The following is a 115343-nucleotide window of genomic DNA, read 5'->3' as shown; positions in this document are numbered from 1 at the left end:
AAGCTGTAGGCGTCCGTTCCCACAAGCAATATAAATTTAAGAACGGTGCTTTAGACTGTAAGTTGTATTTATTCGAGATTACCAAAGAGAATTACTATACACCGTTCGACCCGACCAAAGTTAACCCTAACTGGGAAAAGGGTTTGTCGGAAGGCGCTGAGATGTTAAAGAACCGCATGCGAAAGAACCTGCAGCGTTTAAAATCTTATTTAAAGCAGAACGATGTAACTTGCTACCGTCTATACGACGCCGACTTACCAGAATACTCCGCAGCTATCGATGTGTATGGTGATGATGTCCATATCCAAGAGTATATGCCACCGAAAGAAGTGCCAGAGAAAACCAGTCGTAAGCGTCTGCAAGAAATTGTGCGTGTGACGTCAGGTCTAATGGAGATTCCGGAAGCTGATATTCATTTGAAGCAGCGTTTAAGGCAGAAAGGAAAGCAACAATACACCAAGCAGCAGACTGCTGACGATGATTATAAAGTGGTTGAAGAGAATGGTTTTAAATTCCAAGTGAACTTGAAACAGTATCTCGATACCGGACTATTCTTAGATCACCGCAAGACTCGTAAAATGATATTCAACGAAGCGGAAGGTAAAAGGTTCCTTAACCTATTTGCTTACACGGGCTCTGTTAGTGTCTACGCGGCAATGGGTGGCGCTAAAACAACGACTGTAGACATGTCGAACACCTATATCAACTGGGCTAAGAAAAACTTTAGTCTAAACGGGATTTCTCCTTATGGTCACTCTTTCGTTCAATCAGATTGTATGCAGTGGTTAGAGGAAAATAAAGGTGGTAAACAGTACGATTTGATCTTCTTGGACCCGCCGACGTTTTCTAATTCTAAACGTATGGAAGACACTTTTGATGTTCAAAGAGACCAAAAAACGTTAATTAACTTAACCATGAGCCTTTTAAGACAGGGTGGGAAGCTCTATTTCTCGAATAACTTTAAGAGGTTTGTGTTGGAAGAATCGCTTAAAGAAAAGTTTGTTATCCATGAGATTACTGGTAAAACATTGCCACCAGACTTTAAGATGAGTAAAAACCATCATCGATGTTGGTTGATACAGCACAAGGTATAAAACAAAGCCCAGCTAAAACTGGGCTTTTGACGTTTATGTAAAACCTAAAATTGAATTACTTTTTTTTAGGAGTTACACGCTTCTTCGCTGGAGCTTTCTTTTTTGTAGCTACTTTTTTCTTAGCAGGCGCCTTTTTCTTAGCTGGGGCTTTCTTTTTGGCTGGTGCTTTTTTCTTAGCAGGAGCCTTCTTTTTAGCCAGAGCTTTTTTAGTCGCTACTTTTTTCTTAGCAGGAGCTTTTTTCTTGGCTGCTGCATTCGCTTTTTTCTTTTTCTCTGCAGCTTTCTTTTTAGCGGCAGCTTTTTTAGCAGCAGCTTTTTCACGTGCGATACGCTTCTTCTCTGCTTCTTTCGCTTTCTTCTCTTCTTTAGCGTTCCAATCTTTTTCGAATTTAGCAATGGCTTTTTCTAAAGCTGCTTGCTTTCTAGCTGCTGCTTTACCATCTGAAAGAGCCTGTTTAGCTTTTTCTTGTGCTTTGCTGGCTTGGTTAACCAAAGTTTTGGCTTTACGTGCTGCGTCTTTCGCTTTCTTTGCAGCAGCTTTGTTTGTTTTGTTCGCTTTGTCCTTTGCTTTTTTGGCAGCGGCCTTAGCTTTTTCGTTTGCTTTTTTAGCAGCTTCACGAGCTTTTTTTGCTGCAGTGTTTGCTTTGTTAGCAGCAGCTTCAAGTTGCTTCAGAGTTGGAGCCTTTGACGACTTCGATTTCGTAGCAGAAGACTTGCTTGGTTTTCTAGCCATGGTTGTTTCCCCTATTTGGTCGTGTGATGTTTTTGATTAAATTTCAATCAAATTATACGGAAAGAATTTTATAATGTTAAACACTTATTATGATAAAGTGAGCTTATTGATGTCTTTTTCTGTGTTTTTTCTATAAAAGTATGACAAATAAGCAAGAAATAATTTTATACACAACATTTGGTTGTCATTTGTGCGAACAAGTTGAAGCGATGATTTTTACTTTAAACCAACAAAAAAATTTAATGGAAACTCATCAAGTATTTGCTTTTGATATTATTGATGATGAAAAAAAATTAGAAGAATATCGAACATCAATTCCGGTGTTAGAAAATAAAACTACGAAACGAAAATTATATTGGCCCTTCACTTATGATGAATTGGATGAGTGGTTATATCACCTTTGAAAATTTTTTCTTATACTCTCTCTATAACCTAAAGTTTTTTGCTATTTCTTGTTTTGATTTTTATATTTCTGGTTTAATCGATATCGTTATTTTCTTCTAGGCTGAAAAAGTGCAGTCATGCGTTAATTCGAAAGCTTTTCTTTTCGCTTATGCCACCTCACTCCACTAGCCAGAGTCTTAGTGGCTATTTTGAGTACATCTATGCATCCTTACTATCAGCTCCATAATCCTTTGCTAGCTTTGAGCCTTGTTGCGGAGATCAGGCCTGAGTCACTGTAAGCTCTTGACAAAATACCGTTTTGAACGTATGTTTCAAACAAGTGTTTTAGTTGGTGTAGCCTTATAGATATGAGTTCACATGATACAACCCAGACCAAGATTCTAGATGCCGCAGAGTTTTTGTTCGCAGAGCGTGGCTTTGCAGAAACCAGTCTTAGAACCATTACAGGTCGAGCAAAAGTTAATCTTGCCAGTGTGAATTATCACTTTGGCTCAAAGAAATCATTAATTCAGGCGGTCTTTGATCGTTTCCTGCAAGACTTTACGCAGCAGCTAAGTGTCCGTCTTGAGCAGCTGGAGCAAGAGCCTGCAGATGAGCTTAAGGCTGAAACCTTATTAGCCGCTTTAATTGATCCGTTATTGTCACTAAATACGAAAAGGCCCAACGCTGTTTCAATATTCATGCGTTTATTAGGGCGAGCTTATGCGGAAACTCAAGGACATTTACGTCGTTACGTGACTGAACGTTATGGTCATGTTCTGGTTCGTTTCACTCTTTTATTCCAAAAGGGTTATCCCGAACTTACTAACGATCAAATCTTTTGGAGGCTCCACTACATGCTCGGTAGCTTGATTTTCACCCTTGCTGGTAGTGATGCGTTACGCCAAATTTCAGAAGCCGACTTTAATCGAAGTTTAGAAGTCAAAGATGTGATAGAAGAAATGGTACCGTTTTTAGCTGCAGGCATGAAAGCTTGAGTTTAGAAGCAACCGATTCCACCAAATAGTTTAAATTTTATAATACAGAGTACCGAGGAAAAAGAATGATAGGGTTACTAGAGTTTTTAATTATGCTAGCGGCGGTAGGCTTTTGTGCTTATCAACGCATGGCAATGAAAAACGCAATGGTTGTGAATGGCGTGGCGCTATTGGCGTTATTAATCGCATTTGATAATTCGTGGGGCTTTTATTTGTCCTTATTGACTTATTCCTTTGTGTCATTGTTCTATTACTTGCCTGACCTCCGTATCGATTGGATTTCACGCAAGCTCTATCACTTTATGCAGAATGTCTTGCCCCCTATGACTGAAACAGAAAAAACAGCATTAGAAGCTGGTGATGTTTGGTGGGAGGCTGAACTGTTCCGCGGCAAGCCAAACTGGCAAACACTTCTTGGTTATAAAAAGCCTGAGTTGACCGAAGAGGAGCAGGCTTTTGTTGATAACGAAACGGAAGAGCTTTGTTCGATGCTTGATGATTGGGACATAGTCCATAAGCGCAAAGATTTACCGCCAGAGGTATGGCAGTTCATTAAGGACAAAGGTTTCTTGGGGATGATTATCCCGAAAGAGTATGGTGGTAAAGGGTTCTCGGCTCTTGCGCACTCTACGGTGGTGACTAAAATCGCTACCCGAAGTGGTAGTGCTGCGGTCACTGTAATGGTGCCTAACTCATTAGGCCCAGGTGAGTTATTACTTCATTACGGTACTCAAGAACAAAAAGATTATTACTTGCCACGGTTAGCGACCGGTGAAGAGATTCCTTGTTTCGCGCTAACGTCGCCTGTAGCTGGCTCAGATGCTGGCGCTATCCCTGATAAAGGTATTGTTTGTAAAGGCGAATATAACGGTGAAGAAACACTTGGGATCCGTATCACTTGGAACAAGCGGTATATTACTCTAGCTCCAGTAGCGACCATTGTTGGTTTAGCTTTCAAACTGTATGACCCAGAAGGCTTGCTAGGTAACGAAGATAAAGAAGATTACGGTATTACTTGTGCCTTAATTCCAGCGGATCACCCTGGCGTTAATACTGGTCGTCGCCATTTACCAATGAACCAAGCGTTCATGAACGGCACAACTACTGGCGACGACGTGTTCATTCCAATGAGCATGTTAATTGGTGGGGAAGATTACGCAGGTCAAGGCTGGCGTATGCTGATGGAAAGTTTAGCGGCTGGTCGTTCTATTTCATTGCCGGCAATGGGGACGGCGGTTGCTAAACTGTCTTACCGCATGACGGGTGCTTATGCTCTAGTTCGTGAGCAGTTTAAATTACCAATTGGTCGCTTTGAAGGGGTTGAAGAAGCGATGGCGCAAATCGCAGGCTTAGCTTACCGTACGGAAGCGAGTCGCTTAATGACGGCTGGCGCTGTGGATTTAGGCGTTAAACCGTCGGTTGTTTCTGCCATCGCTAAATACGAGATGACGGAAATGGGGCGCGATATTATGAATCACGCGATGGATGTTCACGCAGGCCGTGGCATCATCATGGGTGAGCGTAACTATCTTGCCAATGGATTTATGAGTCAGCCTATCGGTATCACGGTGGAAGGTGCGAATATATTAACGCGTAACTTGATGATCTTTGGTCAAGGCGCTATTCGTTGTCACCCTTATGTGCTGCGTGAAATGTTAGCGGCACAGCTAGATGACGAAGAAGAGGGCGTAAAGCGTTTTGATAGCTTGTTGTTCCGTCACGTAGGCTATGGCGTTAGTAACTTCTTCCGCACTTTGGGCTTGGGTGTCACTGCAGCGCGAATCGCAGAAAGACCTGTGGCCGGTGAAACGGGGCGTTATTATCAACAGCTAACTCGAATGAGCTCTGCATTAGCGCTAACTTCTGATGTGGCCATGGGCATGCTAGGCGGTGATCTAAAACGTAAAGAGCGACTATCAGCGCGCTTGGCGGATGTCTTAAGCCACCTATACTTGTGTTCTACAGTGCTGAAGTATTACGAAGACCAAGAACGTCCGTTAGCTGATTTGCCGTATGTTCGCTGGAATATGGAGTACGGTTTACACAAAATCCAAGAAGCATTCTATGATTTCTATGAAAACTTCCCGAATAAAGCTGTCGGTAAGGTTTTGCGTTTTATTGCTTTCCCTTATGGCAAGAGCTATAACCGTCCATCGGATCGCCTAGAGCGTGAATTAGTTTTACCGATGATGAAGGATTGTGAAATCCGTGATCGGATTACTCAATATGCATATGTTGGCAATACTGATGATGATGTAACCGGTCGTGTAGAACTTGCCTTTAAGAAGGTTCTCGAGGCGGACAGCGTACGCTATAAACTGCGTAAAGCGATGAAATCTAAAGAGCTTGATAAAAACCTGACCAATATGGAGCGAATCGAACAAGCGCTAGAAAAGGGGATTATCACCGAGGATGAGAAGCAAATCTTAAGCGATGCGGAAACTGCCCGTATGGATGTTATCCAAGTTGATGACTACTCAAACGAACAGATTTCAGGTGTTGTTAAGGATTAATTTGTATAGAAATTAATCAGCAAGGCGCCACTTGGCGCCTTTTCTTTTTCGACTAATTATTAAATACTTGTCATACCTGTTACGCCTTATTATAAAGCCTCTTCAATATTTGGTATTCTGGACTATTAAGTTTATGATATAGCTAATGCCTTAGAAGGTTAATTGGCACATTTATTAGAATTTGAAGAGACCGAATATATGTCGAAAGATAAACTCGTTATTTTTGATACAACTTTGCGAGATGGTGAGCAAAGTCCTGGCGCGTCAATGGATAAAGAAGAAAAACTAGAAATCGCGCAACAATTAGAAAAAATGAAGGTAGATGTTATCGAAGCCGGCTTTGCAGTAGCTAGCCCAGGCGATTTTGATGCCGTTAAGCTAGTAGCGGATAACATTAAAGACAGTACCATTTGTTCATTATCTCGTGCAGTAGACAAAGATATTGAAGTGGCAGGTGAAGCGCTTAAAGGTGCTAATTCCGGTCGAATTCATACTTTTATCGCAACTTCTCCATTACACATGAAGCATAAGCTTCAAATGGAGCCGAGTGCCGTTATTGAACAAGCCGTGAAATCTGTGCGTTTGGCGCGCAATTTATGTGCAGATGTTGAGTTTTCATGTGAAGATGCCGGTCGCTCAGATTTAGACTTTATGTGCGAAATCGTAGAGAAGGTCATCGATGCAGGCGCTCGCACTATCAATATTCCGGACACGGTTGGTTATAACATGCCAGAGCAATACGCAAATACGATTCAGCAGTTAATCGAACGTATCCCGAACTCTGATAAAGCGATTTTCTCTGTACACTGTCATAACGACTTAGGCTTAGCTGTTGCAAACTCTTTGGCTGCGGTACAGAAAGGTGCGCGCCAGGTTGAGTGTACGATCAATGGCTTGGGTGAACGTGCCGGTAATGCAGCATTAGAGGAAATCATTATGGCAATTAAAACACGCCCAGATTTCTTTGATGTAGAGGTGGACATTGATACTCGTCATATCGTGCCGACTTCGCAGTTAGTCTCAAAAATCACAGGTTTTGCGGTACAACCGAACAAAGCGATTGTTGGTGATAATGCGTTCGCACATGAATCAGGCATTCACCAAGACGGCGTCTTAAAAAATCGTGAAACCTATGAGATCATGCGAGCTGAAGACGTTGGTTGGGCGAATAACCGTATGGTTCTAGGCAAGCATTCAGGCCGAAATGCTTTCAAAAGTCACCTCGCTGGATTAGGCATTCAGTTTGAGAACAGCGATGAGCTGAAAGAAGCGTTTGTAGCCTTCAAAAAGCTGGCTGATCAAAAGCACGACATTTTAGACGAAGATTTATTAAGCCTCATTAAGCGCTAATAACCGGTGTCTGAATCTATGTCACATTGGAATCGAGCCTATCTTGATGCATTAGAGGTACCTGTTTGGGTGCCTCTAAACGATCAGGCTGAAGAAAACGTAGAATCTCCACAGGTCGAGAAAGTTCAGACTCAGTCTAGAGACGACATAGTTAGTGCTGATACTGAACCATCTAAAGAAACAGTGGCACGCCCGGTTGAAGGCGACTATATCCGATACTTAAAAGGGGAGCCGAGCGCTGATTTTGTCTTTGTGATCCCTAAAGATGCCGTTCAAGACAGCTGCATTGCTTCATTGAGGCAATTAGAACTGGCTTGGAAAGCATGGTTAGATTTACCTTTTACAGCGGCACTAGCGCAACTTAGTGAGAACACTGAACATTCGCAAACGGTTGAAAGTTGCAGAGGCAAATTAATCATGTGTGGTGGTGGGCAGACACCTATAGAGCATCCAAGTATATCTGCACCAGCTTTAGATTCGTTGCAAGCCCATAAAAAAGATTGGTGGAGCTTGTTACAGCGATTACATTAATGGAGCTTCCGTCAAACATCCGTCCGCTTGAGGTGGTTGATCTCGAACAAGTGGTCGACATAGAGCAAAGAACTCATGAATATCCTTGGAAAAAGAGTATTCACTTAAGTTGTATTGAGCAGGAATACCCCAGTCTTGTTTTAGAGCAAAACTCCACCGTTATCGGTTATGTGGTTTTTAATTATTTATTTGATGAATGCCACCTTATGAACATCACCACAGCGCCGTCACATCAAGGCCAAGGCTTCGCCACTCAACTTATTAAATTAATGTATAAGCAGGCAAAACTTGCCGGCATGCAGAGTGTGTTACTTGAAGTGCGTGAGTCAAATCATCCAGCATTGTCTTTTTATATCAAAGAAGGGTTCGAAGAAATAGGTCGTCGACCAAACTATTACCCAAACAAGGAGGGTCGAGAAGCAGCCATTGTGATGCGACGAAGTTTATAATTCTCAAACTTCACCTCTATCGTTCTTAGCTGTTAAACTACGCAGTAATTTAGTCTTAACAGGTTCTAAGCATGCAGCAAAAGTTTAGTCAGTGGTTGGAAGCACAAGGGTACCAGTTCACCGATATCACGGCTTTGGTCATGGTCCTTGGCTTAATCCTCCTCATATCTGTAGCGATTCATTTTATCTTTCACCGAGTGGTGCTCCGCTTTTTAGATAAAATGGCGAAAAAGTCTCAAAAGCGCTGGCGTAAAGCGTTCTTTGAAAGAAAAATCTTTAGTCGCATAGCCATTGTAATTCAAGGTGTAATTATCTATATCCAAGCAGGACTTTGGCTCAAACCAGAATCAGGTGTTATGGAGTGGATCCAAACGATTTGTGTGCTTTGGGTGCTTCTATTTATTTTGCTTGCGGTATTTTCGCTACTTGATGCACTACTTGATATTTCTTCCGACGACTCACGCTTGAAAGGCTTGCCGCTTAGAGGTTTATTCCAAAGTGTAAAGTTAGTGGCTACGGTGGTGGTTATTATTCTTGCCGTGTCAGCGCTAGTTGGTAAGTCCCCCCTAATTATTTTAAGCGGTTTAGGTGCCATGACCGCTGTGGTTATGTTGGTCTTTAAAGATCCATTGCTCGGCTTAGTGGCGGGGATTCAACTGTCGGCGAATGATATGTTGGATGTTGGAGACTGGTTAGAGATGCCGTCCTATGGTGCTGATGGAGATGTTATTGAGATTGCTTTAACCACGGTTAAAGTGCGTAACTGGGATAAAACCATTACCACAATTCCAACTTATGCACTAATTTCTGACTCGTTCAAAAACTGGCGTGGCATGGAACAGTCCGGTGGCAGACGCATAAAACGCCAAGTGTTAATTGATGCCACAAGCGTTGAATTTTTATCGGATGATGATGTAGCGCGTCTTAAGAAAGCTCGTTTGTTGGAACCGTATTTAGAAGAGCGCCAAAAAGAAATAAGCCAATACAACGAAGAAAATCGATTTGACTTAAGTTCTCGAGCAAATGGTCGCCGATTAACAAATCTTGGCACTTTTAGGGCTTATTTGTTGAATTATCTTGAGAACCATAAAGATATTCGACAAGACATGACTTTGTTAGTCAGACAGGGGCAATCCTCTTCAAAAGGTATCCCAATAGAGGTTTATGCTTTTACGGCAACCACTCAATGGGTCGATTACGAAAATATACAGTCAGACATATTTGACCATATTTTCGCGGTTTTACCAGAGTTTGGATTGAGGCTTCATCAGTCGCCCACGGGCTATGACTTTTCGAAGTTAGCACCTGCACAAGAAAGTATGTTTAATGGTCGCGAAGGTCACGAAAAATAGCTTATAATGCCCGCTTTTGCGGGCTTACCGTCTGTAAAGCCAATTCAACGAATAATGTAACGAAGAGAGTAGCATGTCTAAATTGACGTCTGAAATTGAAAACCGTCGTACTTTTGCGATCATCTCGCATCCAGATGCGGGTAAAACGACCATCACTGAAAAGGTATTACTTTTTGGTAAGCAAATTCAGGAAGCGGGCGTTGTTAAAGGACGCAAAGGTAAGCACGCGACCTCTGATTGGATGGAGATGGAAAAGGAGCGTGGTATTTCGGTGACCACCTCAGTCATGCAATTTCCTTATGGCGGCAAGACTGTTAACTTGCTTGATACCCCTGGTCACGAAGATTTCTCGGAAGATACTTACCGCACATTAACCGCGGTCGACTCTGCGTTGATGGTGATTGATGGCGGTAAAGGTGTTGAGGCTCGTACCATTAAACTCATGGAAGTGTGCCGCTTGCGTGATACACCAATTTTGACCTTCATGAACAAAATGGACCGCGATATTCGTGATCCGATTGAACTGTTGGATGAAGTTGAAGATGTTCTAAAGATAAAATGCGCACCCATCTCATGGCCAATTGGCATGGGCAAAGAATTTAAAGGTGTGTATCACCTGCTTGAAGATAAAGTTTACTTGTATCAATCGGGACAGGGCCATAGGATTCAGGAAGAGCGAGTGATCGAAGGTATTGATAACCCTGAACTGGATGAGGCTATCGGTTCGCTAGCAGCAGACTTCCGCGATGAGCTTGAGTTAGTTAAAGGCGCAAGCCATGAGTTTGACTTGCAAGAGTTTTTGGATGGAAAGCTGTCACCAGTATTTTTTGGTACTGCTTTAGGTAACTTCGGTGTTGATCACATGTTGAGTGGTTTAGTTGAATGGGCGCCGTCGCCATTGCCGCGTGAAAGCGAGGATCGCGAAGTAAAAGCAACGGAAGATAAGTTCAGTGGCTTCGTATTTAAAATTCAGGCGAATATGGATCCGCTGCACCGCGACCGTATAGCCTTCGTCCGTATTTGTAGTGGCAAATATCAAAAAGGCATGAAAATGCGCCATGTTCGTTTAGGGCGCGATATGGCGATTAACAATGCTTTGACATTTTTAGCTGGGGACCGTGAGCATCTTGATGAAGCTTATGCCGGCGATATTATTGGACTTCACAATCACGGCACGATTCAGATTGGTGATACGTTTACCGAAGGAGAAGAGTTGAAATTCCGCGGTATTCCTAACTTTGCACCAGAGCTGTTCCGTCGCGTACGCCTGCGTGATCCACTGAAAAATAAAGCCTTATTAAAAGGTTTGGTTCAATTGTCTGAAGAGGGTGCCACTCAAGTCTTTAGGCCGCAAAATTCAAATGATTTGGTGTTAGGTGCCGTTGGTGTGTTGCAGTTTGATGTGGTCGCCGCCCGCTTGAAGAACGAGTATAAAGTTGAGTGTATTTATGATCAGGTCAGCATTGCGACAGCTCGTTGGGTGGTGTGTGATGATGATAAAAAGTTTGAAGAGTTCAAACGCAAGAATGCAGACAACCTTGCTTTGGATGGTGGTGATAACTGGAGTTATTTAGCGCCAACTATGGTAAATTTAAACTTGGCCATGGAGCGCTGGCCTGATATAAAGTTCTTAGAGACAAGGGAACACTAAAATTTAAAAAGGGCTGCAATGTTTAAAGCAAAAGTTAAAACACCGAATATTCGACTTTTTGATAGTCACTGTCATCTGGACTTCCCTGTTTTTGATACTGATCGCAACGCTATATTTGAGCAAATGAGAAAGGTGGGTATCGAAGGGGTTTTAATTCCAGGGGTAAAAAAGGAAAATTGGCGTTTTATACGTCAGCTTGGTGCTACTAAGTCTGGTGTTCATGTTGCTTTAGGATTGCACCCAATGTTTATTAAGGAACATAGGAAGGAGCATATTCATGATCTCGAACTTGCTTCTGAGTTAAAACCTTTAGCAGCCATTGGTGAAATCGGTTTGGACTTTTATGAAAAGCACCTTGATCGCAAAGTCCAAATTGCTTTATTTAAAGCACAGCTCGAAATCGCTAAATCTTGTAAATTACCCGTTATTTTGCACGTCAGAAAAGCGCATGAGGACGTGCTGCTTTATCTCAAAACTATGAGATTCCAAGAGGGTGGTATCGTTCACGCCTTTAACGGCAGTATGCAGCAAGCTGAACGCTATCGTGATTTAGGTTTTAAGTTGGGATTTGGTGGTGCTATGACTTACCCTAAAGCTGTTAAGCTAAGAGACCTCGCGGCCAACTTGCCTCTAACCGATATTGTTCTGGAAACGGATGCGCCAGATATGATTCCTGCTAATACAGACAAAAAACATAACAGCCCATTGTTGATATTCAACAACTTTAATACCCTTGTCGAGTTGCGTGAAGAAAGCGCTGAAGATATCGCACGTCAGACCACTCAAAACTCCCGTCAAATCTTGCGCGTAACCTAATGTACAAAGCCTGATTAATTCACGCTGTAGATAAATCTCAGTTGTTATTGATTGATTCTTAAGTTATAACATTGAAGCCTGTATTTTTTGCATAGCAATGTTTAACAGGTTTACATAATCAATTAAGAAAAAATAAATGGGGTAATCTATGGATAAAAGTAACTTTTTTCCGCCCGCTAAAAAACTATTAATTGCCAGTGCTGTATTCGCAGCGTTTGGTGTTAATGGTGCTGCAGTAGCGGCTGAAGAAGAGACAAGTGCAGAAGCTGAAAGCATTATTGTTACAGGCTCGCGCATTCGACAATCACAAGCTGAAGGAACTAACCCAGTTCAAGTATTAACGCGTGAAGATTTAGATCGCACAGGCTTGAAAACGGTAGGTGATATTTTACAGCGTTTACCAGCGGCAGGATCTGCGCTAAACACGCGCTTTAATAGCAGTGGTAACTTTGGTTTCCCACCAGACGGTGGTGGTATCGGTGCTGGAGCGGCTGAAGTTGCACTTCGACACTTAGACGCAAAAAGAACCTTAGTTCTTGTCGATGGCGTTCGTTGGGTTAACGGCTCATCAGCATCAGGTGTTTCAAACTCTGTCGATTTAAATACTATTCCGATCAGTATTGTTGAACGTATTGAGGTACTTGAAGATGGTGCTTCGTCTATTTACGGTTCAGATGCAATTGCTGGTGTTGTAAACGTTATTACGCGTAAGGACTTCGATGGTTTAGAGTTTAACGCTTATGGCGGTGCTTATGATGAAGGTGACGGTGAAACAGGTGAATTTGATATTGCCTTTGGTGCTATCGGCGACAAACACCGCGTATTTTTCAGCATCAGCCACTATGACCAGCAAAAGGTTGACTCTTTTGAGCGAGAGCTCTCAAGGTTTCCAACACCGGGAACAGGCTTAACTCGTGGTAGCTCTGGTACTCCTCAAGGTCGCTTCCTGTTCTTTGGACAAGACAACGACAATGATGGAAATCCTGATGTAGTAAACTTAACTATTAATGATGGCGTCACAGGTGTTCCAACTTATGACCCGAACAATCCTGGCGGTCCAAACGATGACTTCCATGTGTTCACTAATAATGATCGTTTTAATTTCGCTGCCTATAACTTATACGTAACACCAAGCCAAAGAACTTCAATATTTGGTCAGGCGGACTACCAAATTACGGATAATGTTAATTTTTACGCTAAGGCGCTCTATAACAACCGTAAGTCTGTTAACCAAGCAGCTCCAGAACCAATCTTTATTGGCCCAGACGCAGGTACAGGCGGTCTAGGCGATACAGTTATTGTTCATGAAAGCAACCCGTATAACCCATTCGGTATGACGCTGGATTCATCGAACTTCATTTTCGCTGGACGTCGTCCAATTGAAGGTGGTCCTCGAATCTTCCGTCAAAATGTTGATACCAGCTATATTGGTCTAGGTTTCAATGGTGACTTCACAGCGGGTGACAATGTTTTCTTCTGGGATGTGAATTACAGCCATGGTAAGAACTACGCGACTCAGATTAAGCGCGGTGGTTATAACATTCAGCGCATCAAAAATGCTCTAGGGCCGTTAGCCGACTGTCAAGCTATGGCAGGCTGTGTGCCGCTTAACTTGTTTGGTGGCCAGGGCGATGGTTCGGGTACTATTACCCAGGAAATGTTGGACTATATCCAATTCATCCAGAAAGATGCTAGTGAAAACGTCATCGATACTATTTCTGCCAATATTTCAGGCGATTTGTTTGAAATGCCTGCGGGTTATTTCTCGTTTGCAGCAGGTATTGAGTCACGTGAATATCGCGGCTTCTTTGAGCCGGATCCGATTGTAGTCGCGGGTGAAAGTAATGGTGTTCCATCTTCACCAACACGTGGTTCTTATGACGTTGATGAGTATTACGCGGAATTTAAAGTACCGTTATTGGCTGACGTTGCGGCAGCAGAAGAGTTAACGCTTTCATTAGCAGCTCGTAACTCTGATTACAGTACATTCGGTTCTGAAACAACGACAAAAGCTGGCCTTCTATGGCGTATAAACGAAGAGTTTATGCTTCGTGGCTCGGTTTCTGAAGGCTTCCGTGCACCAAGTATTGGTGAGCTGTACTCGTCAGGTTCTCGTTTTGATGCAACTTTAGGTGATCGCTGTAGCGATTACACGGGTACTCAATACGAAGCAAACTGTCAGGCGCTTGGTGTACCAGATACTTACACCCAGTTAAACAGCCAGATTTCTGTCACTACTGGCGGTAACGAAGATTTAGGCGCTGAAAAGTCAGACAGCCAAACTCTTGGTTTTGTTTATAGTCCACAGTGGGTTAATTCAGTTGACTGGATCAATACGTTAGATTTTAAAGGTACTTATTATAAGCATGAGATTGATGGCGCGGTTCAAGCTATCGATGCGCAAACTCAGCTTGATCTGTGTATCGAAACTCTAGATTCGTTGTATTGTGACGGTATTAGTCGTGCGTCTACCGGTGGTATCAATGGTTTCAACAACCGCTTAGTTAATATCGCGGGAATCGAAACGTCTGGTTACGACTTAGCAATCACCTACACTGCACCATCATCTGACTGGGGTATGTTCTCAGTAACTTGGTTTAATACTTTTGTTAGTGAGTATGTCGAAGAGTCGCTTGGTACCAAAGTTGACTTGGCGGGCATAGAGCGTAACGATTCTGGTATTCCTGAGTGGAAGTCGGTGCTAACTATGGGCCTAAACCAAGATGATTGGGGCTTAAGTTGGACGGTGCGTTACGTCGATAGCTTAACGGAAAGTTGTAGTGATTTCCTAGATGGCACACCAGATGGACTAGCTGAGCTTGGTTTATGTTCAGATCCTGACAACAGGTTAAACAAACTAGACTCACGTGTTTATAACGACCTGCAGTTTAGCTACTTCCCTGATGTCGATGATATGGAAATGGAGCTCAATGTTGGTGTGAATAACTTCTTAGATGAAGACCCACCAGCATGTTATAGCTGTTCATTGAACGGTTATGATCCATCAGTTTACGATCCGGAAGGTGTATTTGCTTACGCTTCAATTAAGGTGAAGTTTTAAGTAAATCGTAACGATGAATGAATGGGGCTTCGGCCCCATTTTTATTACAAAGTAGGGAATTCTTTTCAAGAGTTTACGAGTAAGTATTTGAAATTATAGAAATATGCTTTAATCTGATGGTAATAATCATAGGAAAAGTATTTTGATGACAAGCCCTTTATCAAACTTTCACATTCTTAAACTGCTACTCAAAGCAGACTGGATATCGGACGAACAGTTCGAAGCCGCAAAGATTCACTTAAGACAAGCTGATCCAAAGCTTCATCCGATTGAACAAGTGGCAGACTTATCGTTAACGCGACACGATCAGCGCCAAAAGATTATTGATGAAGAGGTTTTGACACGATTTTTAGCAGGCCTTTACAAACTCCCTTATTACCGCATCGATCCACTAAAAGTCCATGTTGATGATATTACAGAGGTCATGTCTTATGCCTATGCGCAGCGTCACAATATCCTCGCCGTAGAAGTGAACGATGATAGTGTTAAAGTAGCGGTGATGAATCCTAACGAACTGTCTTGGAAAGAAAGCCTTGGGCAGGTCGTTAGTCGGGAGATAATTCCAGTTTTCGCAAATCCAGCCTCAATTAAGCGCTATCAACGTGAGTTTTATCAACTTTCTGCATCAGTTGCGGGAGCAAAGAACACTAATCATAAAGGTGAAAGTAGTGTTACCAACCTTGAGCAATTAATTGAGCTAAAAGGTGGTGAGGAAGCTGATGCTAACGATAAGCATATCGTTCAAATTGTTGACTGGTTATTGCAGTATGCTTTTAAGGAGCGTGCAAGCGATATCCACATTGAGCCGCGCCGTGAAATTGGGAAAATACGTTTTAGAATAGATGGCGTATTACACAATGTTTACGAATTACCGATTGCTATTACTCAAGCGGTTATATCGCGTCTTAAGATCCTTGGGCGAATGGATCTAGCAGAGCGACGTAAGCCACTTGATGGGCGTGTCAAAACGCGAGCTCCGAATGGTCAAGAAATTGAGTTGCGTTTATCGACGCTGCCAACTGCCTTTGGTGAAAAGTTTGTAGGACGTATTTTTGATCCAACGGTTTTGAAAAGAGACTTTACTGAGCTTGGCTTAGAGCCTGAAACGGAGCGTGTTTGGCGCGATTTAATTGGGCAGTCTACAGGGATTGTTTTGCTGACAGGACCTACAGGTTCGGGTAAAACCACAACCTTATACACCTCATTGAAATTACTCGCCACGCCGGAAGTGAACATCTGTACCATCGAAGATCCAATTGAGATGGTAGATCCTAAATTGAATCAAATGCAGGTTCACCATGATATTGACCTCGATTTTGCCGCAGGCGTAAAAGCTTTATTACGACAAGATCCAGATATCATTATGATTGGTGAGATTCGTGACCAGGAAACGGCTCAAATGGCTGTACAGGCGGCTTTAACGGGACATTTGGTGATATCAACTCTACACACCAATGATGCGCCTTCGGCAATGACACGACTGATAGAAGTGGGTGTGGAGCCTTATCTGCTGAATGCAACGATGCTAGGCGTTATGGCGCAGCGGTTGGTTAGAACCTTATGTGCCTTTTGTAAGCGCAAAACAGAGGTTAACGCTGAGGCTTGGCAAACTTTGGTTGGCGATAATCTAAATGGAGAGCTGGATATGCCAGAATATATTTATGAACCAGTTGGCTGTGATGAATGTCGTCACACAGGCTATCAGGGGCGCCAAGGTATTTACGAATTAATGCGCGTTACTGATGAACTTAAGAATTTGGTCCACGATGATGCCTCGATAAAGTCAATGCGCAAACAGGCTCAGGCGCAGGGTATGAATTTGTTGCGAGTCAGTGGAGCCTATAAAGTAGCGCAAGGCATAACCACCATCGAGGAAGTACTACGAGTGTCACCTAGAGATAACAACTAAGCGACTTACTAAGGGTGAATCAATAAAAAAGGCCATGGTTTCACGGCCTTTTTGTCTATTGTTCGTCATCAATATCTACATCGCCCTGTTGCTCAATGGCTTCTTCAATTATTTCTTCAGCCGGCTCGATGTCTTCCTCCTCTAAGGATTCCTCGATCAACTCATTACTACCTGGTTTGGGGTCCTCCACTTTTTTTAGAACTTGGTAATAACGTCGAATATTGTTGACGTATTTTACTGGCTCGTCGCCTCTGGCATAACCGTAACGGGTCTTTGAGTACCACTTCTTTTGGCGGAGTAGCGGCAAGAACTTCTTCACAACTAACCATTTATCCGGATTTTCGCCAGCCTGCTCAGCGAGCCTACGAGCATCTTCTAAGTGTCCAAAGCCGACGTTGTAACCGGCTAGCGCAAACCAAGTTCTATCCGGATCACCAATACGCTCAGGAATTTTAGACTTCATTAACCTAAAGTATTCAGCTCCCCCCATAATGCTTTGCTCGGGGTCTAAGCGATTTTTAATGCCCAATTGTTTAGAGGTATCGCGAGTGAGCATCATTAGCCCTCGGACACCTGTTGGCGAGCGTGCATCAGCTTCCCAGTGTGATTCTTGATAGCCCATGGCTGCTAAGAAACGCCAATCTAAGTCGTCACCGGCCGCTTCGTAAAAGTAGGGCTTAAATTCTGGCAACTTGCTTTCGATAGCACGATGGAAAGCGCGGCTCCCCACATAGTCAAACTTCGATAAGTGGCCATAGTAGCGTTCAATAAGGTAGGAGAGGGTGCCATCGTCACGAATCTTACCGAAGAACTCTATTACTTTGATAAATAAGCTATTATCGCTATTTTTATTAAATACCCATGCGAGCTCTTCAGGCTCAGAAACGCTAAAAGCGACCGCCAGTTCAGGTTGAACTTGGCGCATTAAATCCAACTCATTGGAATCAACTATGGTGTATTTGATCTCTCCTGAAAGAATCATGTCTAAAAGATCCTGAGAGGTTAGATCGGAGCGTTCGGTCCAGCTTAATTCTGGGTAGTCTTTTTGAATTTCAAACAGATCTTCCGAGTGTGAGCTGTTTGCGATAACCGTTAGCTGCTCATCTACCTGGGAAAAGTCGCGAGGTCGAGGCGTGCCTTTTAAGTAAACAAGCTTACTGGTAATGCTTTGGTAAGGCGGGCCAAAGCGGAAACGTTCTTGTCGCTGGCTAGTGACCGTAAGGCCTGCAGCCACAAAGTCGACTGTGCCGTTCTCAACTTCGTTAAGGATCTTAGCAATATCATTATGGGTCACGATCTCTAATCGTACGCCTAAGTCTTCAGCAAAAAGCTTGACCAGCTCATACTCAAAACCCGAAAAGCCCTTTTCGCCAACCGACATGGTGGTTGGTGAGATACGACTATAGACTTTTATGTACCCCTGCTCTTTGATGCGTTCTAGCTGGGTCTTTTGCTGGTAGTCACAAGAGGTGAGACCACCGGTAAAGAGTAATACTAACGCCAGTATTCCAAGTTTTTTGTAGAAGCTTATTATCATGGATGGTAATAACTTGATGATTAACTACAGGCATTATGAAGGTAAATGCTAAAAAAGTGCAAATTTAAGCGTTTAAATCCGCTCAATGACTTATCAAAAAGTCCTAGATGGAGTAAAATTTGCGCACTAATGGTATTCATCCCCTCACACAGTTTAGACAAGCCGAGAAGTTTATGCTCATACTACGCGGAAATCCTGCCTATTCACAGTTCCAAAAACAACGTCTTTTAGAAGAAGCTAGCGCTATTGAACCTTGCATTGCTGAGGTCTATGGCGAATTTGTACACTATGTTCATGTTAGTGCCGAGCTTAGCGAAGACGAGCTTCAAGTCTTAGATCGTTTATTAGAATATGGCCCAGACCGTACTGCGAGCGAGCATACGGGGCTGCGCATGATTGTGGTGCCACGCCCTGGAACTATCTCGCCTTGGTCATCTAAAGCGACCAACATTGCCCATAACTGTGGTTTAGACAAGGTTATCCGAATTGAGCGAGGTGTCGCGGTTTACTTTAACAACCCTGATGGTGAGCCATTAAGCGTTGAAGTTGCTGAGCGCTGCAAACCACTTATTCATGATCGCATGACCCAGGTGGTGCTAACCGAGCATGAAGAAGCCGAGCAGTTATTTGTTCAGGAAAGCCCGAAGCCATACGCCACTGTTGATATTCTGAACGGCGGTCGTAGAGCCTTAGAAGTTGCCAACGTCGAAATTGGCTTGGCGCTAGCAGAAGATGAGATCGACTACTTAGTCGATAGTTTCAAGCAGCTTGGCCGAAATCCAGTGGATGTCGAGTTGATGATGTTTGCTCAGGCTAACTCTGAGCACTGTCGACATAAAATATTCAATGCTTCTTGGACCATTGACGGTGTCGAAAAAGACCTGTCATTGTTTAAGATGATTAAAAACACCTACGCTGTGAACTCTGAAGGCGTTTTGTCGGCGTATAAAGATAACGCAGCGGTTTTCGAAGGTTTTAGCGCACATCGCTTCTTCTCGAATGCTGAAACGAATGAATACGAGTATCACTTAGAGCCAGTTCATGTTCTGTGTAAAGTCGAAACGCACAACCACCCAACTTGTATCTCGCCTTATCCAGGCGCGTCTACCGGTTCTGGTGGTGAAATTCGTGATGAAGGCGCTACCGGTATTGGTGGTAAGCCAAAAGTCGGCTTAACTGGTTTTACGGTGTCTAACTTACGCGTTCCAGGTTATGAGCAACCTTGGGAAACAGATTTTGGTAAGCCTGATCGAATCGTAACTGCGTTAGACATAATGTTAGAAGGTCCGATTGGTGGCGCCAGCTTTAATAACGAATTTGGCCGTCCGGCGGTCAATGGTTATTTCCGTACCTTCGAAGAAAAATTCACCTTTGAGTATGGCGAAGAAGTTCGTGGTTACCATAAGCCAATCATGATTGCTGGTGGTATGGGTAATATTCGCGAGCAACACGTCGAGAAAAAAGAAATTAAGCCAGGCTACAAAGTTGTTGTCCTTGGTGGCCCAGCCATGTTGATTGGTTTAGGTGGCGGCGCTGCCTCATCAATGGCCACAGGTTCGAGCCAAGAAGACCTAGATTTTGCTTCGGTGCAACGTGATAACCCAGAAATGGAGCGTCGCTGTCAGGAAGTCATCGACCGCTGCTGGGCAATGGGCGAGCAAAACCCAATCGCCTTTATCCACGATGTGGGTGCTGGTGGTTTGTCAAACGCTATACCTGAGCTGGTTCACGATGGTGAGCGTGGCGGTAAGTTTGAATTACGCCGTATTCCAAATGCCGAGAAAGGTATGGCGCCAGTAGAAATCTGGTGTAACGAAGCGCAAGAGCGTTACGTATTAGCCGTTTCTCCTGCTGACGTTGAGAAGTTTGAAGCAATTTGTGAGCGGGAGCGTTGTCCGTTTGCTGTAGTTGGCGAGGCGACTGAAGAGTTACACCTTGAGCTAAACGACGAGCATTTCGGTAACAAGCCTGTGGACTTGCCGATGGACGTATTATTCGGTAAAGCGCCGAAAATGCACCGCGAAGCAAAAACTTTATCAAAGCCTTCGACTGAGTTACCGAAAGTTGATGATATCAACGAAGCGGTCGATCGTATCCTAGCCTTACCTGCGGTAGCGGATAAGTCGTTCCTAATCACCATAGGCGATAGAACGGTTGGTGGTATGGTCTCGCGTGATCAGATGGTCGGCCCGTGGCAGGTTCCTGTGGCAGACTGTGCTGTAACGACTTCGACGCATAACAGCTACACTGGCGAAGCGATGGCGATGGGTGAGCGTACGCCAGCAGCATTGCTCGATAGCGCTGCTTCAGCACGTATGGCAGTTGGCGAGGCTGTAACTAACATCGCAGCAGCAAAAATTGATGATATTAAAAAGATTCGTTTATCTGCAAACTGGATGGCGGCTGCGGGAGCTCCAGGCGAAGACGCGAATCTTTATGAAGCAGTCCAAGCCGTTGGTATGGAGCTTTGCCCAGAGCTTGGAATTACGATTCCAGTAGGTAAAGACTCGATGTCGATGAAAACGGTTTGGGAAGAAAACGGACAGAAGAAAAGCGTTACCTCGCCGTTATCACTAATCATTACAGCCTTTGCGCCAGTAACTGACGTGCGCAAAAGTTTAACGCCACAGTTAAGAACAGACATTGGCGAGACTGAATTACTATTAATCGATTTAGGTCGCGGTAAAAATCGTCTTGGCGCAACAGCCTTCACTCAGGTCTATAAGTTGTTAGGCACAGAGCCAGCTAACGTAGATTCGAGCGATGACCTGCGCAACTTCTTTAATGTGGTGCAGGACTTGAATCAAGCGGGTCTAGTAAGCGCATATCACGATCGCTCAGACGGTGGCTTATTAACAACTTTAGTTGAGATGGGCTTTGCCGGAAACTGTGGCGTTAGTGTCGACTTGTCGAACTTGAATGGAACTGCCGAAGAGGTTCTATTTAACGAAGAGCTAGGTGCGGTACTACAGGTTCCAGCTTCTAAGCGTGATGATGTTGAAAGATTATTGAAAGAGCATAATGTTGAAGCGTTCAGCCACTATATCGGCGTGCCAGCTGAAACCAAAACCTTTAGCGTGACGAAAGACGGTGAAGACGTCCTATCGCGTGAGATGAAAGACTTGCGAGCGATTTGGTCTGAGCTAACTTTCCATATGCAAAAACTTCGTGACAACCCACGTTGTGCAGAAGAAGAGTATCAAACCAAGCTTGATCTCGATAACCCAGGTTTAAACCCTGTGTTAACTTTTGATATCAACGAGAATATCGCAACACCAATGATTAATAGCTGTGTTCGCCCTCGTGTAGCTATTCTGCGTGAGCAAGGCGTGAACAGCCATCTTGAAATGGCGGCGGCTTTCACTAAAGCGGGCTTCGAGTGTATCGACGTCCACATGAGCGATATCCTAAGTGGTCGCGTAACGCTAAGAGACTTTATCGGTGCGGTCGCCTGTGGTGGCTTCTCGTACGGTGACGTATTAGGCGCTGGTGAAGGTTGGGCAAAATCGATTCTGTTCAACAGCCGTGCTCGTGACGAGTTCGAAGCCTTCTTCAAGCGCGAAGATACTTTCAGCTTAGGTATTTGTAACGGCTGTCAGATGATGTCGAACCTAAAAGAGCTGATCCCAGGTGCTGATCACTGGCCACACTTCGTGAAAAACGAATCGGCTCAATTTGAAGCACGTTTCGCCATGGTCGAAGTAGCAAAATCACCATCACTATTTATGCAAGGCATGGAAGGCTCGCGCCTACCAATCGCCGTATCGCATGGTGAAGGTCGCGCCCAGTTCGCATCAGCAGACGCCGCGCAACAAGTAAACGCCTCAGGCTTGATTACAGCGCGCTACGTTAACAACTACGGCGATATTGCAGATACTTACCCCGCTAACCCGAACGGCTCACCACACGGTATTACAGGCCTCACCACAACTGACGGTCGTGTAACCATCATGATGCCACACCCAGAGCGTGTCGCTCGCACGGTGCAGAATTCATGGAGACCGGATGAGTGGAGAGAAGATGGGGCTTGGCAGCGTATGTTCTACAATGCCCGCCGTTCGATTGGTTAGTTTTAATTGTCATCCCGCGGCTTGACCGCGGGATCCAGTATCTATAGTTAACGTTCTATTTCGCTTTTTCAGCGAGTTACTCTTTCTTAACGCCTAAGAAAAAGTAACCAAAAAGAAGTGCGCCCGGACATTGAGGTTATTCTTCGAATAACTTCCTTCGCAATACCCAAATCACTTAACGCATCATGAAATACAGTCCGTCCTTGGCCTGAATTTCATTATTCAAAACGTCCTGTTTTGAGTTGCTATGATTTGTCTATTACTTAGCTCAATGTAAGGGGGAAGCCTCGAAATCACTAACGTTCTTTCGAGGCTACACTTGCTTAACCTGTATTATTTAACTTTTTTATACCATTTATAAATGAACTAACATCGTTGCCATAAGGTAATTTTACTAAATGATCAGTCGTACTTGTTGGATCTGATATCCAGTCCACAAACTCCTGACAACCAGCTATGACATCAGTTATGTCACTCCTCCTAAAATTTAACTCAATAGTGTTTGCAATGAAAGTGGATAGATCTGCATGTGCTAGAACCTTATTTCTCCAGTTTTTTATACCAGACACTACATAAAAGTCATGGATTTCATCGTATAAAGCTTGTAGTAAGTTAGACTCAGTTATTTCAATAAACCTTTTAAATGAAAGATTTTCTTTGCCACATGATTTAGGAGGGTCCATTAAAGTGGAAAATTTTAAACAAATTCTCTCGATATAAGCTCTTTCTATTCTAGAAAAAATTAATACGTTAAACTTATTAAGCTCAGCTAAGTTTTCTTTGTTATCAAAAAGTTCCACGTAAATTGTAAGATCAGTACATAACTCGGCTAGAAAGCTTTTTAAAGCAACTACTTCTTCTTTATTTAATGAACTTACATCAAAGTCTATCTTATTCATAGGATCCAGCTTTCTTAAGCTGGGGTTTCTTTTTAAAAACTCTTGCAGAGTAGAAGTTCTCGCCTTTTTCAATTACCGCTCCTTGTGTAGATAGTAGATAGGTTGGGTGTGAATATTTAAATATTCTATTCTCAGATAAGTCCGTCTATAAGTGACCCTTAAAGAAATTATTGCTGGCTTGCTCCAATTACCCCTTAAAGCTAGTCGAGTAAGGAAAAGTTATAGCGTAAATTGGGCATGGATAGACCAATTTAATCAAAACGAATAGGTGACTGCAAGGAATCCCCGAAGGGGAATGTCGAGTTTGATGGCGCGTGAGTAACTTTGTTGAGCGAGGGGAGTGCGTAGCACCTAGCGTCTGGGGTGCCTTTTCTTTTGGTTCGTTTTCTTTGCCCCGAAGGGATTCCCTGTGGTCAGGCGCAAAGAAAATGAACAATCAAAATCATACCCGCGCCATTAAACTCGCGACTAAAGCAGTCAATAACACGGCTAAAATAACCTGTACGATGGCGATTAGTACACCTTTGATAAAGCTTGTGCCCAGCACGAGCATGTAGGCGATAGCGACGACGGGGACTGTGACTAGCCAGCCGTAGGTGTTGTCTAAGTTTGGAAAGAAGTGTTCGACGCCATATTGGAAGAGGGCGGAGACGATAAGGGCGAACAGGCAGTTGAAGAATCCTGTGTTTTTGGCGCCGATAAACTGCGCGGCGAACTTGAGTGGTAGAACAAGCAGTAGAACGACAATAATTAAACTGATTAATGCTTCCATGTAATTATCCTTTCTATGTAGTGTTAAAAGTTACCTATTAACTCGTACGTTTTTTAGAGGTAAGTAGGTTATAAACCACCATACCGATAAAGAAAAAGCCGAAAAAGACGCCGATATCCGTTAGAAATTTTCCTAGGTTAAATGGGTCTTTGAATAGGCTGTAGTTAAAGTCTATTAAATAAAACAATACCCTTGAGCCGACAAAAGCAATGATGAATGCTGTGAAGGTTAGGGCTATTGGTGGTTTGTATTTTTTACTCATGACATTGTAGGTTTATAGTTGAATGCATCTAATGTGATTTATATCAGAAACTCTTCCAGGCCTTTCGATACACAATCTTTTTACGTTCGGGTTATCGCTATCAGCTTTAATAATGAATGCCCCCGTTTGGTAGGGGTTAAGCGACTCCGTTGAGTGGCTCTCTAAATATAGCTGATCGATCGGAGCGTTAGGTGTTTGCTGTAAGCGCCAATTAAGTAAACTGATTTTTGCATCTAAATCTGATACGCGGTAGATATAGTCGTCATAAGCGGGCTTTGCGATTTGATGCAGAATCCAACCTGAGTAGTTACGGTATTTTTGTAGGAAGCTATCTTCTTTGGGAAGGTTTTCTTCCCAAGTTTCTGGTTTTATCTGCTCATGGGCTGGTAAGCGGCTAATGGCGCTGTAGGCTTTAGCGTATTCATATTGCTTATTGAGCATAATGTTTTTCTTAATCACGGCGCGGGCAACGATTCGATACCATTTGAAATCGTAATGATTCATGACGGCTGAACCTGACAAGAGCTCATAGCTCATGGCTTTTTCAAAATCCTTTTCTTCCTGCGTCAGGTTGGCGAAAGTCAGTGGAGTCCCAATTCGGTTGTGTGTGTAGAGTAAGTTATAGAACTCTAGACTTTGATTCATGATGGCGACATAAATCATTTTTTCTAAAATAGAGCCAGACTGGACGAGTTTTTGACGAGTCTGGTTCATTAGCGTTGAGAATTGTTGGTTAATAGTTTCGCCATTTTCTAAAGCTAGTAGGCTAATCAGCGTGATATTGTTGGCGTCAATGAGGTGTTGGTAGGAAGGAATACTTTTCCAGTTTGCCATCGGGTGCATCTGCTGATAATTCGGCATTTCTAGGAATTTGCTATAGCGTTTTTTAAGCAATTTATTATTGGTAACAAGCTCTTGCGCTTGTGATGGGTTGGCTAAAAGCGTTTCAAAACAATGCTTTATAAAGGCTCGGCAATAAGTACGGGGCTTATCGACAGGCAGCCCATTTTCTATACGGTAAACTTCGCCATAACTTGAGTTCTTTCTGGACTCTTCGACATTATCCACATCAAAGTCATCAACAGGTTGAGCTTTAACTTTTGCGTGGATCTCTTTGCCTAAACTTACTGGATCTTCTCCCTCAGGGGCCATCATGCCTAAAAAGTAGAAGTAGGCATCATTGTCGTTATGAATAGCTTGCTCAGTTTTTTCTTTCCAAGTTTTAGTTTCTGGCTTTAAGCTATCGTCGAATTGTAACAATACGACTAGTACAACTAAGACAGTAACGATAATGAGTGATGCTTTTTTCAGTAGTTTCACAAGATGCCTGCTGTTGGTATTAAAATGACACGAGAATTATGCCATTGCTACGCCTGCAATTCCAACGCCGATGAGTTGTAAAAGCCTAGAATTAAAGAGACTCTTCTTGAAATTATTATGCTCTGTGGCATAGTAAACGGATTATTACCTATCCCGCCTATTTGTATGTTCGAACCTAAAATGTATAGGTCTACTATATCCTTTATTGAATCTGAAGCACCGTTTTGTTTAGCCAATATTAATCGTGGAATTGAGAAGGAAAGTCTGCGTGTGACCCCTGATGGTTACTTGTCGAAAAGAGCTCATCCGAAAGAGTGGGGCTCGGCGCTAACCAATCAATATATCACCACGGATTATTCAGAGGCTTTACCGGAGCTGATAACGCCTGTTACCACAGGGCGTGAAGGCCCGCGTCAGTGGTTATTCGATATTCATAATTATATCTACCAGCACATGTACGATGAAGTTCTATGGGTTGGCAGTATGCCTTGTATTATGACCAAGGAAGAAGATGTTCCCTTGGCGAATTACGGTAGTTCGAATGTGGGTATGATGAAGCATATTTATCGTCGAGGTCTTGGCTATCGTTATGGACGTTATATGCAGACAATTGCTGGTGTTCATTACAACTTCTCACTGCCAGACGATTTTTGGCCAAAGCTACAAAGCCATTATGGTGATAATTCGGAACTTCAAACCTTTATTTCCGATCAATACCTGGCGCTAATTCGCAATTATTTGCGTTATTGTTGGTTGTTACCCTATTTATATGGTGCTTCGCCGGCGATTTGTAAATCTTTTACAAAAGGTGCGGGTGGGGAGTTTTTAACCGAAACTGAAGACGGTACCATGTATGGAGATTATGCAACGTCATTACGAATGAGTGATTTGGGCTACCAGAATAATGCGCAAGCAAAATTCTCAATTCGTCATAATGACTTGCATGAATATACCGCTGAATTAGAAAGGGCAATTCGGACTCCTGATCAGTTTTACAAGGAGTTGGGTGTGCGCGTTGATGGCGAGTATCGCCAGTTAAACGCAAACTTGCTTCAGATTGAGAACGAGTATTACGCCAAAATACGCCCTAAGCGTGTGATTAATAGTGGTGAACGTCCGACACAGGCGCTAAATCGTGCCGGTGTTCAGTATGTTGAGGTTCGCTCACTTGATCTGAATCCGTATGATCCTGTGGGCATCAGTCAGTCCCAGATTGACTTCTTGGATGTCTTTATGCTGTTCTGCTTGCTACAAGAGAGTAAAGACCAGTCGGATCGTGAGAACGCTGAGAATGATGAAAACTTCCGCAGAGTTGTCTATTTTGGGCGAAAACCAGAGCTTAACTTGCTCCGAAATAACCGCTCTTTGCCACTAAAAGAGGCAACTTTACAGATTTTTGAGGAAATGCGTCCGGTTGCAGTCTTGCTTGATAAATGTAACCATACGCGAGCTTATACCAAAGCACTATCGGAAGCCATTGAGATGGCGAACGATCCATCAAAGACCCTTTCTGGACGCTACTATAAGGATATCAAAAGTAGTGCTAAGGGGTATTTTGGCTATACGATGGAGCTTTCTGCGAAAGTTCAGCAGCAGTTTTTGTCACAGCCGGTTGAGCCGCGTGTTCAGCGCTTGTTTGAAGAAGAAGCTGAAAAATCGCTGGCAGAGCAGCAGGAGATTGAGCAGAACGAGACTCTTGGTTTTGAAGAGTATCTTGAGCAATATTTTGCTGAGTAGGTTGCTGGGCCAAACTAACTTAAATTTAAAGGGGTGTTATGGACTCTAGTAGTACAGAATTATTTAATATTTGGGGGATGTCAGTAGGCCCCATCGAAATTGCGTTCGGCATATACCTAATTTTTATGCTAGCAATCGGTGTTTGGGCCTATATGAGAACTAACGACTCTAGCGACTATATGCTAGGTGGTCGTGGCCTAGGTGGCGCAGTTACTGCTCTTAGTGCAGGCGCTTCCGATATGAGTGGCTGGATTCTAATGGGCCTTCCAGGCGCCATTTACTTCTCAGGGCTATCTGAGTCCTGGCTTGCGTTCTTCTTAGTCGTTGGTGCTTACCTTAACTGGAAGTTCATCGCTGGACGTCTCCGTTCTTACACTGAAATTGCCGATAACGCTTTAACCTTACCCGATTATTTCGCTGGTCGATTCCATGACGGCGGTAAGTGGTTACGAATTGCGGCGGTTGTTGTGATGATCGTTTTCTACGGTTATTACATCGGTTCAGGCTTAGTTGCCGGTAGTAAACTGTTCGAATCTAGTTTCGGCTATGATTACAATACAGCTCTTTTCGTTAGCACTATCGTTATCATCTCTTATACTTTCCTTGGTGGCTTCTTAGCTGTTAGTTGGACCGATTTCTTCCAGGGTTTAATCATTGCAATCTCACTAATCGTTGCGCCAATTGTATTGTTGGTCGAATACAATGGTTTAGCGGGTATTACAGAGGGTGTGAAGAACGCTGGCGAAGCCATGGGGAAAGAGAATCTTGCCAGTTTCACTGCAGGCTTGTTCGATGAAAATAACGCCTTCAAATGGATCACTTTCTTGTCGTTAATGGCATGGGGTTTAGGTTACTTCGGTCAGCCTCACATCCTAGCTCGCTTTATGGCGATTAAAAGCGTTAACACTGTGCCACAAGCGCGCCGTATCGGCATGACTTGGATGGCCGTATGTGTGTTAGGCGCTGTGTTTGTTGGTTTTGCAGGTATCGCCTACTTCGGTGGTGACTTTGCGGCTAGTGAATATAAGCTACTGACACAAGAGGAAGTGGCCGCTTTAAACACCTCTCAAGGGGCTGAAAAAGTATTCTTATTGTTAACACAGGCATTATTTAATCCTTGGTTAGCAGGTTTCTTACTAGCGGCAATTATGGCGGCAGTGATGAGTACCATTGACTCGCAATTGTTAGCAGTTTCAAGCTCGGTAACAGAGGATATTTATAAGCCACACCTGCGTCCGCAAGCATCTGAAAAAGAGTTGGTTTGGGTAAATCGCTTTGTGGTGATTTTAGTAGCTGCGATTGGTATCTTTGTAGCGCTTGGCGACAGCAAAAATGTTCTTAACCTAGTTGGACAGGCTTGGGCTGGCTTTGGTGCTGCCTTCGGTCCAGTTATCATTCTTTCGCTACTGTGGAAGCATATGACACGCCAAGGCGCGCTAGCGGGTATCATCGCTGGTGGTGCTTCGGTACTGATTTGGGACTACATTGGTAATAATACAGATATTGCGCTGTTTGGCTTGTATGAGTTATTGCCAGGCTTCATCATTGGCTTACTGGCTATTTATGTTGTCAGTAAAATGACCAAAGTATCTGAACAAACTGCAAATCAGTTTGACTGGTATAGTACTGAGTTTAAGAAGTATAAAAGCTAATATTTTATGTATTAGTCGCTAAAGTAAGTGGTGTCGTTTTAGTCATCGCTTGCTTTAGTCAGTTACAAAAACGCTCTTCTGGGGCGTTTTTTTATGCCTATAACTTGTTAATTCATTGATCTTGAGCAGGATTTGGCTTTATTGCTGTGATAAAGTCAATGTAAAGATTCTATTAACAAGGATTTAGTCATGTCTTATAGTCATATTGTTGTTGCTGTTGATCTACGCAAAGAAAGCACAAAAATCATTGAAAAAGCAGAAAGCTTACTTTCTAAAAATGGTGTTCTAGATTTATTGCATGTTGCTGAGCCGATCGATGCAGGTCTTTGGGCTGGTGCTCCTTTTGGGGCTGTCGTTGTAAACACGGAGGAGCTTGAGCAAGAAGCGATTAAAGCGAAGACTAAACGTTTACATAGACTTGCTGATATTTTTAACATCGCAACCAAGAACCATCATATTGAAATTGGTAAACCTTCTAGGATGATTAAGAAATTTGCCGACAAAAAGAACTGTGACCTTATTGTTATTGGCACCCACGGGCAGCACGGTTGGGAGTTATTGCTAGGTTCTACGGCAAATGGGGTATTACATGGTGCTCCGTGTGATGTGCTCTGTGTGCAAATGAAAGCTAAAGATTAACCGCTTGTTTACACCTGATTTCTCATAGGTGTGTATTTTCCTTTTACTAGGACTTTGTCCTTGTGCTCTCTTTGTTTACCCTGCCCGATTATACATTTATACGCGTATAACTTCCATTATACTTAAAATAACGGATATTTGATATTATACGTCTAAAGGTGTAATATTGATTGAGTTTTAGATGCCTAGAGCTTTAACCCGCAAAAAGGGGAGGTTGTAGATGAGTCAAAGGTCGAAGATAGAAAGCAAAAAATCACCACAAGTTGCTGTTATTACAGGCGATATCATTAATTCTCAGGCCATAGAGAGCAAGGTAGACTGGTACTCTGAACTACAGAGCCGATTGTCCCGGTTTGGCAATAGCCCAAAAGATTGGCAACTGTATCGAGGCGATAGTTTTCAGCTAGTCAGTTACCAACCTGAAAAAGCGCTGCAAATTGCTCTAACTTTAAAGGCAGCGTTAAAGCAATATAAAGAGTTGGATGTTCGTATGGCGATTGGTATTGGAAGCATAGAGCATCACCGTGATCAGGTGTTGCAGTCGAGCGGTGAAGCCTTTGTAAATTCGGGGAGAAAGTTCGATTCGCTCAAGAAACAGACACTTGCCTTGAAAACTCCCTGGAAAGAGTTTGATGAAACGATTAGTCTGTTAATCAACTTAGCACTATTAACCATCGATCATTGGGCTGAAACAAGTGCAGAGGTTGTTTTAGCACGGTTAGAACACCCCGAAACAACACAAAAAGACATCGCGGCGCTACTATCGATACCACAAAGTCGTGTTAGTGAGCGCTTATCGCGGGCTGGGTATGGGCCTATTATGGATGCTGAAAGGTATTATCGACAGACTATTTCTGAGAAGTTATTGGCCAGAGATTGTTGTCCAGAGACTAACAAAAAACAATTAATGAACAATTCATGACCTTACTATTATTAAAACTACTAATGGCTCACCTTATCGCTGATTTTTTAATTCAGCCGGTTTCATGGGTTAAAGACAAAGAGCAAAAAGCATATCTGTCAAAAAAGCTACTTTTACATACCTTGGTGCACGCAATGCTATATGCCATGGCTTTTTCTTTTGCACCTCAATTTTGGCTTGGTTGGATCATTCTCGTCATTTCGCACTACCTAATCGATGGAGGTAAAGCCATTGGTAATCGAGCTTTGGGGAAAAGCTTAGATGCCGAAAAGTCACTGTTCTTTAATCACCGAAGTCTATTTTTAGCGGATCAGTTCATTCATGTGGTGGTGATAGTGGCAGTTGTCGGTTATTACTACCCAGGCCTTTATGAGGTCTCTGTTAACCATGAGCAGTTCTGGCTCATGGCGATAGCGTTATTGTTACTGACGCGAGTTTCTTCTATCATCATTAAAGTGTTAATTTCACGTTGGACGCCGTTGAATGCCGATCAGCCTGGTGAAACGAACCATTCACTGGCCAATGCGGGGAGCTATATTGGCTTTTTAGAGCGATTATTTATTTTTGTCTTTATTGTGACTAATCACTGGGAAGGCGTTGGTTTCTTGTTGGCAGCAAAGTCTGTATTCAGATTTGGCGATCTCAAAGAAGCTCATGATCGCCGCTTAACCGAATATATCCTAATTGGTACCTTGCTCAGCTTTGGCTTAGCCATCGCTATTAGTCTGGGTTATGAGGTTGTCCGTGATTTTATTTAATCAGCATCCTCAATGAGATCATTGAAATCTGCTTTGTAATCGCTGAGAAAGTCTATGAAATTATCAATTTGCTCATCGGATAAAGAATTAAAAAGTTGGATCAGGTGAGCTTTAAAGACTTGTCTGTTTTGTTCTCGAATCTTCTTAAGCTTGGCTGAACTGAGTTGACGTGGTTTGTGCATTAAGCTGTAGAGGGCTTTTTGTCCAGACTCAGTGCGACGCTCTTGTAGCGCCAGCTGGAAAGCCTGACGCCAATCAGCTAAATACTCACTGCGTAGCTCGAAAGTTGGCTGAGTCTTCTGGACCATTTGCGTAATGATGTCTTCCTGCTCTGGAGTAAGATCATCAAACCACTCATCGTAATAGTCTATAGCCTCTTCAAGCTCTTCTTCAGCACGGTCTTCTTGGTCCTTTTTGCGAAATTCCTTGGCTTGCTCTTTTGCTGAATGATTAATGTTCTTCATCAATTCATCAACTTGCTCATCTGTTAACTGAGAGAGTTCAGACACAGCGTCATCTAAGACTTGATCTAAAATGGTCTGATAAAAATTAAATATACGATCACTATAACTATCGTAGGTTTGCTCCAGGTTCCGATTTCTAAGATCCTCAGAGAGATCGTCAATAAACTGATTGTAGCGGGGAAGTTGAGTGGTGCGATGCCAATAGGCGTGCTTATCAACCAGCTTTTCGATGCGCTCTTCTTGGACTGAAGTTAAGGTTACATAATCATCCGCATACCAAGTCGAAAGCCAGGCGATGCGGTTATACCAAAATTGTAAACCACAACCCTGTAGGGTAAATAGCGTGAGCGCGACAATGATAATCCTGCTTGATAACTTCAAATGAAAACTCCTCAGTACTGGTTCTATTAAACTAGGCTCTTAGTCACCAATATGCAAATCAATAATGTTTCTGGATATGAATAATACCGTAAATTACTGAATATTCTGTGAATGTTTGCGATTGACCTAGATTTACGATTGTTTGTGACGATTTGAAGTAATAAACTGAACTCTGTTTTAAAGGACTTATATCAAGTGCGCCAATTAATTGAAAATGCAGAGGATTTCATGAAAATAGTACAAACAAAACGATCAGGACTAAAAAAGGTCGTAGTGGCTTCATTAGCTTGGGGCTTATTGCTGACAGGGTGTTCCGAGTCTGATAACAAAAGCACAGCGACACCAAGCTATAAGGTAGAAACACTAACAGAAAGCGCATGGCTTTATAGTTCATTGCCAGAAAACACCATTGCTTATGCTCGAGTGCCTAATTTGTGGTCGGGCTTTTCTGCTAAGGACGATAGCTTTAAATATGCTTTAGGCAATGAGCACCATGTTGCCGCCATGAAGCAAATCCAAAAAGGGCTGTATGAGAATATTATCAGCCAACTAGAGCAACCAATTAAACCGCTCGCCGAATTTTATGCTAAGCACACTACTGGGCCTTTAGAGCTCGCTTTTGTTAGCCAAAGTGGGCAGCCCGTTATATACGCAGGCACTAGTCTGGATTATGTAGACGACACCAGCTTTAGCCAAGCTATTGAGGCATTAGTTCAAGGACTACCCAACGCCAACATCATGCCGCAGGACGATAAAACTAAGGGTATTGTAAGCTTTGGGCCGGGCGTTGCTGTTTATTATTCTTATGATACGGATAACCAGCGTTTAACGATCATTAGCGGCATGGGGGCTTCTGTGACCAGCCTCGAAAATGCCGCCGCTTCGATTAAAACTAACGATAAGCATGAAATGCTAAAGCTAGAAGCTGATATCGACGCGAGCCATCAAGGCTTATTTGCTTGGGCTAGCCCCAAAAACGCTATGCCGTTTTTACAAATGGGTATGTCACCTAAACAGCTTAAAGAGTTAAAAGAGTTTGGAATTGATCAAGCGAAAGGTTTAGCTTTGGGCTATGGCGTGAGCAGTGGTAAAACCCGCTTGAAGCTTTTGCTTGATATGCCAAAAGTTGGCATCAATCGCTTCTTTCCTGAAGTCAGCAATACTATTAACGTTAAATCTGTGGGCACACCAAAGTGGGCCGCATTCATGTCTTTACCAACCTCTGAGCAAGCTGAACATCTTGTAACGAGCTTGCAGCAAGTCGGCGCTGACAATATCGAATCATGGGACACGATTAATCAACAAGCGCAGAAAGAGCTGGGGGTTAGCGTTACAACCTTGTTAGACACCTTCGGGCCAGAGGTTGTGTTTTTTAAAGATCAGGTGGGAACCTTTGCGGCCGTGGCTTATAACCCAAATGATATCAAGGCATTGCTATCAAAGGCCCAAGAAAACTTTGACATCGAGCACCAGGTTTATAATAAAAATGATCAGGAAATTCACCACTTGTCGGTATCTTTTGTTGAGAAGTCTTTCGATGCTTCAAAAGGCGCTCCGATATTGGGAGCTGAGTTAGCGAAAAATTATCGTGAAAACTACTTCTGGACGATTGAAGGGGAAAACATTGTTTTTGCCTCAATTCCACAATTGCTTCTGGAAAGAAAAAAGCGCACAGCAGAAGTAGAGGTAGCCGAGTGGCTTTCGAGCAAACAAGGGTATGATGCTAATAGTGCATTACTTGGGTTGACGGCTTCTGTCGATGGCTTGTCACGCAATAGCTATCATTATTACATCGAGTTCTTGATGATTTTAGCGGATATCACCCAGGCTGATATTGATCTTATGGCGTTACCGACAGCTGACGAATTAGGCTTCCCAGAAAATGGGGCTGTAGGACTGAACTTACGTTCGGATAAAGATGTACTCGGTCTTGAGTTTACCTTTGAGAACGGAGGCACAGACTTACTTTACGGCATGGGCTCAACCAGCTCGATTGCGGTCATTGGTATATTAGCGGCGGTGGCAATTCCAGCCTATCAAGAATATGTACTTCGTGCTGAAATGTCTTCTGGAGTTTACGCGGCTGAAGGGATTAAATTACAAATCTCACAAGCGCTAGTTAATGGTGCTAAAGTTGAAGATTTGGATAATGGCTATGACACAATCCAACAAGCACATGAATATGAAAACTCGATAATAGAGAAAATCGTCGTTAATGACGGTGTGATTACTTTGTTCTTTAAGAACAAAGCTTAGGTTACGGCCCACAAACTATTGTTTATGTTCCAGTGTTTGAAGGCGACTATATTAGTTATTGGGACTGCTCTGGCGGTACTGTGGCGCAAAAATATCGCCCTAGTCTTTGTCGATAATTTCTACAGCGAAAAATTATCAGCCTATAAAAAAAGGTGAGCAAATGCTCACCTTTTTTATATCTTAAAATCGTATTAAGCAACGATATCAAGCAACTCGATGTCGAAAATCAATGCTTGGTATGGGCCGATTGCACCACCAGCACCACGCTCGCCATAGGCAAGGTTGTATGGAACATACAGTTTCCACTTAGAGCCCACAGTCATCTTCTGTAGTGCTTCAGTCCAGCCAGGGATTACACCACCAACTGGGAATTCGGCTGGTTCGCCACGCTTATAAGAGCTGTCGAATTCTTGGCCATTAACTAACGTACCCGCATAGTGTGTTTTAACGGTAGAGTCAGCCGTTGGAATGTCGCCTGAACCTTCTTTAATGACTTCATACTGTAAGCCACTGTCTAGCACAGTCACTTCTTCACGCTTAGCGTTCTCAGCTAGGAAAGCTTCGCCTTCAGCCGCAAACTCTTTCGCTTGTTTAGCATTTTCTTCTTCCACGATCTTTTGGATCTCTTGGAAAGCAGCGTTGAGTTCTTCGCCTGGGATTTGTGATTCTTTACCAGCGAAGGCATCTTGAATACCTGCAATCACTGCGTCGATGGCTACGCCAGGAAATGCGCCGCTTACTTGCTGGCCCATTTGAAGGCCGATACCGTATGAAGCTTTTGCTTCAGTTGTTGAAAAGTCAGTAGTTGACATAATGTCTCCAAAAAGGTGTCTAAGGTGTACAGATGGGGGCCTTTTGCGAAATTTAAACCTAAAGTTGCCCGATCTACAAAAAATTAATAAAAAAGCATCAAACATGGCTAGTATCAACAGTGTGTTTTGGCATAATACGCAGTCTAAATATAGCGGGCCTTGGCGTTTTATGTGGTTTAAAAACTGTTTTATATATTATCTCAGCTCAAAGTTTGAGCATTCTCAAGATTCACTCGAAGAAAGCCTTAATAATCAAAGCTTTAAAGAAATAGGCCGGCAAGAAACCGATGCTTTTGGTTGGGTTTCACCGTTAGGTCGCGGTTATGATAGCTTGGTTTACGGCGCCAATAGCGCTTATTTGCTAGCGATGCGTAAAGAGCAAAAAGTTATCCCTGCGAGCATGGTCAAAGAAGCGTTAGAAGACAGAGTTGCCCAAATCGAGGAAGCGGAAGGCCGCAAAGTCTATGGCAAGGAAAAAGCCAACCTTAAAGATGATATATTGAGCCTTCTAAAGCCTAAGGCTTTAACCAAGTCCAGTCATACCTATGGTTATATTGACACGCGTCACGAGCTATTGGTGGTGAACGCCGGTAGCGCGAGCGCCGCTGATGCCTTTGTCGAGCTGTTGATAGAGTCACTTGGAACGCTAGGTGCAGTTCGCTTAATGGGCGAAGAGAGCCCTGGCTCTATTATGAATCAGTGGGTACTAGGCGATTTATCTGAAAACTTACAGCTTACTGGCCAGTTTGATCTGCAAGATCCGAAAGATGATAGAGTGATTAAAATCAAGGGCGAGCAGGACTTAGAATTAGTGAAAGAACTACTAAATGATGGCTTTTGGGTACAAAAGATGGGTATTCGTCGCGCCGAAGAGTTCAGTGCAGTATTAAGTAGTGACCTATCACTGAAAAGCATTAAGTTCGATGATGAGCTACTTAAAGAGAATGACGAAATCGATTCTCAGGACAAGATCGCACGTATAGATGCTGATTTTGTGTTGATGACGCAAACTATGGCACAATTCATTAAAGAGTTGATGCAACACTTCAAAGTCAATACGGACAAAGAATGATAGAGCACGATAAAACCCTAACAACTGAACAAAAAGCCTTAACGGTAAATTTAGATAAGCGTCAGTACGGCACCTTTGTAGAAATTGGTGCAGGACAGGAGGTGGCTCGTCAGTTTTTCTCAGCAGGTGCTGCCGCTGGAACCGTAGCTAAAACCATGTCTGCTTATGATATGCAGGTTAGTGACGACATCTATGGTAAGGCAGGGCGCTATGTGAGCCGTGAGCGTTTGGAGCAAATGTTGGACTATGAGTACAACCTGCTACACAAGCGTTTGGATGCGGTACGTCCTGAAGAAACCTTGTATTTCAGTTATGCCGCGACGGTTACGGCGAAAAGCTATAGCCAGAAAAACGAGTGTCACGGTTGGGTTGGAATACGTTTGCAACTAGAGCCCGGCGCTCCATCAAGTGAAATTTTGATGCACGTACGGATGCTTGATGATACCAACCGCGAACAATCTGAAGCGCTTGGGATTTTAGGGGTTAACGTGGTTTATGGCGCGTTTAACTACCACCAAGAGCCCAAAATCTTTATCGAATCCTTGCTCGATAACCTGATTAATCCGTTTGGTCAAAAGCGTATCGAAATTGATTTGATTCACTTTTCTGGTCACCACTTTGCTGATGTTGAAAATCGACTAATGAATTTACACTTGGTACGTTCATGGTGTTGTCGTGCAGTAATGTTTGATCCGAAAGGCGACTCAGAAGTACCGATGAGCTTGCTTCGTAAGAAAGATGTTTTGGTCATTCGTGGCTCTTTTAAACCGCCAACGAAAGTCCATGTGGATATGACCGAAGCGGCCATGCAGCAATTCTTAGAAGAGGATGGCGTCGAAAAAGATAAGGTTTGTACGGTTGCCGAAATTACCATGGCGGAGCTTGATACGGATATTGAAACCGAGGATGAAAACTTTTTAGCGCGTGTCGACCTCTTGAATAAGCTGGGCTACAACGTACTCATTTCAGATTACTTGCGATTCTTTAGATTGCGCTCATGGATGCGTCGTTATACCCAAAATCGAATTGGCATAGTGCTTAGTATTCTAGACTTTGATCAGTTGTTTGATGCCCAATACTATAAAGGATTAGAAGGCGGTATTCTTGAAGCGATGGGCAAGCTCTTCTCTGGCAATACCAATGTTTATGTTTATCCAACACGTAGTGGTGATAAGTTGATAACGCTGGATAATGTCGAAGTAGAGGATAATGCGCAGTATCTCTTAAAGCACTTACGACATAACCGACTTCTGGTGCCAATTGAAAACTGGAATGATGAGAATCTTCATATATCTGCTCGCCATATCGCTACCAAAATTCCACTGGGTCAAGGTGACTGGGAACAGCAGATCCCCGAAGAAATTCGACAAATCATCAAGGATAGATGTATGTTCGGCTACTGCGAGCTACCGAAAAAGTAGGAGTCCCAGAAAACAAGATCCTGAGTCAAGCTCAGGATGACAAGACTGTGGGGTGAATAGACTCCTAGATAGAGCGAAAGCGCATTATGTGCCGTAAAGGTTTCGCAATACACTAAACTCGTTATAAGGTCATCCTGACGAAAGTCAGGATCTCGATAAAGGAAGTCGTATAGTTAGGATGAAATTGTATTATGTGCCGTAAAAGTTTCGCAATACACTAAACCCGTTATAAGGTCACCCTGACGAAAGTAAGGATCTCGATAAAGGAAGTCGTATAGTTAGGATGGAGCTGTATTATGTGCCGTAAAGGTTTCGCAATACACTAAACCTGTCATAAGTGTCATCCTGACGAAAGTCAGGATCTCGATAATGGAAGTCGTATAGTTAGGATGGAGCTGTATTATGTGCCGTAAAGGTTTCGCAATACACTAAACCTGTCATAAGTGTCATCCTGACGAAAGTCAGGATCTCGGTAAAGGATTACAAGGAGCACAAGTAATGAAGGAATATTATGTGTACATTCTAGCATCTAGAAAGGATGGAGTTCTGTACATAGGAGTGACAGGGGATTTACTTAAAAGAATATACCAACACCAGCAGGGAGCTATAGAAGGCTTTACAAAAAAGTATCAAGTAAAGAAGTTGGTTTATTTTGAATCTTGTAACAATATCAATGTTTGTCTGAATAGGGAGAAACAATTAAAAGCTTGGCGTCGTGACTGGAAAGTTGCGCTGATCGAGGCGAACAACCCAAACTGGAATGATTTATCTGACGGTTTATATAATTAATTATGACGAAATCACACTGTCCTTGCGGTAAAAAGATTAACAACACTCTTATGAAATACGATGAGTGTTGTCAGCCGTTACACCTTGGTCAAGAAGTCGCAAAGACTCCTGAGCAATTAATGCGCTCGCGTTACAGTGCTTACTACCACGGGTTGGGGCAGTTTATCTATGATACCCACCATAGCGATTACCGCGGCAATACCACACCGGAAGAGTTTTCCGACAGTGCTAAAGCCACTAACTGGTGCCACTTAGAAGTTATTAATAGTTCGCAGCAGGAAAGTTCAGGGACCGTTGAGTTTAAAGCCAGTTTTATCGATAAAGATAAGTTACACACCTTTCATGAAGTGTCGAACTTCGTCCTCGAAGGCGGCCTATGGTTATATACTGACGGTGACTTTAAACCTAAAACTACGACTAAAATAAACCGAAACGAATCCTGCCCGTGCGGTAGCGGCTTAAAAGCAAAGCGCTGCTGTATTTAATTTCTCCTTTTCTAAACCTTTTTCTTTTTTATGACATCTAATGTAAATTAGATGAATCAAATAAATGGGGAAAAGGAATGATTCAAGTCAATGCTTTAAACAAGCGCTTTGGAAGTATTCATGCAGTTAAGGACATTTCACTGGAAATACCGGCAGGCCAAATATTTGGTCTATTAGGACCCAATGGAGCTGGTAAGAGCACCAGCATATCGATAATGACTGGACTAATTGGTTGTGACTCAGGGAGTGTTACTCTAGACGGACTGAATCCGCAGTCAAAAAAAGCTCGATTAAAAATTGGCTTAATCCCCCAGAGTATCGCCTTGTATGAAGAACTTTCCGCTCTCGATAATCTCAGCTTTTTTGCTTCGCTTTACGACATACCTAAAAAAAAGATTTCAGAAAAAATGGAGTGGGCGTTAGATTTTGTTGGTCTTTCTGATCGAGCTAACGATCGTGTGTCGCAGTTTTCTGGTGGCATGAAACGTAGACTCAACCTAGCAGCATCGATACTGCATGACCCTGATTATATCTTTATGGATGAACCGACCGCTGGCGTTGACCCTCAGTCACGTAATAAACTGTTTGAGAATGTCTTAAAACTAAAAGAGTTGGGTAAAACTGTGATTTACACAACTCACTACATGGAAGAAGCGCAAAAGCTGTGCGACAAAGTTGGTATTATTGATCATGGCCAGTTATTAGCCCTTGGTACGGTCGATGAATTATTGAGCCGTTATGGTGGCGACACGAAGGTCAGCATTAGCTCTGAGCAGGGAGTAAAGCACTTTGAGTCAGGAGATGTTTCTAAGGACCTAATAGAGGCATTAAAAAACAGTAATAAAGTCTACGATATTTCGATGAACCGTCCAGATTTAGAAACTGTATTTTTGAATTTAACTGGCCGTCAATTAAGGGATTAAAAGGGAGTAGCGATATGAATAAAATTTTAGCGTTAATGAAAAAAGATTTTAAGCTGCTTTTCCGTGACAAGATGGCGGTCTTTTTTACCTTTGTATTCCCTTTGGTTTTTGCTTTTATCTTTGGCTCTATCTTCTCGGGTGATGGTGGTGGCTCAAAGGCACTAAAAGTGGCTGTGGTTGATCTTGACCAAACTGAGCAATCAAAAGCTTTTGTCGAGCAAATCAGCGAGGCAGATGAGTTTACCGTTACTCTTTCTACGGAAGAAAAAGCTAAAGACTTGGTACGACGCGGTAAGCGTGTTGCTTACTTTATCTTGCCTAAAGGGTTTGGTGAGGATTACAAAGGTGTCTTTGCCGGTAGTCCCCCAGAGGTTTTAGTCGGTATTGATCCTTCACGAAAAGCAGAAGCCGGCTACTTAGAAGGCTCCTTGATGAAGCTTGGCATTAATCGATTTGAGCAGGCCTTTTCCGATCCTACGGCAATGACTGAACAACTAGATGCTTCTATCGCACAGATTCAAGATAATGATGATATCCCCGAAGAATGGAAATCGCTACTCAATGATTACTTACCAAAGATGAAAGAACTGACGGCTCAAGAAATAGGAAGCGGCGAAGGCTTTGGCTTTGGTGGTGAAGAGGGCGCAGAAAACCCAATGATGCCACTTAAAGTTACGAAACAGGAAGAAGTCGTTAAACGTTCAGGGCCACAAAATGCTTTCGCTATCACTATTCCGCAAGGAGTTATTTGGGCCATTATGGGGTGCGTTATTGGTTTTGCCATTAGCATCGTACAAGAAAAGACCTTAGGCACCATGAGCCGACTTATCGTAGCACCTATCAGCAGAACCCAAATTGTTGCAGGTAAAGCGCTCGGTTGTTTTGTCGCACAAATTGCTGTAGTCACACTACTTTTTGTCGTAGCTTATTTTATCTTAGGAGTCCGCTTTAACTTGCCAAAACTTATGTTAGCAGCGGTTGCATCGGGAATTTGCTTTGTTGGTCTTATGATGTTCTTTGCGTCATTGGCTAAAACGGAGCGTTCAGTTGCTGGTATTACTAATGCCTTCTTATTGATGATGGGAATGGTGGGTGGTGCCATGATTCCGTTGTTCGTTATGCCGGGGTGGATGCAGGCGATCAGTAACTTCAGCCCTGTTAAGTGGGCAATTGTGGCTTTTGAAGGTGCTATCTGGCGTGACTTTAGCTACGGTGAAATGATGACTCCAGTGTTAATTTTGATTGCTATCGGCGTAGTCGCTTTTATTTTAGGGACGCGCATGGTAAAACTTGAACAAGCGTAATTTAAATAGAAAAATCATTAATGAGTACACTTGATTCATTACAAAACCAGATCGATGAACTGCAAGCAAAAGTAGCCTTTCAAGACGATACGATTGATCAACTAAATCGTATCGTTACTAAGCAAGACGAAGTGATACGACTGTTGCAGTCTAAGTTTTCAATTATAGGCGACAAGATTCAAGATATTGAGTCGAATCTGCCAAACAAACCTTTTAATCCGAATGATGAGGTACCGCCACATTATTAAGTAGTAGCCATATGGCGGTGACCTCACTGATATTACCTGTAAACAGGAGGTTATCTTGGCTAAAGGTCAGAAGAGCATCCAATACCGTATTGAAAAAGACAGCATGGGCGAGGTCAGAGTACCGAAAGATGCGCTCTACGCTGCACAGACTCAAAGGGCTGTGGATAATTTTAATATCAGCCCTTTAACCCTTCCCAAAGATTTCATTCGACAAATTGTATTAATTAAACAAAATGCAGCAGAGACCAATCATGAGCTTGGTTTGTTGTCCAAAAATAAAAAACAGGCGATAGTCAAAGCGACCAATCAGATTCTCGATAAAAAGCTTATCAACGCCGACAACTTTCCGATAGATGTTTTTCAAACCGGCTCCGGTACTAGCACTAACATGAACGTTAATGAAGTGGTGGCACATTTAGCGTCGAGTTCTCGAGTTAAGATTCACCCGAACGATGATGTAAATATGGGCCAAAGCAGTAACGATGTTATCCCCACGGCTATCTCGATGATGGCGACAGAACAAATCGTTAAGCAATTAACTCCTGCTTTAGAAAGTTTGATAAAAACCATTAAAACCAAAGGGCAATCGTTAAAGTCGGTGGTTAAAACGGGGCGCACACACTTAATGGATGCCATGCCTTTAAGTATGCAGCAGGAGCTTTCAGGCTGGGCTTACCAAGTCGAACTGTCTTTAAAAAATATAAAGAGTTTAGTGCCTCAAATTAGCGAGTTGGCTCAAGGCGGAACAGCCATTGGAACAGGTATTAATAGTTCGGCAAAGTTCAGAACTCTTTTTGCTAAAAACCTTAAATCTAAAACAGGCTTGCCGTATAAAAAGTCTGGCAATGCTTTTGCTAGCATAGCCGGTCAAGACTCTAGCGTTGCGGTTTCAGGCGCTCTCAACACCTTTGCTACGGTGTTAATGAAGATTAGTAATGACTTGCGCTGGATGAATAGTGGGCCAGTCAGCGGCCTTGGTGAAATTCGCTTAAAAGCCATTCAGCCAGGTAGCAGTATTATGCCGGGGAAAGTAAACCCTGTTATTCCCGAAGCAGTAGCCATGGCTGCCGCGCAAGTAATGGGGAATCACACGGCTATTACCGTAGGTGCCCAAGCTGGCAATTTCCAGCTTAATGTGATGTTGCCTATGATTGCTTATAACTTACATCAATCACTTGAGTTAGCGGCTAACTCGTCTCACCAGCTCGCTGAAACCATCAAAAACTTCGAAGTGAACCAAGAAGATCTTGAGCAACTTCTTAGTAAGAATGCAATTTTAGCGACGGCGCTTGCCCCTGAGGTGGGCTATGAAAAAGCATCTGAAATTGTTTATAAAGCTCGCCGCGAAGAGCGCAGTATATTAGATGTATCGATAGAGTTAACCAATTTATCGAAGTCGGAACTAGAGAAGATACTGGATCCTAAAAAGCTGATATAACTAAACTTATGCGATTTAAATTGGTCTAAAAATAATGTGGTGAGTATAATTTTATGCGTACCACATTCTTGCAACACAGCCTCGCAATAGAGGCTAAAGAAGAGGTGTTGGTATGCTAAAAAAGTTTGTGTTCTTTAGAGCCACTTTGGGCTCTCTCATAATTGGTTTAGTCATTTCCGCAGAAACCAGCGCTGTGGAAATTGGCCCTAAATTAATCTCTGAGGTTCCGCCGGATCAAGTCTATAGTGAAGTCGAGATACTGGCTATTAAAGACAGCGTAGTAAAAGAGTTTAAAAGTGGTGGCCAAAATAGCCTTACAAAAGAGTATGTGCTGTATCAAGAAATTAACTCGCTTGATCCCAAAAGCCTTACAACAGAGCAATTAAGCTTTTTAAAAAATAACTCTAAGCACCAAACTGAAGCATTTAAGCGTCATCCAGAGGGGCCCATCGCAGTTCCTGTCTTTGATATCGCTTCTTTAGCAAGGTATAAATTATTCCTGCATCAAGTAGAGTTAGAAAAAGAACAGCTTAACCCCATCTTTAATTCAAGCCTTTCTACTTTTGCGCAAAAGAGCTTAAAGTCGCCAGCAACTATTCGGGCTTCTAAGGCGCTGCTTGTTGAGTCGAATGATTTGTCTTTGCTTGATATTGAACTATTAATCAATAGCTACAAGGCAGCTAATCATGAAGGCGCACTTTCTTTGCTATTCACTTTAGTAGAGCAAAAGCAAAGTTTAGAAGCAGCTAAAGCAGTTCTTCAGTCAAGTTTTCAATCACCACTCAAGCACCAACTACTGAGTAACCTAGATAAGTATTTTAGTGCGGAGCAGCGTGAAACCTTACTTCGTGAGCACATTAGCGCAAAGTCAAAACTGTCGTCACAAGCCTTAGCAGAGTACGGCAAGTTACCTCAAAGCGTGATTAAAACAGAACTGCTTTATGACCAATTGTCAGATCCGACTTTAGGCGCGAGTAGCGCATTTGCCTTGGCGAATGTATTGAAGAAATCTTCCGATGTTTCGATCTTAAAAAGTCATTTGCAGCAGAAGAAAAAATCTAGACTCCATACGGCTAATACGCTCTTAGCACTAAAGTTTGCGGATACTCCTGCTTCCAAGAAGCTACTGCAAGAAGCGTTAGAGCGGGACTATGTGCAGTTTGATGATATGAAAGCGGAGGTTAAGACATGGTTAAAGTAATAGCAGCTTTAGTGGGCTCCGCTTTAATAATGGCGCCTAGTTCAGGTCAAACAGAAGTCCTAAACTATACTGAAAATACTAATTCCAGTAATCAACTTGCTATCGGTTATCCGGTTCCAGTCCCCGTAGATTCGCTAACTGCTGTAGATGGCTTCCGCAGTTATGACAGCTTGCATAGCCAACACCAATCGTTAGCAGTAACTCACGCTGAAATCCGCAGTAGCGTTGTTGGTCAAACTCATAACGGACGCGATATCTACGCTTACCGTTTTGGCGATAGTGATAACCTAACCAATACAGGCCTCACTGAGCCAGCGTTTTTAGTCAACGGTACGATTCATGCACGCGAATGGCAAAGCCCTGAAGTGGTGACTGAGCTTATGGAGCAGCTGGCCGAGAAAAAAGCCGACCAGAGCATGGTGCAGTACTTACTGGATAATACCAATATCGTTATTTTGCCAGTCATGAATATCGACGGCTTTTTACAGACGCAACGTTTCCCTACCCAAGTCACTCAGTCTCCTGGCACTAACGCGAGTTCGACGCCATCGCAAAAATTTGCAGAGCCACGCGACGGGCGTATGCGCCGAAAAAATATGCCGAATGTGGATGAAGTGTTATCGACCGAAACAGACCGTTTGCGTGGTGTTGACTTGAACCGTAACGGAGAGACTTTCTTTGGTGTTCAACCTGACAATAGCTCTCCTAATAGTTTGATATATGGCGGACCATCGGCACTTTCAGAGCCCGAAACACAGGCGCTATTATCGGCAGCTGCGTTAGGACCAAGAAACCGTCTGCGTTTTTATCAAGACACTCACTCCTTTTCACGAGTGCTTTTTGTACCACAGCCGAATAACAGTCGCCGTAATGTCATTACCAACGCCTTAGCGGGTAAGTTTCAAAGCGCAACTCAGGCACAAGGCGCTAACTACTTCCCTGTCATAAACCAGCAAGGTAGTGGTATCCCAACCACCGCGGATTATTTCGCCTATACCGACCTAATTCCTACTTGGACTTTGGAAATTGAACCCCCTCAAGGCTTTGCCAATGAGCCGAGCGGTGGAGCATTTTATGGCGGGACTGGCGCTAGTCACTCAGGCTTTATTATGCCGGATAGTGAGATCGCGCGAACCCGTGATCAGCTAGCCGTTGCTCAGCTTTTAATGTTTTATCATCAAGCGGGGCCAGCCCATGTGACCAAAGTTCAACTAGTTGATGCCAGTGGTAACGACGTCTACGCGGCAACATGGAGCGGTGGCGCTAGTAGAAGCCTTAACGTAGCGACAAATAACACTCTTGAGGGGGGCGAAACATATACTCTCTACGTCAGCTTTAGTAAACCGATGCGCATTCGTAACTCTTCTGGCGCAATTACTCAATACTCAGGCCAGTCAGTTACTCTATCGCCTTCGGTGACCATTACTGGTAACGGTGGCAGTGGTGAATTCACGCGCACCATCAGCGTTGCTAATAATAATTGGTTAAATCAAGACGTCGATGGTTACAGCTTTGATACGTATTTTGACGATGCCTTCAAAGTCGATTTCACCTTACCCACAGATATTCCAGTTAGTGCCAACACCGGAAACACGGATATTCGAATTAATATCAGCGTGCAAGATCTCGCTGGACTGTCTTTAGATGCTAACCCTACCACTGCTGTAGATTGGAGCGGAGGCGCCTGGACCAATTATGAAAATTCAAACGGCCAAGCTGGCGATACAGGTGGCGCCGACGCTTCTTATCAGTTAAAAGTCTCCAACCAAAACTTAACCCTAACAGCACCAGAATCTCGTGGCGGTGGTGGCGGCAGTATGAGCTGGTTGCTATTAGGTCTATTAGCAATCTTTAGTGTTGGACGTTATAAGCGGAAGTTTAAAGGAATTAATTAGCTTTAAGAGCTTCCGCTTGCGGCTTTAATGTTAGAACTATTCTCGAGTTCTTTTTCTAAGCTCTTTTATTAAGAGCTTTTTTTTTGAAGATCTTTGCGGTTAATGACAAACGTATTACCGATGGCGATCAAAACAATGCCAAATGCAACGCTGTAAGTCCACTGGAAGCCCTCAAATAGGGTTGAGATGATGAGGGCTACTGCAGGGAATAGGACTACGGCGTAAGATGCTTTGTGGACCCCAATACGTCGAAGCAAGGTTAAATAGCAACCAAAAGCGAAGACTGAGCCGAAGAGTGATAAATAGACCAAACTAACGGTGTATGACCAAGATAGGTTATAGGTGACCTCTTTTCCTTGAGCGAGCCCCACTAACAAACTAAACAGCGCACCATAGGCCATACCATAGGTGTTCATTTGTATCACAGGCAGATCATATTTCTGTGTTTGTACCGACACTAGATTTCCAACCGATGCCGCCAGAACGCCTAAAATCGCCAGCGTTAAACCGAGCGCGGTTGCATTCTCGAAGCTAAAGTTGACTAGCTCATCCCAGAAAATTAGCACCATTCCTACTAACCCTAAAGCCGAACCGATGCTCAGTCGCATAGTGATAGGCGTTTTGAAAAATATCCTTGAGTTAATAATGTTGACGATTAAGACGAAGGAGAAGATAACCGAAGCCATGGCTGAGGTGAGGTAAACCTGAGCATGATAGAGCAACATATAATTTAAACCGAACATGCAGGTGCCGAGTAAAACCAACCATATGTGCTTCTTGAGATTAAACTTAAGCGGCAACTTTTTGACCAGGCAATAGAGCCATAATAGCAATGCAGCTAAAGCAAAACGGTAGAAAGTCGAATACTCGTGAGCGACGCCCTCCAGTTGATACTCAATAGCAAACCAGGTGCTCCCCCAAATTAAAACGCACAGCGTATAGAGAACACTGGTGGACATCAGAAACTTCATAAACGGACTCAAAGGCTTTTAATGTGCAGATGATGCCATAGATGGTAGAATTCTGTCGAACATTTTACTGATTGGATTGGCATGCAAAAACGAGACGTAATTATTATCGGTGCTGGGGCAGCTGGGCTTATGTGCGCTATCAGCGCAGGTAGCCGTGGCAAATCTGTGACGGTGCTCGATCATGCCAATAAAGTCGGTAAAAAGATTCTTATGTCAGGAGGCGGCCGTTGTAATTTCACCAATTACTACACCGAGCCTACAAACTTTTTATCAGAAAACGAACATTTCTGTAAATCCGCCCTGAGCCGCTATACCCAGTGGGACTTCATCAGCCTAGTGGAAAAGCATGAAATTCCTTACCATGAGAAAAAGCTTGGGCAGTTATTCTGCGATAATAAAGCTAAAGATATCGTAAACATGCTATTGGACGAATGCTCTGACGTGGGTGCTGATGTAAGGACTCACTGTAGCATTGATAAAGTTGAAAAAACGGACAAAGGTTTCTTATTAACCTCAAGCCAAGGCAAGTGGCAGTGCCAGTCTTTAGTTATAGCGACAGGCGCTTTATCCATTCCAACCATGGGCGCTACCGGCTTTGGTTATGATATTGCGCGCCAGTTCGGACTAAAAGTATTACCGACTAGAGCGGGGTTGGTTCCCTTTACCCTAACGCCTAAGTTACTCGAAGACTTTGAAGGTCTATCCGGCACCTCTGCTGATGCTCTTGTTAGCTGTAATGGTGTTAGTTTTAGGGAAAATATACTGTTCACCCACCGTGGATTAAGTGGCCCTTCTATTCTGCAAATATCGTCTTATTGGGAACCTGGCGATGCCGTTGAAATCAATCTTTTCCCTGATATCGACCTCTATCAGACTTTAAAGTCAGTGCAACAAGAGCGCCCAAAGACTCATATCAATACGGTGCTGGCAGAAACTTTGACCAAGAAGCTTGCGGATAGGCTGACTGAGCTTTGGTTCAGTAGCTACAAAGAAAAACCGCTAGCGGAACTCTCCAACGAAGCGCTCCAAACAATCGCGACGCAGTGCCAAGCATGGCAACTCAAGCCCACAGGAACCGAAGGTTACCGCACCGCAGAAGTCACTTTAGGCGGCGTTGATACCGATGAAGTTTCTTCTAAAACATTTGAAGCTAAGAAGGCACCAGGGCTACATTTTATCGGGGAAGTATTAGACGTCACTGGTCATTTAGGCGGCTTCAATTTCCAATGGGCATGGGCCTCTGGTCATGCATGTGGGCAGGAGCTATAAAGGCAGTTTAGTAATTACCAGCTGGCAGGATCAACATTATAAAACTGTTGTAACTGTTGATAGAGTTCTCGGTGCTTCAGGCGTAAATCTTTGGGGCGTTCAAAAAAGACTTCGCTAGAGACAGCGAAAAATTCGGCAGGGTTTGTTGCCCCGTATTTATCAATAAGCGTGGATTCGCCGCGCTGAGTCTGTCGACGCAGTTTCTCAAATTCTGACGATAAGACTTTTGACCACTTCTTATAGCTATGGCCTTTGCCGAGTGGTGGCGCACCGTTAGTTGCGCCTGACTCACCATCAAGCTGATGGGCAAACTCATGGATCACTAAGTTATGACCATCCTCAAAATCAGCACCGCCACTGGCGGAATCCTGCCACGATAAGATCACTTTTCCACGATTCCAAGACTCGCCTAAAATAACGCGCGAATCACGCTGATTAACACCGGAACCATCTTGAATGGCGCGGTTGGTGATAAACGCAGCGGGGTAAATGGCAATGGTTTGCAGGAACGGATAATACTGGGTATTGCGGTTTAATAATAACAAACACGCTTGAGCGGCGATGGTTACCCGAACTTCATCGGTTATTGGCTGATCTTGGTGCCCAACAAACTGCTTCTCTGACAAGAAGACTTTCATCTTATCCTTGAGCTGTAATTGCAGATCCGCAGGCATCTTATAAAAGAAGCTAAGATTCTTGCGTAAAATTTGTCGCCATTCTTTAGGGAAGGGTTGTTCAATAATCGCTTTTCTTTTTAGACGTCTTCGATAGCTTGAGGTCGCTATCCATACGATTAAACCCGCACAGAACAATAGAAAAATATAAAACGCGACCATGAGCAGTTCTCTTTTGATTTTGATAATAGAGGTATTGGGTTTAAAACTATTATTTCAAGATAACCTACCATATTGGTATGGTAGACTCTTAATCCTAAAAGGCTAATCGAAGCTAAAAGCTTGAAGAAGTTAAGCCAATTAGGGTATAAATCAGGTTTACTTATTTTGGGGATAATTAATGAACAACGAACAGGCGCAGCCCACAGGGGTTATTGCACGTTTTTTAAACGGAATTGAACGTGTCGGAAACAAACTTCCTGATCCAGCCATTATATTTTTGGTGGCTATGATAACGATTTGGATTTTATCTTGGTTATTTTCGGGCGTTGATTTTTCAGCGATTGATCCAAGAACCGGCGATCCGATTGCTATCAAAAATCTATTAACAGGGGACTCAATAGCGAATTTCTTGTCATCCATGGTCAAAACCTTTACCGGCTTCGCGCCTCTAGGTGTGGTTTTAGTGGCTATGTTGGGTGTTGGTGTTGCAGAGCACTCAGGCTATATCAATACTGGTATTAAGCTGATGCTGAAAAGAACCCCTAAAGCACTGCTGACACCAATGATTATCCTTGTAGGTATTGTCAGCCATACGGCGACAGACGCTGGTTATGTTCTTGTGATCCCTTTGGCGGGTGTGATTTTCTACGCTATGGGTAGGCACCCTCTAGCGGGCATCGCGGCTGCTTTTGCCGGCGTTAGTGGTGGCTTTAGTGCAAACTTTATCCCTTCAGGTATTGACCCGTTATTACAAAGCTTCACTCAGAGCTCGGCTCAGATTATCGAGTCTGGAATGCAGGTTAACCCTCTAAATAACTATATCTTTACCTCTGCTTCAAGTGTCTTCATCATTCTAGTCGGTTGGTATATAACCGACAAAATCATCGAGCCTCGCCTACAAAAAACAGCTGTAGATGGTGATACTGATGATTTACCAGAGTTCGAAACCGTTACAAAAAAAGAAAAGCTTTCTTTCTATCTAGCAACGTTTGTAATGATTGCTGGTTTAGGGCTACTCGCTTGGGCTTCCTTGATTGAGGACTCGCCATTAAGCGATGACGGCTCTTTAACAAAATTCTCTGCTCCTTTGATGCAGTCTATTGTTCCTCTCATCTTCTTACTGTTTTGGATTCCCGGTGCGATTTATGGTTTTGCTTCGGGCACATTCAAAAAGTCCAAAGACATGATTGATGCTATGACCAAAGCGATGGGTGGCATGGCGTACTATGTTGTTATGGCGTTTTTCTGTGCGCTTTTCATTTCAGCATTCGCACAATCAAACTTAGGCGCACTTTTAGCGATTGAAGGCGCACAGGTGTTAAAAGCCTTATCATTACCGAGCGGTGTTACCGTCATTGGTATTATCTTCTTAACCGCCTTCGTAAACCTATTTGTGGGTTCTTCGTCGGCAAAGTGGGCGCTACTGGCTCCAATTTTCGTACCTATGTTAATGCAGTTGGGCATTTCTCCAGACTTAACGCAGGCTGCGTATCGTGTGGGTGACTCAAGCTCAAACATCATTACGCCGTTAATGCCTTACTTCCCGTTAGTTGTTGTATATTGCCAGAAGTACGTTAAAGATACGGGGATCGGTACGCTAATTGCGATGATGTTACCGTTCTCAATCGCCTTCCTAATCGGTTGGAGTTTGTTCTTGTTGGCTTACTGGGGCTTAGGCATTCCTCTAGGTATTCAATCAAGCTACACCTTTGGATAGTGAGCAAAGCATAACGACAAAAAAAGGAGCCAGCAGGCTCCTTTTTTATTGTCTAGGAATTCTATTCCTTACAGTACCATTTAAAAAATGATTAGTTAGAGCATTTCACGAATCGCTTTAACAATATCTTCTTTGCTTGGAAGAACAAACTGCCAAGAGTTTCCGATAGGGATAAAAGTATCATGACCGGTAATACGTTTGATTTTCGGCGCTGAGTCTAGGTTTTCGACAAGGCCAGTGATGAGCTCTTCGCTAAGCGAGCCCGTTTTACGGCATTCATCAACTACAAGAACATTCTGATAATTCTTTGCGATATCGGCAATGGCTTGGTGATTCAATGGTGCTAGCCAGCGAATATCCATCACATCTACAGCCGTTTTGTATTTATCTTGTAGTATTTTCTGTGCTTGTTGTGATAAATAGTGGCCGTTACCATAACTGATTATAAGGGTCTTGCTTGGCTTCTTGCTGTCGCTCGCGTATAGCGCAGGCTCGCCAAAGTTAACGACTTCTGTCGGCTCTGGATAAACGCCTAACCAACCGTTATCACCAGTTTCGTGCAAATCTTTAGCGTGATAGAGAGCAATAGGCTCGAGGAATATGACCACGCGCTTTTGTTCATCGGCCAAACGCACTGCTTCACGCAACATCTTGGCGGCATCTTGACCGTGTGAAGGGCAGGCCACAATAACGCCTGGAATCTCACGTAGAAAAGCCATGCTGTTGTCGTTATGGAAATGTCCACCAAAGCCTTTTTGGTAAGCGAGGCCGGCGATTCGAATGACCATTGGGTTGGTGAACTGATTATTCGAGAAGAATGACAAAGTCGAGGCTTCACCGCGGATCTGATCCACCGCATTGTGAGTATAAGCTAGGAATTGTATTTCTGGAATCGGCAAATAACCAAGGTGGGCCGCGCCGATGGCGTTACCTAAAATACTAGTTTCGTCGAGCATGGTGTCGAAAACACGCTCGTCGCTAAAACGCTTCTGTAAATTGGTCGATACGCTATAAACACCGCCTTTTTTGCCTACATCTTCACCGAACATAATAATATTTTTATATTGCTCCATCAGATCGGTCAGCGCATAGTTAATTAGCTGTGCCATACTACGTGGCTTATCCAAAAACTTAAACTGACGACCAATCTCAAAAAGCTCATGGCGTCTGCTTAACGTAGCAACTGGTGGCTTTTCTTGCGCCGGTCGTTCTGGTGCAATCGAAGCGCATACTTCTTCAGCGCTCGAAAGTTTTGGAAGCTTAATCGCTTGTTCGGCAGTTTTCTCGACTCTCTGACGAGTATCTTCATACATTGTTAAAATATCGTCAGTGGATAAATAGCCCGCTTCGATACACAAACGAGCCGAGTGCAACAAAGGATCTTGCGCTTCTGTTGCCTCGATATGCTCAATGGTGTGATACATGCTTTCGGTATCGTTCCCCGCATGGCCCATCAGACGAACGGTTTTCATGTGTAAAAACACAGGACGACGTTCATAACGAGCGATTTCCTCGGCTTCTTGAGCAGCCATATAAGCATCTGGCAGGTGTAAGCCGTTGCATTGAATATATTCGATACTATGACGATTTTTGACGTTGTTTTCGACCCAGTTATCAGGCGTTGAGACAGAAATACCAATACCGTTATCCTCACAAATAAAGACCAATGGCAATGGCTCGCCTTTATAGGATAGGTATTGAGCGGCGTTAAACGCGGACTGAGCGGTGGCGTGGTTAAAGCTGGCATCACCAAAGTTACACAACACCACACCATCGTTCGGAATGGTGCTATTAAAACCGGTGCGATGTGCACGCCCGAGCGACCAGGCAGCGCCCATAGCTTTAGGTAAATGTGAGGCAATGGTACTGGTTTGTGGCGGTACAAAGAGCTTCGCTGAGCCGAAGACTTTGTGGCGACCTTGCGAGATAGGATCATCTTTTGCTGCGACTAAGGATAGGATTTGGTCCTTAATCGGGTCGATGTTGGGTACTTGGCGCGAACGCTCCGCCATCAAGGCCCCCGATCGGTAATGCAAAAAAGCTATATCGTTATAGCGAAAGGCTTTACCAAGGGTAGCATTACCCTCGTGGCCACTGCTGCCGATGGTGTAAAAACCAATACCTTGATCCTTTAAAATACGGGCGCGTAAGTCGAGGTGTCGACTGATCAGCTGTGACTCAAATAATTGCACAAACTCCTGTGGCGATAGCTGCGTCGCGATGGCAGGTATGTTACTGAGTTTATTAGGAAATTTTGCAGTTTTAAGTGCGATTAAAAAGTTTTGGTCAATGACACTGGCACGGTCGAGCATTGTAATAATTTTATGTAGTTCTAAGTTGCGGATTAGTATGCTTTATGGCACTAGGGATGTCACTCCAACGGCGACTGGTTGGATCAGATCAGCTCTGCGGATTAAGATCTATCGAGGTAGGTTCATTGAAACCGTGAATGTGGTAAAGTAACGCCAACATAATATAAGGCAAGGTTATATCGAAACGGCATGAAAGTTTATAACAATATTCTTGAAATGGTTGGCAATACGCCAATGATTAAGTTCCAAAAGATGAACACGGGCAAGTGTCAGCTTTTTGGTAAGCTTGAATCGCAAAACCCAGGCGCGTCGATTAAAGATCGTATTGCGATCACCATGATCGAAACGGCCGAGAAAGAAGGTTGGATCAAACCTGGCGATACCTTAATCGAAGCAACAGCGGGTAATACTGGCTTGGGTTTAGCCATGGTTGCCTCGCAAAAAGGTTATAAACTGAAAATCGTCATGCCCGATAAGATGAGCATGGAGAAAGAGTATAACTTGCGTGCTTTTGGTGCCGAAGTGATGCGCACTCGCTCAGACGTCGGTAAGGGCCACCCTGAGTATTACCAAGACGTAGCTAAACGCTTGTCGGAAGAAAACGGTTGGTACTTCATCAATCAATTCTCAAACCCTTCAAACATAGCCGCGCACTACATGACAACAGGCCCAGAGATGTGGGAGCAGTTGGACGGCAAGATTGATGCGGTAGTGTTAGGTGTCGGTTCTGGCGGTACCGTTACAGGTATCGGTCGTTTCTTGAAAGAACAGAACCCTAATATTGATATTGTCTTGGCCGATCCCGATGGTTCGATTTTAACGCACTACCATGAGACCGGTGAAATGTCTGAAGCGGGTAGCTGGGTAATCGAGGGTATTGGTGAAGATTTCATTCCTGATATTTGTGATATGAGTTTGTTCACTAAAGCCTACACGGTGTCGGATAAAGAATCCTTGAATACTGCTCGTGAATTGATGTTAAAAGAGTCGGTTATGGGCGGTTCATCAACCGGTACGTTAGTCGCGGCGGCGCTTAAATATTGCCAAGATCAGACTGAGCCGAAAAACGTGGTAACGCTAGTGTGTGACACTGGTAATCGTTATTTGTCTAAAATGTACAACGATGACTGGATGAAAGAGCAGGGCTTTTTATCATGACACAACAGCAGCAACCAACACCGCCAAGCACCAATATTTCCTTAGGCTTATTGGTATTAGACATTATCGGCATGGCGCTGGTAGTGTTTGCGGGTTATGAAATCTACTTAATTAATGAAAAGAATTCAGGGGTGCTGGCTGAATATATTAGCTGGCCACACTACCCATGGATTATTATGGGGATTGGGGTTGTATTGATGATTCCTTTTCATAAACAAATATTTAGCTTGTTTAGAAAGGTTAAACAGTATCAAAAAGAACTCGCAGAAAAGAATCGTCCGGACTTTTAATAGGGGGCTTTTAACAGAGTGCTTTTACTGTTTTTCGCGTTCAATTCCCAAAAACTCTCTGAATAACTTATAGAGCTTCCCTTGAAATTAACGTTAATGACTAGATGTTATAAGAATCTAGTCATTATCGAGCAAACACAAGCTACACGATATAACCAATAGGTATTATATGTCAGACAAGAAATTTAAGTTCGCCAGCCGTACTATCCACGCTGGCCAAACGCCGGAGCCTATTACAGGCGCGGTGATGCCACCAATCTTCACGACTTCGACTTATGCGCAACCTGCGCCAGGCGAGCACACAGGTTATGAGTACTCGCGAAGTCAGAACCCAACTCGTATGGCCTATGAGCGTTGTGTTGCTGATTTAGAAAACGGTAAGCAAGGTTATGCCTTTGCATCGGGTATGGCGGCTACTAGCACGATTCTTGAGTTGTTGGACGCTGGTTCACACGTTATTGCGATGGACGATTTATACGGTGGTACTTTCCGTCTGTTTGATAAAGTTCGTAAACGTACGGCAAACCTAGAATTCAGCTTCGAAAACTTGTCTGATTTAAGTAATTTAGAAAAAGCGCTTAAGCCAAACACCAAAATGATCTGGGTCGAAAGTCCTACTAACCCAATGCTTAAAGTGGTTGATATGCAAGCGATTGCTGACTTCGCTAAGAAACATAACTTAATCGCGGTAGCAGATAATACGTTTGCCACGCCATTTAACCAGACGCCTTTAGACTTTGGTTTCGACATCGTCATGCACTCGGCGACCAAGTACCTTAACGGACACTCTGACATGGTCGGTGGCATCGCTATCGTTGGCGATAACGATGAATTGCGTGAGCAAATGGCGTTCTTACACAACTCAGCAGGCGCTATTCAAGGCCCATTCGACAGCTATTTAGCACTTCGTGGCCTAAAAACCCTAGCACTTCGTATGCGCCAGCATAACGAAAACGGTCAGAAAGTGGCTGAGTTCTTAAGTAACCACCCGCAGATCGACAAAGTTTACTACCCAGGTTTGGATTCACACCCACAGCACGAACTGGCGAAAAGCCAAATGAAAGGCTTTAGTGGTATGGTTTCTGTTCTGGTTAAAGGCGACACCGAAGAAGAAGCGGCGAAAAACTCACACGAATTTATGAAGAAGCTAAGAATCTTCACGCTGGCAGAAAGCTTAGGTGGTATCGAAAGTTTATCGAATCACCCAGCATTAATGACGCACGCTTCAGTACCACATGAAATTCGTCAAGAAATTGGTATTTTAGATAACCTAGTTCGTTTGTCGGTGGGTGTTGAAGATATTGATGATATTCTTGAGGACTTAGATCAAGCTCTTCAAAAATAGTGCTCCGTGGCAGTCTATGTATTGCTACTCCTCGCCTAGGAATAAAAATCCTTATTTTTAGGCGGGTTAGAATTAATACAAAAGGCGCTGTTTCAGCGCCTTTTGTATTACCTAGTGGACTTACCAGACCTTGTCTAGATCAGCTTTGCGGATGGTGCAAGCGGTAATATAGGCACTAAAGAAAAGTGCGGGGGCAAAGGGCTGTAAACTCGACTCGAAAAATACACCGCCAAGCCATGCAACTAAACCCAAAATGGCAAAAGCGTACTCCAAGAATATTAAGTGTGAACGCTTTCTAATGCCTACTAGGTTGAGTCTTAACCAAAACGGTTTCGCTTTCCACTCTTCTGTACTTTTGTCTATCACGATAATCTCCTTTTGTAATGTTTCGATATCAGTTTCGAAAACAGCAGCGAGAGACTTGAGTGATTCCAAACTAGCGCGATTGCCACTTTCTATGCGTTGAATAGTGCGAACACTAATACCGCTGAGTATTGAAAGTTGCTCTTGTGACCATTGTTTCTTTTCGCGCAGTTTTTTAACAATCATTGTTTTCTCCTTAGTGCTGTTTCAGGAGGAAATTATCCATAAACCAGCCTCTGACGGTGACGACAAGCGCCCGCCAGTAGGGCGACAGTAAATTTAATGCAATTATTTCAATAGGTTAGCAGGCGAGTATTGATCGGTTAATACTTTTGCATCCCTGTCCCAGTTGACTTCATCGCTGATGGCATCGAACACTTTTAGAGTATCCACGCCGTATGGCGATAGCAATGGCTTGTACTCGTTTGCTTTTTTTAGAAGCTTTTCTTTGCTGGGAAGCTTTTCGTTGCTGACCACAATCACGCGGTTGGTTTTCTCGTCATCAAAGTGGATCTGATAGAGCTCGCCAAAGACTTGATGATAGGTTTCGGATTCATGGTGGAATAGAGCGCTTGAGCTGAAGGTGTTAGCCATAATAATACCACCAGGTTTGAGTAAACCTTTAACTTCCTCAAGATACTCCTTGGTCATCATGTGCTCAGGGATATAGTCACTATTAAAGGCGTCGAGCAGAATAAAATCGTAGCGTTTATCTTTGCGAAGGGCTCGCTTTACAAACACACGGCCATCACGAATATGAGTTTCGTATTGCTCGCCTTCATCGGTGTAATTAAAGTATTTACGAGCCATCTCAGCCACGACGTCATCAATTTCTACCGAAGTTATATTGGCTTTGGGATACACATCTTTGTAGCGATTGACTAATACGCCGCCGCCAAGCCCTATAATCAGCATATCTTTTGGATCTTCTAAGAAGAAAGTTGCGCCCATGGCGAGCTTGTAATAGTCAAATACAAGGTATTCTGGTGTATCGTTGAAAATACAAGACTGGCTAAGATCGTTGTGGCTCTTCTTGCGAAAGCGCATACAGGTTAAGCCCACTTCGTTCATGATATAAACGTTTTGATACAAAGAGCGCTTTTCTTCGACAATCTTGGCCTCACTTGTAGCAGGGCTTACGATTGAACCCATAATAACCGCAAAAAAAATGGGGGTGAGATAATTATTCAATGAAAAGCTTTTATTCATGGGAAAGCTCCGCTTTTTCAGCTTTAGGAAGTGGCTTAGGGAAAAGTATCGCAACAACCCCAACTAGTGCCATGACGACAGTCACACCGTATAGAATATTATCCAACTCAAACCATAGCACTAAGTAGAATGACGTCATAATAGTGCCGAGTGCGCTGCCTAGGGTCGATACGAAATATAAAAAGCCCGCTGTTTGGCCACTGCTTTCAGTGTTTGCGACTAGTAACCTGACTGAATATGGCGCGACCATGCCCATAATGGTTGTGGGTACGAGGAAGAGGATTAGCGACGTGACTAGAGAACCGTAACGCGGATCTTCTATTTGCATGAATACCCAGTCCGATAACTCTGCGTGCCAAATCACCAGTGGTAAGGTCGTAATCGCGGCTACGATAAAAATAACGCCATATTTGCGGGTATTGGGTGCTTTTAGAGACAACTTACCGCCTACTAAATAACCTATCGACAAAGCAAGCATGAAAATAGTGATGATGCTTCCCCAAACGTAGACGCTGCCTCCAAAGTAGGGTGATAGGATTTTTCCACCTAAAAGTTCAACCGTCATGATTGAAAAACCCATGATGAAGGCACATATTAATACAAGACTATTCATAGAATGTTTTTTTGGATTTATTGGTTCACTTGATAATAAGGGAATGAAGGCAAATGTCAAAACTTGGATGGTTTGTGAAGAAGTTATAAATCCTTAATAACCTTATTAATTTTATTCTATTGGGTCGGTATATTGAACGTGTTAGAATAGACACTTTATATTTATAGCGTGAATAAATCAGGAGATTATCATGGCAATTGAATTACCAGAATTACCTTACGGACGTGATGCACTAGCACCACACATCTCTGAAGAAACAATCAACTATCACTATGGTAAGCACCACAATGCTTACGTTACAAACTTGAACAAAATGATTGAAGGTACGGACTTCGCGAACAAATCGCTAGAAGAGATCATCCGTTCTTCTGAAGGCGGCGTTTTCAACAACGCAGCACAAGTTTGGAATCACACTTTCTACTGGAACAGCTTAAGCCCTAACGGTGGCGGTGAGCCATCTGGCGCACTAGCTGACGCAATTAATGCGGCCTTCGGTTCATTCGCAGACTTTAAAGAAAAATTCACAGCAAGCGCTGCGGGTAACTTTGGTTCAGGTTGGACTTGGTTAGTTAAAAATGCTTCAGGTTCATTAGAAATCGTAAACACAAGCAACGCTGATACACCAATCACAGACGCAGGTATTACACCGTTAATGACTGTTGATGTTTGGGAGCACGCTTACTACGTAGATTACCGTAACGCTCGTCCAGAATACTTGAAAAACTTCTGGGAGCTTGTGAACTGGGACTTTGCGGCGAAAAACTTCGCATAATCCTAGCGTTACTGCTTCTGTTAGACAGTAGCAAAGTATCTAAAAATAGCCCAGCATTTGCTGGGCTTTTTCGTATATCATTTCCAATATTGCTCCATTTTCAAGTAAAGAAACGAAGCCGTCCATGCAATAAACACCAGCCCAACTAACGCTTCCGTACCTGCCATAAAGCGCATAGGCCCTTCGGGTACTAAGTCGCCGTAACCTAAGCTGGTGTAATTTGCGAATGAAAAGTAAACACAGTCTAAGAAACTGGAAACGGGCCCATCTAGGCTTACTATTTGGTTGTCATGATTAAGGTTAACAATAAAGTAGTAACCAAGACCAAAGAGCCAGACGTGTAGGGTGTGGGAAAGGATCCCTACCAAAACAACAACCGTCACGCGGTAACGTCCCCGAATCTTTAGCCAATCAGATATTTTCGCAATTTTGCGTAATGCTTCGAAATGCAGCATGACGCAAAGCGAAATAATTAAAAGCGATGTGGAAAAGATAACTATCATACAAATTCCAATTCCTTATTGTTGGTAATGTTATACCACGAAATAATCCAAACCGATTAGCTTATCGTTATTTGTTCAAAGGAATGCTAGTTATTATAAGAGGTTTAGCAATAAATAGAGCCTAGCGCCAATAATAGGCAGCCTGCTGATGTTGGTGTATAGTGAATAAAAACAAGGGGGTATCGATGAGCGAGAGTTTAAAGCAAGGAAAGGTTTCGACGGAGCAGTTGAAATGGTTTGAACGCGAATCTAGCTCTTGGTTAGAGGAAGGCTTAATTGAGTCAAATGCACGCGAGACATTATTAAACCGTTATCAAAAAGCCTGTGTTCCCCCTGACCATAGCAGGACTTCTAGCTGGAGTAATATACTTCTGGTGTCATTAGGTTCGTTGCTGATCGGTGGTGGAATAATTCTCCTATTAGCACACAACTGGGAGCACTTTGGAAAAACCACGCGCACCTTCTTATCTTTTTTACCCTTAGTTATGGCACAGAGTTTGTGTTGGTATGGCGTTCATTTTAAACCTAAGTCAACAGCATTAAGAGAGTCTGGCGCGGTATTACTCTTTTTTGCGGTAGCTTCTAGCATTGCTCTGATTAGTCAAACCTATCATATCTATGGTGATTTAGAGCGCTTTTTAGTGGTCTGGTTGCTTTTAACCCTACCCATCGTATATCTCTTACGGTCTGGCACGACGTTAATGCTTATCTGCGGCCTTATTTTATGGCTGTGTTGCCTCGAACGAGAACCTTATTGGTTATTTTATATCGTCCTCATCCCACACTTTTATCATCTTTATCAGCAGCAAAGTCGTATGCTCTTGCACTGGTGCTTGTGGGTGGCGCTGATTAGCCTGACTATCTCTATCATTTACGGCAGTAGCTACTATGCGTCACCACTGGATAACTGGGCGATATATATAACTATAGCAATGGGTTGTGCATTTTATGCCTTGGGCTATTGGTTGTTTGGATTAGATCACGATAGCTTCTGGGGTAACGCGCCAAGCAGTTTCGGGATACTCCTTATTGGTATTGTGAGCTTAATGTTCACTTGGTATGGCCGAACCTTGCCTTACGATCTATGGCAAGTTGAAAATGCCATGAAATTTAATGAATATGCCATTATTGGATTCTTTATAGCCTCCTTGATTTTGACCTCACTCTTTATAGTTAGGCGCTACAAAGAATTTTCAACTTCAAACTGGGTTGCCTTAACGAGTTTAGTTTTTGTCTTCTTTGGCCTCATCGGCTACTTCTTTAGGTTTAACGAAAGCGTCTTCGTTATCACTTCTAACCTTTATATTCTTATAGGCTCAGTTCTGCTGATGCTACAAGGGGTAAATAGAGGGCAGCTAATGTTACTCAATGGTGGATTAATCTGGTTCAGCTTACTGGTGCTATTTAGATTTTTCGATAGCGACATACCGTTTATGTACAAAGGCGTTATCTTCATCATCATAGGTTGTGCCTTTATAGCAACCAATGTTTGGTTTAAGAAAAAACAACAAGCAGAAAGTGTGGAGGGGTAAGCATGAAGAACATAAAACTTTTATTGCTTGTATTATGCGTTGTTCAACTGGCTGTACCGGGCTATATGATCTATGAACAAAATCAGATTTTATCTGAAGGCACGGTATATAAATTCGAAACTCAGCCGATTGATCCTTATGATCCCTTTCGTGGACGCTACGTAACTTTGACCTATAACATTAATGCAGAGCCAATTCCTTCTGATGAAATATTACAGCGTGGTGAATGGGCTTATGCTCTTCTGGCAACTGATGAATCAGGCTACGCGACATTTACTAAGCTAGAAGCGGAAGAGCCCAACTCTAATCAGGACTATATAAAGCTTAAGGTTAGCTGGGGCAATGTAGAACTCGGCTACTACGTTAATCTTCCATTTAATCGCTACTACGCACCTGAAGATGCAGCGCCTATAATTGAAAGAACTGTACGTAGACGCCAGCAAGAAGAAAACGTTTATGCAGAAATAAGTGTGTTAGATGGAAAGGCTACCTTAAAAGAACTGTATGTCGAAGGAATGACGATCATGGATTATATTCGACAGCCTAAATAAAGTGTATCAGGGGTAAATCTGCGGTCGTTATAGTTTGTTACATTTAACGGGTTAAACACTCGCTATATTACTTGAAGTTATGTATCCCATTAGATAGTCTAATTTCATATGAAGATGACTCTCCCGAAGAGTGGAAAAGCAGTTTCAAGGACATATTCAGTCTTACCTTCCTCACACAGCGTGGGCAAAACCTTTATTAGTAAACCTAAAGCACCAAGATATTCATTCAAGTTACAGGATCTAGCTTTATTCCACCAGTTGATGGGCCATAGGTATCGCTATCAGACGATTGCGTGGGGCCACTTATGAATAAAAAAGTTATTCTAGGCTTTGTGCTTTCCACTGCTTTTTTCTCAGCTCCAAATTTCGCTGCAGGCACCGAAGTAAATGTCACTATCAAGCTGCCACACTCGGAACAACAAAACAGCGCTGTTAGACTTTTTAATTATCACCTCAATCGTTATCAAATCATTCGGAATCCTTTTTTTCTATCACGCAAAGATTGCTTAGCTTATTTACCTAAGAACAGACCTCAAGTTATAAAAGTGTTTGAGCTTCATATCTCTAAGGGTAGAGAGCCATATAGAGCATTGGTTTTTACACACTTTGCAATGAGGAGTTAGATTAAATATTTATCTGCTCAAAATTGCCAAAATCAATTTCTTTTAACGTTCACATCTAACGATCTAGTTAACTGTAAAACCCACTCATCGACTGTGATACTTTTATTTAATTCCTTCGAGAGCAACAGTTTGTTTTCATCAGCCGACAAGTACTGCATGACTGCAATAAATTTTTGGCGTAGTTTCTCGCTGTTTTGGGAGTTGTTATTTTTGAGCAATTCTAATACAAAGAAATCAATTGCACTTTCAGCTTGCGTCCTCAGTTCCGATAAAGATTCATGATTTTTTCGTAGATTTGAATTCGAGAACACAGCATCGTTGGCAGCATACAATGCTTTAGAGGTAAATGAGGGTGATTGAGCGATAAAACTAAGCATTCTAGGCTGCATTTCTGCAGGTTGTGAAGTTAAGTATAGCCATGTATCTTTGTCTGCTTGATATAAGTAATCTTGAGGCTCTTTCAATGTAGATTGAATTGCTGGCCTGTAAAGCAGTTCTCCATTGGAACTGTTAGTTAATATGACCAACCCTTCACCTGTTTTTGGTGACACTATTGTTAGAGTTCTAACGCCAGGCTCTCGGCCGTCATGTACTAAGTAAGTTGTGGAAGGAAGTTTAACTAGTCTCCAGCCTAAACCAAAATACTCTATGGGCTCGGGATGTTGTGCTTGTGGGCTCTGTAGCTGTGTTAGCAACTCATTTGAAAGGTCTGCGCCTTCAGAGACCCATTTAATGAACGTTGCATAGTCAGTGATTGTAGATAAGGTACAGCAGGCTGCTGAATAACTACTTTTATAAAATTCTTTTTGTTCTAGAGGTTTCCCCTGTTCGTTGTATCTTTCTACGATTCGATCATGGTGGTTTTCTTTCCACCCAAAGTAAGTGTCATTCATGCCTAGCGGTGACGTGATATATTTCTCCATGAGCTGTGGCATGGTTGTGTCGAGTTTATTTTCGATAGCTTTATTCAAGTATACGAAACCTTCGCCAGAGTATTGGTGACGCTGACCAGGGTGGAATGTGAATGATAAAGGGTTATCTCCTCGCCAATTCGCAAATCCAGATTGGTGGCTAAGGGCTAATCGGGCAGTAAGCTTTTTATGTCGTTGGTCGACTTTAACATCTGGATCAATCCAAAATTTATATAGCTGTTCATCAAGCTCCAATGCATCGTTTTCTACAAGTTGTAAGCTCATCATGCTAAACATTGGCTTGGTCAAAGAAGCGATATTGAATAAAGTGTCTGAGTTAACCTTCTGTTTTGAGTTCGCCATACCGTGAGAATAAATCCACTCTATACGTGAGTCGTTTATATATGCAATGGCCACACCGTTTATTGAAGCTACTGTTGACCACTGTTGCACTGCTTTTTTTACAGGTTCTGGGGTGTTTTTATTGTCTGAATTAGTAGTATCTACTGGTTCGGATGCAAACAGTACACAGGTCAATAAGCTTAATATACAGGCAAGTGTAATCTTATGTTTAAAGTTAAACATATCAGTTTCCTTAAAATTAAAGTTAGGTGTTAGTTTTTTGCTTTGTGAGAATGTAAGCAACTAACAGTGATAAACCACAAGCAATAAAAATAATACCGTAAGCTAAGGGATCGTTAGCGTTTAAGTCCAATAGACCGACTATCGTAACCGATATACCAATGGATAAGATTGATACACCCCAACTTATTAGTGAGCGAGATCGCTGTTCAGATTGTGTATCAAGTATTTTCTCCACGATGGACTTTTCAGTCTGAGTTTCTGCAAGACGTTTTCTTAAACTGGTATCGTTAATGATGCGAATGACCAGAACAATACATATTGCTAAGATGATTGGTATAAGTATGGCAATAATGTCGAACATAAACGCCTCTAACAAGGTATTTCAATGGATGTCTATTACAATAGATACATAGTTTCTATCTTTGGTTGCATTATTTTTATTAATAAAAGTGCAACCGAGGGCTTAGTTTAGGTATCTATAATAGTATGAATGACTTAGCTCTTGTGAAAAGAGTGTTGAGTAATGCTCCTGGCAGCTTTGATGAACTAGTACAGTCCTATCAAAAGCTTGTCTGGCAAGTTATCTCAAGACTTGTTCAAAATCAGGATGATACGCTTGAGCTCAGTCAGGAGGTATTTTTACAGGTATATTATAAACTTGAACAGTTCAAAGGAGATAGCTCACTTGCTACTTGGATAGGCCGAGTTGCCTATAATTTTGGACTCAGGTTTTTGCAAAAGCAGGGGCGGGCATTACCAATTGTTGAAGGACACTCTGTTGAGCAGGAGACTAGTAGAAAGGAAGCTGACGAACTAGGTGGTCAATTTGAGCGGGTTCAACAACTAGCTATAAAGGAAGCACTGGCTGAGGCTCTGGCTCATCTGCCACCTGAGCAAAGAACCATTATTAGCCTATACCACTTTAATGATATGACAACTGTTGAAATTGCAGAAATTTGCAATATGCCGCAGGGGACAGTTAAAAGTCATTTATCTAGAGCGCGTGAAAGACTTAAGTCGGCGCTTGAAAGCAGCAGGAAGATTTTATGACGAACGAATTTGATCAAAAACTATGGCAGGCTCAAGAAGCTGCATTTATTGATTACAAGTCAGACCAACAAAAACTTGGGCCCCTTAATAAAAATACAGAGGCCTATTATCAACTTTATCATTTACTGAATGAAGCTGAGGCAGAGAGTCACCAGCCTCCAGAGTTCTTTATGAAAATGGTTACTCATAAAATGAAAAGGCGACAAAAAACTCAGAAAATAAAGGCCTTCAGTAGCTGGTTAATAATCATTTTGCTCGCTGTAATGGTAATAACAACGTTTATTACTGCGGCAAAAAAGTCGATACTTCTTACTAATATTACTGAAGTCGCACCATGGTTTTTCATAGCGGCCACCGTAGCTGCTATTGCGATAACAGCCACGGGAATTAATAGATTACTGACAAGCTTTCGGCACAATACTATTCAGAATAATTAAAAGGATTGTCTAAGCTGTGGCTAGGCTCTGTAAACCATTTAGGCCCTGTATCAGTCATATAAAAATGATCTTCTAAACGAACGCCAAGGGTTTTTGGAATAACTAACATTGGCTCGTTACTAAAGCACATCCCCGGAGCTAGAGGCGTTTTATCCCCGCGAACCAAGTACGGCATTTCATGAATTTCTAAACCAATACCATGTCCAGTTCGGTGAGGCAATCCCGGTAAATTATAATCAGGGCCATATCCTTGCTCGGTTAAGTATGAACGAGCCGCTTCATCAACATCCTAATTAATGGGGTCAGAGTACATTTTTTAACCTTAATCCATAGCGCACAACAATGATGGTTAAGTTCTGATACTCATTAAAAACTCGGGCTATATAATACAGCTAAACCCATAACCAAGATTATTCTTATGGCAAGGAAGCCACGATTAGATTTATCAGGATGTACCCAGCACATCATTCAGCGAGGCAATAACCGGCAGGTGTGTTTCGTTTCGGAAGAAGACTTTTCACTTTACGCTCATTATTTATACAAAGCATCAAAGAAGTTTGATGTGGATATTCATGCTTGGGTTTTCATGACGAACCATGTTCACTTGCTAGTCACTCCTAAGGTGGCTGGTGCAGTATCAACAATGATGCAATCGGTAGGGCGTCGCTACGTGAGATACTTCAATCATACCTATCAACGAACAGGAACTTTATGGGAGGGGCGTTTTACTATTAATGGGGTCAGAGTAAATTAATCCATTTTGTAGTGCAGGTGGAAGCATTGACGGCAAGTAAGTTAGTGGTAAGAGATGCTAGTAGACCCAAGAAAGTTAAAAATGTACTCTGACCCCATTAATTCCCTACAAGCTTATGGAGCAGGTGATGCCTGGGTGGGAAACAAATAAAGAGGTTTTGGATAAGGAGTATGTAAATGAACTGGAGTAGGAGAAAGAAATGATACCGTTCACGATTTTGGCAGTTTTAGCCACATCAAAGCAACAACTAACACCTGTAGGAATTTTGATAATTGTACTAATTCTGCTTTCCCCATTTGTTTACAGTTGGATGAAAAGTGCAAATGTAAAGACCAAGTTTAAACAATTACTTCCAGAGGTTATTGATGCTCATAAGGGAATGTTAGAATCTGTTACCATTAGAAGCGTAAATCCTCGGTTAAAGTCAGCTATTGCTAACGAGATAAAAAAGTATCGTAAGTTAAGTGAAGATCATACTACGCTTGCAATAACTAAAGCACTAGAGGTGTCTGTTGTTTTATATTATTTGAATAAACAATATGATAAGGTAATGAGTGATAATAGGTTCAATATATACTTAGAAGTATACATTGAAGGTAAAATGGAAAAAGATATTGAGAAAGATCCATTTCTTGCCGAGTCCGGTTTGGATTCAGAGGAAATTATTGTTGAATTTGTTAATGATGATGAAATTATTTTCAACGCCCCGCCAGTAAGGTTAAAGCAGTTTATAGAACTAGTTGTGAACTCAAAGCAGTTCTCTGGAAATAGATTGGTATATGGGGGAACAGGGATTGTGTATTACTCTAGCCGACAAGAGTTAGAGGTAAAGTTTTTAGAAAGACAGGAAGTATTCAGAGAAGGTCTAAATGATTGTCTTTTGAGATTCTGCGGTTATAAGTAGCCATCGGAAAAGAAGCTAGTATGTTATTTTTAAAAAAAGCCCGACAATTTCTTGTCAGGCTTTTGTTTGAGAGGCGTATAGGAGCCTCTCAGTTCCCCCAAAAGAATCAGGTTAGTCCCAAGATAGGGCGCCACCTGTTTGATATTCGATTACTCGAGTTTCAAAGAAGTTTTTCTCTTTCTTCAAGTCCATAATTTCGCTCATCCATGGGAATGGGTTTGAAACGTTTTTGAACTGTGCAGGAAGACCTAGCTGGGCTAAACGACGGTTACAGATGAACTGCAAGTATTCTTCCATCATGTTGGCGTTCATGCCTAATACACCGCGTGGCATAGTGTCACGAGCGTATTCGATTTCTAGCTGAGTGCCTTCTAGAATCATCTGCGTCACTTCTTTTTGGAACTCTTCAGTCCAAAGGTGTGGGTTTTCCAACTTGATTTGGTTAATCACGTCAACACCGAAGTTTAGGTGCATCGATTCGTCACGCAAAATGTATTGGAACTGCTCAGCAACACCAGTCATCTTGTTACGACGACCCATTGATAGAATCTGAGTGAAGCCACAGTAGAAGAAAATACCTTCGGTAACACAGTAGAAGCCGATAAGGTTTCTCAGAAGCTCTTGATCCGCTTCAGGCGTACCAGTTGTAAACGCTGGATTCGAGATACCTTGAGTATGCTTAATACTCCAGGCAGCTTTTTTAGCGATGCTTGGAACTTCGCGGTACATGTTGAAGACTTCGCCTTCGTCCATGCCTAGAGATTCGATACAGTACTGATAAGCGTGTGTGTGGATCGCTTCTTCAAACGCTTGGCGTAAGATGTACTGACGACACTCTGGGTTTGTGATTAAGCGATAAATAGCGAGCACTAGGTTGTTAGCAACTAATGAGTCAGCAGTAGAGAAGTAACCTAACGAGCGCATGACGATTTTACGTTCGTCGTCAGTTAGACCGTTCGGGTCTTTCCAAGTTGCAACGTCTTTAGTCATGTTGATCTCTTGTGGCATCCAGTGGTTTGAACAACCATCAAGATATTTTTGCCATGCCCAGTCGTACTTAAATGGCACAAGCTGATTCAAGTCAGCACGACAGTTGATCATTTTCTTGTCGTCAACTTCGATACGCTCAGCGCCCATCTCAAGTTCTTCCAAACCAGGGGCTACGTCAAGGTTTTCAAGCGAGGCTTGAGCTTTGGCAACGTTATCCATAGCTTCCGGCTCAACATACTCTTTAGTCGCTGGCTTTGCTGTGGCTACAGGCTCAGGCTGTTGCGCTGGCTCGGCTTTTGGCTGCTGCTGTGGCGGTGTTTTCTGCTCCGCTTTTTCTTCTTTTTCGTAGTCGTCCCAGTTGAACATATTTCTACCTCATTTATTTCTTTGTGTTGCTAATTCGTTAAACGTCTAAAAAAGGGGAGCGATAGGCTCCCCGATAGTGTTACTGACAAGCTTCGCAATCTGGCTCATCGATGGCGCAAGCTTTTGGAGCAGTGGAGCCGACTGGGGCTGCTGATGATACTGCGTTTAGCTTGCCATCACTGATGGTCGATTTTTCTGTGCTTGTCGCGCCCATTGAGCGCAAGTAGTAAGTGGTTTTAAGACCACGGAACCATGCCATGCGGTAAACCATATCAAGTTTCTTGCCCGATGGTTCGCTCATGTAAAGGTTCAATGATTGAGCTTGGTCAATCCATTTCTGGCGACGGCTCGCTGACTCGACTAACCACTTTGGTTCAATTTCAAAGGCGTTAGCAAACAAGTCTTTCAGTTCTTGTGGAATACGGTCGATGGCCTGCAAGCTACCTTCGTAGTATTTCAGGTCGTTAACCATCACGTTGTCCCACAAGCCGCGCTTTTTAAGCTCGTGAACCATGTATGGGTTTACGACTGTGAATTCGCCCGAAAGGTTCGATTTCACGTATAGGTTTTGGTACGTCGGCTCGATAGATTGCGAAACACCCGTGATGTTCGAAATCGTTGCAGTCGGAGCGATTGCCATAACGTTAGAGTTACGCATACCCACTTTCTGTACGCGCTCACGAAGCGAGTCCCAGTCCATCGTGCTGCTAGTATCTACTTCGATGAACTCTTCACCACGCTCTTCGATAAGCTTTTGAATCGAGTCGAGAGGCAAGATGCCTTGTGACCATAGAGAGCCCGCGAAGGTTTCGTATGAACCACGTTCTTCAGCAAGGTCAGTCGATGCTTTAATCGCGTAGTAAGAAATCGCTTCCATCGCGTTATCGGCGAAAGTTACAGCGTCTTCAGACGAGTAAGCGATGTTCTGTACGTATAAGGCATCTTGGAAGCCCATCATGCCTAGACCGACTGGACGGTGACGCATGTTAGATTTACGCGCGGTTTCTACTGGGTAGAAGTTAATATCAATCACGTTATCCAACATACGAACAGCGGTAGTAACTGTTTTCTCAAGCTGTTCGGTGTCTAACTTGCCATCTACCATGTGCTTAGGCAGGTTAACCGAACCAAGGTTACAGACAGCAATTTCTTCGCCAGCTTTGGTGTTCAGCGTGATCTCTGTACATAGGTTTGAGCTGTGTACAACGCCTGCGTGCTGCTGTGGCGAGCGCAAGTTACATGGATCCTTGAAGGTAATCCATGGGTGACCTGTTTCGAACAACATCGATAGCATTTTGCGCCACAAGTCTTTGGCTTGCATGGTTTTGGCTGTTTTGATTTTGCCGTACTTCGCCATTTCTTCGTAGTATTCGTAACGCTCTTCGAACGCTTTGCCGTATAGGTCGTGCAAATCAGGTACTTCGTCCGGGCTGAACAATGTCCATTCGCCGTCAGTGCTGACGCGCTTCAAGAATAAATCCGGTACCCAGTTAGCAGAGTTCATATCGTGCGTACGGCGACGATCATCACCAGTGTTTTTACGCAACTCTAGGAATTCTTCGATATCGATGTGCCACGTTTCTAAGTAAGCACACACAGCACCTTTACGTTTACCACCTTGGTTTACCGCAACAGCTGTATCGTTCGCTACTTTTAGGAATGGAACAACACCTTGCGACTTACCGTTAGTGCCTTTGATGTAAGCGCCAAGACCACGAACTGGCGTCCAGTCGTTACCTAAACCACCCGCGAACTTAGACAGTAGGGCGTTATCTTTAATAGCGCCATAAATGCCTTCAAGGTCATCCGGAACGTTGGTTAAGTAGCAGCTAGAAAGCTGAGGACGTAGTGTGCCTGAGTTAAATAGGGTTGGCGTTGAGCTCATGTAGTGGAACGTCGAAAGAATGTTATAGAACTCAATCGCGCGCTCTTCACGGTTCTCTTCATTAATCGCAAGACCCATAGAAACACGCATCCAGAATACCTGTGGTAACTCGATACGAACTTCGTCTTTGTGGATAAAGTAGCGATCGTATAGGGTTTGAATACCTAGGTATGTGAACAATAAGTCGCGATCCGCTTGGATTGCGTTGCCTAATTTTTCAAGGTCGAAAGACAGTAGCTCAGGGCTTAATAGTTCATGCTCTACGCCAAGCTCTAAGTATGCTTTAAAGGCTTGCGGGTAGATAGCTGTCATTTCGCTTTGCGTCGCACGCTTAGTCACATTCAACTCACGCAAAGCTTCAGTACGGATATTGTCGAGCAATAAACGCGCTGTTACGTATGAGTAGTTTGGTTCAACTTCGATCATGGTGCGAGCTGTCATAACCAGTGCTTGATAAACGTCGCTTAAAGCCACGCCATCATATAAGTTACGCATGGTATCTTTGATGATCTGATCAGCATCAACGTCGTCAAGGTTTTTACAAGCTTCAACCACAACAGTGTGTAAACGTTGAACGTCTAATGGCTTTTGTTTGCCATCTGTACCGGTCACAGTAACAGCATTGTCGCCAACTAAAGCATCAAGCTTGTCGTTGTCGCGAGCAGCACGCTCTTTAGCGCGCTCGTTACGGTATAAAACATAGGCGCGAGCAACTTTTTGCTCACTATTACGCATTAAAGCAAGCTCAACTTGATCTTGAATGTCTTCGATATGAATGGTGCCACCACCAGGCATACGACGCTCAAATGCTTCAGTAATGTGCTTAGTCAGTTGGCGGACTGTTTCGTGTACGCGTGAAGACGCTGCTGCATTGCCACCCTCTACGGCTAAGAACGCTTTCGTCATTGCCACTTCGATTTTGCTATCGTCATACGGTGTTACTTTACCGTTACGACGAATCACACGAAGTTCTCCAGGCTTATTCGCTTGGATTTCTGGGCTTGCGTCCGAATGTTGAGTTTGGGTTGATGCAGCTGACTGTTGTGCTTTGCTGACTTCGGTTTCCATCTTGCCTCCACAGACCTCTTGATGCTTATTTAACGATTTATATGTCCACAGGAGTTAAATCGTTAGGTGAATACAGGTTTTTGATTGTTATTTGTACAAAATCAATGCGCTTTGGCTATAAATCAACGAGTTAGGACAACTTGTTAACTCACCATATATTGTATGCCAGAAGCCAATAGATACAAGATAGTGCGTTTTTGCATTAGAAGCAAGAGCATATCTTGTGTAATTAGCTGTGGATAACTTGTGTGAAAAGGTGGGGTAACTTTTAAGCCCTTGTGCCGTCTGCATTTGCGCGTGATCAAGCGCTTTTTACTATTTTTTTATTTTTACATTTTCAGACTGAAATTAGGTTCGGATAGACGATAAGGTGCTTGATATCTAAGTCGAACCCTATATCTTGTGATAGCTCATAGTCATAGTGGCTCGGGAAGATTGCTTTTAGGCGTTCTTTGTTCGGTAATTCAAGTTCATACTCAATAATAGCGCCTTTAAATACCTTGTGGCTGACCTTGGCATGGTGCTTTGAATTTGCCTTGGGCTTTAGGTCGTCTGGGCGCATTAAGACTAGGACATCTTGCTCGGCCGCAAAACCTGAACCGTTTGCAATGTCAAAAGTGCCGAGAACAGTTTCTACCGTATCTGTGTTTTCGCAGATTTTTCCAGCGATAAAATAACCCTCGCCAATAAAGGAAGCTATCTGGGCATCCTGTGGCTTGTGGTATAGGTTATAAGGGCTGTCCCATTGCAATAAACTTCCTTCGTGCATGACACCAATATAGTCTGACATGGCGAAAGCTTCTTGCTGATCGTGGGTCACAAGAAGGTGCGCAATGTTTTGATCGGCCAACACTTCCTTTAACTCGCGAGCAAGAGAGCGGCGTAAGTGAGTATCGAGGCTTGAAAAAGGTTCGTCTAGTAGAATCAGCCTAGGCTTCGGCGCAATAGTACGCGCTAGGGCGATACGTTGTTGTTGGCCACCGGATAACTGGTGTGGATAACGCTCAGCCATTTTAGCAAGGCCAACGAGTTCGAGACATTCTTGCACACGCTTGGCTTTCTCATGTTTTTTGAGATGGCGTAAGCCAAAGGCGACGTTATCGAAAATGGTTAAATGAGGGAATAGGGCGTGATCCTGAAACACTAATCCTAGCCCGCGTTTTTCCGGTGGCATTAGGTAGTGAGCGTTGGAGCATTCTTCGCCATGAATACGAATTGAGCCATCAAAAATCGGCTCCAAACCTGCTATAGCGCGTAGTAGCGTCGTCTTGCCACAACCACTCGCACCGAGTAAACACGCGCTATCGCCTTGGTTTAAGGTGAAGCTAACGTCTTTAACGATGACTTGATCGCCATAACGGCATTCGACTTTATCTAGCTGAAGTAGAGGCTGTTGGTCACTCATGCGCTAATTGAAGTGGTATTCATTATCATTTAGGTTGGCATTGTAACCACCCATGGACAATAAGCCTAGTTTTAGTTAGAAATAATTCGGAATTGGCGTCATGACTTATTGTTTTTCAAAGGTTTGAAAGACAGGGGCAATTAGAATTATAAAGAATCATTGGCTAGGGGTGCTAAAGCGTCTTGAAAAGCGTTATAATCGCCGCCACTTAAACAGAGTGTAACTAGTTAATTGAGGATCCCATGAGCGAAACTATCGAGCAGATTAAGCAGCAAATTGCCGACAATAAAGTCGTGATGTATATGAAGGGTTCGCCAAAACTTCCTATGTGCGGCTTTTCTGCCCAGGCAGTACAGGCGTTAATGGAGTGTGGCCACGAATTTGCTTACGTGGATATTTTGCAAAACCCAGACATTCGCGCTGAGTTGCCAAAATATGCTAACTGGCCGACTTTCCCACAGTTATGGGTAGACGGCGAGCTTATCGGCGGTTGTGACATTATTTTAGAAATGTTCCAGCAAGGCGAATTACAGCAAGTATTGGATGAGTCTTACGGCAAGAAGCCTGAGTAAGCCTTATTGAGCGATACATAAGAAAACAAAAGAGCCGCACTTGATGCGGCTTTTTTTGTGACTTTTTTGTCAGTAATTAAAAGTATTGTGTCAGCTTCTTATTGTGAAGCGACTGAACTGGCGCTCCCCCAATATTATGATCATTTTGTCATTAGTCTTAATCGCTGCTACGTTAGGTTTTAGTGTCGCGCAGTCTACACGCTTAGTGATAATTCTGATGGTACCAATTGCAGCTGTAATTGCTTTAATCACACCAGTTTATAGCCGATATGCCATGGCGCTATCTACCGCTACGAAAGGACAAATAAGTGGCAAATTAGCTGTCGCCCATACTTCAGGGTATCCGATTGGCAGTCTTTTGGCGGGGCTAGGTTATGTAGAGCTTTCATCTTGGTGGTTATCGCTCAGCCTAATCGCTGGCATCATCTTTATCTTAAGCTGTGTGGTCGTTTATAAAAGCCGCTTAAGCGCCTATTCAATCTTAGCGAGTAACATGTAACTGTGATGAGGCGCTCGGGGAATTGCATTTGAGGTAAACTGTCAGTATTGTTTGAAAGCATAGAATCCTAAAACAGATGAATATAAAAGGATATTGATGAGCCAAGAAAAGCTAATCGCACTATTTATCGATACTGACAATGTGTCGAATAAATACATTGACTTAATTTTGTCGGACTTAGCCAGTCATGGACGAGTCGTCATTCGTAAAGCGTATGGTAACTGGACTAAGGATGGCCTAAAAGGTTGGATCGAGTTACTACCTGAACATGCTATCCAGCCCATCCAACAGTTCGATCTAACCAAAGGCAAAAACGCTACGGATATGGCGATGGCGATTGATGTCATGGACGTTCTGTTCACCAAAGAAGTCGATATCTTTTGTTTAGTCACCTCGGATTGTGACTTCACGCCTTTGTCGATGCGCTTGATTAATGAGGGCAAGTTGGTATTTGGCTATGGCGAAAGCAAAACGAAGGATGTCTTTAAAAACTCCTGTAGCCGCTTTTTAGTTCTGGATTCAAAGCTTGATAGTGAGCAGTCGCAAAGAACTAACCCAAGCAAACTGAAACAAGACACTAAGCTTATTTCCTTGATTCGGGATGCGATTGACCTCAACTCTGACGACAAGGGCTGGGCGTCGCTAGGTCCTATTGGTTCTTTTATTACCAATAAATCATCGATCGATATTCGAAATTATGGCTATAAAAAACTGAGCGACTTGATCAAGGTGATTGACTTGTTCCAGACCAAAAAAGTGGGCAATCAGATTGTAGTCAAAGATATCAAGAATGAAGACACCGAAGTTTGACGTCATTGGTCACCGCGGTGCGATGGGGCTTGCACCAGAGAATACGTTGTTGTCTTTTAAAAAAGCCTTGGAGATTGGCGTCGATGGTGTGGAGTTCGATGTTCAAAATATAGATGATGAGCTTTTAGTATTTCATGACGATACACTAGATCGGACTACCAATGGTTGTGGACGATTGCTCGATTACTCACTTAATGATTTGCGTCAACTCGACGCAGGGCAGGGCGAGAAAATTCCTTTGTTAGCGGAGGTTATCGAGCTCATCGGCGATAAAGCATTTATTAATATCGAGCTGAAAGGAATCAATACCGCCAGCCTAGTGATGAAACTCGTTAAACTTCTCGATAAAAGGCGATTTAAGAAAGAGCAGTTTATTATTTCTTCGTATCACTTTTCAGAGCTGTACCTAATCTATGAGTTTGATCCCGAGATTCGTATAGGAGTGATTGCCGACGACCAGCCGATTATTGCTTTCGACTTTGCCGATGAAATCAATGCCTACAGCTTCCACCCAAGTTACTCGATGCTGAATCAAGCTTTAATCGAGCAAGCCCATTCCACAGGCATGAAAGTGTATGTCCACACGGTAAACGAGTTAGATAAAATTCAGAACTCTAGGGAGCTTGGTGCCGATGGTATCTTTACCGACTATCCCGATAGAGTACGGGACTTTCTCGCTAATGAAAGAGCAGGTGAGATGTAGGTAAAGTCGGGATACCAATAAAGAAAAAGGCGCTAAAAAGCGCCTTTAATGAAAATCAAAATGCTTAACGTTTAGTTACCGTTCTTCTTCATCTTTTCAGCCTGGTAATTCTGAAGGCCAATCTTCTCGATCAAGCCTAACTGTGTTTCTAACCAATCTACGTGCTCTTCTTCGCTCTCTAAGATTTCTTGTAATAAATCACGGCTCACGAAATCACGAACTTTTTCGCAATATTCGATACCGTCGCGTAAGTCTGGGATCGCTTGTAATTCTAACGCTAGGTCACACTCTAAGATTTCTTTGGTGTCTTCACCAATGCGTAAACGACCTAGATCTTGCAGGTTTGGTAAGCCTTCAAGGAATAAAATACGCTCGATTAACCAGTCCGCGTGCTTCATCTCATCGATCGATTCTTCGTACTCGTGGTCGGCTAATTCTTTTAAGCCCCAGTCCTTGTACATGCGAGCGTGTAGGAAGTATTGGTTGATGGCCACTAGCTCGTTGCCTAGCACCTTATTCAATATTTCAATAACTTTTGCGTCGCCTTTCATATATCTCTCCAATTAATGAACTATTCCTCCATTGTAGGAAGCTTGAACCAGTTTAGCAAGCCAAAGGTTCTCTAAGTTATTGAAATTAAATAGAAATCAGAAACGTTATCAATTGGAATCAATTCTTGTTTGGACTTGTTTCTCAATCAACAGCGTAACTCTCTGACAGCGTTACTAAATAGATACGGGTTATTTATAGCAGGGGGTATAGGAGAGGGTGATTCGAGAATAATGGAGCGAGCTTGCAGGAATTGAAAAAGTAGCAGAAAGCTTGTTGCTTCAACAAGCTAAAGCATTGGACTGCAAATAAAGACTTAGGCAGCGTGAATAGCTATTCTGCCAGAGTCCGCGTTCAACTGCATATCCAGCTCAGCACGAGTTGCCCTTAAAATCTGCTTGGCATCGCGTGCGCATTTGCCACATTGAGTCGCTACACCCATTTTATTAAGGCATCGCATAGAGCAAGCACCTTCACAGGCCGCTTTTTTGATTGCTTTGTCTGTGACCGCTTTACATAGACAAACGTACATAAATTCAATCTCTCTTGCAGTATTTAGGATACAAATTCTTTATGGGCAGAATTTTCTTACAAATGAGAATGATTGTCAATCATTTTAACATTGCTATTTGGGTTGGCGCATATTTTGAACTGATTGGGCATAAAAAAAGGCCACTTGCGTGGCCAAAAGGAGCTTCTTAGGGGTAAGTAGCGTAACTATGATATTTGGATTTAATAGAAGCTCAAAAGGAGTAACCTATGATACTTAAGCTTTAAAGCTTGTAGCGTGAGGCCGTTTCAGCGACACGTTTGCCCAACATCTTAGCTGTTTCACGATCAGACGTTGGTGGAGCGACATCAGCACCTTGGTCAGTATTACTTTGCGCCATAGCGCCTAAGTAACTGCCAATACGATTAAGATCGTTGACTGACGCGGTGCTGCTGTTATTACCAGGCATTAAGCCTAGACTAACCCATAACATACCTTGCTGAGCCGCGAATACCGACATTTGCATTAACGTATTGAGCTTGTCGCCGCTTTGTGAACCTGAATTAGTGAAGCCGGCTGCTAGTTTGTCTTTCCAACCTTGCTCAGCCCAGACTTTCGATGACTTATCCATAAAGCCTTTAAAGTCGGCACTAACGCTACCCATGTAAGTTGGGCTACCAAAAATTATGCCTTTGGCATCCGCTAGATCATCCCAGTGTTCGTCAACTTTATCGACCGGAACCAGTAGAGCATTAGCGCCACCTTCTTTGATGCCTTCGATAACAGCTTCTGCTAAAACTTGTGTATGACCGTAGCCACTGTGGTAAACCACTGCGATTGAATTGCTCATCTTGTATCCTCCAGTGTTTGTGAATAAACACGCTAAAATTAACTTGATGGCGCTAATATATTCGTTTTATAGTTATTCATAAAATGAATCATCTGGATAACCGTTATGCACATAGAGAATTTTAGAAACGTCGATCTCAACCTGTTACTGCTACTGGATGTAATCCTCGAAGAGCGACATATCTCTAATGCCGCGGTGCGATTAAACATGAGTCAGCCGGCAGTCAGCCGTTCTTTACAGCGCTTACGAGAAACCTTAAAAGATCCCTTATTAATTCGAGTCGGAAGTGGTTATCAGCTAACCGAAAGAGCGCTTCAGATTCAGCCTCGACTAAAAAGCTGGTTGGCCGATTTTATGTGTCTAATGCAACCTGAGGAGTTTGTGCCCAAAGATGCCACAGGTGAGCTCAGCATCATGTCGATGGACTCGGAAATCAGCTTATTTCTTCCTAATCTGTGGCAAGACCTACAAAAAGAAGCGCCTAATGTCGCTATGCGATCCATCAGTTATCGTCCCGACGCTGTGACGCTTTTAGAAGAAGGAGAAATCGACTTCTTAATTATTGATGATAATAAATCCCTCAACAGCACCAAGTATCACCATTTCCATCTAGTACAACACGACTTTGTGATGGTTATGGCATCGAGCCACAAACTTGCCAGCGCCAAAACCATCAGCAAAACTGCCTATACGCAACAAAGGCACGGCTTAGTCACCGTAACCGGAAAAGGGCAGGGGCTAGTGGATACCCTGCTCGAAAAAGAAGGATTGAGTCGAAACATAGCCCTGTTCGTCCCAACCTTTCACCTAGCGATGGATATTTGTAGTCGCACCGATCTGATTTTTGCCATGCCTCGCCTGGTTGCGGAAAAAGATGCCGATAAATATGACATAGTGATTAAAGAACTGCCCTTGAAAACACCGTATTTAGACATATATCTTTACTGGCATGAGCGTCAGCACCAAATGGCGCTTCATCGGTGGTTTAGAGGTCTCATGCGTGATAGTGTAAGGCGCACGAAAGAAGCGATAACTGCTTAATATATAGGTGTTTTAGTAAAAAGCTATGAACCCATAGCTAAAACTAATCTATCGTGTGATCGCATAAGACATACCCATACAAAAGCGTATAATACGCTCACGAATTTTAAAACATAAAACTCTTGGAGGAAATAATGGGAGTATTAGTAAGCCGTAAGGCACCAGATTTTACTGCTGCAGCTGTTTTAGGTAATGGCGAGATTGTTGAAGATTACAACTTTGCAGAAGCAACAAAAGGCAAGCCAACTGTTCTATTCTTCTACCCACTAGACTTCACATTCGTATGTCCGTCTGAGTTAATCGCTTTTGACCGTCGTCTAGCAGAATTCAAAAAGCGTGGCGTAGAAGTTGTAGGCGTATCTATCGACTCACACTTCACACACAACGCATGGCGTAACACAGCAATCAACGACGGCGGTATCGGCCAAGTTGGTTACACGCTAGTAGCAGACGTAAAGCACGAAATCTGCCAAGCGTATGACGTTGAGCACCCAGAAGCAGGCGTAGCATTCCGTGGTTCATTCCTAATCGACAAAGACGGCGTAGTACGTCACCAAGTCGTCAACGACCTACCACTAGGCCGTAACGTTGACGAAATGATCCGCATGGTAGACGCGCTTCAGTTCCACGAAGAGCACGGCGAAGTTTGCCCAGCTGGCTGGAACCAAGGTGACAAAGGTATGGATGCGAGCCCAGAGGGTGTTGCGAAGTATCTTTCAGAAGAAGCTGACAAACTATAAATAACTGGTTAAATTGTCCAACTTCATTGTTGGTTGATGATTTTTCATGCTCAATGACCTTTGGTGACCGAAGGAAATACCTTTAAGTATCACCTCCGCTGAAAAACCACCAACCGCCTCGAATTTGAACAATTTTCCTGCGTAATTTAAAAGCCCTGGGGTGAAAGCCTTGGGGCTTTTTTTTTGTGCTCGAAAAAATAAGGAATGTCATCCTGAACTTGATTCAGGATCTTGCAAACGTATTTAAGGGACTTAATAAGATCCTGACTTTCGTCAGGATGACAAGCCAGTCGAGTCCCAAGGCTTACATTTTGACACTCCCCAAAACTTACAGTAATCTCTACCTGAACACTAAATAAACTAAACTAAGAATACAGGAATAGGGCTGTAGGGAAATCGCCATTTAGGACACATTTTATTGGAACCCCAAGCGATACTACACTTCAAAACCGCCTTTACTAGGGTATTAACCACTTTTTTGGAATGATAATTCTATAAAAATTAGTGAGTTATAACAGAGTTCGTGTATTCTTAAGTTAAGCAAATTAATCTCGCTTCTCATGCCAAGATTTATTGCACAAGGATTTGGAAGATGAATAGCATACAAGAAGATCATCATTCACAAGAACCCGATGGCTTCGAAGCTTGGGTTAATGAGCGCCCTAAGTGGCTACAATCCGCAGCGCGATTACTTATTGACTCAAAAAGAATGCCTAATGAAGAGGAAATAGCAGAGCTTGCAAGGCTATGCTTTAAAGAGGCGTCGGGGGCAAAGGAAGGCTTCTCTAAAATAATACCTGGTGCTTTGGCTCAGGCAGCTCAACGCCCAGAACTACGTATCAATAACATTTCCGGTGTCTCAGGTGTTAACGCAATCAAAGCAGGTGCATCTATTGCATTTGGCAATACAAACCTTGCAGTTATATATGGTGCAAATGGATCAGGGAAAACAAGCTTCTCTCGCATTCTGAAACAGGCATGTGGCTCAAGAGCTAAGGATGAGCTGCTAGGCAACGTATTCTCGAAAGAACCACCACCCGCTACGGCGGATATAGAGTTATCTTTAAATGGAAAAGCACAGTCAGTTCCTTGGACCCTTAGTGGTGGAGCATTAGCACATCTACGTCATGTTCATGTTTTCGATACAAAGACTGCGCAAATGTACATGGGAAAAAACGAAGCGACATATGAGCCAAGTAGTATGCGTTTCAATTCATCTCTAATTACAATATGTGATCGTGTGTCAACATTTCTGAAACAAGAAAAAATGAAGCTCACGTCGAAGCTCCCTAGCACCCCTCCAATGTTAATCCATGCTGCGCCAATACAATGGCTAAATACACTTAAAGCCACCACCAAGCCAGAGGTTATTGAACAAAAATGCGAGTACTCTAAAGAGCTTGACGATGAGCGCGTTGCGATAGAAACAGCTTTGGCTCAAAAAGACGTGGAAGGCCGTCTCAAAGCTATTGCGCAAGATAGAATTGTTCATAAACGAATAAAAGATGGAATCGATAGCTTAAAGCTTGGTTTGTCTGATGAAACAATTCAAGCTCTAATTACTGCGAGATCTGATGCAAAAAATAAGCGAAATATTGCGAACGAAGGGGCTAAAAAGGTCTTCTCCAATGTTGCCCTTGATGGTGTGGGACAAGGCACATGGATGGCACTATGGAGGCATGCAAAAGAATTTTCTGAAAATAAATGGGGGCAGAGTACAATAACTCCAAAGCCGCATAATGCGGCCTTAGCTGTAAAAGATATACAAGTGCTATTTCAAAAGTGGTGAATCTAGGGTGTCGGAGGGTGTGCCGATAAGGTTCTCCACAATATTTTTTATCATGGCGAGGTCAACGTGCTTTTCTTTAATGAGTGCACGCGTAAGCTCATCTAGAGATTTTTCGCGCTCGGTCTTTTCGCTGATTTCTTGCGCTAAGGCTTCTAGTAAAATAACTGCGCGCGCGGTTTTTTGCCCAGTTGAGGAGTGGCCGCGTAGTTTTTTGATATCTTTACTCCAGTCTGCTAACCAGTTGAAAACGCGTTCGCGTCTGTCCTCGCTCAAGCCACCGCTACGGTAAAGGATTTCAATGGCGTAGTATTCAGCTAGGCCTTCCACTATCCAGTCGTCGTTACCTTTATCGGTAATACCGGTTAGGGTGTGGAACAGTTCGTGTAGTAAGGGGCTAGTACCGTTTTCACTAACCATGGGGCGGTCGGCATGGAAAAATAGTGAGTTGGGGCCAGATAATCCACCGCGCCACATAGGATCGGGTGCGGACACAACGAGTATTCTAGGGGGTAACTCACCCACCAATTCGTGAAGCTGTGGCCAATTCATCAGGATAAAACTGACTAAATCCATACGTTTTACACTTGAATTTTGAGGCGCGCTGATGGCAATGTGAGTGCCATTCAATTTCTCTCGGCGGGTGCCAAGTTTTCCAGCGATAAACCAGCCGGTGGGGCGATCAAAGCGGCGTTCGGGGTTGTCAATAATAAAGTGTCGATCGTCTTTTTTAGGCCAGCCACTGTTTATGCTGTTCCAATGTTGAGGCAGTTCAAAGGTGAGAGTGGCCTTACTGTGGGCGCCTGGCTTGGTGCGTACCTTGGCGGGCGGAATAAGGTCGTCGCCACGGAATATGGCAAAATCTTTTTGATAGATAGAGTCATACGCGCCGGGGCTGCGTTCATGATTAAGTTCCACTGTGTAACTCAGACGAGCATTTTTTTCCGGTGGCTGCCAAATAGCTCGGCCATCTTTTAGCTCTAGCTCGCCATTGCCCTTAACGTTGCTATGGAAGCTCTCGTCGAGACGGAAATTAATACTATTGACAAGCTTGGCATCGGGCAGGGTAATTTGAACCTCTGCCTGCTCGGTGTCAGGATTAATGGTGGCGTGGTATTGCAACTGATACGTTTTTGTTTGCTTGGCCTTGGCGGTCATTACAGTTAGCAGGCACAACGAGATTAATAGTAGCCCTGAGCGGAATAGCAGCCCTGAGCGAGATAACAGCCCTGAGCGAAATAGCAGATACATAAATAGCTCCGTACGTAGCGATTTAACGTAAAGATGTTACGAATACAGCTAAGGTTGCGTGATTTAGCGATCGCTATCAACCGTCACGATCACATTATTTGTTAAATAAGTTAAATTTGTTGTAACGGTATCATTTTATTCTTATGTGCCGCCTTGATGTTAATAAAGTTAAGGCTTTGGGGAGCTGAGTTAGAAAAAGTGAGTCTTAGTAAGACTTGTGAGTATGTAAGCCCCAAGTATTGCTTGGGGCTTTTTTGTGGGTGCTGATTATCTATATCTGCTTATCAGAAAGCTTGATCGCTAAATCTTGAGCAAAACCACACATGGTGAGAGTTGGGTTCCAGGAGCCTGAGGTTGGAAAAATTCCTGCACCCGTGACGTAGACATTGTTCACGCCGTGTGGGCGGTAGTCTAAACCTACCACGGAGCTTTCTGGATCTTCGCCTGCCCAGATTTGTGAGGCTTCGTGGACAATGATGTTGAGGCGGATCTGGTCGACGGGTGGTTTGTCGGTGGTCCAGTAGCCACTGCCGTCTGGGGTGTCTATCCAGTATTCGATTTCTGGTGTGGTGCTCTCTGAGGTCGTGAGCGCTGCTATGGTTTGGTAGGTGGCTGTGTCGAGTTGATCCCACAGGGCCTTCTCTTCATTGCCCAGAATTAATTGTAGCGAGATGTTGGTGGTTGGGTCTTTGCCTTTGTTGAGCTTGATCCAGTTGTCGCTGTTCTTTTCGCTAATTTCCCCTAGGGTTGCGCAAACAAAGACGACGTAGTCTTCCGAGCCAATAAGTTGCTGCATGGTGGGTGCGGCGGCAGCATCGGGGCATTCGCGTGCGGTGGTGACTTTGTCTTGTTCAGGGTTGCTTTCGGCGAAGACGCTGGCTTGGACGTGGTACTGGTAGCCTGATGCATCCTTTCCGTCGAGGTAGACGGCACCGATTTCTAAGTCTGAGAGGTCTTTGTAAGCTGAGCGTTTAACTCGGGCGGTAACGTGGGACATGAAGTGGCCAGTGTAGCGTTGGCCTGCGTTCGGGAGTTGGTCACCGAAGGAGTTCATGAGCAAGGTTGCTGGCGGTATCGCGCCCATGGCGAGAATGATTTTAGCGCTAGATACATTGACTGCTCCGCGGTCGGTGTCGATAGCGATAACGGTGCCTTTGTCGTCATGTAGAAGTTCTTGCACCACGCACTGGTCAACGATGGTGAGTTCGGTGCCTTTTTCTTCTTTAGCGAGTTGCTGCTGGCGCTGGTGGATATTGAGTAGCGTGCCTACGGTTGAATACTTATAAAACTTGACGGTTTTCCACTCGGAATTGTCCACGGCGATTGGCGCTGGGTAAGCGTTTTCGGCGGAGGGTACAAACTGTTTGAAGTTCTTGGCGATGTTTTGATCGAGCTGAGTTTGCAGGTTGGCGTAGACGCCATCATTAATTTTGTCCATCGAAGTGACGTGTAGGAATTCTTTTGCTCGTGGCCAGAACTCTGGCTCAAGGGTGGTATCGACTAAGGACTGTGGCCAGTCGCGCATTAAGTCTGGCGTTGGAGAAGGGCTCCATGCACTCCAGTAAGTCGAACGTCCGCCAACGATTGGCATATAACCTGCTTGGAAGAACTCAGGCGCTGTGTTGACCATTTCGGTGGTTCGTGACCAAGGGTAAGTCGTCGGTGGTGAGCCGGTTGTTGCAGCAAAAGCATCGGGTAGCATTTGATAGTGTACTGGCAACCAGAAGCCACCTCGCTCAAGCACCAGAATTTTCGCACTTGGATTGTCTTTATAGATTTGGTCAATAAAAGCCACGCCTGTCGGACCTGTGCCAATTACAATGTAGTCGTAGACTTGGTTTACGATAGTCTTCCAGTCGCATTCAGAGGCAAAAAAAGCGTTGCCTGCGATTTGATCGGCGCTAGCGCCCTGGGGGCCTGGAACGGGGTAGCCTTGGCTTTCGCCCGCTGGCTCGGGATTGACTCCTTTAAAAAACTTGCTGTAGTTTAACGTCATTCGATGATTCCTTCTATGCTATATGGTGTTAATGATTATTATTTTGCTAGCTTAAGAAGGGCGGTATGAAGCGTTTTCTGCATCCCTTCAGAAAACTAGATATATCGAGTATAGCAATACAAAAGTTGAACAAACAAAAGGTAAGTAACTGTTCGGATTAGTCTATGCAAAGAAGCATTAAAACAACGATATATCACTAATTATTAAAGCGTATAAGCCTTAATATGTAGGTGTTTAAGCTTTAAGTTGCCAGCGTTGGGTGTGTGATACTGGGGCGCGAGCTTAACCCCAGTTTCTTGATGGATTAACTTTTAGTGATTTCTAGGGACAGCTTTCTTTGTGTACCACGCCCAATAGTTCTGTTGGGATTAACATATCAACGTCGTCGCCTTGTTCTGGGGTGCGCATGGCGTAGTCGCCTTTAACTTCAAACAGGAGCTGCTGCTGAGCCTGATCTTTTAATGCGATGTAGGTCGCTTCAAGTTCGTAGAAGTTGCCTTCTTTAGCGACGGGGTAGCTTAGGTTGTTACTACAGTCGATGAAAGTGGCTTTATCTTGATGATATACGTAGAGCCCTTTCTTTATTTCTGGCGAATCTTGAGTTTCAGTTTCTTGAGGCTCGGTCGGGCTATTAAAAATCTCTTGTGAATCTTCGGTTTGTTGTTGGTTTTGCGTTTCTTGAGGTTGTTTCTCGTTTGTCTTTTTAGGAGCTTTATCATCGGAGCAGGAGAGCAGCGCGCTAAGCGCTACCGCTACCAGTGATGTTTTTAAAAGGTGTTTTTTAGTTGCCATAATTAATTACCTGTTATTCACCTTTGTATATTTTAACTGCCGATTGTCCGTTACTGGTTTTCCAGCCGTGATACATGCCTTCAGTGTTAAAGCTGGCCATAATATTGGCGCCTGCGTCTAAACCGATAACGCCACCGTCACCGCCCATGTCGACGAGTTTTTCATGAATTACTTCGTCTGCGGACTGTTGAATTCCTTGGCGCTTGTATTTTACGCGCGCGCAAATATCGTGAGTGACGGCTGCACGAATGAAGTATTCGCCGTGGCCAGTTGCAGAAACACCGCAGTTTTTGTCGGCATAGGTTCCTGCTCCAATAATTGGTGTGTCGCCAATGCGGCCGTAACGCTTATTTGTCATACCACCGGTTGAGGTTGCGGCGGCAATATTACCGTCTCTGTCCAAAGCAACCGCACCTACGGTGCCGAACTTTGAGTTTTTAGCTTCGTCTTCGGAGAGCTCAGGTTTTTCAGGTGTGTGTTTTAGGACCTTTTGTAGCTGATCCCAGCGGCTTTGCGTGAAGAAATATTTCGTATCAACTAGCTCAAAGCCCAGTTCTTTGGCGAATGCTTCGGCACCTTCGCGCGCCATCATGACGTGAACTGAGTCTGTTCTGACTTTATCGGCTAGTAGAATAGGATTTTTGATGTGGCTCACGCCAGCGACGGCACCTGCGGACAAGTCATCGCTATACATAATCGATGCGTCGAGTTCGTTGACGCCTTCGTGGGTAAAAACAGCACCCTTGCCTGCATTGAAAAGAGGGGAGTCTTCCATAATAACGATTGCGGCTTTTACGGCTTCGACGCTGGTGCCACCTTTTTCTAATACCGTGTAGCCTGCTTCTAAGGCTTCATCGAGCTTTTCACGGTAGGCTTTTTCAGTTTCTGGCGTCATGTTCTTTTTCAGTATAGTACCTGCGCCACCATGAATCACCAGCCCGTATGGGCGCTCTGGCTTGGTTATGGCAAAGCTGCTGAAACTGACGGTCAATAGAGCCGTTAATGCTAAAGCTTTAAGGAGTTTGGTCATCATTGCGTTTTCTAAACCATTTTATTATTGAAGTTTTAACGTTCTATCACATGGCAGGCAGCTTGTTAACTCTGATCTGTGACGACTGACAAATTAATAGGATATTAAGCTTGATTTTAACGCGCATGAGAATTATTCTCATTTGGGTGTTTGGTTTATACAATACGAACAATAATAGATTGAAGGAAAAGTAACATGATTAATTATCTAATTAATGCTTGGCTCGATAAAAGGCAGCCATATTTAGAACTGGTCGAGCAGGGCAGTGGGCAGGTCGTTAGGCGTTGGCAAGGACGTCGTTTGCAGGAATTGTTTAATTCTGGCTTGATTAGCTATCAAGAGTTGCAGACTAGTAGCCAAACTCAGCTCAAAAAGTTGGTAAAGACTTTGATCTTGGAGGTAACGTGTGAGGAGTTGTGTGGGCGCTGTTTATATCAGCGCTGACACTTGTAGTTGCTTAGCGGTATCAATCTCGTCTTTGCTATTCGTCTTTCACCTCAAGCTCAGCGACAAAGTTTTCATCCGCTTGGGCGAGGTTGGCACGATTGACAAGGTGACAAAATAATTCAGCGGTCTTGGTCGCATCATATAAAGCAGAATGAGCTTCTTTTTGACTGAAAGTTATTTCAGCACGTTTACAGGCCTGTGCTAAGACGGTGTGTCCAAGCATTAGGGCTGAAAGTGATGCCGTGTCGAAACTAGTGAAAGGGTGGAATGGGTTGCGCTTAATATTAGCACGCTCAACGGCAGCGTTAAGGAAACTTTGATCGAACCAAGCGTTATGCCCCACTAAGACACAGCGATTACACTCGGCTTCTTTTTGTTCATTGCGTAATTCTTTAAATATAGATTTAAGTGCTTCGCTTTCATCAACCGCATTGCGCAGTGGGTTACTCGGATCGATTCCGGTGAACTCCAGTGCGCGTTGCTCGATGTTTGCCCCTTCAAACGGCTCGACGTTAAAGTGGTAGCTTTTGTATACTTCAAGTAGTCCGTCGTCGTTATATCGAGTAGTGACGGCTGCAATTTCGAGCAAGGCGTCAGTTTGGGCGTTAAAGCCGCCTGTTTCGACGTCGACCACAACAGGGTAAAAGCCACGGAATCGAGCGTTAAGGGGCAAGTTGAGCATGTATATTCCTTAGCTTATAGGTCTGCTTTTAGCTTCCACTGAATCATATCTTCGGCGCAAAATGGAACTAATTTATCGTTGCCTAGCGTTAAGTGTTTCGGCATTTGCCATTCTTCTTTAACTAGGGTGATTTTTTGTTCATTGCGCGGTAGGCCGTAGAAATCTGGGCCATGGAAACTTGCGAATCCTTCAAGTCGATCAAGCTTGTCCACCATTTCGAAAGCTTCGGCATACAGCTCGATGGCGGCGTTGGCGGTGTAAACACCGGCACAACCACAAGCGGATTCTTTTTTGCTTTTGGCGTGTGGGGCGCTATCAGTGCCTAAGAAAAATTTAGGTGAACCTGACGTCGCTGCAACTAAAAGCGCGGCTTGGTGTTCTTGGCGCTTCAAAATCGGCAGACAGTATAGGTGTGGGCGGATACCGCCAACTAACATGTCATTACGATTGCGCAATAAATGGTGAGCAGTGATGGTGGCCGCGACGTTTGGGCCTTGCTCGTTAACGAATTCTACGGCGTCTCGAGTCGTGATATGTTCTAAAACGACTTTAAGGTCTGGGAACTGTTTGACTACGGGCGCTAGTTTTGTGTCGATAAACACCTTTTCACGATCAAAGATATCAATCTCAGCATCAGTCACTTCGCCATGAACTAATAGTGGCATACCAAGCTCAGCCATCTTTTCGAAGACTGGGTAAGCGTTTTCAATATCGGTTAAGCCGGAGTCTGAGTTTGTAGTCGCACCGGCTGGGTAAAGCTTACAGGCTTTAACGAAACCACTATTTACCGCCGCTATTATATCTTCCGGGCTTGTATTGTCGGTTAAATACAGAGTCATTAAAGGCTCAAAGTCCATGCTCTCAGTGGTGTGACGCATAATGGCCTGACGGTATTCGTCCGCTTGTTCCACGTTGGTCACAGGTGGGACTAGGTTTGGCATAACGATCGCACGCGCGAATTGTTTAGCAGCGTCTTTTACCGTGTGCTGCAGGGCCGCGCCAGAACGAAGGTGAATGTGCCAGTCGTCTGGACGAGTAATGGTCAATTTTTGCATATTTATCTCTGCCGGTGCTTTTAAGCAGTAAACCTCTATAACACGAAGCTTTAGAGGTGTTCGTTAGATGGCCCGATAATACGGGTTTACCTAAAACTATTAATTTAGTTTAATGGCGCGACATTATACGCAAGTCCATACAGTAACTAAACCCTGTTTAGTAAGAGAACATTTCTGGAGACATCATGAGATTACTACATACCATGCTACGAGTTGGCAATTTAGACGAATCGATCAAGTTTTACCGAGACATTATGGGCATGAAGCTTTTGCGTCAGCATGACTATGAATCTGGTCGCTTCACGCTAGCTTTCTTGGGTTACGGTGAGGAAAAAGACAACACTGTGCTTGAGTTGACTCATAACTGGGATACGGACAGCTATGAGAAAGGCGAGGGATTTGGTCATATCGCCATTGCTGTTGATGACGTTTATGCCGCTTGTGAGAAGATTCGTGACGCTGGCGGCACTATCGTACGCGAGCCTGGCCCTATGAAACATGGCACGACGGTGTTAGCTTTTGTCGAAGATCCAGATGGTTATAAGATTGAATTGTTAGAAGATAAACATAATGCTGCTGACTAGTTCAGCAGTGTTGCCTTAGGTTAAACTCACAATGAGAACTGGCTGCAAGTGCCATGTATGTCGACTGTCGAGACGATGATAACAACCCAATAGCGGATATTTCGGTGAGTCGCATCAATATCAGCGCGCACTATCAATCTGATGCTTGGCGAGTGGGGTTTGGTACCGAGTATCGTCAACATAAAGATGATGTTGCCTCGAGTGAAAAGCAAACTCCTTCTGCTTGGATAGGGCAGTTTTCCATAGGGTATCAACTGAATAAAGATACTAGCTTAGGTTTCTTTGTTGATAATTTGTTTGATGAAGAGTATTTTACTTCAGCAGACGATATCGTTCCTTACGCTGAGGGGCGGGATTTTGGGTTAACCTTTAAAAAACATTGGTAGAACTATGCCTCAAGGTGTCAAAACAGTACTCGTAATTAATTTACTTATCATGTTGGTGTCTGGCTGGGCACTCTTTAATATGTATACGGAAACAGGCGCGGAGATTCTCATTGCCTTCGCAACCTGGTCTTTGTTTGGCACTTTGGCCTTCGCTCAAGTTGTATTACTCAGCAGAATTCGTAAAGCCTGGGGGATGTTAAGAGCCTTAATTTACGTGGTGGCACTGCTACAAGCTTTAACTACGATGGTGCTGACTAAAGACTTCTTTTCTTTATGGGGTGTTTTAATCTTTTTCGGTTCACTATTTGTTGTTATTTATTTGATTGGCTTTCGTGGCTACTTAAATAGCGATGGCTTTAAACAGTGGCTGATCAAATAAAGTGAAAACTTCATTACTTTGAAATTCCTATCGAGGTCATTGATGAGTTCTTTTGGCCTCGTTTAAAGATTAAAATAACTAATCAACTTTCGCGGTTCCCATACAAAATATCCTGCAACTCCCTCTTGATAAAAGGCTTGGTCGGAGTAGTATTAAGACACGCCCTTTAGTGGTTTTTATACGAACTCTTTTTCTTCGTTGTTAGGGTTGTTTAAACCTTATTTGACGAGAAGTGCCTGAGAATAAAGGAGGTGGTTAATGGAGTTCCTCGATCCTGTGCTACTCGCAAGGATACAGTTTGCATTTACTATTGCATTTCATATTGTCTTTCCTGGCCTGTCCATTGGTCTAGCTGCTTATCTTGCTGTATTAGAAGCCCTATGGCTTAAAACTAATAAAAAAATCTATCTGAATGCTTTTAAGTATTGGTTGAAAATCTTTTCCATCATATTTGGTATGGGCGTGGTTTCAGGCGTCGTAATGAGTTATCAAATTGGCACAAATTGGAGCGTCTTTTCGGATAAGACCGGCCCCATTTTAGGTCCATTGATGGGGTATGAAGTGCTATCAGCCTTTTTCCTCGAAGCCGGCTTTTTAGGCGTGATGCTGTTTGGCATGAATAAAGTCGGTAAAAAACTCCACTTTTTCGCAACGCTGATGGTTTCGCTTGGCACCTTGATGTCTGCGTTTTGGATCTTAAGTGTTAATAGTTGGATGCAAACCCCTGCAGGTTATGGTTATAACGACGTGGGGCAGTTTATTCCTGTGGATTGGTTTGAGGTGGTATTCAATCCATCATTCCCGTATCGCCTTGCTCATATGGTGACAGCGGCCTTTTTAAGCACAGCATTTCTTGTCGGTGGTGTTGCCGCATGGCACTTGCTCAAGGAACGTAAAGAAAAGGCTAAAAACGAAACGGCTCGCTTAATGTTTTCGATGGCTATGTGGATGGCGGCTATCGTAGCGCCTATACAGCTATTCATCGGTGATTTACACGGCTTAAACACGCTGCAACACCAGCCAGCGAAAGTGGCCGCGATGGAAGGAAACTACCAAACCCAAAAAGGTGCCCCGTTATTATTGTTCGGTATTCCGAATGATGAAGAAGAGCGCGTCGATTACGCCATTGGAATCCCCAAATTGGCGAGCTTTATATTGACCCATGACTTTGATGGTGAGCTGGTTGGGTTAGATCAGTTTGCGAAAGAGGATAGGCCGAACACTAAGTGGGTGTTCTATAGCTTCCGTGTGATGGTGGCTATTGGGATGGGTATGATAGCTATTGGCCTATTTAGTCTATTCTTACGTTGGCGAGGCAACCTTTACGATAATCGGTTTATTCACAAAATCGCAGTTTGGTTTGCACCATCAGGCATTGTGGCAACCATTGCAGGGTGGATAGTGACTGAAGTAGGGCGCCAACCCTACACGGTTTATGGTTTATTGCGAACCTATGATTCAAACTCACCATTAGATACCCCCGCTGTGGCTACGTCATTAGTGATGTTTATCGTGGTGTACTTTTTGGTATTTGGTACCGGCATTGTTTATACCCTACGTCTAATGAGCGTACGTCCTGGCGAACGCGGTAAGTTAGCGGATGAAGAGAGTAAGGTGAAATCACCTGTAACGCTGTCGAACCGCCTGCCGCATGAGCAAAGCAAAGAAGGGGAGAAGTAGTCATGGTTGATTATGCATTAATTTGGGCTGGCTTAATTGCTTTTGCCGTTCTTGCTTACATTATTCTCGACGGCTTCGATCTCGGTATCGGCATCATGTTCCCCTTCATTAAAAAGACCGAAGATAAAGAAACTGCGATGAATACCATAGCTCCAATATGGGATGGTAATGAAACATGGTTGGTATTAGGGGGTGGCGGTTTGTTTGCCGTGTTCCCATTAGCCTATTCTATTATTTTGCCTGCACTCTATATGCCCATTATTTTGATGTTGCTAGGGCTTATTTTCCGAGGTGTCGCTTTTGAATTTCACTGGCGTGCTAGAAAGTCGCAACACTTGTGGGATAAAGGGTTCGCTATTGGCTCCTTTGTTGCAGCTTTTTGTCAGGGGATTGCGCTAGGAGCATTGGTTCAGGGCATCGCGGTAGAAGGCCGAGCCTACGCTGGCGGTTGGTGGGATTGGTTAACGCCCTTCAGTGTGACCACTGGAATTGCGCTAGTTGTGGGTTACGTTTTGCTCGGATCCACCTGGCTCAACATGAAAACCTCCGGTAGCCTGCAAAAGCAATCTCGTGGTATCGCTAAAATAGCCGCTATTGCTACATTTGGTTTTATCGGTGTGATCAGTTTATGGATGGTGTTTATCGAACAACAGTATCTCCACCGTTGGTTTGACGCGCCTAATATCTACTACCTGTTCGTGGTTCCTGTGTTGGTGCTAGTTGTTGGTATTAGCCTCTTTGTGACGCTCAAAAGAAAGCGCGATGTCAGCCCTTTTTTACTATCCATTTCGTTATTCTTACTGAGCTATATTGGCTTAGCAATTAGCTTCTTCCCAAATTTAGTTCCACCATCGATCAGTTTATGGGAAGCCGCAGCCCCAGAGTCTAGTTTAAAGTTCTTATTGGTTGGCTCTGCTTTCTTATTACCGATAATCATTGCCTATACAACTTATGCCTATTGGGTCTTTAGAGGAAAAGTTAAAGAAGGAGAGGCGTATCATTAATGACTGATGAGCAACCTAAAAAAATAGAGGACAAGCCCGGCTGGCAAAAAGCCCTATGGTTCGTTGGCTTGTGGTTATTAGGGGTTCTGACGATCAGTGTCATAGGACTGATCGTCAAGTCAGTCTTAGGTTAGCCTAAATTCGTTTCTTGATAGGTCGCCTGGTTACGACCTTTATCCTTGGATTGGTACAAAGCCTGATCAGCATTTTCTATAATGGCATTTTTTATATCGTCGATGTTCAATGTTGCATAACTGTCATCGAGGAAAACACTGGTTGCGCCGACGCTGATTGTGACGACATCACTCGTCTCCGAGCTTTGGTGAGGCAGGTTCAAGTCCACAATTGCTTTATTAACCCGCTCAGCAGCCATCATAACTTCTTTCTGATCCGTGCTCGGTGCAATTACCGCAAACTCTTCGCCACCATAACGCGCGACTAGATCCGTCTTACGAGCAAAACTTTTTTTAATGCAATTAGCAATGCTTTGTATACAGTGATCACCCTCGAGGTGACCGTAGGTATCGTTATAAGCTTTAAAGTGATCGATATCGAGCATTATTAATGCTACGTTGTCTTGATTCCTGAGAGCTCGATAGATTTCTTTTTCAAAAACTTCATCAAAGCGGCTTCTATTTGCTATTTGTGTCAGTGGGTCCAGTCCAGATAGCTTTCTTAACAGTTTATTCTTTTCTTCAAGCTCTATACCACGCCGGTTTATGTTCTCAGTGCGCTCTTCAACTTGTGCTTCAAGCTCTAAATAACGGCCATGCAACTTAATAAATTCCCTCGAACGGAAGTGGTTCTGGTATTTGCTAACCCATAAATTATAAAGTTTGCTATAAAGAGCAGGTAAAAAGCCTTGGCTAGTCACGTTGATCAATAGTAACTGATAGATTCTATTGCTGTTATCAAAATTATTGCTAACTTTAACTTCTAAAATATAGTTACCCGAAGGAAGTGAGTTAAAATGAATTAGGTTACCGCTAACAGGTAAAAACTCATCGGTTAAACCCAGTAAACGATAGTGATAATGGCAAGAGTCTTTGGCCCAATGCCAAAAACTTCCCAACCAAATCCGCAGCTCCCAACGCCCAGTTTTTAACTCTAAAATATTGTTATCGTGTTTGTAGTCAGCTGAACTGGATAATGTGAAAACCGTTGGAATAGGTGCGCAAACACGAGCTTTTAAGTCCGCATAATTCACAGAAGCTATAAAGTCATTGAGGCCACATAGTAATTTTTCTGGGGATACTTTGAGTAAGCTACGACTGGTTGTGAACTCCCAATAAGTTTCGCTAGGAAAGTTATCTAAGCGAAAAGAAAGTTCTTGTTTATCAATATTGTAAATTTTCAAACCATCCGACGCCCCAGTAATCAATTCTTTATCGCTATACCAAGCACAAGCCCAGCCAGCTACTGAGTTTTCAACATCCATGGTCAAAATAGATTGATAACTGCTATCAAGGATAACCACAAAACTATCAGCTGTTATGGCAATTTGACCCTGTTGATTAATGTCAATGCCATAGACATTGGCCACATTCTTGTTGAGTGCGACCTCATGGATCTTAAACGATGGGGTTTGGGTGCTCGAAGTTTGCAGTGACCATAATCCTCTGCCAAGTGTCCCTATAAGGAAACTATTCGGGCTTACCTGATAAATGGTATAGACGTATCCTAGAGGACGTTGCTCATTATCGAGGATTGGGTTGATAGTATCAGCGTCATTATCTAACCAATAAAGCCCAGAAATTGAGCCTAATAAGGTGTAATCATCAGTAAACTGAAGGCAACGACAGGGACCTGTTGTTTTATAGTGTAGCGTTTGGCTTCCACTGCTGGTGATTTTCATGAGCCCATGTTGAGTAGCGCACCAGTAATCCCCTTGATGCTTTTGGATATCCCAAGCTGGGTGTGACTTCAGTTCTGGAATGGTCGAGAGCAATGTTTGGTTATTGATATCGAAAAGGTAACTCTGCTCAGAACCGCCTACGATGCAGACGTCTGGATTGTCTTTATCAACTCTAAGAGATAGAACTGAGTTTGACTGATTATGTGACAAAATACTGAGGTGTTCTCTTAAGCCGCTTATCTTGATGAGCCCCTTGCGCTCGCTAGCGAGCCAAAGGTTTTCATCATCATCAATTTTAAGATCGTTAATAGCGACATTATCAAGCACCGTTTCGATATTGCTAACCGTGTTTTCCTCAAGCGTGATTTTTACTAGTCTATTTGAGGTAGCCAGAAAGAATGCACTTTCAAAAATACACGCTGTTACTGGAGAGTGGAGCTCCGGAGGAAGCTCAATCACATCGAGTAAGTTAAAATCTCCGTCAAGTAACAGTACTTTGGTTTTCAGCAGCACCCAAGAACTTAATAAGCTTCGGCCTAACTTAATAATGCCATCTTCACCTAATGTCGTGCTTGTAAGGTAGGGTGTAAGCTCGCCGTTTGAAAAAAGCCACAAGCCAGAAGCATTGCTGTGTATTAGACAGTCACCAGAGTGGTTGCTGATGATATGGTTGATAACTTCGCCGTACAAAAAATGCTCTTCTAGCTTTAACGTTTCTCCGAGAAACGAATACAGCAAAAGCCCTTTAGCGGTTGCTAGTAAGTAAAAGTCTTTTTTAAACTCAATGGCTTTTTGGCACCAACCACAGCCAATTTCAGTGGTGTCGATGGTGAAAATATCTTTGCCTTCAGGTGTTATATGGTTAACGCCTTTATCCGAAGCAACCAGCCCGCCATAACTTGAGCGAGAAGTGCTTCTTAAGCCATGTGTCAACAATCCCGTCGAACGGTCTAGAACCCTAAAGTTATCGCCATAGTAAATAATTAGGCCGTTAGGTGTAGAAATAAAAATAATATTATTGTTGATCGTGATGTGGTGTAACTGATTTGTGGGGAAGTTTTCAGAGCGACCAAAGTATTCCACCAGTGGAATAGAATCCAGTGTTAAAAGCTGCTTTTTGGAATTACTTGGGTTCAATTAACTATTTTCGCCATCGTTACAATCATCGATTAATGAATAACTTAACTTAATAAGTTAGCTTTGACTAGTGCCGCAGGTATTGGGAGGGGAGCGCCGTAGCTGTGATAAAGTTTGTGAATAAAGGTGAGTTAGGATTGGTTTACTGCTTATGATACAAAGGAATCATCTTGGTGTAGCATGACACAAACATTTAAAAGCTTGGGGGCGATAAATGAATCAGCTCATCGAAAAAGACATTTCCTGCCCTTATTGTGGGGAAACCATCACTGTATTGATCGATGACTCAGTGCCACATCAGGAGTACATTGAAGACTGTCAGGTCTGCTGTCGCCCGATTGAATTTGTTGTTTCTGTTATGGATAGAGAGGTTAAGGTAGAGATTAGCACAGATCGCTAACTAAGAAGCTAAGGAAAGACGCGCCAAGTATCCAAGGTAGCTAATCAGTCGTGAAGAAAGTTGATTCGATTTAAATAATACTTCAAAATCCCTTCTGGAAATATAAAACTAAGGGGAAATTTCATGGAAATAGTACAAAAGAAAGGAAGCGTTAAGCATACCTTTACTTTGCACGATAACTACTTCAACTTTGCATTTAATGACAAGTCTGGTTCTGACGATGTCGATATTAATTATGCCGATTTACCTAAAAAAAGCTCTATCCAAATTGAGGAAAATGAGTGGTTGCGAAATGTGGGCTACTTGTGGATGGTGCTTGGGCTAGGTAGTTCAATTTATAAATATTTCACTGGTAACGTTTTTGCAGGATCATTTTGGTTTTGGATTGGACTTGGATGTGTTCTTTTCGCCACTTATTCAAAGATTAAGTACACCGTTTTTAAGACTGAAAAAGGAAGTATCTTTATAATTCAGGATGACAAGCATGGTTATTTAGTGAATGAGCTGAAAGAGCGTCGACTAAATCAGCTTAGAAGTTGGTATGCTGATATTAACCCTGAAAATGATCTTGAGACCGAAATTGGCAAATTTGAGTGGTTAGGGCAACAAGGCGCTCTATCAAAAGAAGAGGTAGGTAATAAAATTGCACAAGTTCAAATGCTACACAATCAAAATGTCTCTTCTGAAACGTTGAACTAATGGTTATTAGCTTAAAGAGACATTTTTGAATGCTGCTCAAGCTTCGTCATTAAAAGCCGCAAACACTTCTTCGCCGGTCATCATTTTGGTTTGATTAGCGAAATCGTAATAACTTGGCTTTTCTTCCACAAAGATTTGGGTGGTAAACTCTGCATCTTCTAGATTATCAAATAAGCCCGCAGGCATGATGTATTGCTTAGTTTCTTTGAGTTTGTAGAAGAGGTGGGTGCCACAATTATTACAGAACCCTCGCTCGGCCCAGTCAGATGAGTTGTATGTTGAAATATACTGAGAGCCTTGGAAGTTAACTTGAGTCCCGCAATCTATCGCCAGGAAAGGCCCTCCGGACCATTTTCGGCACATTGAGCAGTGGCAGGAGTCTACGTGGGCTTTAACCTCAGGGGCGGTTACACTAACGTTTTTGCAGAGACATTTTGCCTTAAGAGTTTTAGTCGACATACCGTATTCCCTCGGATATTTGCCTAAAACTATAAAATTACACCTAGCGCTTTCAAAATCAAGGTTTTTAACCACCAACCCCTTGCATATTTCGCTAATTCCACCATAATCGACCACTTGCCTGAGTTTTTGTCAAAACCCCTGTAATGCATTGGGGTTAGAGGCTTTTGGCGATAGAATACGAATTCATTTAATCATTCATTGAATAATAGGCCATTCGTAGGGCTTATATTCGAACAGAGAGATTTGCAATGCCTGTAATTACTTTACCTGACGGTAGTCAACGCGAGTTTGATAACCCTGTTTCTGTACACGACGTAGCGCACGATATTGGCCCTGGTTTAGCCAAAGCTGCTTTAGCTGGAAAAGTCGATGGTAAGCTGGTTGATACCAGTTACGTGATGGATACCGATTCACAGCTAGCCATCATCACTGAGCGTGATGAAGAAGGTTTAGAGGTTATCCGCCATTCTGCGGCGCACTTGTTAGCACAAGCAGTACAGCGCCTTTTCGATAACGTCCAAGTTACCATTGGTCCTGTGATTGATAATGGTTTCTATTACGACTTTGCGACAGAAAAACCGTTTACAGAAGATGACTTGCGAGCGATTGAAAAAGAGATGGAAAAAATCGCTAAAGAAAACCTACAGGTAGAGCGTACCGAGATGGAACGTGATGACGCCGTTAATTTTTTCCGTGACATGGGTGAAGAGTACAAGGCTGAAATCATCGAGTCGATACCAAGTGACGAAGCGTTATCGCTTTACCGCCAAGGTGAGTTCATTGACTTATGTCGTGGCCCTCACGTGCCGAGCACTTCTAAGCTTAAAGCGTTTAAGTTGATGAAGGTTGCTGGTGCTTATTGGCGCGGCGACTCTAACAATGAAATGCTTCAACGAATTTATGGTACTGCTTGGACTAACAAGAAAGAATTGAAAGCTTACTTAAGACGTTTAGAAGAAGCAGAAAAGCGTGATCACCGCAAAATCGGTAAGGCACTAGACCTGTTTCACCTGCAAGAAGAAGCGCCAGGCATGATCTTCTGGCACGATAAGGGCTGGACGATTTATAAAACACTTGAGCAGTATATTCGTGATCGCTTAAAAGAGCATGATTACCAAGAAGTGAAAACACCACAGATCGTTGATCGCAGCTTGTGGGAAAAGTCGGGGCACTGGGATAAGTTTGGCGATGATATGTTCACGCTAGAGTCGGATCAACGCGATTACGCGATTAAGCCTATGAACTGCCCGTGTCACGTACAGATTTATAACGCAGGCCTAAAAAGCTACCGTGATTTGCCACTTCGAATGGCGGAGTTTGGCTCGTGTCACCGTAATGAACCATCGGGTGCATTGCATGGCATCATGCGTTTGCGTAACTTTGTACAGGATGATGCGCACATCTTCTGTACCGAAGATCAGATCCAAGACGAAGTATCGATGTTTATCGAAATGCTTTACGACGTATACCGCGACTTTGGATTTACTGACGTCATTGTTAAATTATCAACACGTCCAGAGCAGCGCGTAGGCTCGGATGAAGTGTGGGATAAAGCAGAAGCTGCTTTAGCTGATGCTTTAAAAGCGAACAATATAGAGTTTGAATATCAGCCTGGTGAAGGTGCTTTTTATGGCCCTAAGCTTGAGTTCACACTGAGAGATTGCTTAGAGCGTCATTGGCAGTGTGGTACCATTCAAGTGGACTTCTCGATGCCGGGTCGCTTAGGCGCGGAATATGTTGCCGAGAGTGGTGAACGTGAAGTTCCGGTGATGTTACACCGTGCAATTTTGGGTTCATTAGAGCGATTTATCGGTATTTTAATCGAAGAATACGCTGGAAAGTTCCCAGCGTGGTTAGCGCCAACGCAGGCCGTAATTATGAATATTACGGACAAACAGTCCGATTTTTGTACAAAAACAGTCGATTATTTGAAAAATAAGGGCTTTAGAGTCAATTCGGACTTGAGAAATGAGAAGATCGGCTTTAAAATTCGCGAGCAGACATTAGCACGTGTTCCGTTCTTACTAGTAGTCGGAGACCGTGAAGTTGAAAATGGCCAGGTCGCAGTTCGTACACGAGAGGGTGAGGACTTAGGAACCATGACCATTGATGCCTTTGCAGAGTTGCTTGAGACAGAAATAGCAAAACGAGCAAGGAAAAGTGAAGCAAAGGCAGAATAATTTGACTTGATTTTAACCAATTAGAGGATTAGACACATTAAAAAAGGTCAAAAGCGCGATGATAGACAGCGCATAAACGAAAATATTCGATCGAAAGAAGTTCGCTTAATTAAAGCTGACGGTGAAAACGTTGGTGTGGTGGATACAAGAGATGCCTTAGAGCAAGCTCAGGAAGCTAAGTTGGACTTAGTAGAAGTATCACCAGATGCGAATCCTCCAGTCTGTAAAATTATGGACTTTGGTAAATATTTGTTTGAGCAGAAAAAAGCGAAAGCTGCTGCTAAAAAGAAGCAAAAGGTTACCCAAGTTAAAGAAATTAAGTTTCGCCCAGGGACGGATATAGGGGACTATAAGGTAAAACTACGCAACCTTATACGTTTCTTGGAAGATGGGGACAAGACGAAGATCACTGTCCGCTTCCGTGGTCGTGAGATGGCGCACCAAGAACTCGGAATGGAGTTGTTGAAGCGTGTCGAAAAAGACCTGGAAGAGTACGGTTCAGTTGAGCAACGTCCGTCAATGGAAGGTCGTCAAATGACGATGGTGATTGCCCCCAACAAAAGGAAGTAATTGAGCTTTCGGTTTTGCCTTCGGGGTTGAACTGAACAGAAGTCCGCAAGGCGCTTACTTTACTTCAAAGGTTGGATAAATCGGCTTAACGGCTGGCTTATCCGTTTTATTAACTCATCATGAGCTCCAGACGACTGCCGGTTCTTTTAAAGAGTACTTTAAAAAATGCCTAAGCAGTGGCCATGACAGTAATCAATGCGAGTATTATACTATGCCAAAGATGAAAACTGACCGCGGTGCTTCGAAGCGTTTCAAAAAAACTGCTTCGGGTCGTTATAAGCACAAACAATCACACTTGCGTCACATCCTGACCAAGAAGTCCACTAAGCGTAAGCGTCATTTGCGCCACGGCAAGCTAGTTGATGCCGCGGATACAAAGCAAATCGATCGTATGCTTCCAAACGGTTAATGGGTGAGGATTAAGAGATGGCAAGAGTAAAACGCGGCGTGACAGCTCACGCACGTCACAAGAAAGTTTTAAAGCAGGCTAAAGGTTATTACGGTGCACGTAGTCGTGTTTATCGTGTAGCTAAGCAAGCTGTTATTAAAGCAGGTCAATACGCTTACCGTGACCGTCGTCAACGTAAACGTCAATTCCGTTCTTTATGGATTGCACGTATCAACGCTGAAGCACGTACACACGGTTTGTCTTATAGCCGCTTTATCAATGGTTTGAAGAAGTCAAACATTGAAGTTGATCGTAAAATGCTAGCAGAATTAGCAGTTTTTGATAAAGTAGCTTTTGCTGCTTTTGCAGACCAAGCTAAATCTGCCCTAGACGCTTAATCTAAGCACTCTGTTCTTTGGTTTGATACTAAATTAAAGAAGAGCATTTGTTGTCGAGATTGTTACTACGATTTAGATAACAAACGATTAAAGTCTTAAAAGGAAGGGCAGCAATGCTCTTCCTTTTTTTATGCCACGCTTTTAGTAATGAACATAGATTTGATACTAAAAAGTTGTCCGAAAAAATAAATACGACAAAAACGAGTAAATATCATGGCTGATTTACAAGAAATTATCCAACAGGCTGAGCAAGAAATCAGCAAGGTAGAGTCCTTACCCGAACTGGAGCAGGTTAAAGCTCGATTTGTGGGTAAAAAAGGGCTAATCACTGCTCAAATGAAGCAGATGGCAACTCTACCTCCAGAAGAAAAGCCAAAGTTTGGTGCGCGCGTCAACGAAGCGAAGAAAGAAGTTTTCGCTATTATCGAAGCCAAACAAACGGCTATCAAAACAGCTGAAATTAATGCAAAGCTTGCCAATGAAACTGTTGATGTCACTTTGAGTGGTCGTAACTCAGAGGTTGGTGGGGTGCACCCAGTGAACCGCACCATGAGACGAATAGAGTCGTATTTTGGTCAGATGGGCTTTTCCGTGGCAGAAGGCCCTGAGATTGAAGATGACTTCCATAACTTTACGGCTTTAAACATTCCTGAGCATCACCCAGCACGAGCGATGCACGATACGTTTTATTTTGATGCCAGTCGTTTATTGCGTACACATACCTCACCGGTTCAGGTGCGAGTGATGGAAAATGCTGAGCCTCCTTACCGTATCATCGCGCCAGGCCGCGTTTATCGTTGTGACTCAGACTTAACGCATACACCGATGTTCCATCAGGTTGAGGGCCTTTTGATTGATGAAAGTACCACGTTTGTTGATCTTAAAGGCGTTCTTTATGAATTTGTTACCCACTTCTTTGAAAAAGACTTAGGGGTTCGTTTCCGCCCATCATACTTCCCATTTACGGAACCATCGGCGGAAGTGGATATTGAGTGTGTGATGTGTAGCGGTAAAGGCTGTCGTGTGTGTAGTCACACCGGCTGGTTGGAAATTCTTGGTTGCGGTATGGTTCACCCGAAAGTACTTGAGTCAGTCGGCGTCGATAGTGAAAAGTACACAGGATTTGCCTTTGGTATGGGCGTTGAACGCTTAACCATGTTGCGCTATGGCGTGAATGACCTGCGATTGTTCTTTGAGAACGATTTGAACTTCCTTAAGCAATTCAATTAATTGGGTGGATAAGAATGAAATTTAGTGAACAGTGGTTACGTGAGTGGGTAAACCCTGAAATTTCCACTCAAGAATTGGTCGACAAGTTGACCATGGCTGGTTTAGAAGTTGATGGTTTTGAATATTTAGGTGATAGCTTCTCGGGCGTTGTCGTGGGTGAAATTGTTGCAGCTGAGCAACACCCTGATGCTGACAAGCTTCAAGTTTGTACCATTAACGTTGGTGACGCTAGCGACGAAGAATTACAAATTATCTGTGGTGCACCTAATGCACGCAAAGGAATTAAAGTGGCTGTGGCTATGATTGGCGCGGTATTGCCTGGCGACTTCAAAATTAAAAAGGCGAAATTACGTGGCGTTCACTCCTTTGGCATGTTGTGTTCTGAAACTGAGTTAAACCTTGGAGAAGGTAGCGATGGCATCGTGGAATTACCGTTAGATGCTCCTTTAGGCCAAGACTTAATAGAATTTTTAGACTTAAATGACCATGTGATTGACGTGGATCTAACGCCAAACCGCGGCGACTGTTTAGGTATTAGTGGTATCGCTCGTGAAGTGGGCGTTTTAACGCAGACAGATGTGACTCCAGTTTCGCCTAAAGCGGTTGCGGCTGAAGTCAGCGATAAGCTTGATATAAAGCTTAGTGCTCCTCAGGCCTGCCCACGGTATTTAGGTCGTGTCATTAAGGGGATTAATCCACAAGCCCAAACTCCACAGTGGATGGTACAAAAAATTGAGCGCTCTGGCGTTCGCTCTATCGATCCTGTGGTTGATGTAACTAACTATGTCTTGCTTGAGTTAGGCCACCCGATGCACGCTTTCGATTTGGCTAAGATTGATGGTAGCATTGACGTGCGCATGGCTAAAGACAATGAAAAACTTACCTTGCTCGATGGGCAAGAAGTTGAGCTGAGCAGTGATACATTGATGATTGCCGACGATTCCAAAGCACTGGCGATTGCCGGCGTAATGGGTGGTGAGCATTCAGGAGTTAGCGCTGAGACTAAGGATATCTTCCTTGAGAGTGCTTATTTCGATGCTATCGCGGTAGCGGGCAAGGCGCGCCAGTATGGCTTGCATACAGACGCTTCGCATCGTTATGAACGTGGCGTTGATTATGAATTACAGCGTACTGCTATGGAGCGAGCGACAGAGCTGTTGTTAGAGATTGTTGGCGGTAAACCAGGTGATATTATTGAAGCCGTCGATAAATCAGCTATGCCAAAAAAGAGACACTTAACACTGCGTCGAGAGCGAATAGAGCGCGTAGTCGGAGTTAGTTTTGATGATGAGTTAGTAGAAGACATCTTAACTCGCCTTGGCTTAGGGTTAGCGCCATCTGAAAAAGGCTGGGATGTTTCTGTGCCAAGCTTCCGTTTCGACATCGATAACGAAGAAAGTTTAATTGAAGAGTTAGTTCGTGTTTACGGTTATAACAAGTTGCCAATTCGCAAGCCTCAAGGCGAAATGGCGATGTTTATGCAAAATGAAAGTCGTGTATTTAAAGATGTTTTGCGTGATGTGCTAGTAAACCGCGGCTATCAAGAAATCATTACATATAGCTTCGTTGAACCAAAGCTCCAAGCCGTGTTAGAGCCAGCCATGAAGCCATTGTCACTAATGAATCCTATTTCAAGTGAAATGGGGGTTATGCGCACTAACTTACTTCCGGGCTTAGTACAGGCTGCACAGTTTAATACGAATCGTCAGCAAAACCGTATACGTTTCTTTGAAATCGGTTTACGTTTTGATACTTCGAGTGATGATTTACAACAGATACCAACTATTGGCGGTATTTTAGCTGGACGTCGTCATTTAGAATCCTGGGAAGATGATGCGCGTAAGGTCGACTTTTATGATGTAAAAGGAGATATCGAGGCACTTCTAAGCACAACTAAGCGTCGTTTTGACTTTGTACCTTCTGAAAAGTCGATATTACACCCAGGCCAATCAGCAGATATTCACTTTAGCGGGAAGAGGGTTGGTTATGTCGGTAAGCTGCATCCTCAAACACAGCAAACCGTTGATCTTGACTTGGATGTTTTTGTGTTTGAAATTGATATTGATGCATTATCTGAGCGTGAATTGCCAGAATTTACACCATTATTGAAGTTCCCATCGATTCGCCGCGATTTGGCTGTGATTGTTGATGAAAACGTAAAAGGTGGGGAATTAATTGATTTTATTGTAAAAATTGGTGGTAAGTTACTGACAGATGCCTTTATATTTGATATATACAAAGGTGAGCATCTTGAGCAAGGAAAGAAAAGTGTCGCTTTGGCAATGACATTGCGTCACCCAGAGAAAACTTTAGAAGATGCGGAGATTAATAAAGTAGTAGATAAAGTTGTTGCGGGCTTAGAAGAGCAGTATCAAGCGGTATTGCGTAGCTAATACTTAAACTAACCCATAACTTAAACGTCTACTTTTAGATAGCGGAGATTGAATATGGCATTAACGAAAGCTGATATGGCAGAGCGTTTATATGAAGAACTTGGTTTGAATAAACGTGAGTCGAAAGAAATAGTGGAGGCTTTTTTTGAGCAAATCCGCGATTCCTTAGAGCAAGGGTATAATGTCAAGCTCTCAGGCTTCGGTAACTTTGAACTGCGTGATAAAGCACAGCGCCCAGGACGCAACCCTAAGACTGGGGAAGAAGTCCCGATCAGCGCGCGCCGTGTGGTTACGTTTAAACCTGGTCAAAAACTTAGAGGGAAAGTAGCGGACTATGTTGGAACCGAGCAATAATAACGAACTACCAGCAATCCCTGGAAAACGATATTTCACCATTGGTGAAGTTAGTGACTTGTGCGCCGTTAAGCCTCATGTCTTGCGCTACTGGGAGCAGGAGTTTGAGCAACTCGACCCTGTTAGGCGAGGTAATAGACGCTATTATCAACGTGAGGACGTATTAATCGTTCGTCAAATTCGTTCTCTGCTGTATGAGCATGGCTATACCATTGGCGGTGCAAGACAGTGCTTAGAAGAAGGTGGGGAAATAAGCCCTGCTGCCGAAAAAGCTCAAATCGATGAAATCATCGAGGAGCTTGAAAAGATTAAGCGTTTCTTATCGATTTAAGACCAACCCCTTCATCATTTATCTATTGTAATTTATTTGGAAAACGGTACTATGACGCCGTTTTCCAAACATACCTATTTATACAGTCGGAGCGTGGCGCAGCTTGGTAGCGCACTTGCATGGGGTGCAAGGGGTCGGAGGTTCAAATCCTCTCGCTCCGACCAATTCTTTCTGAAACTTTCTAGTTTTGCATTCTTTAAAATGACAAAAATGTAAAATTTACTAACACTTTTCTTTTTTTGCTACTAGTTATCATAATTTTAAAGTATATTGTGCTCGCTAAACGATGATGAGTGTTTGTTATATAAAAAATACAATAAAACAATCACTTATAAATGAAGCGTATGTTATTTGTTATGATTAAGCAGGACGCGTTTAGGATAATCTGTAAAAAATAGATATGATTGTGTTTATATTTATTCTAAAATTGCATAAAAAATGGGCAGGTCAAGTAATAATTCCTCGAAGAAGGTTTTTTAACCCAACTTATTTTATTCCGCTGGACTGGTTAACGCTGAAGCTGTGTAGTAGTTCACAATCATAAAGATTTGTGAAATCTGCTTGCAGACTGTGCGTATATTTGTAGATTCAGGGTATTATTGATATTAAGTAATAATACTAAAGGCTTGAAGTGAATAACTTATAGTTGGATTGAAAAAGCTTTCACATCTTTTTGATTCACTTCAAGTTATGCTGAGATTCACGAGAATCTTAGAGCTCGGCTTTAAGTTTGTTTGTAAATTGTAAAAAAAGCTGACAGCCAATAGTAGTTTAATTTGCAGATGACTGCAAAAGGTAATTACTAAGGTGTTTCAGCTAAGTATTCGCTATTGAGTCAGTTGCTTTTTCCACAGAGGTAAACCAATAGTAGGTTTGAATTTTGGCCATGTCCTACATTGTAGAACGATTATGTAAAAGTCATGTATGACTCGAGCTCACCAGGATAGTGAAGAAGCGACAGGGTATTTTTAGTATTTGGTATTTATTGGGTAGTATTAATGAGAAATATTTTGGGTGGGTTTTTTGGGTCGTCTTTTTTAAAAATAAGAGCAAAGTCATTGAAATTAGCGAGTAAATCGGCTTTTGGTGTCTTTGCTTTATTAATGGTAACGAATGCCCATGCGGTTGATTACCCCTCAACAATAGACAATACTGTCAATGTTACCTTGCCAGCAGGCGTGATAGATAACAACACGGCTAATAACCAAAACGGTGGCTGCTCTGTAGCTGATCCTACGTTGGCAGCCTGTGCGACCGACTCCAACTCTCTCAACGTTGTTACGCCAGAGCCAACAAAGTCATTTTCTCCTTCAGTACCTATTGATTATAATGGTTTTGCTACCCTAACTATTACACTAACCAATACCAATAACTTTGTTGCAACTTTACAAGCAGACTTTGTAGATAATTTACCTGCGGGCGTTTACTTAGCGACTCCTGCTGATGCGTCTAAAACTTGTGGTGGCTCAGGCGCGTTGACCGCTGTTGATGGTGGAAGCGCAATTACACTTGGCGCAGGTGCAACGATTCCAGCAAATAGCTCTTGTACTATCACCGCCACAGTTACCAGTGATACTGCCGGTACTCACACTAACCAGCTTCCTGCTGGAGCTTTGGATACTGGAATGGGGCAAAGTGCTCCTGCATCTGCAGATCTCGTCGTTGATCCACCTGCTGAATTAATAATCACTGGCACGCCTCAACCTGAAACTGACTCGGGAACTACAACTTTTACTTACACGGTGAGTATTAATAACGGCATTAACACGACTGAAGACATCACATTCGACTATTTCACCACGGACGGCACCGCTGAGGCTGGGACGGACTATATTGGAATTGTTGATGGTTCTATTTCAGGCATAATCCCTGTTGGTAGTTCAAGTACGACCTTTAATGTGACGGTTTATGGCGACACTGTAACCGAGCCGGATGAAACTTTTAATCTAGCTTTAAGTAATATTTCCTCCAATGCCGTTGCTGCCCCTGGCACTCATACTGCTACGATTTTGAATGATGATAGTGCAAGCATTGCTATTGAAGACGTCACCGTCAATGAAGCAGATGGCACCATCACCGTTGATGTTACTTTAACCGGTAGTACTTCTGCTGGATTCGATGTTGACTTTGCAACAGCTGACGATACGGCAACAGCTGGCTTACCTGCTGTTGGAGACTATGGTGCTGCTTCAGGTACACTAAACTTTGCCGGTACCGATGGTGAAGTCCAACAGGTTACAGTAACCATCTATGATGACATTAATATAGAAAGTGACGAAACCTTTAATATTAATTTATCAACCATCACTGGTGGTTTAGCTACTATTGCTGATGCCACTGGTGTTGTAACAATTCAAGATAACGACAGCGTGGTTTTGGCTGAGTTTGATTCGGCGGCCGATAGCGCAGATGAATCCATCACTGACGAACCTCGTTTGCTTATTTTAGGTGTATTGCCTAACGATGCGACAATCAACGTCAATGTAACGGGTGGCACTGCCACTGGCTCTGGTACTGACTATACTAACGTTGTCACAGTCACTATTCCGGCGGGTACTTATGATGGTAGCCAAGGGACCTCGATTCCAATTAACTTAACGGTTGTTGACGATAACATCCTCGAGTCTGACGAAACTATTACGTTTGAGCTTACTAGCGCAAATCCACGTTTAATTCTTGGCGATGCGGATTTAGACAGTAATACCCAAGCGACCAACACTTACACCATTCAAGATAATGATCCAATTACCGTTAGCGTAACCGCGAATGATGCGGCTGCTGCGGAGCCTGCGGATAACGGTCAATTTACAATCTCGCTAAGCAACCCTAACGCAGTTGATACAACGGTGACTTATGCTGTTTCTGGTACAGCAGCAGCGACCGATGACTATACGGCTTTAACCGGAACTGTCACGATTCCTGCTGGCGATACTACAGCAACTGTGGACGTAACGGTTGTCGACGACAGCATCGTTGAAAATGATGAAACGGTTATTCTTACGCTAAGCACCACGAGCGACGGCACCATTGATGCAGGTAATAACCAAGCCACGGTTACTATAGCGGATGATGATGACTTGGTGGTTAGTATTTCTGCCAATGATCCTACTGCGGTAGAGCCAGCCGATAACGGTCAGTTCACGGTAAGCTTAACGAATACGAGCTCAACCGACACTACGGTGACTTATGTGGTTGCTGGCACAGCTACCGCAACAGATGATTACACAGCACTTTCTGGCACAGTAGTTGTGCCTGCTGGCAGTCTTTCGGCCACCGTTGATGTATTAGTGGTTGATGATAACCTTGTAGAAGTCGACGAAACGGTAGTGGTAACTTTAGACACTACAAGTACCGGTACCATTGATGCAGTTAATGATGACGCAACCGTTACCATTTCTGATGATGACACGGCTAGCATTGATATTAACAGCGTCACCGTAAACGAAGCTGATGGTACCGCTAGCTTTAATGTCACCCTAACAGGCGAAGTACAAGGTGGCTTTAGTGTTGATTTCGCTAGCAATAACGCTTCTGCAGAAGCCGGTTCGGATTATGTGGCGAATTCTGGAACGCTAAATTTTGCTGGGACTGCTGGTGAAATTGAAGTCATTACTGTGACTATTAATGATGACAGTTTACTAGAAGCTACGGAAACGTTTGAAATCAACTTAAGCAATAGTTCTAACGCAGCGGTATCAATTAACACGCCACAAGGTATCGGAACCATTACCGATAACGACGCTGCTAGCATAGTTATTGATGATGTTACTGTGGATGAGTCTGGCCCTAACGCTATTTTCACAGTGACTCTTACAGGCAATGTTCAAGGTGGCTTTACGGTAGATTATGCGACTGCTGACGATACTGCGACAGCGGGTAGTGACTACACGGCGACTTCAAATACATTAACCTTCGCCGGCAATAATGGCGAAACTCAAACCTTCTCAGTACCCATCACTGATGATGGATTAGCAGAAGCGACAGAGACTTTCTTTGCCAACCTATCCAACATCTCGAACACGCTCGTCACTATAGCGGACGCACAGGGTGTTGGTTCTATTACTGATAACGATAATGCTAGTTTGGCGATTAATGATGTTACGGTAAATGAGGCTGCAGGAACTGCAGAGTTTACAGTAACTCTTACTGGTGATGTGCAGGGTGGTTTAACTGTTGATTTTGCAACCGCAGACGATACTGCATTAGCTGGTAGTGACTATGTGGCTAACTCAAACACGTTAACATTCGCTGGAACGAATGGTGAAAAGCAGACTATTAGCGTTGATATAACCAATGATTCGCTTGTTGAAGCAACTGAGAGTTTCTTTGTTAACTTAAGCAATGTGAGTAACGCTGTAGTTACTCTTAGCGATGCCCAAGGCGTTGGCACCATTACCGATAACGATAACGCTAGTCTGGCAATCGATGATGTGACGGTGAACGAGGCTGCGGGTACTGCAGAATTCACAGTGACCTTAACTGGTGATGTGCAGGGCGGTGTTTCTGTTGATTTTGCAACAGCTGACGACACTGCAAACGCTGGCAGCGATTATACAGCTAACTCAGGCACCTTGAATTTTGCCGGAACTACTGGCGAAACTCAGACCGTACAAATTGATATTACGGACGATGCAGTTGCTGAAGCGTCGGAAACCTACTTTGTTAACTTATCCAATGTTTCTAACGCTCTAGTGACTTTAAGCGATAACCAAGGGCTGGGAACCATTACGGATAATGATACGGCGAGTTTGTCGATCAACAATGTCACCATTAATGAAAACGCAGGAACTGCAACCTATACGATTACACTCGATAACGCAGTTCAGGGTGGCAGTGTTGTTAATTATTCCTTTACAGACGGTACCGCGACAGGTGGCGTCGACTATGATAATACAACAGGTAGTGTGACATTCGCAGGAACTGCTGGTGAAACTCAGTCTTTCACTGTCGATATCTTTAATGATGCGATTTATGAAGGTGATGAAACTTTTACAGTGAATATTGATGCTGTAAACCCAGTCATTAATGACACCGACTCTGCGACCACAATTATTGATGATGAGGCCTTGGATATTTCAGTGACGGCTAGCGTTGCGAATGCTTCAGAGCCAGGCACGGATGGTGAGTTTACGATTCATTTAAGCTCAGTCAGTGCAACGGATACTACCGTTAATTTAAGCTACTCAGGCACAGCAACCGATCCTGCGGACTACAGCTTAAGCAGCAGTGGCACAGGAACAACTACAGTAGTAATTCCAGCGGGCGCATCGAGTGCAACAGTTGATGTAGTGGTGGCGAATGACGCCATTGTTGAGCCAACCGAAACTGTAGTTGCCACTATTGATAGCGTCAGCCAGGGTAATATTACAACGGCGACGGCTACTGTAAACATTGCTGATGACGATACAGCCGCAGTCACTATTGAAGACGTATCTGAAAGCGAAAGCGTGGGTTCAGCGACCTTCACCATTACCTTGAATAATGATGTTGCTGGTGGAACTAATGTTAGCTACAGCTTTACAGACGGTACAGCGACAGGTGGCGGTACGGATTATGATAGTACTGCGGGCTCCGTTTCATTTACCGGGACAGCCGGCGAAACCAGAACCTTCACCGTTGCCTATAATGATGACAACATCACAGAAGACGACGAAACTTTTGTTGTTGAATTAAACGCCGATAATCCAGCAGTAACGGATACCGATACGGCGGTAGGTACAATCGTTGATAACGATGTCTTAACGATTGATATTGCCGCTAGTGTGGCGACGGCCTCAGAGCCTGCATCGGATGGTGAGTTCACTATCAGCCTAAGCAATCCTAGCGCAACTGATACTGATGTCTTTATCGACTATGCGGGTACGGCAACTGATGGTTCAGATTACAATTTAACTGGAGCTTCTGGCACGACAAACGTGACTATTCCTGCGGGAAGCACTTCAGCAACTGTTGCGGTAGAAGTTCTCGACGATGCTCTAGTTGAAGGCAGTGAAACTGTTGACGCGACTATTACGGCAGTAAGCAACGGCAACATTGGCACAGCGACCGACACCGTATTTATTAATGATAATGATTCACGCGTTACAGTCGAAGATGTGAGCGTTAATGAAGATGATGGTTTCGCTGTTTTCACTATTACCCTAGAAGAGGCAATATCAGGTGGCACTGACGTTACCTATAGCTTCACCGACGGCACAGCCACAGGCGGTGTGGATTATGATAATACTGGTGGCACCGTTAATTTTACGGGTACGGCTGGTGAAACTAGAACTTTTAACGTTGCTATTACTAATGACGCGATTGTTGAAGGTGATGAAACCTTTACTGTAAATCTTAGCGCAAGTAATCCTAACGTTATTGATACAGATACGGCTGTAGGCACTATCGTAGATAATGATGCTCTTACAGTCTCAGTGTTTGCTACCACGCCGACAGCACAAGAACCTGCTACTAATGGTGAGTTTACTGTCAGCTTAAGTACGACAAGTGCTTCTGACACAACAGTCACTGTGGCATATTCAGGTACTGCCACTGGCGGCACCGATTACAACTTAACGGGTGCAAATGGTACTACTACAGTAGTTATCCCAGCCGGTTCGACCGATGCTGTGATATCAGTTGATGTTATCGACGACAACATTGTTGAAGGTGATGAAACCGTTGTTGCAACAATTACCAATACTGATCAGGGCACGATCAGTAATGCGTCTGACACGGTAACTATTGATTCTGAAGATTCTGCCTCTGTAACCGTAGAAGATGTCACTGTTTCGGAAGCTGGTAGTCCAGCGACTTTTAGGATCACTCTAAATGGTGAAGTTGCTGGTGGTACAGACGTTACTTATAGCTTCACCGACGGCACAGCAACTGGTGGTGTCGATTACAACAACACGGGTGCTACAGTAAGCTTTGTTGGTAATGATGGTGAATTTGTGGATGTGGATGTGGCTATCATACAAGATGCCATTGTTGAGTTTGACGAAACCTTTACATTCAATATGTCAGCAAGTAATACACTTGTTGATGCTAGCGATACCGCAACTGGCACTATTACCGATGACGATACACCGCTAGTTACTTCTATTACCGCAACGTCACCAAACGCTTCTGAGCCAGCGACCAATGGTGTCTTCACTGTTAGTTTAAGCGCTGAAAGCTCTACGGATACCGTGGTAACCGTTGATTACACGGGTACGGCGAACAACCCTGCTGACTATAATCTGACAGGCGCTTCGGGTACGACTACCGTAACGATTCCAGCTGGAAGCATGTCTGCCACAGTTGATGTCAATGTTGTTGATGACAACCTTCTAGAAGGCGACGAAAACGTTATTGCAACCATTACTAGCGTGAGCAACGGTAATATCGGTAATGCTTCTGACACTGTAACCATTAGTGATGACGACAATGCTGCTGTAACGATTGCAGATGTTACTGTTAGCGAAAGTGATGGCTTTGCAAACTTTACAATAACGCTAGATAACGCTGTAGCTGGTGGAACTGTGGTGAACTATAGTTTCACTGATGGCACAGCAACGGGCGGGAATACTGATTACGATAGCACTTCAGGTTCGGTAACATTTGCCGGAACTGCGGGTGAAACTCAATCCTTTGCCGTCGCCATAACTGATGATGGCCTTGTTGAAGGCAACGAAACCTTTACGGTTAACCTAGATGCTTTGAATCCTCTTGTTAACGATAGTGATACAGCGACAGGCACCATTACTGATAATGATAACTTAGTTGTTTCTGTTACTGCCAGTGTTGGCGCTGCCAGCGAGGGCGGTGTTGATGGTGAGTTCACAGTCAGTTTAAATACAGTAAGCGCAACCGATACTACAGTAACATTGAGCTATGCTGGTACTGCGGCTGATCCAGCGGACTACACCTTAACTGGTGCTAATGGTACGACAAGCGTAGTGATTCCGGCAGGGTCTACGACTGCCACAGTTGCAGTCAATGTTGTCAATGACTCTATTGTTGAGCCGACAGAAACGGTGGTTGCGACCATCGATGCAGTATCAAACGGTACTGTCGGCAATGCTTCGGACACGGTCAATATCACAGACAACGACACAGCGACCGTTTCGGTGAATGATGTCACGATAGCGGAAGACGGCACTAATGCTGACTTCACGGTAACCTTAAATGGTGATGTCGCCGGTGGCGTGAGCTTTAACTACACCACAAACGATGGCACCGCGACAGCGGGTAGTGACTACACGACAACGTCTGGCACGCGCACCTTTACAGGTACGAATGGCGAAACCATTACCATCAGCGTACCTATTACCAACGACACCACGGTTGAAGGCGATGAAACCTTTACGCTGGACTTAAGTAACCTAACCAACACGGGCGTTACTTTCAGTGATGACCAAGGTTTAGGCACGATTACCGACAATGACTCTGCGACGGTTGCGGTTAGCGACGTCACGGTAGCCGAAGACGGCGTTAATGCAGACTTTGTCGTGACCTTGACGGGCGACGTGCAAGGTGGCGTAAGCTTCAATTACACCACGAACGATGGCACCGCTTTAGCGGGTAGTGATTACACTGCGACGTCAGGCACGCAAACCTTCACCGGTACGAATGGCGAAACCATTACCATCAGCGTTCCTATCACCAACGATACGATTGTTGAAGGCGATGAAACCTTTACGCTGGACTTGAGTAACCTTACGAGCACTAGCGTTACCTTCAGTGATAACCAAGGCTTAGGCACCATTACTGATAATGATGGGGCGAGCGTTGCGATTAATGATGTTTCGATAGCGGAAGACGGCGTAAATGCGGTATTCACGGTGACTTTGACCGGTGATGTGCAAGATGGCTTCACGCTGAACTACACCACGAACGATGGAACGGCGACCGCGGGTAGTGACTACACCACAGCGAGCGGTAGCTTGAGCTTCACTGGCACAACGGGTGAAACGCGCACCATTACGGTACCGATTACGAATGACACCACGGTTGAAGGCGACGAAACCTTTACCGTTGACTTGAGTGGTTTAAGCAACGCGGGGGTCACTTTCAGCGATGCACAAGGTTTAGGCACCATTACGGATAACGACAGCGCGACAGTCTCGGTGAGCGATGTCACGGTTGATGAAAGCACAGCAACGGCGGACTTCACGGTCACGTTAAGCGGCGACGTACAAGGTGGCGTAAGCTTTAACTACACAACAAACGACGGCACAGCGACAGCGGGTAGTGACTACACGGCAGTCTCTGGAACGGAAACTTTCGTTGGTAATCTAGGTGAAAGCATCACTATTAGCGTGCCGATCTTAGAAGACACTTTGGTCGAAGGCTCAGAGAACTTCACTTTAGATTTAAGTGCTCTAACCAATAGCAGCGTAACCTTCAGCGATGATCAAGGTTTAGGCACCATTACTGATAATGACAATGCCGCAGTTACTATAAATGATATGACTGTTGATGAAAGCGATGGTACTGCTACTTTCACCATTACTTTAGATAATGAAGTGGTTGGCGGCACAGTCGTGAATTACAGCTTCACCAACGGTACAGCGACCGGCGGCGACGACTTTGATAATACTGCAGGTAGCGTGGTCTTTGTTGGCACACCAGGCGAAACTCAAACGTTCGATGTTACGATCTTTGAAGACACTATTGTCGAGGGCACTGAAACCTTCACCGTTAATATCGACGCTGTGAATCCGTTAGTGACCGACACTGATACGGGCCTAGGAACTATCACTGACAATGACAACCTGGTTGTTTCAGTGGCGGCAACAACTGCAGCAGCCTCTGAGCCAAATGTAGATGGTGAGTTTACGGTTAGTCTAAATACCACAAGCTCAACCGCAACTACTGTAACTATTGGTTACACAGGTAGCGCAACGGACACCAGCGATTACACCTTAACCGGTGCCGATGGAACAACCTCTGTTGTTATTCCTGCGGGTGCAACAACTGCATTAGTGACTGTTGATGTCATCGACGATCTTATGACTGAAGGCGATGAAACCGTTGTCGCAACGATTTCGTCGGTCAGTAACGGTACTATAGGCACAGCCACAGATACCGTGACTATTAGTGATAATGATACTTCTGAAATCACGATAGAAGACGTTTCAGTTAATGAAGCTGACGGCAATGCAACTTTCACCATCACATTAAATGGTGCATTAGCTGGCGGCACAGACGTCAACTACAGCTTTACCGATGGTTCAGCGACTGGTGGAAACACTGACTATGACAGTACTGGTGGCACAGTGACCTTTACTGGCAACGATGGCGAACAAAGAACCTTCTTGGTCCCAATTACTAACGATACCATCGTTGAAGGTAACGAAACATTTACTGTCAATATTGACGCTGTGAACCCATTGGTTATAGATACCGATACTGCCACTGGCACAATTGTAGACAACGATACATTGTCTGTATCGATTTCAGCAACGGTGGCGGCTGCCGCGGAACCTTCGACTGATGGCGAATTTACCATTTCACTAAACACAACAAGTGCAACGGATACGACGGTAACGATCGATTACACTGGTTCGGCAACAGCAACGTCAGATTACAATCTGACTGGTGCAAACGGCACAACTTCGGTGGTTATTCCTGCGGGAAGTACAACGGCTAATGTTGCCGTTGAAGTGATTGATGATGTCGCTGTTGAAGGTGATGAAACGGTAATTGGTACAATTACAGCTGTATCAAACGGAACGATCAGCACAGCTAGCGATACTGTAACTATCTCTGATGATGATAGAAACTTGGATATCGCACCGATAAACGAGTCTACACCCGAAAATACCGCTCATACTACGTCACCAGCGGATCTATCCCCAGGTGATACGCCAGTTGGAACGGTAATTTATTCTATAACCGGCGGAGCCGATGCAACCTTGTTCACGCTTGACCCAGCGACGGGTGAGTTGACTTTACCGGCTCAAGACTTTGAAGCGCCAGCGGATGCGAACGCGGACAACGTCTATGAAGTACAGATCACTGCTACAGATGGAGCGGGTAACACGGCCGACGAGTTGGCGACAGTGACGGTCACCGATGTGGCGGAAACGGCGAACTTGGACATTGCGCCAATCGCAGAAAGCACGCCAGAGAACGCGG

The 115343-nt window shown here is 43.6% G+C and carries 96 protein-coding genes, 1 tRNA gene and 3 pseudogenes (1 of these 100 running past the window's edge); 68 read left to right on the top strand and 32 right to left on the bottom strand.

The features are described from left to right. Window positions 1-1094, top strand: the 3' portion of a protein-coding gene (gene rlmKL / locus ABD128_RS03995) for a bifunctional 23S rRNA (guanine(2069)-N(7))-methyltransferase RlmK/23S rRNA (guanine(2445)-N(2))-methyltransferase RlmL (protein ID WP_343986895.1). 1066 nt of this gene lie to the left of the window's left edge; 1094 of the gene's 2160 nt are visible here — the last part of the coding sequence; its start codon lies beyond the left edge, outside the window; it ends in the stop codon at window positions 1092-1094. A 55-nt stretch (window positions 1095-1149) separates the two neighbouring features. Here rlmKL and ABD128_RS03990 read toward each other — a convergent pair whose 3' ends face one another. After that, window positions 1150-1827, bottom strand: a complete 678-nt coding sequence (locus ABD128_RS03990) for a hypothetical protein (RefSeq protein ID WP_343986892.1) — start codon at window positions 1825-1827, stop codon at window positions 1150-1152. A 140-nt stretch (window positions 1828-1967) separates the two neighbouring features. Here ABD128_RS03990 and ABD128_RS03985 point away from each other — a divergent pair, with 140 nt between their 5' ends. From ABD128_RS03985 to tfpB, 11 genes and pseudogenes are all read left to right on the top strand, one after another. Continuing rightward, complete coding sequence (locus tag ABD128_RS03985; protein ID WP_343986889.1) at window positions 1968-2231, top strand: glutaredoxin family protein; 264 nt, start codon at window positions 1968-1970, stop codon at window positions 2229-2231. 348 nt (window positions 2232-2579) lie between these two features. Further along, window positions 2580-3209 carry a TetR/AcrR family transcriptional regulator gene (locus ABD128_RS03980; RefSeq protein ID WP_343986887.1) on the top strand — a complete coding sequence of 210 codons (630 nt, stop codon included), beginning with the start codon at window positions 2580-2582 and terminating at the stop codon, window positions 3207-3209. Window positions 3210-3274: 65 nt separating this feature from the next. After that, a complete protein-coding gene (locus ABD128_RS03975; protein ID WP_343986884.1) occupies window positions 3275-5722 on the top strand; it encodes an acyl-CoA dehydrogenase in 2448 nt (815 codons plus the stop codon). A 198-nt stretch (window positions 5723-5920) separates the two neighbouring features. Continuing rightward, window positions 5921-7063 (top strand): annotated as a pseudogene (locus tag ABD128_RS03970) (2-isopropylmalate synthase); the annotation flags it as partial. A gap of 27 nt (window positions 7064-7090) precedes the next feature. Next, a complete protein-coding gene (locus ABD128_RS03965; RefSeq protein ID WP_343986881.1) occupies window positions 7091-7603 on the top strand; it encodes a hypothetical protein in 513 nt (170 codons plus the stop codon). Beyond that, window positions 7603-8052 (top strand): ribosomal protein S18-alanine N-acetyltransferase, encoded by a 450-nt coding sequence (rimI, locus tag ABD128_RS03960; RefSeq protein WP_343986878.1) that lies wholly within the window; start codon window positions 7603-7605, stop codon window positions 8050-8052. The genes ABD128_RS03965 and rimI overlap by 1 nt, the downstream gene beginning before the upstream one ends. A gap of 71 nt (window positions 8053-8123) precedes the next feature. Continuing rightward, the gene (locus ABD128_RS03955) at window positions 8124-9404 is read left to right on the top strand and encodes a mechanosensitive ion channel family protein (RefSeq protein WP_343986875.1); all 1281 of its coding nucleotides are present in this window, start codon (window positions 8124-8126) and stop codon (window positions 9402-9404) included. Between the two features lie 73 nt (window positions 9405-9477). Then, window positions 9478-11055, top strand: a complete 1578-nt coding sequence (prfC, locus tag ABD128_RS03950; protein ID WP_343986872.1) for a peptide chain release factor 3 — start codon at window positions 9478-9480, stop codon at window positions 11053-11055. Between the two features lie 18 nt (window positions 11056-11073). Further along, window positions 11074-11871, top strand: coding sequence for a TatD family hydrolase (locus ABD128_RS03945; protein ID WP_343986869.1), 798 nt, complete (start codon window positions 11074-11076; stop codon window positions 11869-11871). A gap of 148 nt (window positions 11872-12019) precedes the next feature. Then, window positions 12020-14932: a TonB-dependent receptor domain-containing protein gene (locus tag ABD128_RS03940; RefSeq protein WP_343986866.1), complete on the top strand. Its 2913-nt coding sequence runs from the start codon at window positions 12020-12022 to the stop codon at window positions 14930-14932. Between the two features lie 145 nt (window positions 14933-15077). Next, on the top strand, window positions 15078-16841 hold the full coding sequence (gene tfpB, locus ABD128_RS03935) for a type IV pilus assembly ATPase TfpB (RefSeq protein WP_343986862.1): 1764 nt from the start codon (window positions 15078-15080) through the stop codon (window positions 16839-16841). A 55-nt stretch (window positions 16842-16896) separates the two neighbouring features. Here tfpB and mltF read toward each other — a convergent pair whose 3' ends face one another. Then, the gene (gene mltF, locus ABD128_RS03930) at window positions 16897-18378 is read right to left on the bottom strand and encodes a membrane-bound lytic murein transglycosylase MltF (protein ID WP_343986859.1); all 1482 of its coding nucleotides are present in this window, start codon (window positions 18376-18378) and stop codon (window positions 16897-16899) included. Between the two features lie 173 nt (window positions 18379-18551). Between mltF and purL the strand changes: the two genes are divergently transcribed. Next, window positions 18552-22448, top strand: a complete 3897-nt coding sequence (gene purL, locus ABD128_RS03925) for a phosphoribosylformylglycinamidine synthase (RefSeq protein ID WP_343986856.1) — start codon at window positions 18552-18554, stop codon at window positions 22446-22448. Between the two features lie 323 nt (window positions 22449-22771). Here the strand turns inward: purL and ABD128_RS03920 are convergent, their stop codons facing one another. From ABD128_RS03920 to ABD128_RS03905, 4 genes are all read right to left on the bottom strand, one after another. After that, the gene (locus ABD128_RS03920) at window positions 22772-23419 is read right to left on the bottom strand and encodes an AbiU2 domain-containing protein (protein WP_343986853.1); all 648 of its coding nucleotides are present in this window, start codon (window positions 23417-23419) and stop codon (window positions 22772-22774) included. Between the two features lie 370 nt (window positions 23420-23789). Further along, window positions 23790-24119, bottom strand: a complete 330-nt coding sequence (locus tag ABD128_RS03915; RefSeq protein ID WP_343986850.1) for a hypothetical protein — start codon at window positions 24117-24119, stop codon at window positions 23790-23792. Window positions 24120-24156: 37 nt separating this feature from the next. Continuing rightward, window positions 24157-24381 carry a hypothetical protein gene (locus tag ABD128_RS03910; RefSeq protein ID WP_343986847.1) on the bottom strand — a complete coding sequence of 75 codons (225 nt, stop codon included), beginning with the start codon at window positions 24379-24381 and terminating at the stop codon, window positions 24157-24159. A gap of 12 nt (window positions 24382-24393) precedes the next feature. After that, a complete protein-coding gene (locus ABD128_RS03905; RefSeq protein WP_343986844.1) occupies window positions 24394-25701 on the bottom strand; it encodes a hypothetical protein in 1308 nt (435 codons plus the stop codon). 180 nt (window positions 25702-25881) lie between these two features. Between ABD128_RS03905 and gshA the strand changes: the two genes are divergently transcribed. The 5 genes from gshA (at window position 25882) to ABD128_RS03880 (ending at window position 31409) form a co-directional block, all read left to right on the top strand. Further along, window positions 25882-27438 (top strand): glutamate--cysteine ligase, encoded by a 1557-nt coding sequence (gene gshA / locus ABD128_RS03900; protein WP_343986841.1) that lies wholly within the window; start codon window positions 25882-25884, stop codon window positions 27436-27438. A gap of 38 nt (window positions 27439-27476) precedes the next feature. Next, window positions 27477-29090, top strand: coding sequence for a sodium/proline symporter PutP (gene putP / locus ABD128_RS03895; RefSeq protein WP_425545672.1), 1614 nt, complete (start codon window positions 27477-27479; stop codon window positions 29088-29090). 189 nt (window positions 29091-29279) lie between these two features. After that, window positions 29280-29729, top strand: coding sequence for a universal stress protein (locus ABD128_RS03890; protein WP_343986838.1), 450 nt, complete (start codon window positions 29280-29282; stop codon window positions 29727-29729). A gap of 220 nt (window positions 29730-29949) precedes the next feature. Further along, window positions 29950-30651: a SatD family protein gene (locus tag ABD128_RS03885; protein WP_343986835.1), complete on the top strand. Its 702-nt coding sequence runs from the start codon at window positions 29950-29952 to the stop codon at window positions 30649-30651. Further along, window positions 30648-31409 (top strand): DUF3307 domain-containing protein, encoded by a 762-nt coding sequence (locus tag ABD128_RS03880; protein WP_343986832.1) that lies wholly within the window; start codon window positions 30648-30650, stop codon window positions 31407-31409. Before ABD128_RS03885 ends, ABD128_RS03880 begins: the two co-directional genes overlap by 4 nt. On the opposite strand, the gene ABD128_RS03875 is transcribed toward ABD128_RS03880, so the two are convergent. Continuing rightward, window positions 31406-32254, bottom strand: a complete 849-nt coding sequence (locus tag ABD128_RS03875) for a DUF6279 family lipoprotein (protein WP_343986829.1) — start codon at window positions 32252-32254, stop codon at window positions 31406-31408. The genes ABD128_RS03880 and ABD128_RS03875 overlap by 4 nt on opposite strands. 228 nt (window positions 32255-32482) lie before the next feature. Between ABD128_RS03875 and ABD128_RS03870 the strand changes: the two genes are divergently transcribed. Further along, window positions 32483-34510 (top strand): pilin, encoded by a 2028-nt coding sequence (locus tag ABD128_RS03870; RefSeq protein ID WP_343986826.1) that lies wholly within the window; start codon window positions 32483-32485, stop codon window positions 34508-34510. Window positions 34511-34701: 191 nt separating this feature from the next. Here ABD128_RS03870 and bamJ read toward each other — a convergent pair whose 3' ends face one another. Continuing rightward, on the bottom strand, window positions 34702-35322 hold the full coding sequence (gene bamJ / locus ABD128_RS03865) for a BamJ family beta-barrel-assembly machinery protein (RefSeq protein WP_343986823.1): 621 nt from the start codon (window positions 35320-35322) through the stop codon (window positions 34702-34704). Window positions 35323-35425: 103 nt separating this feature from the next. On the opposite strand from bamJ, the gene ABD128_RS03860 reads away from it, so the two are divergent. The 10 genes from ABD128_RS03860 (at window position 35426) to ABD128_RS03815 (ending at window position 46098) form a co-directional block, all read left to right on the top strand. Next, window positions 35426-36394: a recombination-associated protein RdgC gene (locus ABD128_RS03860; protein WP_343986820.1), complete on the top strand. Its 969-nt coding sequence runs from the start codon at window positions 35426-35428 to the stop codon at window positions 36392-36394. Continuing rightward, window positions 36391-37815 (top strand): TonB-dependent receptor, encoded by a 1425-nt coding sequence (locus ABD128_RS03855; protein ID WP_343986818.1) that lies wholly within the window; start codon window positions 36391-36393, stop codon window positions 37813-37815. The genes ABD128_RS03860 and ABD128_RS03855 overlap by 4 nt, the downstream gene beginning before the upstream one ends. Window positions 37816-38313: 498 nt before the next feature. Further along, the gene (locus tag ABD128_RS03850) at window positions 38314-38604 is read left to right on the top strand and encodes a GIY-YIG nuclease family protein (protein ID WP_343986816.1); all 291 of its coding nucleotides are present in this window, start codon (window positions 38314-38316) and stop codon (window positions 38602-38604) included. Window positions 38605-38654: 50 nt separating this feature from the next. Beyond that, window positions 38655-39089: a YchJ family protein gene (locus ABD128_RS03845; protein ID WP_343986814.1), complete on the top strand. Its 435-nt coding sequence runs from the start codon at window positions 38655-38657 to the stop codon at window positions 39087-39089. 77 nt (window positions 39090-39166) lie between these two features. Beyond that, the gene (locus ABD128_RS03840; protein WP_343986811.1) at window positions 39167-40012 is read left to right on the top strand and encodes an ABC transporter ATP-binding protein; all 846 of its coding nucleotides are present in this window, start codon (window positions 39167-39169) and stop codon (window positions 40010-40012) included. A 14-nt stretch (window positions 40013-40026) separates the two neighbouring features. Further along, on the top strand, window positions 40027-41316 hold the full coding sequence (locus ABD128_RS03835; protein WP_343986808.1) for an ABC transporter permease: 1290 nt from the start codon (window positions 40027-40029) through the stop codon (window positions 41314-41316). A gap of 20 nt (window positions 41317-41336) precedes the next feature. Then, window positions 41337-41564 (top strand): SlyX family protein, encoded by a 228-nt coding sequence (locus ABD128_RS03830; RefSeq protein WP_110198920.1) that lies wholly within the window; start codon window positions 41337-41339, stop codon window positions 41562-41564. Between the two features lie 103 nt (window positions 41565-41667). Beyond that, window positions 41668-43002: a class II fumarate hydratase gene (locus ABD128_RS03825; RefSeq protein ID WP_343989343.1), complete on the top strand. Its 1335-nt coding sequence runs from the start codon at window positions 41668-41670 to the stop codon at window positions 43000-43002. A 112-nt stretch (window positions 43003-43114) separates the two neighbouring features. Beyond that, window positions 43115-44203, top strand: coding sequence for a hypothetical protein (locus tag ABD128_RS03820; RefSeq protein WP_343986785.1), 1089 nt, complete (start codon window positions 43115-43117; stop codon window positions 44201-44203). Then, the gene (locus ABD128_RS03815) at window positions 44191-46098 is read left to right on the top strand and encodes a M14 family metallopeptidase (protein ID WP_343986782.1); all 1908 of its coding nucleotides are present in this window, start codon (window positions 44191-44193) and stop codon (window positions 46096-46098) included. The genes ABD128_RS03820 and ABD128_RS03815 overlap by 13 nt, the downstream gene beginning before the upstream one ends. Window positions 46099-46166: 68 nt before the next feature. Here the strand turns inward: ABD128_RS03815 and ABD128_RS03810 are convergent, their stop codons facing one another. Beyond that, entirely contained in the window at window positions 46167-47069 is a 903-nt protein-coding gene (locus tag ABD128_RS03810) for a DMT family transporter (RefSeq protein ID WP_343986778.1), read from the bottom strand. An 81-nt stretch (window positions 47070-47150) separates the two neighbouring features. Here ABD128_RS03810 and ABD128_RS03805 point away from each other — a divergent pair, with 81 nt between their 5' ends. After that, window positions 47151-48338: a BaiN/RdsA family NAD(P)/FAD-dependent oxidoreductase gene (locus ABD128_RS03805; RefSeq protein ID WP_343986775.1), complete on the top strand. Its 1188-nt coding sequence runs from the start codon at window positions 47151-47153 to the stop codon at window positions 48336-48338. 14 nt (window positions 48339-48352) lie between these two features. Here the strand turns inward: ABD128_RS03805 and ABD128_RS03800 are convergent, their stop codons facing one another. Next, window positions 48353-49174 carry a M90 family metallopeptidase gene (locus tag ABD128_RS03800; RefSeq protein ID WP_343986772.1) on the bottom strand — a complete coding sequence of 274 codons (822 nt, stop codon included), beginning with the start codon at window positions 49172-49174 and terminating at the stop codon, window positions 48353-48355. Window positions 49175-49352: 178 nt separating this feature from the next. Between ABD128_RS03800 and ABD128_RS03795 the strand changes: the two genes are divergently transcribed. Then, window positions 49353-50891 carry an AbgT family transporter gene (locus ABD128_RS03795; RefSeq protein WP_343986769.1) on the top strand — a complete coding sequence of 513 codons (1539 nt, stop codon included), beginning with the start codon at window positions 49353-49355 and terminating at the stop codon, window positions 50889-50891. 95 nt (window positions 50892-50986) lie between these two features. Here ABD128_RS03795 and ABD128_RS03790 read toward each other — a convergent pair whose 3' ends face one another. Beyond that, window positions 50987-53203 carry a thiamine pyrophosphate-dependent enzyme gene (locus ABD128_RS03790; protein ID WP_343986766.1) on the bottom strand — a complete coding sequence of 739 codons (2217 nt, stop codon included), beginning with the start codon at window positions 53201-53203 and terminating at the stop codon, window positions 50987-50989. Window positions 53204-53392: 189 nt separating this feature from the next. On the opposite strand from ABD128_RS03790, the gene ABD128_RS03785 reads away from it, so the two are divergent. From ABD128_RS03785 to ABD128_RS03775, 3 genes are all read left to right on the top strand, one after another. Further along, window positions 53393-54361 (top strand): PLP-dependent cysteine synthase family protein, encoded by a 969-nt coding sequence (locus tag ABD128_RS03785; RefSeq protein ID WP_343986763.1) that lies wholly within the window; start codon window positions 53393-53395, stop codon window positions 54359-54361. Further along, entirely contained in the window at window positions 54358-54651 is a 294-nt protein-coding gene (locus ABD128_RS03780) for a hypothetical protein (RefSeq protein ID WP_343986760.1), read from the top strand. Before ABD128_RS03785 ends, ABD128_RS03780 begins: the two co-directional genes overlap by 4 nt. Window positions 54652-54820: 169 nt before the next feature. Further along, window positions 54821-55996, top strand: coding sequence for a trans-sulfuration enzyme family protein (locus ABD128_RS03775; RefSeq protein WP_343986757.1), 1176 nt, complete (start codon window positions 54821-54823; stop codon window positions 55994-55996). 120 nt (window positions 55997-56116) lie between these two features. On the opposite strand, the gene ABD128_RS03770 is transcribed toward ABD128_RS03775, so the two are convergent. From ABD128_RS03770 to ABD128_RS03760, 3 genes are all read right to left on the bottom strand, one after another. Then, on the bottom strand, window positions 56117-56545 hold the full coding sequence (locus ABD128_RS03770; RefSeq protein WP_343986754.1) for a helix-turn-helix domain-containing protein: 429 nt from the start codon (window positions 56543-56545) through the stop codon (window positions 56117-56119). A 102-nt stretch (window positions 56546-56647) separates the two neighbouring features. Next, a complete protein-coding gene (locus ABD128_RS03765; protein WP_343986751.1) occupies window positions 56648-57568 on the bottom strand; it encodes a spermidine synthase in 921 nt (306 codons plus the stop codon). Further along, window positions 57561-58133 carry a fused MFS/spermidine synthase gene (locus ABD128_RS03760; protein WP_343986748.1) on the bottom strand — a complete coding sequence of 191 codons (573 nt, stop codon included), beginning with the start codon at window positions 58131-58133 and terminating at the stop codon, window positions 57561-57563. The genes ABD128_RS03765 and ABD128_RS03760 overlap by 8 nt, the downstream gene beginning before the upstream one ends. Window positions 58134-58371: 238 nt before the next feature. On the opposite strand from ABD128_RS03760, the gene sodB reads away from it, so the two are divergent. After that, on the top strand, window positions 58372-58953 hold the full coding sequence (gene sodB / locus ABD128_RS03755) for a superoxide dismutase [Fe] (protein ID WP_343986745.1): 582 nt from the start codon (window positions 58372-58374) through the stop codon (window positions 58951-58953). A gap of 77 nt (window positions 58954-59030) precedes the next feature. Here sodB and ABD128_RS03750 read toward each other — a convergent pair whose 3' ends face one another. After that, a complete protein-coding gene (locus tag ABD128_RS03750; RefSeq protein WP_343986743.1) occupies window positions 59031-59456 on the bottom strand; it encodes an ion channel in 426 nt (141 codons plus the stop codon). Between the two features lie 185 nt (window positions 59457-59641). On the opposite strand from ABD128_RS03750, the gene ABD128_RS03745 reads away from it, so the two are divergent. The 3 genes from ABD128_RS03745 (at window position 59642) to ABD128_RS03735 (ending at window position 62162) form a co-directional block, all read left to right on the top strand. After that, window positions 59642-60988 carry a DUF2157 domain-containing protein gene (locus ABD128_RS03745; protein WP_343986740.1) on the top strand — a complete coding sequence of 449 codons (1347 nt, stop codon included), beginning with the start codon at window positions 59642-59644 and terminating at the stop codon, window positions 60986-60988. 2 nt (window positions 60989-60990) lie between these two features. After that, entirely contained in the window at window positions 60991-61539 is a 549-nt protein-coding gene (locus ABD128_RS03740) for a GDYXXLXY domain-containing protein (RefSeq protein ID WP_343986737.1), read from the top strand. Between the two features lie 305 nt (window positions 61540-61844). Further along, window positions 61845-62162, top strand: a complete 318-nt coding sequence (locus ABD128_RS03735; protein WP_343986734.1) for a hypothetical protein — start codon at window positions 61845-61847, stop codon at window positions 62160-62162. A 32-nt stretch (window positions 62163-62194) separates the two neighbouring features. On the opposite strand, the gene ABD128_RS03730 is transcribed toward ABD128_RS03735, so the two are convergent. Both ABD128_RS03730 and ABD128_RS03725 read right to left on the bottom strand, forming a co-directional pair. Beyond that, complete coding sequence (locus ABD128_RS03730) at window positions 62195-63658, bottom strand: serine hydrolase domain-containing protein (RefSeq protein WP_343986731.1); 1464 nt, start codon at window positions 63656-63658, stop codon at window positions 62195-62197. Window positions 63659-63680: 22 nt separating this feature from the next. After that, the gene (locus tag ABD128_RS03725) at window positions 63681-64019 is read right to left on the bottom strand and encodes a DUF6249 domain-containing protein (RefSeq protein WP_343986729.1); all 339 of its coding nucleotides are present in this window, start codon (window positions 64017-64019) and stop codon (window positions 63681-63683) included. Between the two features lie 125 nt (window positions 64020-64144). Between ABD128_RS03725 and ABD128_RS03720 the strand changes: the two genes are divergently transcribed. Next, window positions 64145-64708: an RNA polymerase sigma factor gene (locus ABD128_RS03720; RefSeq protein ID WP_343986726.1), complete on the top strand. Its 564-nt coding sequence runs from the start codon at window positions 64145-64147 to the stop codon at window positions 64706-64708. Further along, window positions 64705-65145: a hypothetical protein gene (locus ABD128_RS03715; RefSeq protein ID WP_343986723.1), complete on the top strand. Its 441-nt coding sequence runs from the start codon at window positions 64705-64707 to the stop codon at window positions 65143-65145. Before ABD128_RS03720 ends, ABD128_RS03715 begins: the two co-directional genes overlap by 4 nt. On the opposite strand, the pseudogene ABD128_RS03710 reads toward ABD128_RS03715, so the two are convergent. Further along, window positions 65129-65434, bottom strand: a pseudogene (locus ABD128_RS03710) (M24 family metallopeptidase); the annotation flags it as partial. The gene ABD128_RS03715 and the pseudogene ABD128_RS03710 overlap by 17 nt on opposite strands. A gap of 129 nt (window positions 65435-65563) precedes the next feature. Between ABD128_RS03710 and ABD128_RS03705 the strand changes: the two are divergent. Continuing rightward, window positions 65564-65872: pseudogene (locus tag ABD128_RS03705) on the top strand (transposase); the annotation flags it as partial. Window positions 65873-66098: 226 nt separating this feature from the next. Next, window positions 66099-66803 (top strand): hypothetical protein, encoded by a 705-nt coding sequence (locus ABD128_RS03700; RefSeq protein ID WP_343986720.1) that lies wholly within the window; start codon window positions 66099-66101, stop codon window positions 66801-66803. Window positions 66804-66914: 111 nt separating this feature from the next. On the opposite strand, the gene ABD128_RS03695 is transcribed toward ABD128_RS03700, so the two are convergent. The 3 genes from ABD128_RS03695 to ABD128_RS03685 all read right to left on the bottom strand — a co-directional run bounded on the left by ABD128_RS03695 (window position 66915) and on the right by ABD128_RS03685 (window position 72517). Further along, the gene (locus ABD128_RS03695) at window positions 66915-68159 is read right to left on the bottom strand and encodes a ribonucleotide-diphosphate reductase subunit beta (protein WP_343986718.1); all 1245 of its coding nucleotides are present in this window, start codon (window positions 68157-68159) and stop codon (window positions 66915-66917) included. 79 nt (window positions 68160-68238) lie between these two features. Next, entirely contained in the window at window positions 68239-71112 is a 2874-nt protein-coding gene (locus ABD128_RS03690) for a ribonucleoside-diphosphate reductase subunit alpha (RefSeq protein ID WP_343986715.1), read from the bottom strand. A 337-nt stretch (window positions 71113-71449) separates the two neighbouring features. Beyond that, a complete protein-coding gene (locus ABD128_RS03685) occupies window positions 71450-72517 on the bottom strand; it encodes an ABC transporter ATP-binding protein (protein WP_343986713.1) in 1068 nt (355 codons plus the stop codon). A gap of 242 nt (window positions 72518-72759) precedes the next feature. Here ABD128_RS03685 and grxD point away from each other — a divergent pair, with 242 nt between their 5' ends. From grxD to ABD128_RS03665, 4 genes are all read left to right on the top strand, one after another. Beyond that, window positions 72760-73089 (top strand): Grx4 family monothiol glutaredoxin, encoded by a 330-nt coding sequence (gene grxD / locus ABD128_RS03680; protein ID WP_046560841.1) that lies wholly within the window; start codon window positions 72760-72762, stop codon window positions 73087-73089. Window positions 73090-73192: 103 nt separating this feature from the next. Continuing rightward, window positions 73193-73588 carry a hypothetical protein gene (locus tag ABD128_RS03675; protein WP_343986709.1) on the top strand — a complete coding sequence of 132 codons (396 nt, stop codon included), beginning with the start codon at window positions 73193-73195 and terminating at the stop codon, window positions 73586-73588. Between the two features lie 96 nt (window positions 73589-73684). Further along, complete coding sequence (locus ABD128_RS03670) at window positions 73685-74398, top strand: NYN domain-containing protein (protein ID WP_343986706.1); 714 nt, start codon at window positions 73685-73687, stop codon at window positions 74396-74398. Next, window positions 74379-75101, top strand: a complete 723-nt coding sequence (locus tag ABD128_RS03665; RefSeq protein WP_343986703.1) for a glycerophosphodiester phosphodiesterase — start codon at window positions 74379-74381, stop codon at window positions 75099-75101. Before ABD128_RS03670 ends, ABD128_RS03665 begins: the two co-directional genes overlap by 20 nt. A 71-nt stretch (window positions 75102-75172) precedes the next feature. Here ABD128_RS03665 and bfr read toward each other — a convergent pair whose 3' ends face one another. From bfr to ABD128_RS03650, 3 genes are all read right to left on the bottom strand, one after another. Beyond that, window positions 75173-75652, bottom strand: coding sequence for a bacterioferritin (gene bfr / locus ABD128_RS03660; RefSeq protein ID WP_110198888.1), 480 nt, complete (start codon window positions 75650-75652; stop codon window positions 75173-75175). A gap of 314 nt (window positions 75653-75966) precedes the next feature. After that, window positions 75967-76182 (bottom strand): (2Fe-2S)-binding protein, encoded by a 216-nt coding sequence (locus ABD128_RS03655; protein ID WP_110198887.1) that lies wholly within the window; start codon window positions 76180-76182, stop codon window positions 75967-75969. A gap of 241 nt (window positions 76183-76423) precedes the next feature. Further along, window positions 76424-76990 carry a flavodoxin family protein gene (locus ABD128_RS03650; protein WP_343986697.1) on the bottom strand — a complete coding sequence of 189 codons (567 nt, stop codon included), beginning with the start codon at window positions 76988-76990 and terminating at the stop codon, window positions 76424-76426. Window positions 76991-77095: 105 nt separating this feature from the next. On the opposite strand from ABD128_RS03650, the gene ABD128_RS03645 reads away from it, so the two are divergent. The 3 genes from ABD128_RS03645 (at window position 77096) to ABD128_RS03635 (ending at window position 80560) form a co-directional block, all read left to right on the top strand. Next, entirely contained in the window at window positions 77096-78031 is a 936-nt protein-coding gene (locus ABD128_RS03645; protein WP_343986694.1) for a LysR family transcriptional regulator, read from the top strand. A gap of 134 nt (window positions 78032-78165) precedes the next feature. Continuing rightward, the gene (locus ABD128_RS03640; protein ID WP_110198884.1) at window positions 78166-78771 is read left to right on the top strand and encodes a peroxiredoxin C; all 606 of its coding nucleotides are present in this window, start codon (window positions 78166-78168) and stop codon (window positions 78769-78771) included. Window positions 78772-79363: 592 nt separating this feature from the next. After that, entirely contained in the window at window positions 79364-80560 is a 1197-nt protein-coding gene (locus tag ABD128_RS03635; protein ID WP_343986687.1) for an AAA family ATPase, read from the top strand. Here ABD128_RS03635 and ABD128_RS03630 read toward each other — a convergent pair. The 4 genes from ABD128_RS03630 to ABD128_RS03615 form a co-directional block, all read right to left on the bottom strand. Then, window positions 80543-81808, bottom strand: a complete 1266-nt coding sequence (locus ABD128_RS03630) for a gluzincin family metallopeptidase (RefSeq protein ID WP_343986685.1) — start codon at window positions 81806-81808, stop codon at window positions 80543-80545. The two genes, ABD128_RS03635 and ABD128_RS03630, sit on opposite strands and share 18 nt — an antisense overlap. A gap of 271 nt (window positions 81809-82079) precedes the next feature. After that, window positions 82080-83804 (bottom strand): GMC oxidoreductase, encoded by a 1725-nt coding sequence (locus ABD128_RS03625; RefSeq protein ID WP_343986682.1) that lies wholly within the window; start codon window positions 83802-83804, stop codon window positions 82080-82082. A 321-nt stretch (window positions 83805-84125) separates the two neighbouring features. After that, window positions 84126-84596, bottom strand: coding sequence for a hypothetical protein (locus ABD128_RS03620; protein ID WP_343986679.1), 471 nt, complete (start codon window positions 84594-84596; stop codon window positions 84126-84128). A gap of 13 nt (window positions 84597-84609) precedes the next feature. Continuing rightward, the gene (locus ABD128_RS03615; protein ID WP_343986676.1) at window positions 84610-85629 is read right to left on the bottom strand and encodes an isoaspartyl peptidase/L-asparaginase family protein; all 1020 of its coding nucleotides are present in this window, start codon (window positions 85627-85629) and stop codon (window positions 84610-84612) included. A 192-nt stretch (window positions 85630-85821) separates the two neighbouring features. On the opposite strand from ABD128_RS03615, the gene ABD128_RS03610 reads away from it, so the two are divergent. After that, entirely contained in the window at window positions 85822-86070 is a 249-nt protein-coding gene (locus ABD128_RS03610; RefSeq protein WP_227592915.1) for a hypothetical protein, read from the top strand. A 37-nt stretch (window positions 86071-86107) separates the two neighbouring features. On the opposite strand, the gene rnt is transcribed toward ABD128_RS03610, so the two are convergent. Continuing rightward, on the bottom strand, window positions 86108-86755 hold the full coding sequence (rnt, locus tag ABD128_RS03605) for a ribonuclease T (RefSeq protein WP_343986672.1): 648 nt from the start codon (window positions 86753-86755) through the stop codon (window positions 86108-86110). A gap of 14 nt (window positions 86756-86769) precedes the next feature. Further along, complete coding sequence (pyrC, locus tag ABD128_RS03600) at window positions 86770-87810, bottom strand: dihydroorotase (RefSeq protein WP_343986669.1); 1041 nt, start codon at window positions 87808-87810, stop codon at window positions 86770-86772. Window positions 87811-87995: 185 nt separating this feature from the next. Here pyrC and gloA point away from each other — a divergent pair, with 185 nt between their 5' ends. From gloA to ABD128_RS03570, 6 genes are all read left to right on the top strand, one after another. Next, on the top strand, window positions 87996-88394 hold the full coding sequence (gloA, locus tag ABD128_RS03595) for a lactoylglutathione lyase (RefSeq protein WP_343986665.1): 399 nt from the start codon (window positions 87996-87998) through the stop codon (window positions 88392-88394). Between the two features lie 53 nt (window positions 88395-88447). Next, window positions 88448-88780 (top strand): hypothetical protein, encoded by a 333-nt coding sequence (locus tag ABD128_RS03590; RefSeq protein WP_343986662.1) that lies wholly within the window; start codon window positions 88448-88450, stop codon window positions 88778-88780. Window positions 88781-88784: 4 nt separating this feature from the next. Then, entirely contained in the window at window positions 88785-89159 is a 375-nt protein-coding gene (locus tag ABD128_RS03585; protein ID WP_343986660.1) for a hypothetical protein, read from the top strand. A gap of 258 nt (window positions 89160-89417) precedes the next feature. Then, the gene (locus ABD128_RS03580; protein WP_343986657.1) at window positions 89418-90839 is read left to right on the top strand and encodes a cytochrome ubiquinol oxidase subunit I; all 1422 of its coding nucleotides are present in this window, start codon (window positions 89418-89420) and stop codon (window positions 90837-90839) included. A 2-nt stretch (window positions 90840-90841) separates the two neighbouring features. Beyond that, entirely contained in the window at window positions 90842-91843 is a 1002-nt protein-coding gene (gene cydB / locus ABD128_RS03575) for a cytochrome d ubiquinol oxidase subunit II (RefSeq protein WP_343986654.1), read from the top strand. Then, window positions 91843-91977 (top strand): DUF2474 domain-containing protein, encoded by a 135-nt coding sequence (locus ABD128_RS03570; RefSeq protein ID WP_343986651.1) that lies wholly within the window; start codon window positions 91843-91845, stop codon window positions 91975-91977. The genes cydB and ABD128_RS03570 overlap by 1 nt, the downstream gene beginning before the upstream one ends. Here ABD128_RS03570 and ABD128_RS03565 read toward each other — a convergent pair. Further along, the gene (locus ABD128_RS03565) at window positions 91974-94835 is read right to left on the bottom strand and encodes a ligand-binding sensor domain-containing diguanylate cyclase (protein ID WP_343986649.1); all 2862 of its coding nucleotides are present in this window, start codon (window positions 94833-94835) and stop codon (window positions 91974-91976) included. The two genes, ABD128_RS03570 and ABD128_RS03565, sit on opposite strands and share 4 nt — an antisense overlap. A gap of 214 nt (window positions 94836-95049) precedes the next feature. Here ABD128_RS03565 and ABD128_RS03560 point away from each other — a divergent pair, with 214 nt between their 5' ends. After that, window positions 95050-95235, top strand: a complete 186-nt coding sequence (locus ABD128_RS03560) for a CPXCG motif-containing cysteine-rich protein (RefSeq protein WP_343986647.1) — start codon at window positions 95050-95052, stop codon at window positions 95233-95235. A 123-nt stretch (window positions 95236-95358) separates the two neighbouring features. Continuing rightward, entirely contained in the window at window positions 95359-95934 is a 576-nt protein-coding gene (locus ABD128_RS03555) for a hypothetical protein (RefSeq protein WP_343986644.1), read from the top strand. Between the two features lie 36 nt (window positions 95935-95970). Here the strand turns inward: ABD128_RS03555 and ABD128_RS03550 are convergent, their stop codons facing one another. Further along, window positions 95971-96393, bottom strand: coding sequence for a GFA family protein (locus tag ABD128_RS03550; protein ID WP_343986641.1), 423 nt, complete (start codon window positions 96391-96393; stop codon window positions 95971-95973). 251 nt (window positions 96394-96644) lie between these two features. On the opposite strand from ABD128_RS03550, the gene thrS reads away from it, so the two are divergent. The 10 genes from thrS to ABD128_RS03500 form a co-directional block, all read left to right on the top strand. Next, window positions 96645-98576, top strand: a complete 1932-nt coding sequence (gene thrS, locus ABD128_RS03545) for a threonine--tRNA ligase (protein ID WP_343986638.1) — start codon at window positions 96645-96647, stop codon at window positions 98574-98576. A gap of 36 nt (window positions 98577-98612) precedes the next feature. After that, a complete protein-coding gene (infC, locus tag ABD128_RS03540; RefSeq protein ID WP_343989341.1) occupies window positions 98613-99146 on the top strand; it encodes a translation initiation factor IF-3 in 534 nt (177 codons plus the stop codon). A 211-nt stretch (window positions 99147-99357) separates the two neighbouring features. Then, a complete protein-coding gene (gene rpmI / locus ABD128_RS03535) occupies window positions 99358-99555 on the top strand; it encodes a 50S ribosomal protein L35 (protein WP_046560874.1) in 198 nt (65 codons plus the stop codon). Between the two features lie 17 nt (window positions 99556-99572). Beyond that, window positions 99573-99932, top strand: coding sequence for a 50S ribosomal protein L20 (gene rplT / locus ABD128_RS03530; protein WP_343986634.1), 360 nt, complete (start codon window positions 99573-99575; stop codon window positions 99930-99932). A 213-nt stretch (window positions 99933-100145) separates the two neighbouring features. Then, window positions 100146-101162 carry a phenylalanine--tRNA ligase subunit alpha gene (pheS, locus tag ABD128_RS03525; RefSeq protein WP_343986631.1) on the top strand — a complete coding sequence of 339 codons (1017 nt, stop codon included), beginning with the start codon at window positions 100146-100148 and terminating at the stop codon, window positions 101160-101162. A 14-nt stretch (window positions 101163-101176) separates the two neighbouring features. Beyond that, the gene (gene pheT / locus ABD128_RS03520) at window positions 101177-103555 is read left to right on the top strand and encodes a phenylalanine--tRNA ligase subunit beta (protein WP_343986629.1); all 2379 of its coding nucleotides are present in this window, start codon (window positions 101177-101179) and stop codon (window positions 103553-103555) included. 54 nt (window positions 103556-103609) lie between these two features. Beyond that, the gene (locus ABD128_RS03515) at window positions 103610-103909 is read left to right on the top strand and encodes an integration host factor subunit alpha (RefSeq protein WP_046560878.1); all 300 of its coding nucleotides are present in this window, start codon (window positions 103610-103612) and stop codon (window positions 103907-103909) included. Beyond that, window positions 103890-104240: a MerR family transcriptional regulator gene (locus tag ABD128_RS03510; RefSeq protein WP_343986620.1), complete on the top strand. Its 351-nt coding sequence runs from the start codon at window positions 103890-103892 to the stop codon at window positions 104238-104240. Before ABD128_RS03515 ends, ABD128_RS03510 begins: the two co-directional genes overlap by 20 nt. Window positions 104241-104327: 87 nt before the next feature. Further along, window positions 104328-104404: transfer RNA gene (locus ABD128_RS03505), tRNA-Pro, on the top strand. 894 nt (window positions 104405-105298) lie between these two features. Beyond that, window positions 105299-115343, top strand: a 10045-nt coding sequence (locus tag ABD128_RS03500; RefSeq protein WP_343986616.1) for a Calx-beta domain-containing protein, incomplete at its 3' end; no start/stop codon positions are given.

The sequence above is a fragment of the Kangiella japonica genome, assembly GCF_039523535.1.
Taxonomy (GTDB): Bacteria; Pseudomonadota; Gammaproteobacteria; order Enterobacterales; family Kangiellaceae; genus Kangiella; species Kangiella japonica.
This window is presented reverse-complemented; position numbering and strand designations above follow the sequence as displayed.

Excerpts from the sequence above, each read along its gene's own strand:
- ABD128_RS03720 (WP_343986726.1), top strand. The coding sequence starts at position 64,145 with ATGAATGACTTAGCTCTTGTGAAAAGAGTGTTGAGTAATGCTCCTGGC.
- ABD128_RS03550 (WP_343986641.1), bottom strand. The coding sequence starts at position 96,393 with ATGTCGACTAAAACTCTTAAGGCAAAATGTCTCTGCAAAAACGTTAGT.
- ABD128_RS03805 (WP_343986775.1), top strand. The coding sequence starts at position 47,151 with ATGCAAAAACGAGACGTAATTATTATCGGTGCTGGGGCAGCTGGGCTT.
- ABD128_RS03625 (WP_343986682.1), bottom strand. The coding sequence starts at position 83,804 with ATGACGTTAAACTACAGCAAGTTTTTTAAAGGAGTCAATCCCGAGCCA.
- ABD128_RS03555 (WP_343986644.1), top strand. The coding sequence starts at position 95,359 with ATGGAAATAGTACAAAAGAAAGGAAGCGTTAAGCATACCTTTACTTTG.
- ABD128_RS03820 (WP_343986785.1), top strand. The coding sequence starts at position 43,115 with ATGCTAAAAAAGTTTGTGTTCTTTAGAGCCACTTTGGGCTCTCTCATA.
- ABD128_RS03850 (WP_343986816.1), top strand. The coding sequence starts at position 38,314 with ATGAAGGAATATTATGTGTACATTCTAGCATCTAGAAAGGATGGAGTT.
- ABD128_RS03845 (WP_343986814.1), top strand. The coding sequence starts at position 38,655 with ATGAAATACGATGAGTGTTGTCAGCCGTTACACCTTGGTCAAGAAGTC.
- rplT (WP_343986634.1), top strand. The coding sequence starts at position 99,573 with ATGGCAAGAGTAAAACGCGGCGTGACAGCTCACGCACGTCACAAGAAA.
- ABD128_RS03830 (WP_110198920.1), top strand. The coding sequence starts at position 41,337 with ATGAGTACACTTGATTCATTACAAAACCAGATCGATGAACTGCAAGCA.
- pheS (WP_343986631.1), top strand. The coding sequence starts at position 100,146 with ATGGCTGATTTACAAGAAATTATCCAACAGGCTGAGCAAGAAATCAGC.
- sodB (WP_343986745.1), top strand. The coding sequence starts at position 58,372 with ATGGCAATTGAATTACCAGAATTACCTTACGGACGTGATGCACTAGCA.
- putP (WP_425545672.1), top strand. The coding sequence starts at position 27,477 with ATGGACTCTAGTAGTACAGAATTATTTAATATTTGGGGGATGTCAGTA.
- prfC (WP_343986872.1), top strand. The coding sequence starts at position 9,478 with ATGTCTAAATTGACGTCTGAAATTGAAAACCGTCGTACTTTTGCGATC.
- ABD128_RS03885 (WP_343986835.1), top strand. The coding sequence starts at position 29,950 with ATGAGTCAAAGGTCGAAGATAGAAAGCAAAAAATCACCACAAGTTGCT.
- rimI (WP_343986878.1), top strand. The coding sequence starts at position 7,603 with ATGGAGCTTCCGTCAAACATCCGTCCGCTTGAGGTGGTTGATCTCGAA.
- ABD128_RS03655 (WP_110198887.1), bottom strand. The coding sequence starts at position 76,182 with ATGTACGTTTGTCTATGTAAAGCGGTCACAGACAAAGCAATCAAAAAA.
- ABD128_RS03630 (WP_343986685.1), bottom strand. The coding sequence starts at position 81,808 with ATGTATCTGCTATTTCGCTCAGGGCTGTTATCTCGCTCAGGGCTGCTA.
- rnt (WP_343986672.1), bottom strand. The coding sequence starts at position 86,755 with ATGCTCAACTTGCCCCTTAACGCTCGATTCCGTGGCTTTTACCCTGTT.
- ABD128_RS03770 (WP_343986754.1), bottom strand. The coding sequence starts at position 56,545 with ATGATTGTTAAAAAACTGCGCGAAAAGAAACAATGGTCACAAGAGCAA.
- ABD128_RS03775 (WP_343986757.1), top strand. The coding sequence starts at position 54,821 with ATGTCAGACAAGAAATTTAAGTTCGCCAGCCGTACTATCCACGCTGGC.
- ABD128_RS03760 (WP_343986748.1), bottom strand. The coding sequence starts at position 58,133 with ATGACGGTTGAACTTTTAGGTGGAAAAATCCTATCACCCTACTTTGGA.
- ABD128_RS03765 (WP_343986751.1), bottom strand. The coding sequence starts at position 57,568 with ATGAATAAAAGCTTTTCATTGAATAATTATCTCACCCCCATTTTTTTT.
- ABD128_RS03795 (WP_343986769.1), top strand. The coding sequence starts at position 49,353 with ATGAACAACGAACAGGCGCAGCCCACAGGGGTTATTGCACGTTTTTTA.
- ABD128_RS03815 (WP_343986782.1), top strand. The coding sequence starts at position 44,191 with ATGGTTAAAGTAATAGCAGCTTTAGTGGGCTCCGCTTTAATAATGGCG.
- ABD128_RS03790 (WP_343986766.1), bottom strand. The coding sequence starts at position 53,203 with ATGCTCGACCGTGCCAGTGTCATTGACCAAAACTTTTTAATCGCACTT.
- ABD128_RS03570 (WP_343986651.1), top strand. The coding sequence starts at position 91,843 with ATGACTGATGAGCAACCTAAAAAAATAGAGGACAAGCCCGGCTGGCAA.
- ABD128_RS03855 (WP_343986818.1), top strand. The coding sequence starts at position 36,391 with ATGATAGAGCACGATAAAACCCTAACAACTGAACAAAAAGCCTTAACG.
- ABD128_RS03740 (WP_343986737.1), top strand. The coding sequence starts at position 60,991 with ATGAAGAACATAAAACTTTTATTGCTTGTATTATGCGTTGTTCAACTG.
- bamJ (WP_343986823.1), bottom strand. The coding sequence starts at position 35,322 with ATGTCAACTACTGACTTTTCAACAACTGAAGCAAAAGCTTCATACGGT.
- ABD128_RS03940 (WP_343986866.1), top strand. The coding sequence starts at position 12,020 with ATGGATAAAAGTAACTTTTTTCCGCCCGCTAAAAAACTATTAATTGCC.
- ABD128_RS03620 (WP_343986679.1), bottom strand. The coding sequence starts at position 84,596 with ATGGCAACTAAAAAACACCTTTTAAAAACATCACTGGTAGCGGTAGCG.
- ABD128_RS03515 (WP_046560878.1), top strand. The coding sequence starts at position 103,610 with ATGGCATTAACGAAAGCTGATATGGCAGAGCGTTTATATGAAGAACTT.
- ABD128_RS03780 (WP_343986760.1), top strand. The coding sequence starts at position 54,358 with ATGACACAACAGCAGCAACCAACACCGCCAAGCACCAATATTTCCTTA.
- pheT (WP_343986629.1), top strand. The coding sequence starts at position 101,177 with ATGAAATTTAGTGAACAGTGGTTACGTGAGTGGGTAAACCCTGAAATT.
- ABD128_RS03800 (WP_343986772.1), bottom strand. The coding sequence starts at position 49,174 with ATGGTCGCGTTTTATATTTTTCTATTGTTCTGTGCGGGTTTAATCGTA.
- ABD128_RS03645 (WP_343986694.1), top strand. The coding sequence starts at position 77,096 with ATGCACATAGAGAATTTTAGAAACGTCGATCTCAACCTGTTACTGCTA.
- ABD128_RS03590 (WP_343986662.1), top strand. The coding sequence starts at position 88,448 with ATGTATGTCGACTGTCGAGACGATGATAACAACCCAATAGCGGATATT.
- ABD128_RS03965 (WP_343986881.1), top strand. The coding sequence starts at position 7,091 with ATGTCACATTGGAATCGAGCCTATCTTGATGCATTAGAGGTACCTGTT.
- ABD128_RS03700 (WP_343986720.1), top strand. The coding sequence starts at position 66,099 with ATGATACCGTTCACGATTTTGGCAGTTTTAGCCACATCAAAGCAACAA.
- grxD (WP_046560841.1), top strand. The coding sequence starts at position 72,760 with ATGAGCGAAACTATCGAGCAGATTAAGCAGCAAATTGCCGACAATAAA.
- pyrC (WP_343986669.1), bottom strand. The coding sequence starts at position 87,810 with ATGCAAAAATTGACCATTACTCGTCCAGACGACTGGCACATTCACCTT.
- rpmI (WP_046560874.1), top strand. The coding sequence starts at position 99,358 with ATGCCAAAGATGAAAACTGACCGCGGTGCTTCGAAGCGTTTCAAAAAA.
- gloA (WP_343986665.1), top strand. The coding sequence starts at position 87,996 with ATGAGATTACTACATACCATGCTACGAGTTGGCAATTTAGACGAATCG.
- ABD128_RS03640 (WP_110198884.1), top strand. The coding sequence starts at position 78,166 with ATGGGAGTATTAGTAAGCCGTAAGGCACCAGATTTTACTGCTGCAGCT.
- ABD128_RS03890 (WP_343986838.1), top strand. The coding sequence starts at position 29,280 with ATGTCTTATAGTCATATTGTTGTTGCTGTTGATCTACGCAAAGAAAGC.
- ABD128_RS03610 (WP_227592915.1), top strand. The coding sequence starts at position 85,822 with ATGATTAATTATCTAATTAATGCTTGGCTCGATAAAAGGCAGCCATAT.
- ABD128_RS03910 (WP_343986847.1), bottom strand. The coding sequence starts at position 24,381 with ATGAGTAAAAAATACAAACCACCAATAGCCCTAACCTTCACAGCATTC.
- cydB (WP_343986654.1), top strand. The coding sequence starts at position 90,842 with ATGGTTGATTATGCATTAATTTGGGCTGGCTTAATTGCTTTTGCCGTT.
- ABD128_RS03580 (WP_343986657.1), top strand. The coding sequence starts at position 89,418 with ATGGAGTTCCTCGATCCTGTGCTACTCGCAAGGATACAGTTTGCATTT.
- ABD128_RS03685 (WP_343986713.1), bottom strand. The coding sequence starts at position 72,517 with ATGAGTGACCAACAGCCTCTACTTCAGCTAGATAAAGTCGAATGCCGT.
- thrS (WP_343986638.1), top strand. The coding sequence starts at position 96,645 with ATGCCTGTAATTACTTTACCTGACGGTAGTCAACGCGAGTTTGATAAC.
- ABD128_RS03585 (WP_343986660.1), top strand. The coding sequence starts at position 88,785 with ATGCCTCAAGGTGTCAAAACAGTACTCGTAATTAATTTACTTATCATG.
- ABD128_RS03670 (WP_343986706.1), top strand. The coding sequence starts at position 73,685 with ATGAGCCAAGAAAAGCTAATCGCACTATTTATCGATACTGACAATGTG.
- ABD128_RS03840 (WP_343986811.1), top strand. The coding sequence starts at position 39,167 with ATGATTCAAGTCAATGCTTTAAACAAGCGCTTTGGAAGTATTCATGCA.
- ABD128_RS03810 (WP_343986778.1), bottom strand. The coding sequence starts at position 47,069 with ATGAAGTTTCTGATGTCCACCAGTGTTCTCTATACGCTGTGCGTTTTA.
- ABD128_RS03915 (WP_343986850.1), bottom strand. The coding sequence starts at position 24,119 with ATGGAAGCATTAATCAGTTTAATTATTGTCGTTCTACTGCTTGTTCTA.
- tfpB (WP_343986862.1), top strand. The coding sequence starts at position 15,078 with ATGACAAGCCCTTTATCAAACTTTCACATTCTTAAACTGCTACTCAAA.
- ABD128_RS03665 (WP_343986703.1), top strand. The coding sequence starts at position 74,379 with ATGAAGACACCGAAGTTTGACGTCATTGGTCACCGCGGTGCGATGGGG.
- ABD128_RS03860 (WP_343986820.1), top strand. The coding sequence starts at position 35,426 with ATGGCTAGTATCAACAGTGTGTTTTGGCATAATACGCAGTCTAAATAT.
- ABD128_RS03990 (WP_343986892.1), bottom strand. The coding sequence starts at position 1,827 with ATGGCTAGAAAACCAAGCAAGTCTTCTGCTACGAAATCGAAGTCGTCA.
- ABD128_RS03945 (WP_343986869.1), top strand. The coding sequence starts at position 11,074 with ATGTTTAAAGCAAAAGTTAAAACACCGAATATTCGACTTTTTGATAGT.
- ABD128_RS03980 (WP_343986887.1), top strand. The coding sequence starts at position 2,580 with ATGAGTTCACATGATACAACCCAGACCAAGATTCTAGATGCCGCAGAG.
- mltF (WP_343986859.1), bottom strand. The coding sequence starts at position 18,378 with ATGATAATAAGCTTCTACAAAAAACTTGGAATACTGGCGTTAGTATTA.
- ABD128_RS03695 (WP_343986718.1), bottom strand. The coding sequence starts at position 68,159 with ATGTTCAACTGGGACGACTACGAAAAAGAAGAAAAAGCGGAGCAGAAA.
- ABD128_RS03975 (WP_343986884.1), top strand. The coding sequence starts at position 3,275 with ATGATAGGGTTACTAGAGTTTTTAATTATGCTAGCGGCGGTAGGCTTT.
- ABD128_RS03785 (WP_343986763.1), top strand. The coding sequence starts at position 53,393 with ATGAAAGTTTATAACAATATTCTTGAAATGGTTGGCAATACGCCAATG.
- ABD128_RS03985 (WP_343986889.1), top strand. The coding sequence starts at position 1,968 with ATGACAAATAAGCAAGAAATAATTTTATACACAACATTTGGTTGTCAT.
- ABD128_RS03715 (WP_343986723.1), top strand. The coding sequence starts at position 64,705 with ATGACGAACGAATTTGATCAAAAACTATGGCAGGCTCAAGAAGCTGCA.
- ABD128_RS03835 (WP_343986808.1), top strand. The coding sequence starts at position 40,027 with ATGAATAAAATTTTAGCGTTAATGAAAAAAGATTTTAAGCTGCTTTTC.
- ABD128_RS03825 (WP_343989343.1), top strand. The coding sequence starts at position 41,668 with ATGGGCGAGGTCAGAGTACCGAAAGATGCGCTCTACGCTGCACAGACT.
- ABD128_RS03560 (WP_343986647.1), top strand. The coding sequence starts at position 95,050 with ATGAATCAGCTCATCGAAAAAGACATTTCCTGCCCTTATTGTGGGGAA.
- ABD128_RS03735 (WP_343986734.1), top strand. The coding sequence starts at position 61,845 with ATGAATAAAAAAGTTATTCTAGGCTTTGTGCTTTCCACTGCTTTTTTC.
- ABD128_RS03955 (WP_343986875.1), top strand. The coding sequence starts at position 8,124 with ATGCAGCAAAAGTTTAGTCAGTGGTTGGAAGCACAAGGGTACCAGTTC.
- ABD128_RS03650 (WP_343986697.1), bottom strand. The coding sequence starts at position 76,990 with ATGAGCAATTCAATCGCAGTGGTTTACCACAGTGGCTACGGTCATACA.
- ABD128_RS03690 (WP_343986715.1), bottom strand. The coding sequence starts at position 71,112 with ATGGAAACCGAAGTCAGCAAAGCACAACAGTCAGCTGCATCAACCCAA.
- ABD128_RS03510 (WP_343986620.1), top strand. The coding sequence starts at position 103,890 with ATGTTGGAACCGAGCAATAATAACGAACTACCAGCAATCCCTGGAAAA.
- ABD128_RS03745 (WP_343986740.1), top strand. The coding sequence starts at position 59,642 with ATGAGCGAGAGTTTAAAGCAAGGAAAGGTTTCGACGGAGCAGTTGAAA.
- gshA (WP_343986841.1), top strand. The coding sequence starts at position 25,882 with ATGTATAGGTCTACTATATCCTTTATTGAATCTGAAGCACCGTTTTGT.
- ABD128_RS03730 (WP_343986731.1), bottom strand. The coding sequence starts at position 63,658 with ATGTTTAACTTTAAACATAAGATTACACTTGCCTGTATATTAAGCTTA.
- ABD128_RS03870 (WP_343986826.1), top strand. The coding sequence starts at position 32,483 with ATGAAAATAGTACAAACAAAACGATCAGGACTAAAAAAGGTCGTAGTG.
- purL (WP_343986856.1), top strand. The coding sequence starts at position 18,552 with ATGCTCATACTACGCGGAAATCCTGCCTATTCACAGTTCCAAAAACAA.
- ABD128_RS03880 (WP_343986832.1), top strand. The coding sequence starts at position 30,648 with ATGACCTTACTATTATTAAAACTACTAATGGCTCACCTTATCGCTGAT.
- ABD128_RS03615 (WP_343986676.1), bottom strand. The coding sequence starts at position 85,629 with ATGATGACCAAACTCCTTAAAGCTTTAGCATTAACGGCTCTATTGACC.
- ABD128_RS03635 (WP_343986687.1), top strand. The coding sequence starts at position 79,364 with ATGAATAGCATACAAGAAGATCATCATTCACAAGAACCCGATGGCTTC.
- ABD128_RS03725 (WP_343986729.1), bottom strand. The coding sequence starts at position 64,019 with ATGTTCGACATTATTGCCATACTTATACCAATCATCTTAGCAATATGT.
- bfr (WP_110198888.1), bottom strand. The coding sequence starts at position 75,652 with ATGAAAGGCGACGCAAAAGTTATTGAAATATTGAATAAGGTGCTAGGC.
- ABD128_RS03750 (WP_343986743.1), bottom strand. The coding sequence starts at position 59,456 with ATGATAGTTATCTTTTCCACATCGCTTTTAATTATTTCGCTTTGCGTC.